This is a genomic window from Pedobacter sp. SYP-B3415, assembly GCF_004138205.1.
Lineage (GTDB): Bacteria > Bacteroidota > Bacteroidia > Sphingobacteriales > Sphingobacteriaceae > Pedobacter.
The window spans coordinates 230,687-339,007 of the sequence record NZ_RXNQ01000032.1 but is presented as its reverse complement, the minus strand read 5'-3'; the positions used below and the strand labels follow the sequence as shown (position 1 = coordinate 339,007).

Sequence of the window (108,321 nt, the reverse complement as noted above, 5' to 3'; positions counted from 1 at the left end):
TTTGCCGGCATATAAGCCTGCTATAGCTTCCTTTTTGAAGCTTTCAAAGTCAAAGTCTTCTTGTGTTGCCATTGTTTATGTCGATAGTTTAAAGTTACACTATTGACACAGTTCAGGAAACACCCTCGCGGCATAGGGACAAACAAATGTGTGCTTGATGAGCAGCTATCCGATAGTTTTGAAACGATTATCTGTTGAATTTCTTCGGGCTTTGGTTACCGGTGTTTAACATTTGTCTCCTGCATCCGGCCACGCTCCTACATGGTCTTTCAAATCATAATATCCTTTCAGCTCTCACCGGGATGATCCGGCCAAGAAAAATATTTAAAGATATGTTATTGCTGTCGGCTGCCTCAATCTCTTCTCTCATCAGTTTGCGCCTCGCATTCGACAGCATCGTCCTTTGTTAGTGCGCTATGTTTTTACCTTCTCTGAATTATCAACCTACGTTCAATACGATTGAGAAATAGTCAACCTATATGAAAGGCTGCTGGTTGCCGAAACAGAGAATTTGAGATGCTAAAAAAACTCTAGCTTATATACTATCTCTGGCAAACCTCATTAGGAAATTAGGCGCCAAATGACGGAATGTACAAGCTAGCACGTTATTTATTTTAACCTATTAAGTTTCGATATTTACAGCAGTGATTTTATTAATTTTATTGAAATCCAAAGCTATCTTTCGTTTCTTCAATAAAAGTATCAGCGAATCTCGAAATCTTTTGTCGTTAGTCTTGTCAACATTCTTTTTTAAAGCTTTACAAACGATGAAGATGTCAATAAAATGCTCTTTCAATTCATTTGTATCACAAATGTTTATTCGTGAAACTTGTTTTAAGTCTGCTAGGGTTACTAAGCCCGTAATTATCGGTTTGAAGGTTCCGCTTTGAACTATTTCCCCATCATATCCATAAGCAACCCATTTTCCATCTGGAATACCATTTTTTATAGGGATTTTGCTTGATATGTCTCCATTATCAAATTCTGAAAAAACATATCCGGAATAAACTGTCAGTGAATCTTTATAAAACAAGTTGTCCTTTACAACCAATTCCTTAAACGAGGCTTCGGGATTTCCACAAGCTTCTCCCAGAAGGAGAAAAAATATTAGATATACTTTTTTCATTGTCATTTTATATACCGCGTCTAAGTTAAGTGTTCCAACTATGACGCAGTTTATCTTACAGCCTCAACAATTTAAAGTTCTGTTACTATTTCATAATAAATATTATCTCTGTTGTTTATCTTATTCCGTCCCATATTATATCTATCCGATCTTGAATACTCATGCTCACAGTTTGTGAAATCGATTCCCAGATCCATTAAAGGTTGGATGTTATCTCCGATAATTTGAAAAACATCAATACCTAAGATGTTCACACCTTGTTTTTCGCACTCATCAATAAACTCCGCCGCCTGATTATCCTTAAGTAAAAGAAGGCCATAGCGATTTAAGGCTTTCTTTTCAAACAATTTTTCAATTTTATTTAATATCATCTTTTTGTTGGAATGAATGGATTTGCTATAGTATTATCTGGTACCCAATTCGGATCGTTCCAATTGCTTACTTGAATTATATCCCCAGTTTTATTATCCTTCACAACGTAGCTGCCATCTCTATTAAAATATTCCGTTGATGGATTACCATTAGCTTTATTAGTAGCTTGACTTGTAGCATATGGCCTCTCAACCGTTCTTTGAATGCTTTTTCGTCCCAACTTCTTCGACCCTTTTGTTGTTGGATTTTATCGCCGATTCTCACTATACTACCAGGAAAAAAATTCTTTAGTCTTCATAAGATCTCAGCAGGTTAACTAACGATTCAATTGATAATCGGGTGAAAAAGGAAGTTTGTACGGATATTTCCTTGGATCAAATATTATTGGTTATCTACGTTGGATAGTTTGACCAATCATCTCATTGTAATTCACACTGGGCTTCTCATATCTAAATATCTTTAAGCCATCCTTCCTTCCATCCCATTTAGACAGGTTAGGAACAAATTGACGGGTCGCCATCATCTACATGTTTGATTACTCTTCCACTACCATCTACAAACGTTGAAGCTATATGATGAGGTCCTTCTTCGACTCTCATACCATTTGGATCAATTGAATTGATAAGATTATTAAGAACGTGCTTATATGGGGGTGCATTGATATGTTCTCCGCCATCGGATCCAATAGATTCCAGCTCCCAATCACCGGATTAGATCCTCCCCCATAATTATATGCTCCCAGCTCCTCTAGCGGCTTCTTGCCGTTATAAAAATACTTGTCTGTTTCTCCTTTTAAAGTTTTCAACCCTATGCTTAATGACCGTCATTTTGTAGCCTTCCGTGCTGCATTTTAAAAGGCGCTCGTTTATCAAATACCTGACATTTTATGGATGCGCTGAGTATCTTGCTCATGCTTTTGTTCAAAGAATGGAATCTTCCTACAACCAATCAGGGAACTAACTTCCGCTATATTCAATTTTATTTGGATTTAATCTAAATAACAATATACATTTGCAGCGCTTATTTACCTTTAGTACGCTCAATATTCACATGATCAAACATTTCTTATTTTTCTTCTTCCTTGTCAGCCTATCTATATGCACGACCGCTCAGGCACAAACCATGCAAACCATAAGTGGCGTAGTAGTCGATGAAAAAGGCGACCCGCTGCCGGGTGCCACCGTCGCAATCGAAGGTACATCGCTAAACGTTGCTACCGACACAAGAGGCCGGTACAGCATCAACCTCTCACCCGGCACCTATATTCTGCGCGTAAGCTTTATCGGCTACGCCCCCGTTTCAGCAAGGACTACCATCTCCGCAGGCGTCAGCGTCAGGCAAAACATCTCGTTATCAACCGATAATTCATCACTGCAACAGGTTGAAATAACTGGTCGCAAAGAAAAAACCTATAAAACCAGGTCAACCTTTATTGGCAACAAAACGGAGACAGACATCAAAGATCTAACCCAGTCTGTATCGTATGCCAGCAAGGAGTTGATGGCCGACCAGGGTGTTGTACGTACCGGCGACGTGGTTAAAAACTTTAGCGGTGTCAATCAATTTACCTTTTATGATGACCTCACCATTCGCGGTTTTCGTGTAAACGGCCAGAGCAATACGCAGCTGGTTAATGGTTTGCGTACCAGTACAGGCTTTTGGAAACAGCCGCTTACCAATTACCTCGAGCGTGTTGAGGTACTTAAAGGTCCTTCATCAGCGCTGTATGGCAATGCCAGCCCGGGCGGTGTAGTTAACCGTGTAACCAAAAAGCCGCTGAATGAAACCCGCCGCCAGATCAGCATGTCACTGGGCAGCTTCAATACCCTGCGTGGTTTGGCTGACTTTACCGGCCCGGCTAACAAAGACAGCTCATTGCTTTATCGCGTTAACCTGGGTTATGAAGATGCAGGTTCGTTCCGCGACCTGCAGTTTGACAAAAACGTCGTGGTTGCACCCTCGCTTACTTTTATCGCCTCTGAAAACACGAGCATCAACTTTGATATGGTGTATAACAATTCGCGCTCAAGGCTGGACAGAGGCCAATCTGTAATTGGCAATGACCTTCACTCAACCCCACAGTCGCTTGCTTTGAGTACCGCGAACGACTTTCTGAACGAGCAAACTTATATTGTCACGTTATCTTTAAACCATAAGTTCAGCGATAATTTAAACTTCAACGCAGCTTACTCGAAAACCGGTTACCAGGAAGATTTATATGAGCACCGCAGCGCAAATGCCTATGCAAAGGCCAAGTCAGGCAGCGATATACCCAATCTTGTTGCCATGCAGGTATTTCAGCGCAAGCGCAAACGTTATATTGATAACCTGAGCGGTTACCTTAATTACAATGTTAAAACCGGACCTTTTGAACACCGGATTGTTGCGGGATATGATTACGGCAGCGAAAAAATGCCCCCGGGTGCATCGCAGCTGACCGCATCAGGGTACAGAAATGCAGCGAATACAGGCACAATCGCCAACTATGTGGCTAAAGATAGCTTACGGTACCTTCGTGATTCGCGGGGCAATCCTATACCCAACATCCCTTCTTTTGATCTAACCAATCCCACCAATTCACAGCGTATGCAGGATGACAGCAAGGCCTTTTTTGCCCCTACCAGCCTGGCACCGACCTATTATTACCTGAACGCGGGTTATGTGCAGGATCAGATTAAGATTGGCCGTTTGCAGGCGCTGCTGGGCGTACGTTATGAATACTATACCGATTTTTTAAATTATGCAACTTCTACGGAGCAGAAAACCCACTCGGGTGCATGGCTGCCACGTTTCGGCTTAGTTTATACCGCTACAAAAAATATCAACGTATATGGAACATATGTAATGGGTTACAATCCGCAGACCGCTGCTAACCTGGCTAACCCGAACGCAGGTGGTCCGTTCGATCCGGTTACCAGCGAGATGATTGAGTTTGGCGCAAAAAGCAGCTGGTTCGATGACAGATTGAGCATCACAACCTCTGTTTATCAGATTGAACAAAATAATACGCTGTATAATGCGAATGATGCCAGCAACCCCGACCTGCTGAGGCAGATCGGTAAAGAGCGGGCACGTGGTGTGGAGTTTGATATCACAGGACGGATATTGCCGAACTGGAGCATACTGGCGTCATACGCGTACAACGATGCCAGGATTGTTGAGAGTCTTGTACCGGGCGAACTTGGCCTGCAGAAACCAAATGCTCCAAAAAACACTGCAAACGTCTGGACACGGTATAACTTCGCACGCGGTCCGCTGAATGGATTTGGCCTGGCAGTTGGCTCAAACTATGTCGACAAGCGCAATCTGTCTCTCAACTTCACGCAGACGATACCGGCGTACCTGCTGATAAATGCTGCTGCTTACTACCGTGTGAACAAAGTCCAATTGCAGGTTAATGCCAATAACATCACCGGCAAAAAATACTGGGTAGGCGGATATGACTACATCAGGCTGTTTCCGGGCGCGCCCGCGAATTATCTGCTAACATTAACCTACGATTTTTAACAAGTTGACGAAATGATCTGGAAACGCGTTAAAGCGGCAGCCGCATGGCTGCATTTATGGGTAGGCCTGGTTACGGGCATCGTTGTCGTCATCGTATCAGTAACAGGGTGTATCCTCGTGTTTGAAGAAGAACTCTTTAATACATTTCACCGCGATCTCGTCAGGGTGAAGCAAACCGGCCCGGCAAGGCCGGTTTCTGAGTTGTTAGTGATTGCAAAAAATAAGCTGGGCCTAAAAAAGCCCGTTACCGATATCCGCATAAATGAAGCAGACCGCAGCTATATCTTTTCGGCATCAAAAACCAATAAAAAAGAAAACATCCAATGGTGGAATTATTTCAGCCAGTTCAGGTACAGGGATGATCTGTACATGAACCAATACACGGGCGAAGTGCTTGGTGTTATTGATGTCAGATACGAGTTTTTTAATGTTGTTGAACAGCTGCACCGGCAACTGCTGCTTATTAAACCGGTAGGCAGTGTTGTTATCGGCTCTTGTATCTTGCTGTTTTTGCTCATGATGATCACCGGCTTTATACTATGGCTGCCAAAAAATTTGAAGCAGCTTAAAAAAAGTCTGGCGGTTAAATGGGGTGCCCGGTGGAAACGTGTAAATTACGACCTGCATAACAGCCTTGGTTTTTACGTACTGCCGATCGCTATGCTCATTGCTATAACAGGTCTGGTATGGTCATTCAGATGGTGGGAAGCCGGTATATACCGCATCTTTGGCTCACCTGGCAAGATTGAACTAATACGCAAAGCGCCGGCTACAATTGATTCTGATGCCATTAACGGCAATAACACACTAGATCATGTTTTAGCCCGGATACAAAAAGAGATCAACTATAATTATGTCACCATTGGGCTTAACCTGCCTGAAAAGGAAGAGCCAACGCTAATGGCTTTTGTATATCATAAGAACCGCAGCGACGGCTGGCGTAACATGAGCTATTTTTATTTTGACATGCGCACCGGTAAGCAGTTTGATCAACTGATGCACAGCACAAAACCCCTGGGCTTGAAGTGGCGCAACTCAAATAAAGACATTCATACAGGTAAGATCTATGGGTTTGGCACACAACTGCTCGCTTTTGCAGCCAGTTTAGTTTGTGCATCATTACCCATAACCGGTTTTTTAATTTGGTGGGGTAAACGCAAAAAGAAAAGCAAAAAGTCATCCCTGAAGCGTTCGTCCTCTTTAAATCAAAACTTGGTATTTGAGGATGAGCCTCCTGTATTGTTCCATCACCAGCATGAGAGATAAAACGCAGGCATGATCTGATCTTCTACCAGCGATGAATGGCAGGTTATCCAGGCGGGCCTGCACAACACATACCTGAGAGCCAGATGCATAGATCAGCTTCCACCTGGACCGACTGGAATCTCCGCATACCCAGCGAAAATACCCGTTTATATGTACCTGACAGTACGTTCAGTTACACACCGCGCGTCGCTAAAGAACTAAGTTTAGATAGAATGACATGAATCTTGCATTTCGGCACTAATGAGTGCCTTTGCGGATAAAAAGACGGTCCGTCCGGCTTGTGAAAAAGCATTGAAGACTTATCTTTAATCTTAAATCTGATGACAGAGTTGCTTAGCCTTGAAGAAGGACAATATTTAGGTAAAAACAGGAGGAGCCTCCATTACGACAAACTGAATTTTATTGATACGACCTATCATGAAAAGGTGTTTAATGGCTGGCATATGCACGAGCGCGCGCACCTTACCCTGGTACTGAATGGCGGCAACCGGGAGATACGAAAAAATTCGGACCGGGCCCTGATTACCGGTCAGGTTGTCTTTTACCACAGCGGGGAAGTGCACCGGAACGACCATACGATAGTACCGTCACGTAATCTTAACCTCGAAATAGACCCTGGCTTTTTCGCAGATTACCAACTTACGGAGCAGCAAATTGACACCGCAATCAGGAACGGCCAGCTCAGTTCGCTGGAAATAATGAGCTTATTTAACGAAGTTCTTTTTCAAGAGGATACTTCGACCGCCGGTGTCCACCTGTTGCTTCTTGGCGCTGTCACTGAGGTGGCTAAGCGCAATATTCCTGATTGGCTGTTACGTCTGCGCGACCTGCTGAACGACCGTTGGGACAGCTGGCCTTCGTTATGCGATCTGGCTGCTGAAGCTGATGTACACCCGGTTACAATTTCAAAATATTTTCATCGTTTCTTCGAGTGCACTTTAGGTGTTTACATGCGTAAACTGAAGGCACAGCATGCTTTTACAATGATCCGTTCGGGCAATCATTCGCTTTCAGAGATCGCACATGCCTGTGGGTTTGCCGATCAAAGCCATTTTAGCCGTTGTTTTAAAGCTACTACCGGTATGTTGCCCAAGTATTTTGAGGGGATCTGAACGGCTAATTTTGTTCTATTTTTTCATTCCTGCACGCTGTATGTTTGCTTGTATGGAAACCAAAAACCGGAAGGTGCTCATCCTGCTTTGTTTACTTCTCCCGGCAGTCAGTTATGCCCAGGGAACGTCAGCGCGATTAGATAGCCTGTTCAAATCAGTTGCTGCTAAAGATATGTTTAACGGGAACGTGCTGGTGGCGCAGCAAGGAAAGATTCTTTACAGGAAATCTTTTGGTTATGCCGATCTGGAACGAAAAAAGCTGAATAATGTCAATACCGGTTTCCAGCTTGCCTCTCTTTCTAAGGTATTTACTGCCATTGCAGTTCTGCAGCTATATGAGCAAGGGAAACTGAGGCTTGATGAAACCTTCAGGACGTACATACCTAAATTTCCTTATCAGGAAATCACGATCCGTCAGTTACTGTCTCACACCTCAGGTCTTTCCGATCAGGATCTGGCTGCTGCTTTCACTGCCTTCGAAAATACAACGGGACGAAGACCGATAACAACGACCTGGTGGCAATCATGGCGTCCGCCAATGTGAAACTAAAATTATCTCCCGGCGAAAAATGGTGGTACTGTAACCTCGGATACGAGCTGTTGGCAACGCTCGTGGCACATATTTCCAAAATGCCTTTTGACGCTTACCTGGACAGGTTTTTTTTTAAACCCGCGAAGTTACAAGACACCTATCTCAAAAGGCCGGGTATAACCAGCGCAACCACAGCAAACAATTACGATTACGAGTCCAGGTATGCCCCTGCAAAAATCCGGGTAGACCTCGATAAACCGGATTATACTGAAGCCGCATCGGGCCACAGCAATATGGTCAGTACAACCGGTGATCTGTACAAGCTTGATCAGGCACTCTATGATGAGACACTACTTAAACAACAAACGCTGAAAATAGCGTTTACACCTGATAAGCTAAAAAACGGCGCAGACAACCTGGTCTGGATGAATATCGGTGGCATGGGTCAGGCACTTGATGGCCTGGGTTGGTTCATCTTCAGCGACGAATCTAAGGGGGAGACCATTTGGCATGCGGGTGGCATGCAGGGCGCTGTGACCATTTTGCTACGCAATATCAACAGCAGACAGATGGTTGTTATGTTGGATAACACCGGCAGCGAAGGGTTGTATAAAACCGCATTGAACGCGCTACGGGTTTTAAACAGTCAGAAGTTAGTATCAAACAAAAAAAAACCTTAGCCGGATCTATGGCAGGGCGATGATGGAAGGCGGCGCCGATCACGCGATGGCCGTATTACAAACGCTGAAAGCCGATACCGCGAATTATAACCTCAACGAGAATGACATGAATAATTTAGGGTACGCTTTCCTCGCCGACAAACAACAAACACAGGGACTTGAGACATTAAAAATCAACTGCCTGCTGTTTCCCCAGAGTGATAATGTCTACAATAGCTATGGGGAAGCATTGGCCGGTGCCGGTAAAAAGTGCGATGCTATTGCTATGTACAGAAAGTCGCTGGTCATCAACCCTAAAAACGAAGATTCAAAAAAAGCGCTGCAGGCGTTATTAAAGTGACATTGTTTGCATGCTGCGATCGACCGCCCGCTTCCTGTCAACTATTTAAGAATATCACCTTTCACTTAATAGATGCAACATAAAACACTGAGCTTGAAAAAATGGCTTGATTCGGCAGCTGCCCGAGGTATTGATTGTTCAGCAGGAAGAACAGTCGTAACGAAGGCCGGGAGAGTATCAGCCTTATTGTTAACGGGTTCTCCTGAATTAAAATGAGCAAAAAGTTTAATTTTGAGACATGAATGCAACTATTGTCCTGACTGCAGCTATACAGGGATTTCTGATTGCAACAGGCTTACTGTCTAAAAGGATTCATAACAGGCCGCCACTGGTTTACCTCGGCATACTTGTACTGGTTCTCTCTATAGAAATGCTTTTTTCATGGGGTGGAACAACGGGATTCAACAATCATCCCGATACTTTCCCTTACTGGCTTATAAGATCATATCTGATTATCCCGCCGGCCCTCTGGCTGTTTTTCCGGCATCACGAGAACCCAGCCTTCAAATTCAATATGTCGCAACTGTGGTATTTCATACCAGCTCTGGTTGATGTTCTTATTTCGTCGGTGGCATATTTGTCAAGGGGCAGATTTTTGTCGCCGGGACAATCGTACCTATGGGTGGCCCTGATAGACTGGCTGCCACTTTTACTCACCATTTCTGTATTGGTGTGGTATACCAATAAGTGGCTTCTCCGGGTTACCGATGAGCGGCAGAGACTGAACTCACAAAATTTAAAGATCATAACGGTACTGATCGTTTTCTGGCTGTTATCTGCCATCTGGTTTATGGAAAGCGTACTTCGCATCAACCTTCATGTGGTGTTTCAAACGCTAACCGTTGCTATGTTATTCGTGCTGGCCTATGTCGCCTACTTTAAACCTGGCTTTCTTGAAAGCCCGCCACCCTCATTACAGAAACGCTCTGCAGAATTCTCAAATTTTAATGATGAAACAGAACTGGTACGCCTGACCAACCTGTTCAAAAATGACCGGATTTTTAAACAACCGCGACTAACCCTGACGCAAGTCGGAAACAGCTTAAATTTGCCTGCCAAGTATATATCTTACCTGGTTAACCAGTATCGAAACTGCAACTTTAATGATTTTGTAAATGGATACCGGGTTGCCGAAGTTATTCGCTTAATCCCGCTTGAGCCTCATAAAACACTCGCCGGTATTGCGACGGACGCAGGTTTCAGCAGCCGATCCACTTTCCAGCAGGTATTTAAGCAGCAAACGGGAAAACCGCCTTCAGCTTATCTGCCAGACAAGTCCGAAATCATGATTTCACACATCTGAGCGTATCAGGTCCTGACCTCATACGCTTTCTTTGTTGAAAAATCACACATGAAAAGACTCATTGCCGGCTGCATGGCTTTGCTGCTGATATGTAGCGCAAAAGCTCAGGTTATCCAAAAAACAAACATCGGAGATACCATTGTTAAAGAATTAAGGAAGGATGACACCCTGCGTTATGCGCTCAACTTCAGGCAAGGCGGGGTCTATAAATTCACAGTCCGGCAACTGGGCATCGGTATCTATTACCAGCTCAGCGATCCTTCCGGAAGGATGCTCGTTCGGAGCGATGCACCCGAAGACATAGACGACATTGAAAGATTTGATTTTGATGCCACGCAAAGCGGAACATATACTTTCCGGATGAACCGCTTTAAACATCCGGAAAACCCCGAGTCCGGCAGATTTAGTCTGTTAATCGACAGCCTGCCACCCAGGGAAATTGAGCGCAGGAAGATGATCAGGCAATCGCTTGTGAAGGAAAATCAAAAAGTTGTATTAACGCGGGACATTGACCACTTCTGGATTGCCTTCGACCGTTTGAAAGTATGCAGGAACTTTGCAGACAGCTGCCGCTCGTTCCAGGAGGAATATCTGGACAAGGCGACAGACGGATTACGCGATTTTATTCGCGTCAGAGACCTGACGGCTGAAAAATATGCACGTATGGCTGCCCGTTATCCAAAGTTTTTATCGAGCATCCGCAATAATACGACCCTTGTGAAGCAGTGGGAACTGGCGGTAAATAACGTCTTTGCCCGGTTCGCGAAACGCTACCCCGCATTCAAACCACTGAAAGTTTGCTTTGCCATGGGTATTCTCAATACAGGAGGAACAGTTTCGAATCGCTTTGTGCTGGTCGGCACTGAATTAGCCGCTTCCACCATCAATGCTGATCTTTCGGAATTTCCTCCCGGAGCTTTTAAGGAAAGGCTTGCGTTTCAGGGAGATCTGACCCAAAAGGTCATTAGTCTGATCGCTCATGAATGCGTTCATACGCAACAGCCGCCAGTTAGCTCATCCGGCGACAGCTGCCCCTTACTTGCCCAGAGCCTTCGGGAGGGTGTTGCCGATTTTGTCGGCGAACTGATTTCAGGGGATTCCTATACAAAAAATCATGAATACGGAAATGCCAATGAGAAAAACCTATGGCAGGAATTTAAGCAGACGATGTGCTCCAAAAAAACGGAATACTGGCTTTACAATGCCACCACCATAAAAGGCCGGCCATCAGACCTGGGGTATTACATCGGCTACCGCATAGCCAAAACTTATTACGCAAAGCATACAGATAAGAGCGCCGCTTTGAAGGAAATTATTGGTATAACCGATCCTCAAGACTTTCTCACACGCAGTGGTTACGATCCAAAATAAGTTATCATGGAACCGAAAATTCCAGCAAACACTTAAATTGCACGTATATCGGCCTGATTACCGCGCCGCATCATGATAAAGTAAACATCCTATGAAATCCTTCTGGACCTTATTTTTATTTTACAGCGCCTTAATTTCAAATGATTGCATGGGGCAAAACAATGTGGTGCCGGCTAAAGCAAAGGATAATTATACCGTCCAATATTTAATGGTTTTGAATAGCCATAAACAAATATTAATGATGAAAAACAAGCTTGGCTGGCATATGCCTGCGCTCCGGTCTGAGAAACCTCAGGGTATAAGGGAAGCGCTGGATAGTCTTGCCAAAGCCATTGGGGTGCGCATCAGTAACATCAACTTGTCAGGATTATATACGCATAAGTTCAGAGGACTGCCTGATCATCCTGAGGTTTCGTTCCGGACCTACTATACCGCCACGTACCTGAGCGGCAAGATTAGTCAACCGGCCGATAAAAACACAGAATACCACTGGGTAGAGGCAAATAAAGCCTTACCGCTCCTGCATTTTGATTTTATGAAACAGCAGATCGGTCCGATCCTGCGCGAACCTAAGAAAGTCTGGGGTGGTACTTTTCTGATAAACTGGGAAAACGATCAATTCAAAAACAGTGAGATTATTGAAAATATATACCAGCTCGGGGGCAACTAACAGCGGCCATTTACAGGCTGGTGAGGCCGTTGAAATGGCCGGCCTGCGAATTTAGTTCCTGTCAGTATCCTTTCCAATCATCATCAGTCAATGAACTGATTACCTCCACGCATCTTTCATGACATGAAAAAAGTTATAATCCTATTTATTTTATGGGCAGGCATCAGCAAAGCCCAGGTACATACGCATTCAGGAAAGCAGATTGGCATTTCGTTATTAGAAATTAAGGTTCGGAAAGCCCTGGATTCACTGAAAATACCCGGCATGTCGCTGGCAATCATCAATAAAGGGAAGGTCGTATACGCCAACGGATTTGGCTTTGCCGACCTCAAGAGCAACAAAGCGGTCACCGCTCATACTTACTTCGAAGCCGCATCGCTGTCTAAACCGGTCTTTAGCTTCTATGTTCAGAAACTGGCCCGTGAGGGTGTCATCGATCTGGACAAACCGTTATTTGGCTATTTGCCTGCGGCGGATATTGCTGACGAACGCTATAAGAAACTGACTGCACGCATGGTGTTAAGCCATACCACCGGCTTGCCAAACTGGCGTGAGGGCAACAAGATGCAATTGGCGTTTGATCCTGGAACGGCGTTCTCGTATTCTGGTGAGGGCTTTATGTATCTTGCCAAAGTTATAGCCCATTTAAGGAAACGTTCATTAGGTAACCTGGATGAAGATTTTCAGCGTGAAGTGGCTATACCGCTTCACCTCAAAAATTTCCACTTTGTTTTAACCGCGAAAACTAAGGGAAACTTAGCTGCGGGTTACCAGGATGGCCTGACTGTGTTTGATGAGCGGGACCGGCAAAGTTTTGACGCTGCGGGGGGAATGTTTGCCAACGTAATGAACTATTCAGACTTTCTCGTCGGGGTTATGAAACAAAGAGCAGCTTATCCGGCCTTATTTACAGCGATCATAGATTTAAAGGCGGGTGATCCGGTAAAACAGTTTTTTAAGGTAGATAGTTGGACGGCAGGTTTAGCAGTGATCAGGATGAATGGTGCTGCCATGTTCTGGCATGGCGGCAACAATCTTGGTTACACTTCATCCTTTATGATCGATCCCGACAAACAATTCGGTTATGTTTTTTTCACCAACGCTGATCAGGCTAATGCAATGAAACAGACTATTGAGAACATCCTTTTCAAATAAAGCTGTAACGTAAACATCTTCCCGACAATAAACAGACCCGGGCCGATTGCGATATACATGCAGGATGACAGATCAGGGAGTTGAAACGCCATAGCTACCAAAACCTATTCAATGAAACATACTTCCTTATGGTTATGCATATTTTTGATGTGTGCATCAAATGTCCGGGCGCAAACCCTGCAAACCATTGTTGATAAAATTAAATCCATCCGCAGTGCCGGCTGTACTGAAGTTGTCAAATTTAAGTTGTCTTTTCAGGACGATTACTCAATAGATACCTTTAATACCCAGGTCGCTGTCGTACCGTCAGAAATGCAGATGGGCGGCTATTATTACATACAGGGCAAAAACGATACTTATTTGTTTGATGGAACCAAGGCCGTATGGCTAAATCTACGCGATTCCACCTATAAGATCAATTCAAAAGCGGTAGGCGGACAGTACACACGTAGCTTATTGTATTGAGGAAAAGAAATTGAAAAATACCTTGAGGCCCCCTCGAAAATAAAACAGCAGAACGATACAATTGTCAATAAAACTGCCTGCCGCCATTACCTTGTAACACGGAAAGACACAGTGGAGAAGAATAAACGGGTATATAATGCTGTGAGCGTCATCATTGACAAGACAAATTCACTGCCTGTAATTGTCCGGTCTACCTGGAATGGATTCGCCGACGACGGCGCTTACATGGGGATGTTTGAGCAACACACATTTCAGGATTATCAACTTAACAAATCACCCAGCCGCGACCTGTCTACAGCAATGATACCGGCAGGTTTCAAATTACCGGTCAGAAATGAGCCCGTCCCCATGCTGGCTGCTGGCAGCCTGGCACCAGATTTAAAGCTCACAAGTTTAACCGGTAAAGATTTTTCATTAGGCAGCCTGCGCGGGAAAACCGTATTGCTCAACTTCACAACCGATGGCTGCCCGCATTGCGTAAATGCCGCTCAAATGCTTATCCGTTTGTACGAACAATACAATAACAAAGATTTCGAAATCATCAGCATCTATCAGTCTGACTACAACAACGTGAAGACGGTGGCTAGGTTTGACGCAAAACACAAAATCAAATATCCAAGTTATATGGCCGAATCTACCGCTGCCGGCACGTATCATATAAACGGTTATCCGAATTTTTATCTCCTGGATAAGAAGGGAATAATTATTCGGGCCTATGAAGGCTTTTATACGGAACTTGAAAAACAGATTATTGATAAAATTGGCGCGATCAGGTAATTCAAATGTTCAGACGTTTGCTAGTCCATTAACGGATCCCAAAATAATTTGTCGAAATCAATGACCCGGTCATCTCTGATCTGTATGCCCTCTGCCTCCAGCAATTGCTGCATCTTAGTATCGGTAGCATAATGCTGCTTCCCTGTCAGCATCCCCAGCCGGTTTACGACCCGATGAATCGGGAGTCCGCTATCCTGGGCCATTATGCACGCAGTGCCAACCAGTCGCGAACTGCGCGCAGCACCGAGCGCCCGGGCAATGGCGCCATAAGTGGTTACCCGGCCGGGCGGAATCAGGCTGATTGCGTGGTAAACCTGATCAATAAAATCTTGTTTCTTGTTAAGCACAGTGAAAAACGCTTTGAACATCCGCAAGGCGAATATAAACATCAATCTCGCATGGCAGCGACCAGCCGAGGGCCACAAACTTTCCGAAGTCAAGGATGAAGTCAACAAAATCAGTTCCGCGCGATAATCGCACGATCAAATCGTTTTCTGATGTCCAGGCCATTGATTCGACCAGATCGCCATAGCGCTTTTTTATCATGGCTGCGAAAGCAATCAATTCGTCGTTTTGCATGGCCTTCCAACATATTCGGGAAGGATTAGTTTGTATTTTTCGAAGATCAATTTGGTGTTCGGAACTATACGTATCTTCTACCTCCCTGCATCCGGACAAGACAGGCGGACTTTTAACCTTTTCTCTTTCAACTTTCTACCTTCCATCAATACGTTCCCTCATAAAGATGATCATTTTTTCGCTGCAAAACCGGGTTAAGAGGAATATATAATCCTTTTGTTTTTTCCATCCATTGCCACAACTCCAGGTTCAACTCTTTCGCAACCTGCTGGTGCGCCGCGCTTCTGATCAGGTTATTCAGTTCATCCGGATCTTCACGCAGGTCATACAACTGGTCGATATCCCAGACGCCCTGACTGCGAATAAATTTATACCGGTCGGTTCGCACAGCATACTGTGTTGGTGTTTGTGGAAACGCATTTTCCCAGTAATACTCATAAAAAAAACGATTGCGCCATTCCGTTTTTTCTGCTTTCAAAAGTGGTGCAAAAGACGCTCCCTGCATCTGCTGCGGTTTTTTAATACCGGCCAGTGCCAGAATGGTTGGCGCGATGTCAATATTCAGAACCATTTGATTAATCACACTTCCGGGTTTGATCAACGCGGGGCACCTCGCGAGCAACGGTACACGCATCGATTCTTCGAACGCATGCCGCTTATCAATGAGGCCATGTTCGCCGAAAGAAAAACCGTTATCGCCCATATAGATCACAAGTGTTTCCTCATCAAGATTATTTTCTTTCAGGTATTGCAGCACCCGGTCTACGCTGTTGTCAATTCCCATGAGCGTTTCAAGATAGTCGATATAAAACTTATCAAAATCGGTCTGACCATGGTACATAAAATCCACACCATGCCAGCTGTACCGCTGCGCGCGAACCCACCGGGGAATATCGGCATAGTTGATTTTTCTTCCGGTACTATCTGCCTGTTTGCCTTTGCTGAACCGCTTGCTTTGCGCAGTGGCGGTAGAAAACATGGATACCGGGTATTGAATGCCTAAATTTTGATAACGTCCCTTATCCTGTTTCGAGGGACTAAATTCCGCATGCACAGCCTTGTGCGAAAGGTACACGAAGAATGGCTTGTTCCGGTCGCGCTTTTTAAGGAAATCGAGCGTAAGGTCTGTCAGAACATCTGTAATGTAAGCGCTATCTTTATAAGCCACCAGCCTGCCATCTATATTAACCTTCGGATTGTAATAGACACCCTGACCGGCAAAACTGACCCAGCGATCAAAGCCCGGTCTTGGCTCCCCGCCGCCCCCGCCCATATGCCATTTACCAAAAAAACCTGTCTGGTATCCTGCCTGCTGCAGGTACTGCGGAAAATATACGAGGTGATCCGGAGCCGGAGATTCGTTATCAACAACTGTGTGCGTATGCGCATATTGTCCGGTGAGGATCGAAGCACGGCTCGGCGAACATAGTGCTGTAGTGACAAATGCTTGTTTCAGGTGTGCACCCTCCTTTGCAAGCCGGTCCAGCGCCGGAGTTTTTAATCCCGGTACTTTCCCTGTGAAACCCATGAAATCATGCCTGTGGTCGTCAGACAATATAAAAATCACATTACGGGGTTTCGAACCGGAAACTTGAGCAGCGGTAACTGCGGCCCTTTTAACAGGCAGTTGTCCGACGCTCTGCGATGCATATCCAGACATGAACAGCACCAGTACAGGAAACAGAAAGGTTTTCATACAGGTTTATTTAAGGCAAGATAGGTACTTTTCACGAACGGCAGGCCTTCAAGTCGGGGCTATGGACTATAGAGCAAAACACCTACCTTTACCAGACACAACACAAATATGAAAACCCTATACTTTATTTGTTTTCTTTTAATCTTTTCGGTCGGCGCATCAGCCCAGCAGAAAGTCCGCTACGGGCTTGAAAAGAACGTCAGTTATTACGACGAGGCCACCGTGCGCGGCAATGCATATATCAGGGAACGCTGCCGGCTTGATCTCTATTACCCGGTAAACCGCAAAAAATTTCCTGCTGTCGTCTGGTTTCACGGTGGCGGACTCACCGGCGGCGACAAAGAACTTCCTGAGGCACTGCTTCGGCAGGGTATTGCCGTAATAGGTGTTGGTTATCGCTTATCGCCCAAAGCCAGCGGCGAAGAAATCATCCGGGATGCGGCAGCGGCTGTAGCCTGGGCCTTTCGCAACATTTCCCGCTTTGGCGGCAGCGACAGCCTGATCTTTGTTTCGGGGCATTCGGCGGGCGCCTATCTGGGCATGATGCTTACCCTCGACCGCAGTTACCTGCGCCAGCATGATCTTGAGGCTGATCGCATCGCAGGCCTGATCCCCTTCAGTGGCCAGGCCATTACCCACTTTACCATCCGTAAGGAGAAAGGTATGAAAGACACACAGGCGCTTGTGGATAAATTCGCACCTCTGTACCATGCGCGCGGCGATGCACCGCCAATGCTGCTTATTACCGGCAACCGTGAGCTGGAAATGCTGGGCCGATATGAGGAAAATGCCTATCTGGAACGTATGATGAAGCTAAACGGACATAAGGAAACACAATTACTGGAGCTTGACGGTTATGGGCACAACATGGCTTACCCCGCCTTTCCGTTGCTGCTCAACGAGGTGCGGCGAATTACACGCCGTCTCGGTTATCCGGCTCCCTGACAGATAAAATTCGTATACACCCGCCCGATTGAGGTGGTGTTCCGTTACAATCTTTCGCCTGAAGACAACCAGAGATCTTTCTGTCATGCATACTTTCACAACAAAATAGATAACCTTTATGCCTTTCTATAACAGCCTCCGTTCGTTGCTGACCGGGTCGCTTTTACTCTTAACCGCTGGCTTGTCGGCCCAGGTTCCTGCAGCTGATGTAAATATCTTTTTAGGTACCTCCGGCGACTATGGACAACTCTCACCTGCCGCGTCGGCACCGTTCAGTTACCTGAGCATTGGTCCGCAGACCGATCCGCATATTCACGCCGGGTACGAACACCTTGCAAAAAAATTCAAGGGCTTTACCCACAACCGTTTTGAAGGCGTAGGCTGCAAAGGAAGCGGAGGTATTTTATTTGTTAAACCCTTCACAGGAGCAGACCCCCACAATTTTGAATTGCTGAAAACCGGCGATACAGGCAGTGCGGGTTACTACGCGGTTAACTTCAGCAACGGCATACGCGCAGCCATGAGCGTAGCCGGTTATGAAGGCCTTGAGCAATACAGTTTCCCTGAAGGTACAGCTGAGAAGAAACTATTTATTGATTTTGGTTATGCATTCAACGGTGCGTTTATCGAAGAAAGCCATACCGTGGCGGGCAACCGCATCAACGGACAAATCAGGGCGCGCACAACCTGCGGAGCAGGCGCCTATACCGTTTATTTTGTAATGGAGTTTGGCGGCAGAACGTCATTCAGTCCAGGCAGTTCGGCACATGAACTGATTGCCAGCCAGCCCGGCGCCGGTGTACTTGAGGTACGTACCGCGTTTTCCTCCAATAGCATTGCAGAAGCTGCTGGCCGTCTTGGTAGCCGGCCGCTGGAAATGGTCCGCAAAGCAGCTGCAGCAGCATGGTCTGATGAACTGAGCCGGATTACAGTAAAAGGTGATCCAGCCAGGGAGAAACTTTTTTATTCTATGCTCTACCGCAGCTTACAATCACCCTACGTTGTTTCCGGCAAAAACGGCAGCTACCGTGCCATTGACGGAAGCATTCAGCGGTCTGAGCAGGATGTGTATCATGGCTGGAGCATCTGGGACAATTATAAAACACAGCTGCCCCTGCTTTCGCTTGCTTTTTCCAACCGGTATCAGGCAATTGCCCAATCTGTTGCCAATCTTTACCGGTATGGAAAAAAAGACTACGCTACGCAGACCGAACCCGCCAACTCCGTGCGTACCGAACATGCTATGGTGGTGTTACTTGACGCGCTTAACAAGGGTTACCGACTGAACCTCGACGGCCTGGCCGACTCGCTCATTGCTGAAGCAAAACGAATTGATACCAAAACGCCAGATAAGAGACTGGAAGCTGCCATCGACTATTGGGCGCTGGGAGGAATTTTCAAACACATGAAGCGTGATCAAGATGCGGAGCGCTACCGGCAAATGGCCGCCTCCATGTGGCGTACCACCTGGAACCAGGATTTCAAAGACCTAACTAAAAACGACGTAGACAGGCTACCGGCGCGAAATATGTACCAGGGTACGGTCTGGCAGTATCGCTGGCTGGTTCCCTATGATTTAAAAGGCCTGATTTCGGCTGCCGGCGGCGCGCAGGAATTTATATCGCAACTGGATACATTTTTCGGCAAAAATTACTATACGCACACCAACGAACCGGATATTCAGGCTCCGGTATTTTACAATGCTGCCGGTCAGCCCTGGAAAAGTCAGAAGCTTATGCGAAGCATTGCGCTGGATACGATTACCGAGAATTATTTTAACAGCAATGAGCGTGACATAGGCGCATACATTGGCCGCGTATTTAAAAATCAGCCCGAAGCTTTGCTGCGCACGATGGATGATGACGGCGGAGCCATGTCGTCCTGGTTCGTGCTTGCGGCAGTTGGTATGTATCCTGCAGTGGTAGGTCATGATGTTTATTACCTGAACGTACCCGCTTTTCCTTCTGTGCGGCTGCGGCTGCAAGGAAACAAAAGCTTATATATTGTCGTAAAAAACTACTCCGACAGTAATCCATATATTCAACGGGTGGTGCTGAATGGCAAAGATCTGAAACGCACCTGGCTCACGCACGCGGAAATCATGCAGGGCGGTACGCTCGAGATTACGGCCAATCCGAAACCACAGCCCTATGGCAGTGAAAATTTGTGGGTAAGTGCGGGGAACTAGGTTCTGTTAATGCACCATGGCTGGTTTGTCGGTCTTGCCGCAGGCTGCTTCTATTGCAAACAACAGGAGGGTCTGCCAGCGGCGAACGGCTAATATCCCAGCGAAATCGTACGCTAAGCGCAGATTAATTCCGCAGAAGTTTCCCCGGACATGAATGTTCCATGGGTAACGGCCTATTGACGGCTCCTGTTCCTGCCAAGCCGGACCATATCCCGTATAGCGGCACGCATGAACTCTGCTTCAGAACCCGTAAGCCTTTCCTGTAAATCTCCCCCTTCGTACGCATACCGGATATGGCCATCCTGATCGGCTTTTGCTTCAAACCCCGTTCCGTTCCGGTCATAGCTGGCCGTAGCCCCCGGTTGCATGCTTCTGATGGCGGTGCTGTCGGCACTAAACTCGACATCTCCGCGATACTCAATACGAATTTTACGGCCGGGTACCTCTTCGGTGATTACGGTATGTTTATAACCGCTACCACAAGCCGCTAATAATAATGTAAGTCCTGTAAGATATTTTTTCATGTTGTACGGCATTTCAAGGCCTGCTCAAATATAAAGATATTATACTACCATGCAATACATAGTACTATAAGAAAAATGAAATTTTTAAACAGGTTTCTATTTTTTCGCCCACTTAAAACGTAGAACTTAAAACTTACAATCAAAAAAGTTCAATCATTTCTTCCCAATATTAATTTTCAATCCTTTATGCAAAATCTCAGTCAAGGTATTAATTTTGTCGCCATCATGAAGGTCCTGATGCTTTTTCTGGTATCCCTGTGTTTCCTGCTTTTGCGAAGCGGCGAGTATGCACATTACCGGAAACACCATGATCACAGTGTTTATGCGCCGGCCCAGGATGTCAAAAAAACGCTTGACCAGAAATTTGCAAGCGTTGATCCGGGTGCCAGGGTTATAAAAAATGCCACCGCGGCTTCTCAAAAACATGAGGTATTCAGCGCCGAAGAAGACGAAGATTTCGTGTTCTCACGAAAATATGTTCTTCTGGCGTCTTTCTTTTTTACACTGGCTTACGCCATCGTGCTCAGCGATTTTTTCAGCCGTTTCAAAAACCGGCTTCCTTTTAACGGGCACTTTGCTGTTGCCTGCACCGGCATTTTCCTTGTTCTGCGTTCAATAAGAATCTGATCGCCCCGCTGCGTCTGGTCTGATCCTGCCTGCTCCCTGCTGATTTCATCACGCGGAGCGTAGAATTTTTTCTATGCAGGCGTTACCGGCGCTTTCTCCCCTACGGGGTTCTGCCCCCGATGAAACAATCGCTTATTTCCAACACCCCATCATGAAAAAAATGATCATGCTTCCGGGCCTGTGTATGCTTATGTATTGCACGGCCTGTACCTCAAAAAAAGAAGAGAAAGAAGAGGCCGGCAGGTATGCCGTAACAAATCCGCTAGCGACCGACACTTCGTTTACAAAGTCTTACGTATCACAAATACGCTCGCTTAGAAATATCGAGATCCGAGCGCAGGAAAAAGGCTATCTACAGAACATCTATGTAGATGAAGGCCAGTTCGTAAAAGCCAGCCAGCTGTTATTCCGCATCATGCCTAAATTATACGAGGCCGAATATCAAAAAGCGCAGGCTGAAACAAAGGCTGCTGAGATTGAGGTGCAAAACACCAGGCTGCTCGCTGATAAAAATGTGGTTTCAAAAAACGAACTTGCCATGGCGAGGGCCAGGCTTGATCAGGCCAGGGCATCAGCTTCTCTTGCCAGGCTGCACCTCTCCTTTACAGAGATCCGCGCACCCTTCGACGGCACCATCGACCGTATTCCGCTTAAGCTGGGCAGCCTGATTGATGAAGGCGAACTGCTTACCAGCCTTTCAGACAACACCCAGATGTATGCCTACTTCAATGTATCTGAACCTGAGTACCTGGACTACCAGACAAATGAAGCAAATCGTGGAAACCGGAAAGTCAAACTTCTCCTGGCTAACAACCAGCAGCTGCCCTACCCGGGCGATGTTGAAACAATTGAAAGCGAGTTTGACAGCGAAACCGGCAACATCGCGTTCCGCGCCCGCTTTCCTAACCCTCAGCGCCTGCTGAGGAACGGAGAAACGGGAAAAGTACAAATGACCGTTCCTCTGCACCATGCCCTGATCATTCCGCAGAAGGCTACCTACGAGATCCAGGACAAAACCTATGTATTTGTGGTTGGAAATGACCACCGTGTGCATTCGCGTTACATCAGCATTGCCAGTGAGATGCCCGATCTGTATGTGATTGGCAGCGGTCTGAAAGAAACAGATAAAATCCTCCTTGAAGGCGTACAAAAGGTAAAAGACGATGATCATATCAACTTTGTCTATCAATCGCCAAAAACGGTAATCAGCCAGCTTAAACTCAAGACCGAATAGCTTCCCTTAAAACGCAATAATATGTTTAGTAAATTTATACAGCGGCCGGTTCTATCGATCGTTATCTCGCTTATCATTGCCTTCCTGGGCATTCTGGCGATGGTGCATCTGCCGGTCACGCAATTCCCCGCCATTTCACCACCTAAGGTGAACATTACCGCAGAATATCCCGGTGCAAATGGCGAACTGATGATTAAATCGGTCATCATCCCCCTTGAGCGTGCCATAAACGGTGTGCCGGGCATGAAATACATGGCCTCAGATGCCGGAAACGATGGCGAGGCAACCATTCAGGTTATCTTTAACCTTGGCACCGATCCGAACCAGGCGTCATTGAACGTTCAGAACCGAGTGGCGTCTGTCGTCAACAAACTGCCGCCGCTGGTGGTGCGCGAAGGCGTTAAAATTACCCGAGAGGAATCGAACATGCTCATGTATGTGAACCTTTATTCGAAAGATCCGCATATGGACCAGAAGTTCCTCTACAACTTTGCAGACATCAACGTGCTTTCTGAACTGAAGCGCGTAGATGGTGTTGGTGTGGCAAATATTCTGGGAAACCGGGAATACGCCATGCGCATCTGGCTTAAGCCAGACCGGATGCTGGCGTATAAGATTTCTGCTGAAGAGGTGCTTAAGGCGCTAAACGAACAGAGTCTGGAGGCCTCGCCGGGAAAAACAGGCGAAAGTTCGGGCAAAAGATCGCAGGCGTTTGAATATGTGCTGAAATATCCCGGCCGTTTCAATACCCAGGCCGGTTATGAAAACATCGTGGTCAGGTCGAGCGCAAAAGGTGAGCTGCTGCGCCTGAAAGATGTTGCCGACGTGGAGTTCGGAAGTGCGATGTACGATCTTTATTCCAATCTGAATGGCAGGTCTTCGGCTGCGATCGTGCTCAAACAATCTTATGGCAGCAATGCCAGCCAGGTTATCAAAGATGTTAAGGCAAAACTTAAGGAAATCAAAAAAACATCGTTTCCGAAGGGGCTTGACTATGAGATCAGTTATGATGTATCGAAATTTCTCGATGCTTCTATGGAAAAAGTTGTGCATACGCTGGTTGAGGCATTCATCCTTGTCGGACTGGTGGTATTTCTCTTTCTTGGCGACTGGCGGTCGACCCTGATTCCGGCCATAGCCGTTCCGGTATCGCTTATCGGTACGTTTGTATTTATGCAATTCTTCGGCATTACGTTGAACCTGATCACACTGTTTGCACTGGTGCTGGCCATCGGTGTAGTTGTCGACGATGCCATTGTTGTTATCGAGGCTGTTCATGCACGTATGGAAGAAAAAAACCTGTCGCCCCGGAAGGCCACAAAACAGGCCATGAAAGAGATCAGCGGAGCGATTATCGCCATCACCTTTCTCATGGCTGCGGTGTTTATACCGGTGGCGTTTATGTCGGGGCCCGTTGGGATTTTTTACAGGCAGTTTTCCATCACCATGGCAACGGCAATCATCCTGTCGGGTGTTGTTGCGCTGACGCTGACACCTGCATTGTGTGCCATTATGCTGAAAAAACATACACACAAAAAAAAGAAAGGAATACTTGACCGCGGACTCGATACATTTAACAACAGCTTCAACCGCATGGCAGGTAAATATCAGCGCCTGTTATCTGCCGTGATCAGCCGGCGTTCGGTAACATTTATCTTTCTGATCGCCTTCTGCACCGGAATCTGGCTGCTGAATGCAAATTTGCCCTCAGGTTTTATACCCAATGAGGATCAGGGAATGGTATATGCGGTTATCCAGACGCCGCCCGGGTCATCACTTGAGCGGACCAATCAGGTTGCAGAACACCTGCAAAAGATCACGGAAGAGATCGATGGCGTACAGTCTGTTTCTTCCCTCGCGGGATACGAAATCCTGACGGAAGGTACAGGGGCTAACTCCGGAACCTGTCTGATCAACCTGAAAAGCTGGGAAGACAGAAAACAATCTGCTCAGGAAATCATCCATGAACTTGAAGAACGGTCAAAAGATATAACAGGGGCTACAATTGAGTTTTTCCAGCCGCCGGCAGTGCCTGGATACGGTGCAGCGGGCGGTTTTGAGCTGCGCCTGCTTGACAAGGCAGGTTCTGGCGATTACCGTAAAATGGAAACAGTAAGCCACGATTTCGTGAGGGAGCTGAGCCGCCGGCCAGAGCTGTCATCGGTCTTCACGTTTTACAGTGCCAGTTTCCCCCAATACATGATGCGCATTGACAATGACATTGCACAGCAGAAAGGGGTAACGATAGAAAACGCCATGAATACGCTTTCTACACTTGTAGGCAGCAACTATGAAACAAGTTTCATCAAGTTTGACCGGCAGTACAAAGTCATGGTACAGGCCCTTCCGCAATACCGCGCTTTGCCCGAAGACATTCTGAAACTGTATGTTAAAAACGATCATGAAGAAATGGTTCCGTTTTCGGCCTTCATGAAGATGGAAAAGGTTTATGGACTGGCTGAAATCACCCGGCACAACATGTACAATGCGGCTGAGATCAGCGGATCGGCGGCGCCCGGTTACAGCAGCGGCGCCGCAATTGCTGCCGTTACTGAAGTTGCGCAAAAAACCTTGCCGCGCGGTTTTGGCATTGATTGGGCGGGTATCTCGAAAGACGAGGTAGCCCGGGGGAACGAAGCCATTTATATTTTTCTGATCTGTCTTGGTTTTGTCTACCTGATCCTGGCCGCACAATACGAAAGTTTTGTACTGCCACTTACGGTAATCCTGTCATTACCTGCGGGTATCTTCGGCGCTTTCCTGTTATTGAAACTGCTCGGACTGGAAAATAACATCTATGCACAGGTAGCCATGGTTATGCTAATTGGTCTGCTGGGTAAAAACGCAGTCCTGATCGTTGAATTTGCCGTACAAAAACACAGTGAGGGCGCGTCGGTCCTGGAGGCCGCGATGGAGGGGGCCAGCGTGCGCTTCAGGCCGATCCTGATGACTTCGTTCGCATTCATCGCCGGTCTCATCCCGCTGGTCTTTGCGTCAGGACCAGGGGCCATCGGGAACCGTACTATCGGGGCGGCTGCCGCCGGAGGAATGCTCTTCGGAACGGTCTTCGGGGTGCTGATCGTTCCCGGGCTCTATTACATTTTCGGCCGGATTGCCGAAAAACACCCGATGATCAAAAATGAAGAAGACAGCCCATTGACCGAAGACTTTTAAAAACATGAAAAAAGAACAATTAAAAAGCACCGTCGCGCTGCTGATCCTGTTTCTGGCAGCAGCGGGCTGCAAAATACCGGCAGTGATTCAGCGCAGTGAAAACCGCAAAACGCCCGGTGCCTACTCATCAAACCTGCCGGTTGATACCGTTACGAGCGCAAACCTGCCCTGGCGCAGCTTTTTTACAGATGAGGACCTGCTTGCGCTGATCGATACGGCAATAAAAAACAATCAGGAACTGAACATTACGATGCAGGAGATCAGCCTGGCGCGGAATGACATCCGGCTCAGACAGGCACCCCTGGTTCCGATCGTTGGCGCGCGCGTCGGAGCGGGCCTGGAAAAGGTTGGCCGTTACACCAGCCAGGGCGCCGGAGATGCATCTACTGAGATAGAACCAGGCAGACCTGTGCCAGATCCGCTGGCTGACTTTGGCGCTTCACTATATGCCAACTGGGAGATCGACATCTGGAAAAAGCTGCGCAATGCAAAAAAGGCAGCGCTTGGCAGATATCTGGCCAGTGTTGAAGGGAAAAACTTTGTTCTTACCAGCCTGGTCGCGGAGGTCGCCAACGCATACTACGAGCTGCTTGCACTCGACAATCAATTGAACGTAGTGCAACAAAACGTAGCGCTCCAGCAAAATGCTTTGAAAATCGTTGCCATTCAAAAAGAAGCGGCCCGGGCAACCGAGCTGGCTGTACAAAAATTCCAGGCTGAGGTTCGCAGTTCACAAAGTCTTGAATACGAAATCAGGCAGCAGATAACCGAGACTGAAAACCGGCTCAACCTCCTGCTCGGAAGGTATCCGCAGCCCATCCGGCGAAACAGCAGTACTTTTCTTGAGCTGATGCCGGCAGAGGTAGCGTCCGGCATCCCTTCACAACTGCTGGCCAACCGGCCCGACATCAGAAAAGCTGAGCTTGAATTAAGTGCCGCCAAACTGGATGTAAAGGTTGCGCGCGCAGAATTTTATCCGTCTTTGGGCGTTTCAGGTTCCATCGGGCTTCAGGCATTTAAACCCTCCTACCTTGCAAAACTACCTGAATCTATGCTCTATTCTCTGGCCGGCGATCTTGCCGCACCGCTTATCAACCGTGCTGCTATCAAGGCCGAATTCAGCAGTGCGAACGCCCGGCAGATCCAGGCTATGTACAATTATGAACGAAGCATTCTCACTGCTTACCTTGAGGTTGCCAACGAACTGTCGAAGATCGATAACCTTAAAAAAAGTTACGGACTTCGATTTGAGCAGGTCACTGCGCTGAACCGGTCTGTCGGCATTTCGAACGATCTGTTCAGATCGGCCAGGGCAGATTACCTGGAAGTGCTTATGACTCAACGGGATGCGCTGGAGGCAAAACTGGAACTGATCGAAACAAAAAAAGACCAGCTGGTGGCAGTAACAAATATTTATCGAGACCTGGGCGGCGGATGGAAATAACGCTTAATGTAATTGTGTGAGGTTGTGAGCGCCGCAAGAACAGGCGTAGCGCTGCGAAGAAGCGGCCGGTTTATCCCGCAAAAACGCTTCAAAGTCAGCTACAAGCATGCAATTGCATCACGCCGGGCTGCAAAAGCTCATATGTTTCAATAAAAAAGGGGCTTGCCGCAACCGGAAGCCCCTTTTTCTTTATTTGACAGGTTAACGAAGCGTTACTTCTGCCAGCACGGGAAAATGGTCTGACGGGAATTTCCCGAAATACGTATCGGTCAGGATACCCCACTTTGTTGCACTGAACTGTTTGCTCATAAAAATATGGTCAATTACTGCGCTGCCGCGTGGCGTTCTGAATCCATTTGCCGAAGAATTATTTGCATACGGATATTTTACAGCTCCATACACATCTTTCAGTTTTTCTGAATTGGCAATTGTCTGGTACCATTCACTGTCACGGCCGCCGTTGAAATCGCCGGTCAGCAGCACAGGTGCATCGCCGGCAATTTCCCTGATCTTTGTCAGGATCAGTTTTCCGCTCTCACGGCGTGCAACTTTTCCCTGGTGGTCAAAGTGAACGTTGAAAGTATAAAACTTCTTTTTGCTTTGCTGGTCTTCGAGGTACACCCAGGAGCAAATGCGGTTACAACAGGTTGCGTCCCAGCCAAGACCGGGTTTGTCAGGCGTTTCCGAAAGCCAGAAGTCTCCGTTCCTGAGCAGTTTGAAACGATCCTTTTTATAATAAATAGCCGAATGTTCGCCGCCATCCTGACCGTCATCCCGGCCCTTGCCGTAACGTGCATACTCAGGAAGCGCACTGCTGATATCATTCAACTGGTTCTTCAGTCCTTCCTGCACACCCAGAACGTCAAATCCGTGAAAGCGGATCAGGTTTGACACGACCGGTGCTCGGTTTACCCAAAGGTTGCCTGAATCTTTCGGATTATCATAACGGATATTGAAGGTTCCGACAGTGAGCTTTTGCCCTGCGGCGCCAAAGCTTGTGCAGACCATAAGAAGAACTGCAGCTATAATATTTCTGTTTTTCATGTCTATTCTAATTATTGCCAGCCATTGTTTTGCCCGAGAGCAGGATTTCTTTGCAGATCAGTAAGCGGGATTGGGTAATAGTACATTTTATCTTCCCATTTGCGGGTAATCTCATTCATCCAGATCAACTCGCCTGAAGTTCCGTTTTTCAGGCGCTGCGAATTGACCGCATTGCCTATGTTCGGCGAGACATCGACATAGGTCACACCTGCCACTGCCGGACTTGGCTTGGTGCCGCTGAAAAATGCGACATCAAGAATACCGTCTTCGTTCAGATCCATTGGTGTATTGAGTGCCGGCACATAAAAGCCGTTCCACTGTTGTTCCATAAGCTGACCACGTTTCCAGCGCAGCAGGTCGGCAAAACGCTGGCCTTCCAGGCTGAGTTCGATGCCGCGCTCCCGGCGCACTTCGAGAATGGTCGGATCGGTGATACCTGGAAAGTAATTTGCAACCAGATAAGGGTCGGCTACGGTTGGTTTTGCCGTTAACCCGCCGGTGATACCGGCACGTGCGCGCAGGGCACCGATGGTAGCAGCCCATTCTCCGTTAGTCAGCGTACCGAGCTCAGCCTTTGCTTCAGCAAAATTTAACAACACCTCTGCATAGCGGAAAAGCGCAATGGCGTTCGTGTTGAGCGCACCGGCATCAAAATACATATCATCCAGGGTCCATTTTATGGGTTGATAGCCCGTAAAGGTGTACGAGAAAACCGGAGGTGCAGGCACGAGCTGTCCGCTGCTGATACGCTTGTAGTCGCCAAGCCTGATGGTCTGTTTCAGGCGCAGATCGCGGTTTTTCACCTCGTCTTTAAACAACATGGTTGGATAACTCGGGTCATTTGTAAACGGGGTACCGTCCAGCTTCAGGTAAGTATTGATAAAAGTGCGGGTGAAACTTGCTTTTGCACCATAGGTCCCGCTGGTCCACCACCAGTTGGCTTCGTTCAGCACGCCGAGGTTCACATCGGCTACTGCTGCCTGCAGCACTTCTGTTGCAACGGGAGCTGTACTTGTAAATACCTGTCGGTATGATGATCCGGCGCCGCCGGTTGTGTTTAAACTGTAACCGCCATTTTTTATAATTTCATCAGCAGCTGATGCTGCATCCTGAAGCCACTTTTCTGCAGTTGACTGGAGGTTTAGCTCGGTATGGTATTTTCTGAACGTTCCTTCGAACAGGCACACCCTTGATTTGTACGCATAGGCTACCCATTTGGTAATGGTTGTGCGGCTTGGATCATTCGTTGCTTTGATATTGGCGCAGGCAAAGTTGATATCGGCCAGAACCGAATCCATTACCAGCGTCCGTTTATCCCGGCCGGCAGTCAACGCCGGATCGTTTATTTCGAGCGGTTTGCCGATCCATGGAACATCGCCAAAGCGTTTTACTTTTTCCATGTAAAAATAGGCCCGGAAATACCTGGCTATACCAAGGTAATTGTTCCGCACATCGGCCGGAACGGCCGGATCATTACAGTTTGCAATAAAATAGTTGATGTTGCGAAGTTCGCCCCAGGTCCAGCCTGAACTCGTGTTCGCGGCAAAGGCACCCGGTCTCAGGAAAGCCTGCACATCGCGCACAGCAAGGTAGTCTGACATGGCATCCTGGCTGGTCGAGTTTCTGGGCAGAAAGCCCATATTGTAAAACGAATTTGTATATAACTTCAGGCCGCTTTCATTGCCGAACACGGCCTGTTTTGAGGCCGACGACTGTGGTTCCTGCTCAAGTTTTTTGCAGGAGAACAGCGTGATGCAGCCCAGTACGATTAATATCAATTGTTTTTTCATGTCTTTAATTTTTATGCCTCCCATTAAAATCCAAGGCTTAAGCCGAAAGAGTAAGATTTTAAAAGCGGGTAGTTGTAACCATCACCGTTTGTACTGTTGGGGTTCAGATCCTGGTCTGATGGAACAGCATTCTCCACGTCAATCGTTTTCACGATCTTGTACATGGGTGAATAAGTGAACAGGTTTTCGCCGGAGAAAAACACGCGGGCGTTTCTCGCACCGATGCGCTGCACCAGTTTAGCAGGAAGCGTATATCCCAACTGGATATTTTTCATACGCAGGTAAGCTACGTTCTGCAGGTATCTTGTTTGCGCTACGCCGAGTGTTCTGTTTGTGTTGCTGGATGCTGCACGAGACATGGTTCTCGGGAAATAAGCGTCGGTATTCTCAGGTGTCCACATGTTCCCAAGGTGGAAGGTCGGAATATTGTTGTACGGACGGTTGTACTGACCCCAGAACATTTCAGTTTCCGTGCTTGGATACCATTGCTGTTTGCCTACACCCTGGAAAAATACTGAAAAGAAGAACTTATTCCAGTCTGCGCCCAGCGTGATGCCATATTGATAACGCGGCGCAGAGTTGCCGATAATTCTGCGGTCGCCCGGGTCATTAACCGAATTTCTGCCAACGTTGATAAAACCGTCGCCATTCAGATCGCGCAGTTTGATATCGCCCGGATACCAGATATTGGTAGGCGAGGCGCGCATTTGAGGGGCCTGTTTAGCATGCGAATCAATATCTGCCTGATTAATAAAAAAGCCTTCGGTTTCATAACCCCATATCTCACCAAGTGTCTGCCCTTCATAGTAGTCGCTCAGCAGCTTGTCCGGATTGTTGTACCTGTCGATTTTTGTCTTGTTATCTGCAAGTGTAAGCCTTACGTTATAACCAAAGGGTTTGTTTACATTCCCGATGCGGTCGTTCCACGCTAGCGACAATTCCCAGCCGCGGGTTGTCAGGTCAGCGTAGTTACCTTTCGGCACGGCGGCGCCGAAGACAGCCGGGGGTGTGAGGCCGATAGTAAACATGTCTGTGGTTTTACGTACATATGCATCGCCCGAAAAGCTGAGTTTGCCCGAAAACATGGCAAGGTCAAGACCAACGTTCGTTGTGGTTGAGGTTTCCCATGTCAGCCCTGCCGGAATTACATTCGGGTTTTGGGTAACCTGCGGCCTTGAGCCGTTCAGGATCACGCCTGACTGAGAAATGTTAAATATTTCCTGAAATGCATACGAGTTGATGTTGCCATTACCCAACGAGCCATAAGAAGCGCGCAACTTAAGATCTGAAACAAGTTTGTCTGATACGCCCCAGAAAGATTCCTTATTAATTCTCCAGCCGGCTGAAACAGAAGGGAAGAAACCGTAGCGCTGTGAAGCAGGGAATTTTGATGAGCCATCGTAACGCGCGTTTACTTCTACCAGGTAACGGTCTTTAAAAGTATAATTTAACCTGGAGAAACCGCCCAGAATAGCCCATTGTTCGTAACCGCCAATAGTATTGATTGACTGTCCGAGGGCCAGGTTCAAGTCTGTTGCATCTTCAAAGATGATTCCGTTTCGCTGAACCGACACCCTGTTGTAGGTAGATTGCTCGTAGTTATAACCCAGCATTGCCTTCAGATAGTGGTCGCCAAAACGATTCTCAAATTCGCCGTAAATATTGGTGGCCAGATACTGCGTTTCCCGCTGGTCGAACAACAGATCGTTTGTCGTGGTACCGATATATGAAGTGACGCCGCGCGTGTTGCTGTACGGAACCTGAACCCGGCGCTGGTTGATATCCTCGTTCGTATTTCTGAATGTAAAGTCAACGTTTACGCGAAACTTATTGTCGAAAAATTTCGACCTCAATCCGGTAATGTTTCTGAACACCTGGCGGCGGGTATCCCTGCCGTTTTTGCCATAATAAAAATCACCCACCGTATATGCGGAAGAAAATGTCAGCGTACCATCGGGATTAACAAGTGGTAATGTCGGATGGCCTTCGTCGGCAATATTACGCCAGATTCCGCCCCCCTCACCTACGTTGATCGGATTGTGATAATTCATGACAGAATAGTCCGCATTGTTATCGATGCTCAGCCACGGAAAAACCTGTACTGTGCCCCTGGCGCGGATGTTTTTCATGTCGTAATCATCAGAATTATATCTGAACAAACCGTCCTGCTGCTGGTACCGGCCTGATACAAGGAAAGAAGCCTTGTCACTGCCGCCGCTGACCATCAGGTTATTTTCTGTTGCCGCTGTATTTTTCTTGTAGAGTTCTGCATACCAGTCGGTGCTTCCGTAATAGGTATACTCACCTGTTACAGGATCCACCTCAACCTGGTTATATGGCTGGCCCGATTCCGCTCTCCTTCTGAACTCTTCCAGATATGCCTGAGAGAATTTCTGCGTCTTGTTTGCATTTTGAGGAAAGGCACCATCACCGTTCACGAACGCTTCAGCAAACATCTTGGACCAGAGGTAACCGTCGGTTACGAAATCAGGAACCTGCAGCGGACTTTTAACCGCATAGTTTGAACTGAATGCAACCTGCGTACTGCCTTTTTCAGCTTTTTTCGTTGTAATGAGCACCACCCCGAACACACCGCGGGCACCATAGATAGCGGCTGACGCTGCATCTTTCAGCACCGTTACGCTTTCAATATCGTTGGGGTTCAGCAAACTCGGATCACCCTCGAAGCCATCGACGAGTACCAGCGCATTTCCCCCCTGGCCGATCGAAGTCGTTCCCCTGACATTGTAGCTCGGGGATTGCGTAGGCTTACCGTCCATCATTTTAAGGTTTAGATTGGGCAGCATGCCCTGTAAACCCTGCGTAAGGTTTGTAATCGGACGGTTCTCAAGGGATTTTGACGTAATCTGATCTACCGCACCGGTTGCATTTTCTCTGCGCTGGGTACCGTAACCAACAACCAGCACCTCTTTCAAACTGTTGGTTTCGCCTTTTAACGTGACGTTTAGCGTCGTGACCTCACCGTCGCGCACAACGACCTTACTGATCGTGTTGCTAGTGTAAGAAATAAAGCTTACGGTTACCGAGTACGTTCCCGGCGCCACATTTAAAATGAAATTTCCCTGAGCATTCGTGGTTGTAACGATGTTCAGCTCATTGATTCTGACGCTGGCCCCCGGCAGTGATTCCCCTTTTTCATCGATAACTCTTCCGCTGATGGTTCCCGGAGCTTTGCTTGCGGAAACATGATCAGGCTTTGCAAATGTTGCGGCAAATGCAGGTAGCTGCACACCGCCAGTTACCAATGCAACTGATGCGGCACAGACTACCATTTTCTGCCACCGCAGTAAAGGTCTCTTCATGTTTTAAAAAATTAAATACTGTGATTAATTTGTTTGTTCAATTTTTGGAATGCCGCAAAACTAAATGGGGTAGGTAAACCTGATGTTAAGCAAAGATTACATGCTCGATACGGTGGGACATGGCTTTTAGGAATGGTTTCCCGGCTTCCTCGAATACTTTAAGTTACAAAACATTATTTTTTGTTTCATTCTCTATTTAAGAAAAACAACGGTGAACTTCCCTCGGATCAAAGGAGGAAACGGAATGCTGGTTCGTAGCTAAGTGAGACTGATGGCTTGAAGCGGCACTTATACGATGGTACCTGAGCCGCGTGGGGGGGGGAGCAGCAGGGAGTGTGACCTGTCGGGGCGCAGGTGGTTCTGACATATGAAATTGAGCGGTGTGCGATGGTCAGATACGGCGTAATGTCGCTTCGTCTTTTTCTCCGTTAAAGAATTTTTCGAGAACAGCGTCGAAGACCGGGTCGGCGCCGGGTACACTGGCAAATAACGTCATGGAAGAGCGAAGTTTCATATCATCGGGAGATCCCATGACGCGAGTGGCATTGTTTTCATCGAGCATTAGCAGCGCGTTGCTGATGTCTATTAACCTTTTGCCAAGCACGGGGTGAGCCAGGTAGGAGGTGGCTTCTCCAAGATTTAAAATTCCATAGCGTTGTGCCATACTGCTGTAGCCTAATCCGCTGATTTGCGGAAAAACATACCACATCCAGTGCGTCATTTTTCTGCCAGCGCGGATCTCAGCAAAAGCAGTATCAAAATCGAGCCGCTGTGCGTCGGTAAAACGGTCAAGTTCGTAGTCATTTTTCATAGGGCATTTTATAGTTTTAACAATAAAGTGGCCGGGTTGTTGCGCTTTTTTAGCCATTCTGGAAACACTAAAAATCTTAAGTATGAAATGTCCTGCATGCAATGAAACGTTGTTGATGAGTGAGCGAAACGGAATAGAGATCGATTACTGCCCGAACTGCCGCGGCGTCTGGCTGGACCGGGGCGAACTGGATAAGATCATCGAGCGGTCAGCAGTTCCGGCAGCGCCAAAAGCGGGATATGAAAAAGACTATGGCCGGGAAGAGCAACGTTCGTATGGTCATGACCAGCATAAGCGGCCATATCATAAAAAGAAGGATTCATTCCTGGGCGACCTGTTTGATTTCTAGGCGCAGTGCGGATAAAATATCCGCGGCTCATTGCTTCCGGATTACAAATCCGAAAGAACAAGTACATACGTCGCTTTGGATTTATAATCCAAAGCAACTGAGAACCGGGTTTTCAACCCGGGCAATATCGTGCGGATAAAATATCCGCTGCTCAGCTCACCGGATTGCAAATCCGGGAGGACTCTACGTCGCTTTGGATTTATAATCCAAAGTAACTGAGAACCGGGTTTTTAACCCGGGCAATACAGTGCGGATAAAATATCCGCCTCAACGCTTCCGGATTACAAATCCGGAAGGACAAATACATACGTCACTTTGGATTTATAATCCAAGGCAACTGAGAACCGGGTTTTTAACCCGGGCAATATCGTGCGGATAAAATATCCGCCTCTCATTGCTTCCGGATTACAAATCCGGAAGGACAAATACACACGTCGCTTTGGATCTAGAATCCATAGCAACTGAGACCCTGGTTTTGAACCCGGGCAATATCATGCGGATAAAATATCCGCCGCTCAATGCTTCCGGATTACAAATCCGGAAGGACAAGTACACACGTCGCCTTGGATTTGTAATCCAAAGCAACCGGGACCCGGCGTTTAACCCTGGAAATATCGTGCGGATACCTGGGAACCATAATTTGACAGCTTATTAGACCGCCGTACGCCTTCAAACTTTACCGGTTCTTAACATACCTGCAATATCAGCTGTATAAGTTTGCGACGTCTTACATCGCACCGGCTAATGACCCAACTCCTCCTTCATGCGCTAAAAAACGACAGCCGGCAGGCCATGAAAGATATTTATACGCTTCACTGGGAAAAGGTTTTTGACGCCGCATTTTTTAAAACCGGCGATGAAGCCATTTCGCAGGACATTACGCAGGAAATCTTTATTTCTTTATGGGAAAAACGCCGGGATCTGCGCGTCGACGGAAGTCTTGATGCCTATTTGTACGGCGCTGTTAAATACCGCGTTATTAATTATTTCCGCTCTGCAGCACTGCGCGAAAGTCATCAGTCTGCCTTTGCCCTGCTTACCGATGAATGTTCCGCTTTACAGGCCGACTCAAGACTTCGCTTAAACGAACTCAACCGCGAACTGGACGCGGCCCTGGCCCTGCTTCCCGAAAGAATGCGCCTGGTGATGACCATGCGTAAAAAGGAAGAAAAAAGCATAAGTGAGATTGCCACCGAACTTGATGTATCCGTACAGACTATCAAAAATCAGATAACGGCCTCAATGAAAATTCTTCGGCAGAACCTGTCGTACCTCGTGTTTTTAACACTTTTTATCCGTTAACATAACCTTCATATACTCTTAACAGGCTTGGTTGGTACTCCCGTCAGTTTAGATTGACATGTTTACAAATGACCGAAAAACAAGCGAAAGAGCTGCTCACAAAATACCTGAGCGGCGAAGCCAGCCCAGCCGAAGCCAGTCACGTTGAACAATGGTTCAAAGGACTGGAAACCGGAATGCCCGGCCCCTCCCCCGGCCAGAAAGAGGAGATCGGGAAACAGATGTTTCTGAATTTACAGCGCGCCATGATAAAGGAACCGCCGGAGCGACGGGTGGCCGGGCAACGGTGGTTTCGCGCAGCGGTAGCCATACTGATCGCAGGAACTGTTTTCGGGGCCTACCAGCTTTTACAGCCTGCAAACCTGAAATCTACCAAAGCAACACAACTGTCAAAAGTTGCAGCGCCGGATACGCTGCGCCTTGCTGACGGATCGCAGGTTGAACTCGGTGCGCAAAGCAGCATCGACTATGCGACAAACACAAAAAAATTCAGACGGGTAAGGCTGAGCAAGGGTGAAGCCTTTTTCAATGTCAAACATGACAGTCGGCGTCCGTTCATTGTCGAGGCTGGTTCGGGCCTCAGCATCAGGGTTTTAGGCACATCATTCAGCGTTCGTAACCAGGCAGGCGATGGCCCCGCGCAGGTTGAAGTCAGCACGGGCAAGGTAGCGGTGAGCCGGAATGGCCGCCTGCTCGGAATACTGACCCGTGGTCAGCAATTAAGTTACGACTATAAAACCGCAAAGGCCTCTGTGACACAGCTGCAACAGGTGCGAAGCATACAAATATCTTTTTCAGCATCATCTCTAGCCGATGTGATAAGTGAGCTGGGGTATGCCTACAACATCAGGATAACACTGGCTGACGAACAGCTTTCACACCTCAGGTGTACGGCAAGCTTCAACAGCGCCCAGTCGCTGGAAGACATCCTCGATATTTTGTGCCGCCTGCACCACATTCGTTTCAAACCGGGCCCCGATCCTGCTTCATTTCAAATCTACCGTTAGACCGGAAACGACATCCCGACACCAAAAAACTATTGCTAATTATTATCCAAGAAAATCAAACAACAATGAAAACAACATCAGTCAGTACGACAACAGCTTTTTGCAGGGTTATGAAGTACCCGGCATTAACCTTTGCCGTCCTCTGCCTCTTCTGCAGCTCTTTGTTTGCCTCGAAAACGATGGCCCAAAAACTCGACAGAAGCACCGTTAGTATCCGCATCAGTAAGGGAAAGAAACTAACGGAAATTATTTCAGAAGTGGAACAGCGTACCGGCTTCCGCTTTGTTTATAACCCCGATCTGCTGCTGGGGAAAAGCGCACTTATGAACGCAGATTTCAGACAGGAGCCGGTACGTTCCCTGCTCGATAAACTCGGCTTAAATGCAACCGAAAAAGGCATCCATGTTATTCTGGAGCCAGTTACCCGGGTCAAAGCCGACAGAATCATTACCGGAAATGTAACTGATACCACCGGCGCTGCCATGCCGGGCGTATCGGTAAAAGTGGTAGGCACACAAAGCGGAACGGTTACCGACGCAAACGGAAATTACCGCATTGAAGCCAATGACAACGCCGTGCTTTCGTTCTCGATGATTGGTTACAAAACACGGGAAGTGCGTGTAGGAACGAGTGAAACGATCAACGTGTCGCTGAGCACCGAACAGTCTAACCTTGCCGATGTCGTTGTTGTGGGTTATGGAACACAGAAGAAGGAAAGCCTGACGGGCGCCGTCGGACAAGTTGCTCTTGACAAATTGTCATCGCGTTCCCTGAATAGCGTAGGCGAAGTTCTGGCTGGGAAATCGCCGGGCGTTATCGTGACCAACGAAGGTGGTGACCCGACCTCGTTACCGCGCGTAAATATCCGCGGACTTGGCGGCATCAACGGCGAGAGTGTCCTGTATGTGGTCGACGGCTCAATATATCCCGGCACACCGCAGCTTAATCCAAACGACATCGAGTCTATTTCAGTCCTGAAAGATGCCGCTGCCGCCATTTACGGCGCCCGTGCATCTGGAGGCGTTGTGCTTGTTACCACAAAAAAAGGGAAACGCGGTAAAATGCAGATCACGTTTGATGCAAAGGTCGGCCAACAATCTGTTTGGAAGACGCTTGATCCGTTGAATGCCCAGGAACGCGCTGCTGTTGCTGCTACTGCCGCTCAGAATGGCCGGACCACGTTGTTGCCGGCATTCGATGCGACTAAATTTCCCGACGGCCAGATCACGCGCACAAACTGGATGGACGAAGTATTCAGAACAGGTTTGCTTCAGGATTATAATGCGGCTATTAACGGCGGCAGCGAAAAATCAAACTACTACCTGAGTTTCAACTACCGCACAGCCGAAGGTATTCTGCTGAACACACGCTCAGAGCGGTACAATTTCAGAATCAATACCGAACACGAAGTTACCTCCTGGCTGAAGATAGGTGAAAACCTTGCCTACAGCAATACAAATGGTAATGGTGCCAATACGAGCAGCGACTATACGGGCGCATTGCTCTCTGCAATTTATTACCCGACAAATGGTACGCCCTACAATGCGGATGGAAGTTTCGCCGGTTTGCCCGGCGGCCAGTATGCCGGCGACTATGGCGATATCGTAAACCCCGTCGCAGAGTTGATGCGGATCGACATCAACAATCCGGTACACGTACTGGTGGTCAATCCATACGCCACACTTAAACTCGCACCAGGCCTTACCTTCAGGTCGAACTTCAGCTTTACCCGGAATTCTTCACAGTACAGGAGCTTTACACCCAAACGTCCCGAAGTTGGTAAGCCTGTATTGAGCAACAGCCTTGTTGAGCGTGCCGATCAGTCAAACGATATTCTGGCAGAGCAGGTGTTAAATTACAACACCACCGTTGGCGACCATGGTCTCGATTTTACCGGCGGTTATACCTACCAGCAGACCAAAGGCAACGGCCTCATTGCCTCAGGCTCTGGATTCGATGATGAGTCGGCCCAGTACAGGTATCTCGTCAACGCAACAATCATTCAGCCATCATCAAGTTATTTTGATTCGAAAGCGCTCTCGTCCCTCTTTCTTCGTGCAAACTACAATTACAAAGAGAAATATCTACTTTCACTCATCGGTCGCCGCGATGGATCGTCGATGCTGACAAAAGAGAACAGATTCAGAAATTACGGATCGGTTTCAGCTGGCTGGGCAATCAATAAAGAAAGTTTCCTTGCTGAGCAAACCTGGTTAAGTGAACTGAAACTTCGTGGAAGTTACGGCGTATTGGGTAACCTTGGCAGTTTGTCTCCATCTGCAGTTAACCCGCTCCTGGTGGCCACGCAGAGTTATTTTGGTCAGAATCCGGCCCTGCAAACAGGGTATGTGCAGACAGTTTTAGCAAACCGGAACCTGACCTGGGCCGAGTCGCAGCAAACAAACATTGGCCTTGATATCGGCTTGTTCGGCAGACTGAATATTGTTGCAGACTACTTTATCAAAGAAACCGATAAAATGATCCTTACGCGTACGCTTCCGGGCACCGCCGGGTTAGGCACGCAGACAATCAACGCAGGCATTGTAAAAGACCGCGGCATTGAACTTGGCATCAATTATAACAGCAGCAAAGACCGTCCATTCACTTATGGCTTTAACGCAACACTAACGAAACTGACAAACAAGGTAGAAGAGCTTGCACCAGGCATGCAGAATATCGCTGTCGGAACAAATTTTCGTAACGAACTTGCTCCTTTAATGATCAGCGTAGGGCAGCCACTCTACAGTTATTACGTACTGAAAACCCAGGGCATATTCCAGAACCAGGCCGAGGTAGACAGTCACGTAAATGCCACTGGCAAAAAAATCCAACCAAACGCAAAACCAGGCGATTTCCGCTTCGCAGATCTTGACGGCAACGGCACTATTGACAGCCGCGACCGTTACTTCGCCGGAAGCGCTTATCCTGATTTCTCGTACGGCCTGAGCTTTAATGCCGGATACAGAAACTTCGATTTTAATATCTTCTTCCAGGGTGTTCAGGGCAATGAACTGTTTAATGCGGTAAAACGAACTACCTATAGCGCAAGCGGTCCGTCTTACAATAAGCTATCAGGCATTCTGGATGCCTGGTCTCCCCAAAACCCGGGCGGAAGCGTTCCGATCATATCAACTTCAGATGCCAATGGAAACTTTAATGCTTCCGATTTTTATATCGAAGATGGTTCTTACCTGCGCGTAAGAAACGTAACCCTCGGATATACCTTACCTAAATCACTGATGAGCAGGCTAAAAACCGGTCCGCTGCGTATCTATGCTACCGCGAACAACCTGTTTACATTCACAAATTACTCTGGCTTTGACCCCGAAATCGGCATGGACAACAATGGCCTTGACGTTGGGCGTTACCCACAAGCCCGCAGCTTCATTTTCGGACTCAGTTTAACTCTTTAATTACACAGGACACATGAAAACCACCCTAAAATATCTCGCATGCGCACTTGTTGCGCTCGGCGCATGCACCAAACAACTCGATATTGCGCCAGAAGGTTCCCCTTCTGCAGGAAACTTCTGGAAAACGAAAGAAGATGCGTTGAAGGCAGAAGCCGGTATGTATGAAAACTACAATGATGAAAATTTTTATGGCCGCGGTATGTTCTGGTTTATCAATGCCAGCGACGATATGGTGACCGGCCGAAACAAGCCTGAGGCTGACAACATCAAAGACTTCAATAAGAACTACATCGGCGGCGGTTATACAGAGAGCCAGTGGAGTATGCGGTATGCCGTAATCAAGCGCGCAAATGACATCATCAGCAATGTACCCGGCATCCAGATGGACGAAGGCCTAAAAAAACATATCATCGGCGACGCCTATTTCAATGCCGGTCTGGTTTATTTTCAGCTTGCGGCAAATTATGGCAATCAGAAAGCCGGCGTGCCGATTGTTACACCTGATGCCGACCCCGCAGTGCCCGTACCCCGCGCAAAAGATGTGAACGAAAATTACGATTACATCATTTCCCTCTTCCTGAAAGCGGCGGAGAATCTGCCCAACTTTTCTGAGATGAAAGCTACGGACTATGGAAAGGCGCACAAAACCGCAGCATGGGCATATCTTTCAAAGGTATATCTCTACAGGAAAGATTACGCCAACGCTGCAAAGTATGCAGACATGGTTATCAATTCCGGACAGCACCAGCTGCTGGATAATTTCACCGATGTCTTTAAAGCAGCAAACAACTGGTCGAAAGAATACATCTGGTCTGTAGTATGTACGCCAAACGGTGGCGGAACCGGCTGGGGAAGTAAACTTCCGGGTGTTATGCTCACCAACAAAGCCTGGGGAATATACAATGGCTGGGGCTACTATCTTCCGACCAAAGAACTTTACGATTCTTTTGAGGCCGGAGATCAGCGCCGCGAAGCAACCATCCTGAAAACAGGAGATAAATTTATGTTCTTCGGCCAGGAGCGCAGCTTTACGAAAGATGCCGGGGCCACTTCAGACTATCAGTTTAAGAAATACATGGAGCCCTTCTCCTGGGCAAACCCGATTCCTTCACATGTTAACCCGAACGGCGATAACGGGACAACGGATCTGAACGTACCGTTGATGCGTTTTGCAGAGGTACTATTGATCAAGGCTGAAGCTGCCATCAACATTTCGGGCGCAGGTGCCGGTGATGCGGAACTCAACAAGATCAGACAACGCGCCAAACTTCAGCCAAAATCCGGCATGACCATTTCCGATTTGAAACGCGAACGCCGGAACGAGCTTGCCGGAGAGTGGGCAGACCGTCACCGGGACCTGGTAAGATGGGGCGATGCGCAAGCCACCTATGCGAAACCCCTGCACGATTCAAATAACAACGTGATCTGGCCTGCAAGAACCTTTGATCCAAACATACATGATGTATGGGCGGTGCCTCAGAAAGAGATAGATAATGGCGCAGGAGTTATCAAACAAAATCCGGGATGGTAAAGAACATTTTTATTCTGCTGCTCAGCGGCACTTTACTGGTATTGCAACCTGTCTTCGGACAGGTTGCTTTACATGCGAACCATGGGCATAGCCATAACGACTACAAACAGGCTGTGCCGCTCAAAACCGCTTATAACGCGGGCATGGGATCAATCGAGGCCGACATCTTTCTTCGTTCCGGGCAGCTTTTTGTAGCGCATGAAGCGAGTGAGATCGAAACGTCGCGAACGTTGAAGCAACTTTACCTCAATCCGCTGGCAGAAATCTACAAGGCAAACAACAACAGGCCGTACCCGCGTCAGGATTGGAAGCTGCAGCTCGTGATTGATTTAAAACAAGATTACCGCGAGGTCCTTCCGGTATTGATCAGGGAACTGAACGCATTTGAAGATACCTTCGATGCCTCGCGTAATCCCCGGGCAATCCGCATTGTTATCAGCGGCAACATGCCCCCTCCTGCTGAATTCGGCCAATTTCCAAAATCGCTTTCTTTTGACGGCAGGCCGCAGCTGACCTATACCCCAGGCCAGCTCGAGCGCATTGCAATGATCAGCGATGACCTGAAAGCCTACACTATCTGGAACGGAAAAGGAAACCCTACCGGTGAAGATGAGGCAAAACTGCGTGCGGTCATTTCGAAAGCGCATGGTCAAAACAAGCCGTTTCGCTTTTGGGCTACGCAAGACAGCCCCAATACCTGGATCGTACTTGAACGGCTTGGAGCCGACTGGATCAATACTGACCAACCCGCCGCGCTGCAGCAGTTTTATGCAAATGCTGCCAAACAAACCTATACCCGGGCTACAGCGCAGCCGGTTTATACCCCTGCGGGTGATGCAGGATATATAACAAAAGCGCCCAAAAACGTAATCTTGCTGATTGGCGATGGCATGGGGCTGGCACAGATTCACGCCGCAGCAATGGCAAACCATGGCACACTGAATATCCTGCAGATTCCCCATATCGGCTTCGCCCAGACAAGTGCCGCCGATGCGGGAAACACCGACTCGGCAGCCGGTGCAACAGCGCTTGCCACAGGCACAAAGACGAATAACCGCTTTATCGGCGTCGATCCGGCAAAGAAACCGATGACCAATCTCGTAGATACCCTCGCGGGATGGGGTTTCAAAAGCGGTATCATCAGCACCGGCGATATTACCGATGCTACGCCTGCCTGCTTTTATGCCCATCAGCCTGAGCGCTCCATGAGCCAGGCCATAGCAGCCGATCTTGCAAACAGCAAAGCACAGATCCTTATTGGCTCTAACCAAAAAAGCTTTAGTACGGGATCGAACGCAGCCCTGCCGGCAAGACTTCACGAGAAAGGGTTTGACACCGTTGACGCGATAGACAAAATGAGTACAAAGCCTGAAAGGAGACAGCTCGTCCTGCTTCCTGACAGCGCTACAAGGCCAGTATTAAAAGGGCGGACAGATCTGTTGCGACAGGCATTGCAGAAGACTGTTGCCTCCCTGAGCCAGAACAAAGCAGGCTTTTTCATTATGGCCGAAGGAGCACAGATCGATCATGGCGGCCACGCCAATGACCTGCCTTTCCTGGTAACCGAACTTCATGATTTTGACCTCGCCGTCGAAGCGGCATTGCGCTTTGCGGATACCAACAAAGAAACCCTTGTAATTGTAACCGCCGACCATGAAACCGGAGGACTCTCACTACTTGATACTGACCCAGCCAAAGGCATGATCAGAGGCGCTTTCAGCACGAACGACCATACAAACATCATGGTTCCAGTATTTGCATACGGCCCCGGAGCTGCTGCGTTTACCGGAACTTATCCAAACAATGAAATATTTCACAAAATCTTGAAATCCCTGTCATTGAAACCTAAATCGAAATAGCCCGGCACCAACCTAAATAAACCCTAAAAAAACAATGAAAAAATTAAAATCTCCCCTGATTGTTCTCTGCGTGCTTCTGCTTGCAGCATGTAAAAAAAATGGCGTTGAGCAGCTCTCATCAGGCACTAGCAAGTCTGGCGCCACTACCGCAGCCGTCGCCCTGAACAACTGGATGGGCGGTCTGCCCAATACCGTGACCATTGCAGGTCTGTCTATTCCCGGAACGCATGACTCCGGTGCAACGCAGGAGCCGATCGGCGGAACGGCCAAATGCCAGACGCTCAGTATTGCCGCACAGTTGAATGCCGGTGTACGTTACCTGGACATCCGCTGCAGGCATATAGACAATGCGTTTACAATTCACCATGGCGCCATTTATCAGAATCTGAACTTTAATGATGTTCTGAACGCCTGTATCAGTTTCCTGAACAGCAATCCGACCGAAACCATTATCATGAGTGTAAAGGAAGAGCATACCCCTTCAAATAACACGCGCACATTTGAGCAGACTTTTGACAGTTACGTACAACAAAATGCAAGCAAGTGGGATCTTGGTGTAACGGTACCTACCCTGGGCGCAGTTCGCGGCAAGATCAAACTCTTGCGCAGATTTAGCGCCGGCAGTGCAAAAGGAATTGATGCGACCAGCTGGGCAGATAACACGACGTTCAGCATCAGCAACTCAAACGCAAACCTGAAGATCCAGGACTATTACAAAGTCGATGATCTGAACAGCAAATGGACACGCGTAGAGACCTTGTTGAACGAGGCAAAGAACGATGCCTCAAACCGGCTTTATGTGAACTATGGCAGCGGCTACAAGCCCGGAATTTTCGGCATTCCGAACATCAACACCGTCTCGAACTTTATCAATCCAAAGATCAGCACATTTTTTACCAGCAACACAAAAGGTAAGTTTGGCATTATTCCGCTGGATTTCATAACAGCCGAACGCAGCCAGCTCATCGTTAATACGAATTTTTAAACCACACCTGCCGGGTTAAGAAAGCCGCCGACGAGGCGGCTTTCTTATTTTCTGTGTATCCCTGGCCTGAAAATGCGATATCCGATTTTTTTGATTACAGTAAGATTTGCATTTGGAATTTGCTGATTAGGATGAGCCGGGCTACCTTGTAGTATAAATAATAAGACGGGACTTAAGATCAGAAGTCAGATGGCAAATAAAGATAGTCTGGTAATAATTATGTTGGCAATTTTTGCAGCGGGCTGTTTACCATCCCGTAAGGATACATTTAACACTGTAGAACTGACATCATCGAAAGGAGAAAAAATCTACATCAACTCACTGAATTGGGGAGTGACAGATGATTACCAGATGACGGCCATATCAAAAGACAAAAAGAAAGCGCGACATCGGTCAGATAGTATCAATGTTATCAAGGGATTAGATCCGTTCTTTTACCGCTTCAGGAACGACACCCTGAATCTCTATTTTGATGATCAAATAAACTATCGCATAAAAGAGAAATTCAAAACCGCTCACATAAGATATATCGCCTTAAGCCGGCAAGCCTACACTGTTGTACAGCATAAAGCCTATCAAAATCTCGATGGATATTGCGCTATTCCGACGCGATAAATGATGGCGGAAAAACCTGATCCAGACCTGGTTCAGACACAGGAAAAATTTAACTTCACTTCTAAACTATATCAAAATTTTCTAACTTAACGATGCGTACGCACAGATCGCTTCGCTTAATTTTATGACCGGCAAATTTTCATCCCTCATCTATTTATTTTTTCTCCTTTTCACCTTTCACAAGTCGCAGGCACAATACAAGTTTAACATACATGGTGAAATACCGAAAGAATTGTCATCATCGATGGTCTACCTTAAGCTAAGAGGCTACAATTTCCGGCTCAGCGCTTTGCGCGATTCGGCACAAATAAACAACCAGCGATTCGAGTTCACTGCCAACCTTTCGGAACCTGCACTTAAAGGAGAATTACATTTTATGTCCGGCGGCAACAAATATATCACATACTTTGCGGTCGACCCAGGTGATAATTACATCAAGCTAGAAATGGCCAGCCTGAGTGGGTCTGTCTTCGAAAAATCAGGTGGCCATAATATTTCGAATCTGATGGAGGAAAAGATCAGATCAATCAAAAGCCTGGCCTATAAAAAACGAACAGCCGCTGCCTTGTTACCTGATGGTACTGAACAATCAGGCCGTATATTTTTAGAAAGTGAGAAACAAGTTCTTGATGTAATAAGGGCAAACCCAACTGCTTACTATAGCATCATTACGCTATACTGGTCAAGTAAACTTGCCGGCCTGTCAAGCCAACCTGAACTGATTTTACAAACGCTCGAAGCTCTCGACATCCAGCTAAGATCGTCTGAACCTGGAATTGATATCAGAAACAGATTGGAAGCGAATATTGAACGTAAGGAGGCAATGAGTATCGGAAAGACTTTGACTGCATTCAGCACCACTACCGATAAAGGGGAGGTATTTGATCGCGCAACGCTGCAGCAGAACACCCATCTGTTTATTTTTTCGGCAAGCTGGTGCGTACCATGTCAGGAACAGCTTCCGGCTATAAAAAAAATGTATGAACAGTATAAAGAACGCGGATTGCGCGTCGTGTATGTTTCGAATGATACAGATTCAACACAATATGAAAAGTACGTCCGGCTCAATCCGGCACAATGGACAAACATTCCTGACGGTGTTAAACACAAAAGGAGCCTCACCAAATTTTTCAATGTAAAATATCTCCCAACCTGCGTTCTGATCGGCAAAAATGGAAATATCATTTATCACGACGGTGATACCGATTCCAACCTTCATACTTTAAGCACTGTCATAGAGAAAACGTTAAAAAATGATGAATAAGTGTACCGGAAATTATTCATCAAATGGTTTGGACGTGCCGCAAATCCAATAGTAGATCGTTGCAGGGAGTGCTGGATTAGTCTGCGCAGTGGCGGTTTTCATATTGATCTACGGTTTAATGACAAGGCTTGTAACGAAATTTCTCTTTTTGTTTATCTTGCTCACTTAAAACTATAAAATGGGATTTCGCCGCACGGTAAGAAAATGGTTAGGATATAAAGAACCGGAAGAATACTTAAATATTTCCTTTGCACAAGAAGGAGAAGATATGCTGCTGGACAGAATCTTGAATGAAAAGGCTGAAGGTTTTTTTGTCGATGTAGGCGCATTGCATCCAACACGTTTTTCAAATACGTACAAATTCTATAAACGCGGCTGGCGGGGGATTAGCATTGATGCTTTACCAGGAAGCATGAAACGATTTAACGATGTTCGTCCCCGAGATATAAATTTGGAGATACCTGTTTCAGATAAGAAAGAACACATTCCATTTTACGTATTTAACGAACCTGCACTAAACACCTTCTCAAAAGAATTGGCTGAAGAACGGAATAAGAAGGAGATTTTTTATATTGAAAAAACACTCAATTTAGAAACCCAAACATTGTCGGAAATTCTTGAAAGATATTTACCTGAGGGCCAGCCTATCGACTTTTTTACTATTGATGTAGAAGGATTTGACTTACAAGTTCTTAAATCTAATGATTGGTTACGACATAAACCGTCTATTGTTGTTATTGAAACGGAGATATCTTTTGATCGTATGGAAAATTCAGAAGTTTATAGTTTTTTAACGAAACTAGACTACACGTTATGCGCAAAAACGCTAAAAACCTGTTTTTTCAGCCACTCAAAATTTAACCTTCCTTCTTAAAACGTCTGTGCAGAGACAAGAAGCTCTTTTACCAAATCTTCAATAAGGTTTTAAAGGCTTCTATGGATTTCACTGTGAAAATTTCAATGACCGAATGTGTAAGTTTTGTGCTAACAGAGTTATTCGGCTTTACTATTCTGTCATACAAATTTTTGGCGAAATCTGGTATTATGTTAGCCCGGTAAAGCGTTGAATACCCTCAAACTCTGAAGTTGATTTGGATAAACATCATATCGCAAAAATATCTTTTTTGACGTCTCCGGAATTGAAAGCTTCTTTTAAAACCATGGCTAATTGTTATAAATTTTCTTTTTGTCCATCCAGCATCTTTATGCCAGCAGTAGTTTCAGAGTTGCCGCTTATGAATACATCGAACTTGGGTAATTGATGGATATGGTGTGATGACAAGGCTTGCAACAAAATTTCTCTTTATCCTTCAGTAGCAGTTGAGAAGCTGTCTGAAACGACGGAGCGCCTTGAAAAACAGGATCAGATCATGCTATCACCGACCCAAATAAAATACAAAAGCCGCCTCTTTTCAGAAGCGGCTTCGTAGCCCGTAGGGGAATCGAACCCCTGTTTCAAGAATGAAAATCTTGCGTCCTCACCCCTAGACGAACGGGCCATTTTGAGTGGAAGTTTTAAGTAATAAGTACTAAGTTTTAAGTACTAAGTTCTAAGCTACAAGTGCTATAAACCATACAACTTCTTCCGCTCTTCAGGTAGCGGGGGCCAGACTCGAACTGACGACCTTCGGGTTATGAGCCCGACGAGCTACCAACTGCTCCACCCCGCACTATATTTGCTGAAGTCTTTGTCTCTTAATAAATCCTTCATCTCAGATTTGAAGACCCGGAACCTCTTTTCCGGTTACTGTTCCAACTCTTTTTGTTTCGGCTAAATCCTTGGCCTTTGTTCCGAATTGGAATGCAAAGATATAATTCGTTTCTTTGTACTCCAAATTATTTTTTTAATTTTTTTTTCATGACACACAAAGCAGGATTTGTCAGCATTATCGGAAAACCAAACGCGGGAAAATCAACCCTGATGAATGTCCTTGTAGGCGAGCGCCTTAGCATCATTACGCCTAAAGCACAAACAACCAGGCACCGCATTCTTGGTATTCTGAACGAACCGGAATATCAGATTGTTTTTTCTGACACCCCCGGTATCATTAAACCAAAATACTCGCTGCAGGAGTCAATGATGAGTTTTGTGAACGGTTCACTGACTGATGCCGACCTGCTTCTGCTGGTCAGCGACATTAATGAAACGCACGACGAAACGGATGTGCTTGAAAAACTGGAGAACCGAAACATTCCCACCATCGTACTAATTAACAAGATCGATCAGGCTACACAGGAACAGGTTGAAGAAAAGATCGCCTTCTGGCAGCGCAAACTCAATCCGCTGGCCGTATATGCCATTTCTGCCCTGCATAAGGCAAATATAGACGGCCTGCTTGAGCAAATCCTCCTGCACCTGCCTGAGCATCCTCCCTATTATGATAAAGAAGAGCTGAGCGACCGCAGCGAACGTTTTTTCATTTCCGAGATTATTCGTGAAAAGATCTTTAATAACTACCAGAAAGAAATTCCCTACAGTACTGAAGTCGTCGTGACTGCCTTTCAGGAAGAAGAAAAGATAAACCGCATCAGCGCCGAGATCATTGTTGAGCGCGATTCCCAGAAAAACATCCTGATTGGCAAGGGCGGCAGCATGCTTAAAAAGGTCGGAACTGAAGCACGTCTTGAGGCAGAAAAATTTCTCGGTAAAAAAGTTTTTCTTGAACTTTTTGTAAAAGTGGTACCAGACTGGCGCAGCAAAAAAGCGCAGTTACGCCGCTTTGGATACGAGAATTAAAATATTTTGAAGATTTCCGGTGCAGGTTTCCGACCTTTGCAGACGAAACCACCGGCAGGACATGCTTTTGGCAGTCCACAAAAACACAACACAGTATGAGTAACATCATTGCCATTGTAGGCAGGCCCAACGTGGGCAAATCAACCCTGTTTAACCGTCTTACCGAAAGCCGTCAGGCGATCGTCGACGATTTTAGCGGTGTAACGCGCGACCGTCATTATGGCGTAGGTGCGTGGACGGACAAACAGTTTACCGTAATTGATACCGGTGGTTATGTTGCCAATTCTGAAGATGTTTTTGAAGCTGCCATTCGTGAGCAGGTGCTTATAGCCATCGAAGAAGCAAGCGTGCTCCTCTTTATGGTCGATGTAACAACGGGCATCACCGATCTTGATGATGAGATTGCAAAAATCCTCCGTCGCAGCAAAAAGCCCGTATTTACCATTGCAAACAAGGTCGATAACAATGCGCTGTTAAACGAAACCAGCATCTTTTATAGCTTTGGTCTTGGCGAGATTTTCCCGATCTCAAGCATGACGGGCTCAGGCACCGGAGACCTGCTCGACGCTGTCATTACCCATTTTGAAGATGAGCCGGAAGAGGAAAACACATTGCCAAAAATCACCATCGCCGGCAGGCCAAATGTTGGCAAATCTTCACTGATCAACGCCCTGATCGGAAAAGAGCGCAATATCGTTACCCCGGTGGCGGGCACTACGCGCGACTCTATCCGCATTCACTATAATCAGTATGGCAACGAGTTTATGCTGATTGACACAGCTGGTTTGCGCAAAAAAACCAAGGTGAAAGAAAATATCGAGTTTTACTCGGTTATGCGTACCATCAAAGCGCTCGAAGAAGCGGATGTTGTTGTTCTCATGTTAGATGCGGCAGAAGGAATCGAATCGCAGGACATCAACATTTTCCACCTGGCTGAGAAAAATAAAAAAGGCGTAGTGATCCTGGTAAACAAGTGGGATCTGATCGAGAAAAACAACAAAACCGTGAAGGAGTTTGAAGAGCAGATCCGTGAAAAGATTGCACCTTTTACCGATGTACCTATCGTTTTTACCTCCGTATTAAACAAACAGCGTATTCATAAAGCGGTCGAAGCTGCGCTTGAGGTCTACAAGAACCGGAGCAAAAAAATATCCACTTCCAAACTGAATGATGTCATGCTTCCGCTTATAGAAAGTTATCCGCCGCCATCAAATAAAGGCAAGTATATCAAGATCAAATACGTTACCCAGATCAACGGTATCTCGCCGATGTTTGCGTTTTTCTGTAACCTGCCGCAGTACATCAAAGAACCTTACAAACGTTTTATTGAAAACAAACTCCGCGAGAACTTTGATTTCTCCGGCGTTCCTGTTCAAATCTATTTCAGGCAGAAGTAATGCAGTTTGTTCAGTCAGCACAGGAAGATTTAGCGCTGATCTTTGAATTTTATGACCTGGCGATTGCCCACCAGAAAAAAGTTTATACGCGGCACTGGCTGCCTTTTGATCCGCTCATGGTAAAAGCAGAGATCGGTGAAGGGCGGCAATGGCAGCTAAAGATTGACGATCGTACTGCAGCCGTATATGCAACGGCTTTCAGCGACCCGGTTATCTGGAAGGAGGAACATCCGGCAAAGGCAATTTACCTGCATCGCATCGTAACGCATCCTGATTTTCGCGGACAAAATCTCGTTCAGCTCATCACTAACTGGGCTGTGGATTTTGCGCGCGCACAAGACCTCGATTTTGTCCGCCTGGATACCTGGGCCGACAACAATAAATTGCTGCAACATTACACATCCTGCGGATTCAAACATGTTGGCGAAGTAAGTCCGGAAAGCGAAGGCCTGCCGCCGCATTATGCGGGCATTACATTGAACCTGTTTGAGATTCGGCTGTAGCATTTCAAGAAAAACACAAAGCCGTTTAAATCTCAAAAGCTACCGCATTACTGCAGGCTCGCCATTGCCTGTTTAATGACGGCATCATTAGCGTTTAAGGCGCGGTAGTATCCGGCGTCGCCGAGGTGATACCGGTACAACAATGCACGCAGGTCATTGCATATCAGCGCCTTGGCGTTATTCAGTTGGCCAAAGTCAAGTTTAATCTGGTTCCTGCGAAGATATTTTACAAAATCTTTGAATTCTGCATCGTTAAGACTGAATGTATCAAGATTTGCCTCCACATAAGCCTTGTTATACCTGCTTGCCAGGACCTCAAGTACGTAATCGGTTATGATCTTTTTGTTTAAAAGCGTCACGTAAGCTTTATTGTAACCTGAAGTATCAAGCTTGACAAACACGTCGGGCAAAATTCCGCCAGGCATAAACTTTTTCGGGATGGGCACCTGCATAGTGGCTTTAGGAAGTGTATCACTTGCTGATACATCAGCTGTAAGTTCACCGTTATTCAGGCGTTCTTCAACTTCGTGCCGGTAGGCGTCAAAGCCCTTTCTGTATGATTTCTGTATGCTTCGCCCGGAGGGGGTATAATAACGGGCAATGGTCAGGTTCAATGCTGAACCATCGTTAAAAGGAAACTGCTCCTGTACCAGGCCTTTTCCGAATGAGCGTCTGCCAATGATCACGCCGCGTTTCAGGTCCTGCATGGCACCCGCTACGATCTCGCTGGCAGAGGCAGAATTTTCATTAATCAGCACGGCCAGCTTTTCGCGCGTAAATTCGCCCGTGCCGGTAGAAAAGTATTCTGTACGCGGTTCATGCCGGCCTTCGGTATAAACGATCAGTTTATTTTCGGGCAAAAATTGGTCGGCAAGACCGGTTGCGGCCATCAGGTAACCACCGCCATTGTCGCGCAGGTCGAGAACAAGTTTACGCATACCGCGGCCGCGAAGCATTTTAGCCGCATCGGCAAAGTCCTGATCCGTCTGCGCACCGAACTTGCTGATCCGAACATAACCTGTTTCGGGATTCAGCATATACGCGGCATCGATACTGGATAGCCGGACGCTGCCACGGGTAACATTCACGGCAGACGGCAGGATGTTTCCGGGATGCAACAGTGTAAGTTTTACGGTCGTACCGCGGCGGCCTTTGAAGCGGCCGGTCATTTTCTCACGGGGCAGGTTGCGCCCGCTGATAACCATTGTGTCCACTTTCAAAATCTTATCCCCTTTTTGTATACCCGCCTGCCAGGCTGGTCCGTCTTTAACTACACCGGTTACAAGAAGTGTGTCTTTGAGAATATAATATTCAACGCCAATGCCTTCAAAGTTTCCTTCAAGATCTTCAGCAAGCGCCAGCGCTTTTGTAGGTGGTAAATAACTGCTGTGGGGATCGAGCCGGTGCAGTACGCTGTCGAGAGGCAGGTTCGCAAGTTTCCTGGTATCTACATCATCGACATAGTTTCCATTGATAATATGCAGAATTTCATCCACTTTCTCGGGACTGTTGTCTGCATATTTTGTACGCTTTTCAAGCACGTATCCCTGGTCTTTCAGGAACTTGTAACCCATGAACATGCCCAGGATCAATACCAGTGAATAACTCAGGGAAATAAGTAGGTTGATGCGCGTATTCCTTTTCATTCGAAAACCACTACAAATTTATGAAAATTAAAGCGTTAAGTAAGATACAGCCCGAATTATTTATTTGTTTTGGAAGATTATTCGACAATTATTTGCAGGCTACTGATCTTCTGTATAAAATTGTACAACAATTCCTCCCAGCCACCTGAAAAGCGGTGGTTTACATAAAATTAAACGCATGAAAAGGGTTACCGAGCAGGATTCAAATTACAGGCATATTGATCAGATGTCTGTAGGGGAAATCCTCATGAACATCAATAACGAAGACAAAACCGTTCCGCTGGCTGTCGAAAAAGCCATTCCGCAAATAGAAAAACTTGCAACTGCTGTTGCTGAAAGAATGCAACAGGGTGGCCGGCTGTTTTATATCGGCGCAGGAACCAGTGGCCGCCTGGGTGTTGTAGACGCGTCTGAGTGCCCCCCTACCTATGGCGTGCCGTTTGACTGGGTGGTTGGAATCATCGCAGGCGGCGATACCGCGATCCGCAGGGCTGTAGAGTTCGCCGAAGATGATGAGCAGCAGGCATGGGCCGACCTCCGGGAGTTCAACATCAACAGCAAAGACTGTTTGGTTGGCCTGGCCGCTTCAGGCACCACGCCATATGTTATCGGCGGACTGAACAAAGCACGAGCCCAGGGCATTCTGACCGGATGCATTGTCTGCAACAGCGGAAGCCCGATTGCCGCCGAGTCTGATTTCCCGGTGGAAGTGGTGGTTGGCCCTGAATTTATAACCGGTTCTACCCGCATGAAATCAGGAACAGCGCAAAAACTTGTTCTCAATATGCTCAGTACCACCGTCATGATTAAATTGGGACGTGTTGTAGACAACAAAATGGTCGATATGCAGTTAACAAATAATAAACTGGTAGACCGCGGAACACAAATGGTAATGGACGAGCTGCACATTAGTCAGCCCGAAGCCTCCAGCCTGCTCACACAATACGGAAGTGTACGTAAGGCGGTCGAAGCCGGACAGAAATCGACATTATAAAAGCACTGTATGCACGAAATTGAACCTTTTTTTCAATGGCGCGATGATTACATCTCTTCAGAAGATGAACGCTCGCCGTTTTACAACACGGAATACTCTGAGTTGTACTTTGATAAACAGGTCTACAATTTCCTGCTGCACCCGCAATGGGACGATTTTGGTTCGACCACGCTGTACATCAAGATCCTCTATGCCGACTATGAACACGGTTTTGCAATTGTTGAAATGATCGGCGAGTGGAATGATGCAGTTAACAATGACATCATGCTGCTGAAACGGGAGATCCTCGAAATGATGATGGATGAGGGACTTAACAAATTTATCCTGATCGGCGAAAATGTACTGAATTTCCACGCTTCAGACGATTCTTACTACGAAGAGTGGTTTCAGGATGTAGACGATGGCTGGATTGTCGGGGTCAACTTCCAACAACATGTAATTGACGAGTTCAGACATAACAACATCGACTACTACGTCAATTTCGGCGGTCAGCTCGACAACATACACTGGCGCAAACTGAAACCAATGCAGTTCTTCAGGAAAGTTGAGGAAGTGCTGACAAAAAGATTAAATTAAAACACTATTTTTAACGTTTACACAAATAAAAAAATGGAACAGCAAAATTATTCATACGACGATCAGACGGTTTTTGTCCAGCAGGAACGCTCTGTATCTAAAAAGTTTTTCGCGAGCGTCTTTATGTGGATGTTCGTTGCACTGGCGATCTCTACGCTTGCGGCTTTACTAGTGTTCTATTCTGAAGAAACACAGCGTTTGCTATTTAACTATGAAACCGGCAAAAGAACAGCGTTGGGTTATGTAGCGATGTTTGCACCTCTGGGGCTCGTGTTACTCATGGGGGCAGGCTTCAGCAGGCTTTCATATGGCGCAATTCTGGGCGTTTTCATCCTGTTTTCCCTTTTACTTGGCGTGAGTCTGAGTTTCGTGCTTCTTGTTTACGCACAGGCCTCTATCATCAGCTGTTTTGTAGGCGCGGCGGTAATCTTCGGCATTATGGCTGTAATGGGTTATACAACCAACATTGACCTGAGCAAGTTTGGTCCTATTCTGATGGTCGGGGTTGTCGGCCTTCTGCTCGCAGGCCTTGCAAATATGTTTTTTCAGAGCGAACAGTTCAGTTTTATTATGGCATTTGTAGGTATCGCCGTTTTTACCGCGCTTACTGCGTACGATGTACAGATGATCAAACGTATGGGCCAGGGCATTGAACGCGATGGCAGTACCATTGCACACGCCGATACGAAAAAGCTGGCTATCATGGCCGCATTGTCGCTTTACCTGGACTTCATTAACATTTTCCTCTACCTGCTGCGCATTTTCGGCGGCAGAAAGTAAAGGACTTCTCAAAACAATATTTCAAAAGCCACGCAGATTTGTGTGGCTTTTGTTATTTAATTCGGTGCCGCCCCCGATTTTTTGGAAATGATCTTTCTTTGTTGCATTTTTGTAGTCGCTTATTAAGAAAGATGGAGGGATTAGACCCTGAGAAGTCTTAGCAACCTGTGCCTACAAGGTGCTAAATTCTATCCCGGTAGCAACCGCGAAAAGATAAGTAGTGAAACCCCGCCCGGATTTCCTGATAAGCATTGCCACCGGTCACTGTTGCAGCCTGACCGGAAGCATAATAAATGTAATACAGGGTAATCCTACACGGGCGAAGGCCCACGCGCAACATGAGCATTAGAAAAGACTTAGAAGAACGCATTCTTGTGATCGACGGGGCCATGGGCACCATGATCCAGCGTTACACCCTCACTGAAGAGGATTTCAGAGGCGACCGCTTCAAAAACCATCCATGTGATGTAAAAGGTAACAATGACCTGCTGAACATCACCCGCCCTGACGTCATCAAGGCCATCCATCTTGAATATCTCGAAGCCGGGGCAGATATTATTGAAACCAATACATTCAGTACGCAGCGCATCTCGATGGCTGATTACCAGATGGAGGAACTTTCTTACGAACTGAGCCTGGAAGGCGCACGGATTGCGAAAGCAGCCTGTACAGAGTTCATGGAAAGGAACCCCGAACGCCGGTGTTATGTTGCCGGAGCCATCGGCCCAACCAACCGCACCCTGTCTCTCTCTCCAAACGTTAATGATCCGGGATACCGTGCCATCACCTTTGATGAATTGGTTGATGCTTATTATGAGCAGGTTCGCGGACTTGTAGACGGCGGCTCTGACCTGCTGCTTATTGAAACAATCTTTGACACCCTCAATGCAAAGGCGGCGATATTCGCCATCAAAAAATACGAAGCGGAATTAAGGGACATTCAGGCCCCCGAAATTTTCCAGGAACGCCCGATTATGATCTCTGGTACGATTACCGATGCATCGGGGCGTACGCTTTCCGGCCAGACGGCTGAGGCCTTTTTAAATTCCGTTGTCCATGCCAATCCGCTCAGTATTGGCTTCAACTGTGCGCTTGGGGCAAAAGAAATGCGTCCGCATATTGAAGAACTGGCGCAAAAGGCAGGCTGTTTTGTTTCGGCCTATCCCAATGCCGGTTTGCCGAATGAGTTTGGTGCTTACGACGAGCTGCCTGCTGAAACGGCCAGATTTATTGAAGATTTTCTCGATTCGGGATTCGTAAATATGGTTGGGGGCTGCTGCGGTACCACACCTGCACACATCCGCGCCATTGCACAGATTGCCCGCAAATCAAAACCGAGAAAAGTCGCCAGTCCGGAACCGCATATGCGACTAAGCGGGCTTGAGCCGGTAACCATTACGCCCGAAAGCATTTTCGTGAATGTTGGCGAGCGTACAAACATTACCGGTTCACCAAAATTTTCCAAACTCATTCTTGGCGGCGATTATGAAGCAGCCCTGGCTGTAGCGCGTCAGCAGGTTGAGGGTGGTGCCCAGGTTATTGATGTGAACATGGATGAAGGCATGCTCGACTCAGAAGCGGCAATGACCCGGTTTCTAAACCTCCTGGCATCAGAACCTGATATTTCCAAGCTGCCCATCATGGTCGATTCCTCAAAATGGAACGTCATTGAAGCCGGTTTGAAATGTTTGCAGGGCAAAGGCATCGTGAACTCGATCTCCCTGAAGGAAGGCGAAGATAAATTCAGGGAAAACGCGCGCACAGTGATGCTGTATGGCGCGGCCGTTGTTGTCATGGCTTTTGATGAAAAAGGTCAGGCTGACAATTACGAGCGCCGGGTTGAAATTTGCAAACGCAGTTACGACATTCTTGTAAATGAGATTGGTTTCCCCCCGCAGGATATCATCTTCGACCCGAATATTCTTACCGTCGCCACCGGCCTGGAAGAACATAATAATTATGCGGTCGATTTTATCAATGCAACCCGCTGGATCAAAGAAAATCTGCCGCATGCCAAGGTAAGCGGAGGTGTTTCAAATATATCCTTCTCTTTCAGAGGAAATAATACCGTACGCGAAGCGATGCACTCGGCCTTCCTGTACCATGCCATCCGCGCCGGACTTGACATGGGCATTGTCAATGCCGGAATGCTTGAGGTGTACGAAGAGATCCCTAAAGAACTGCTGGAGCGCGTGGAAGATGTGCTTCTGAACCGCCGGGATGACGCTACTGAGCGTCTCGTTGAATTTGCTGAGACCGTAAAATCCAAGGGCAAGGAAACGGTGAAAGATGAAGCCTGGCGCAATGCCCCGGTAGAAGAAAGGTTATCACATGCGCTGGTCAAAGGACTTATCGAGTACCTGGACCAGGATGTTGAAGAAGCGCGCCAGAAGTACCCGAAACCCCTTCATGTCATTGAAGGGCCGCTGATGGATGGGATGAACATCGTTGGAGATCTGTTTGGAGCCGGCAAGATGTTTCTTCCGCAGGTGGTAAAATCTGCCCGGGTAATGAAAAAAGCCGTTGCTTACTTATTGCCATTTATTGAACAGGAGAAACTTGACAATCCGGATGGCAACACCAGTTCTTCGGCAGGAAGAATCCTTCTTGCTACCGTCAAGGGTGATGTACACGACATCGGCAAAAACATTGTCGGCGTTGTACTGGCCTGCAACAACTTTGAGATCGTAGACATGGGTGTGATGGTACCCGCACAGGAAATTATCAGAAAGGCCAGGGAAATTAAGGCAGATATTATTGGCCTGAGCGGACTGATTACACCATCGCTGGATGAAATGGTTCATTTTGCCAAAGAGATGGAACGCGAAGGGTTCGATATTCCGCTCATTGTAGGTGGTGCAACCACATCGCGTATTCATGCTGCTGTGAAAATAGCACCAAACTACTCCGGTCCGGCGATCCATGTACTCGACGCCTCCCGAAGTGTAACGGTTTGCAGCACGCTGATGAACGCCGAAACGAGGGAAACATACATCCGCGATATCCGGGCTGAATATGATAAAGCACGCGAAGCACACCTCAATAAACGTTCAGACAAACGTTTCAAACCGATCGAAGAAGCCCGCGAAAACCGCTTTCAGATCAACATGAACGGCATGATTCCGCCTGCTCCCGCGTTTACCGGCACCAGGGTCTTCGAAGATTTTCCACTTGATGAACTGGTTCCTTACATTGACTGGACACCGTTCTTTCATACCTGGGAATTACGGGGAAGTTACCCGCGAATCTTCGAAGACAAAGCAGCAGGCGATGAAGCGCGGAAATTATTTGACGATGCGCAGGCACTGCTGAAACGCATTCTTGATGAAAAATTGCTTACTGCCAGGGGGGTAATCGGTTTCTGGCCCGCTAACGCTGTTGGCGACGACGTTGAGCTTAGCGTAGAAAAAGATGGCCATATAGAAACCGTCACAATCCATACCCTGCGGCAGCAGGCGGAAAAAACGGAAGGGCAGCCTTACTATGCGCTGGCCGATTTTATCGCACCAAAAAGCACGGGCATTTCTGATTATTTTGGCGGGTTCGCCGTAACCACTGGCATTGGTTGCGACGAGCTTGTGGCTGAATTTGAAAAGAATTTTGACGACTATAACAGCATTATGACCAAGGCACTTGCCGACAGGCTGGCAGAAGCTTTCGCTGAAAAAATGCATGAACTGGTTCGTAAAGAATACTGGGGGTATGCCCGGGAAGAGAACCTGAGCAATGAGGACCTGATCAAAGAACAGTACGCCGGTATCAGGCCTGCCCCGGGTTATCCGGCCTGCCCGGACCATACAGAAAAAGCAACCCTGTTTAGTCTCCTTGATGCCGAAAATCGTATCGGACTGCGTCTCACCGAAAGTTTCGCCATGTACCCAACCGCAGCGGTTAGCGGCTATTACTTTGCGCACCCTGAATCCCGGTACTTTGGTCTCGGCAAGATTACGCAAGACCAGGTTGCAGACTATGCAGAGCGCAAAGGGCTGCCCCTTGAAGAAGCTGAACGCTGGCTGGCACCAAACCTGGCCTATTAAATAAATCTCAACCAAGCTGTACGAACCGAAGTATCCAAGAACCAAACATGAAAATCACAGAACACATCAGCAACGCAAAGGGGAAAACTCTTTTTTCTTTTGAGTTGCTGCCCCCGATCAAAGGTCAGAGCATCCAATGGGTTTATGATGCAATTGATCCTCTGCTCGAGTTCAATCCGCCTTTTATCGACGTCACATCGTTACGCGAAGATTATATTTATAAAGAACAGGATAACGGCCTGCTGCAAAAAGTTTCTTACCGCAAGCGTCCCGGCACCATTGCTATCTGCGCTGCGATCATTCATAAATACAAAATCGATGCGGTACCGCACCTGATCTGCGGCGGCTTTACCAAAGAAGAAACCGAGAATGCACTCATCGATCTCCAGTTTCTCGGAATCGACAACGTACTGGCGCTGCGTGGCGATGCCCGTCAGGCCGATTCTGCGTTTATTCCGACCCCCGGCGGACATTGCTACGCTACCGATCTGATCGAACACATCAAAAATCACAATGAAGGTAAATTCCTGCATGAAGATGTAGAAAGTTTCAAAAGCGACTTCTGCATCGGGGTGGCCGGCTATCCTGAAAAACACTTTGAGGCGCCAAATCTTGGCACCGACTTCAAATACCTGAAGAAAAAGGTGGAGATGGGAGCCGAGTTTATCGTAACCCAAATGTTTTTTGACAACCAAAAGTACTTCGACTTTGTTCGCAAATGCCGGGAAAACGATATCAATGTTCCGATTATTCCGGGTTTGAAACCGATCAGCAATGCTAAACAGCTTGTTTCACTTCCAAAGATCTTCCACATTGACCTGCCGGAAGATCTGAGCGATGCCGTTCAGCACTGCAAATCAGTAAAAGAAGTGAAAGAAGTAGGCACACATTTCATGATCAAGCAGTGTAAGGAATTGATTGAATTTGGCGCTCCGGTACTGCATTTCTACACCATGGGCAGGCCCGAACAAACCAAAGAGATCGCACGCGCCATCTTTTAGTCAAGTATAAACGTAATATTTTCGGGAATAACAGCTTCGTTTGCACGCGAATTGATATGTTTAGCCTCCGAAGATTACCTTATGCTTAGAACGTACCTGCTCTCCCTGTGTATACTGATCAGTGCTGTTGCCAGACTGGCTGCCCAGCAAATTCCCAAACCCCCAGCGGCTGAACGGGAGTTCAGGGCCGCCTGGGTTGCAAGCGTAGCGAATATTAACTGGCCGAGCAAACCCGGACTTACCACGAAGCAGCAGCAGGATGAAGCCATTGCGCTGCTGGATATGCTGCAACAGCAAAACTTCAACGCGGTTATCTTTCAGGTCAGGCCGCAGGCAGACGCGTTGTACGCAAGTAAGCTCGAGCCCTGGTCTTATTTTCTGACCGGCCAGCAGGGCAAAGCGCCCAGCCCCTATTATGATCCCCTCGAGTTCTGGATTGAAGCCGCACACGATCGGGGCATCGAACTGCATGTCTGGCTGAATCCGTACCGGGCTCATCACATTTCAGGTGGCGAAGCCGGGCCGAACTCTATCGTAAAAAAAAGGCCGGATCTTGTTTATAAGCTGAAACAGGGATATTACTGGCTTGATCCCGCAAAAAAAGATGTGCAAGATCTTTCTGCAGCAGTCGTATCTGATCTTGTTACGCGTTATGATATAGATGGCGTTCATTTCGACGACTACTTTTATCCTTATACTGAATACAACGGTGGCGAGGACTTTCCGGATAATGACAGCTGGGCAGTCTATAAGCGAAGTGGCGGCAAATTATCGAGAGGGGACTGGCGCCGGCAGAATGTAAACGTCTTTATCAGGCGCGTTTATAAAGAAATTAAGTCCATCAAAAAAGAGGTTAAGTTCGGCCTGAGCCCTTTCGGCATTTGGCGACCTGGTTACCCGGCATCGGTTCAGGGCTTTGACCAGTATGAAAAGCTTTACGCTGATGCGAAACTCTGGCTGAATGAAGGTTGGATCGACTATTTTGCCCCGCAGATCTACTGGCTTATCAATGACTATCCGCATAGTTTCCCTGTGGTGCTCGGCTGGTGGCAATCAGAAAATAAACAGGAGCGGCACCTCTGGCCCGGTATGAACAGCGGACTGGGTGGCGGCGATAAGAACAGTGATGAAATTATCAATCAGATCATGATCACACGCGGAATGCTGCCCTCCAGTCCGGGAGCCATTCACTGGAGCATTGCGGCGCTCACCAAACACGAGAGCCTGCGCAGGGATTTGTTGAATGGTCCGTATAAAAAAGAAGCACTCGTTCCTGCATCTCCCTGGCTTGACCGCAGAACGCCTGCAGCGCCAAAAGTTACCGTTCAGAACAGGTATAGCGATCTGAACGTTCAATGGTCACACCAGAAGCACGAAGAAGTTTTTAAATGGGTGGTTTATACCAGGTATGGCACGCAGTGGACATACCGCATTCTGAACCGGAAAGACCGTTTCTTCCAGGTGAGCAAAAAAACTGCGGCGTTAAAAGGGAACATAAAGACACCGGAACAGACAATTAACACGATCGCTGTCACGGCTGTAGACCGGAGCGGAAACGAAAGCAAGCCTTCAATTTTGCCTGTTTCGCAATAGGACAGTACTGTTTTTTTGTTTATGACGATAAGGGGATAATACAAGGCCCGAATTTTGCTATGTTTGCAGTGCAACGCTTTGCTAATGAAAACACTCAAGGTTTTTTCTGTCGTCATGTTACTTCTGCTGTTCACCGGCAAGATGATGAGCGATGCACGCATGCTGCCATTTTCTCAGGCCGTAATTGAGCAGGCAGCAGGTGAAAATGAAGAGAGCAAAGAGACCGAACCGAGACTTGCCGAATTGTATATCAGTGTTCCGGCAGTGGTTGCACTGCAACCTGTATTCGTTTTGCTTGATGAAAAGCAAATCCCGTTGAATGACCATTTCAGGGTGTTGTTTTATCCACCCATTCAGACACCCCCGCCTAATCAGGTAGCTTAATCTTTCTGAACGAGCAATAAAATCTGGCAGCTTTCAGGCTGTCATGTCTTACCCATTTATATAATATCCGAGCAATGAAACTTTTAACAGCAGTTCTGGTCTGCGGCATGGTAGCCTGCAGTCTGGGCACCCAGGCACAAAAATTAAGCGATAGCCAGCTTAAGTCGAATGTACAACCTATACAAAATTCTGTTAGCCGCATCGTGCAGCTGGAACCGGTTAGTTTTGAATACAACAAAGACTGGAGCAGCCGTTTGAAACTGGCACAATCCAAACAATTCGGCTTCGTATCTGAAGACGTGGTAAAGGTTTTCCCGGAATTGGTATTCACGCAAAACAGGGATTATCCTGCCGGGAAAAACGCCAGCAAAATTGCCAGCGTTAACAAGGTAGACCTGGAGGCACTGGTACCGGTTCTGGTTGCTGCCATGAAAGAACAGCAAGCCGAAATTGAAAATTTAAAGAAAGAAATCAGCAGCTTAAAGAGCTCTGGCTCTGCCGACCGGAAACAGGTCATGCAGGGCAAATAATACCAGTGGTTTGGTTATGCTGCCGGCGGCCGGTTGATCTTTCAATCTGCATGTCCGGCAGCTTTTTTTATTCAGGCCAACAGAAATGATTTAAAAGCGCCAAAATCGGCCGCCATCTTCGTTGCTCGTCCCTCGCGCGCAGCCAGCCCGGCTACCTGATCCGGAGTACCGATCTTTGCCGCAAGCGCTTCGGGGAACACATCAGGAAACTTACAGGGATGCGCGGTTGATAAAAACACCGTCTGGTAATTACCCGGATTTTCGCTGCGGTATTGCCTGGCTGCTAACCAGGCTATCGCCGTATGCGGACAGGCGACATAATTGTAGCGGTCTGCCAGCTCGTTCATACCTTCGAGCGTTTCTGAATCAGTAAATCGCCGGGCATATACCATTTCACGAAGCGACTTCAGATCACCTTCAAACAGATCCATAATGCGAACCCAGTTGCTTGGCGCCCCCACGTCCATGGCATTGGCATATGTTTGCACTGAAGGCCTTGTTTCATAGACGCCGGTCTCCAGGAATCGCGGAACAGTATCATTCTCATTTGTCGCAGCAATAAAGGCCTTTACAGGCAGTCCCATTTTCCAGGCCAGCAGTCCTGCACCTATATTCCCAAAGTTTCCGCTCGGCACGGAGAACGCGATATCTTTCCCCCCTGCGCGTTTAACCTGCGCATAGGCATGGAAGTAATAAAAGGTCTGCGGAATAAGCCGTGCAATATTGATCGAATTCGCCGAGGTTAAGCGTAAGCGGGCGTTCAGTTCCTGATCGGCAAAAGCTTGTTTCACCAGTACCTGGCAGTCATCAAACGTTCCGTCTATTTCAATAGCCCGGATGTTCTGCCCGTTCGTTACCAATTGCAGTTCCTGTATCGGGCTGACTTTACCTTTTGGAAACAGGATGGTAACCCGTGTTCCCGGCACACCAAGAAAACCCAGTGCAACGGCGCCACCTGTATCGCCGGAGGTTGCCACCAGGACATCCAATTGCTGTTGTCCGTTACGCAGATAATAACCCATGATACGGCTCATAAACCTGGCGCCAAAATCTTTAAATGCCAGGGAAGGGCCGTGGAAGAGTTCGAGAACGGCCGTTTCTGCGTCAAGCGGAACAACCGGGGCATCAAAGTTTATGGCCGCATCGCTTAGCTGCCGCAACGCTTCCGCGGGAATTTCATCTTCCAGCAGCGCTGAAGCAACGCGAAAAGCGATATCTTGCAGTGAATAATTTTCAATATTGGCAATAAAATCCGGGTCAAGCTGGGGAATATGTTCGGGCAGGTACAGGCCTTTGTCGACCGGCATGCTGTTAAACACCGCGTCTTCAAATGGAACCCGGAGCGTTTTGTTATTGGTACTATAAAATTTCATGGTTCTTGGTTGTTAGGATTAGTCGAGAATTTTTGGTCCTTCGGCGTTTACCTGAGATACAAAACTCTTGCTGTTGATGTTTGCCCTGTGCAGGTGGCTCTGCAATTCAAAGGTGATTTTGCGCGCTGTTTCCCTGTCGCCCGCGAGGGCAAAGACAGAGGGACCCGAACCCGATATACCGAAGCCCGCGGCACCGGCATCCATGGCCAGTTCACGCATTCTGTCAAATTCAGGAATCAGGATGGAACGTACGGGCTCAACAAGAACATCCTGCATGCTGCGCCCCATGAGGGCAAGGTCTTTCATAAAAAGTCCGCTTACCAGACCAGCTACATTTCCCCATTGGGTAACCGCATCTTTCAGCAATACTTTGTTGCGAATCATCTGCCTGGCGTCTTTGGTCGGAACATCGACCTCAGGGTAAACAATAGCCGCATAAAGATCGTCAGGAAAAGGCAGCGCCACCAGGTCGAGCGGCTGGTAGCTGCGAATAAGGACAAAACCGCCCATCAATGCCGGCGCAACATTGTCTGCATGGCCGTAACCACAGGCCAGCTCCTCTCCTTTCATAGCAAAAGGAACCAGTTCACGGGCAGATAGCGGCCGGCCCAACAGTTCGTTCACAGCAAACAGACCCGCAACCGTGCTGGCAGAGCTGGAGCCAAGTCCGCTGCCGATAGGCATCTTTTTATGAAGTTCAATATCAAACCCCAGCTCTCCTTTGCCGAGATGTTCCAGATAGTGCTGTACACTGGCGCTGACTGTATTCCTGGAGGCCTCACGCGGCAGCCTGCCTTCATCACCCGTAATCAGGCTGATGGTAATGCCGGGTTTATCTTTCCGGCGCATAACTACTTCGTCGCCCGGCTCGTTGACGGCAAAACCAAGCACGTCAAAACCGCAGACAACATTGGCCACTGTGGCCGGTGCAAAAACTTTGATGGTATCTTTCATTTTTTCTTTGGACTATGGACCGGGAGTCTACAGGCGATGCCCTACATTCATAATATCAGCAAATACACCGGCTGCGGTAACTTCTGCTCCCGCACCGGGCCCCTTTACAACGAGCGGACGGTCTTTATAACGGTCGGTGGTAAACGAGATGATGTTGTCACTGCCTGAGAGCATGTAAAAGGGATGGCTTTCATCGACCATTTCGAGCGCAATGCGCACAGAACCGTTTTCCAGGGTTCCGATGTAGCGCAGCACCTTTCCCGAACGCTCCGCATCTGTTTTCAACTTTTCAAAATAATCGCGGTTGCGAACAAGCTCTTCATAAAATTCCGGAACACTGGCTGCCTGCAGGCAGGATTCGGGGAGAATATTCTCGATAACTACGTCAGACGATTCCATCGGGTAGCCGGCATCGCGTGCCAGGATCAGCATTTTGCGCATAAAGTCTTTGCCATTCAGATCGTCGCGCGGATCCGGTTCCGTATAACCCTTGTCCTGTGCAGTTTGCACAATAGAGGCAAAATCATGTGTTCCGTTAAAATTGTTGAAGATAAAGGAGATGGTACCCGAAAGGATCGCCTCGATCTTTGAAAGTTTATCGCCGCTTACCATCAGATCCTTGAGTGTTTTGATGATCGGAAGTCCGGCACCTACATTGGTTTCGTAAAAGAAATCGACCCCGAAACGCCGGGCTGTATCCTTGAAACTGCGGTACTGCTCAAGCGAACCCGAATTTCCTATCTTGTTACAGGTAACTACCGAAATGCTGCTGGCAAGCACGCTTTGGTAAAATGCCACCGGGGCTTCGCTGGCTGTATTATCCACGAACACACAATTGGGGAGATTAAATGCTTTCATGCGTTGAACAAACTGTGCAAGGTCTGCCGGTTCCCCGTGTGCGGGCAATACATCTTCCCACGCATTCAGGTCAATGCCATGTTCATCGAAGTACATTTGCCTTGTATTGGCCATGCCGATCACTTTCACCTGCAGGTCATTGTTTGTCGCCAGAAACGCTGCCTGTTCCTGCAACTGCCTAAACAGGGTCTTGCCTATGTTGCCTGTACCTACGCAAAACACATTCAGCGTACGCTTCAATTCGGTGAAGAAGGCATCGTGAACAGCGTTTACAGCCTTTGAAAGATCACTTCGGGTCAGGATCACCGAAATATTGTATTCGGAAGAACCCTGGGCGATGGCCCTGACGTTAACGCCATTACGCCCAAGCGCATGAAACAGTTTCCCTGACATGCCGGGCGTGTGTTTCATATTTTCGCCCACAATAGCCAGCACGGAAAGATCATTTTCGATTTCCGGCATATCAAGCTTCCGTGCATCCAGCTCAAGTTCAAATTCCTTACTGATCAGCGCCACGGCGCGGACCGCATCTTCGGGTTTAACCGCGAAAGTAATGCTGTGCTCTGAAGACGATTGTGTAATCAGCACGATATTGATCTGCTCGCGCGACAGTAGTGAAAACAACCGGCCACTAAAGCCCGTCTTGCCCACCATCCCGCTGCCCGACAGGTTGATGATGCTGATCTCATCAATAGACGAAATCCCCTTGATCAGCAGTTCTGAAGCACGGACATCATTGCGGATGTAAGTGCCGGGAAAGTCAGGCTGAAAAGTATTTTTTATGACGATCGGAATCTTCTTGAGAAAGGCCGGAATCATTGTTGGCGGATAAATGACCTTGGCGCCGAAATATGAAAGCTCCATGGCCTCTGTATAACTAAGTTCGGGAAGCGGAAATGCCTTGCTTACCATGCGCGGATCGGCGGTCATCATGCCGTTTACATCTGTCCAGATCTGTATCTCGGTCGCATTCAGCGCAGACGCCCATACAGCGGCCGTGTAGTCGCTTCCGCCGCGGCCAAGCGTAGTCAGCCGGTTTTGCGCATTGCTGGCAATAAATCCGGTAACAAATAACACGCGGCCGGTGTGTGCACGATAAAATGCGCTGATCAGCCGCTCGGTCAATTCGGTTTCTACCCGGGCAGACCCAAAATCGCTGTTGGTTTTTATTAATTCAGAACCGTCTACAAACAGGCTGCCTTCGAAATGTTTGTTGGCAATGTGGCTAACCATCAGGGTACTGCAGCGCTCGCCGTAGCTCAGGATGAGGTCGCGGGTTTGAAGGCTCAGTTCACGGAGGTTAAATACGGCCTGAAGGAGATCTTCAAGTTCATTAAAATAAATTTTTAGCCGGGTGAGTACCGGATTCTGGAGCCCGGCGGGAAGCAAAGCCTTGACAACATCAAAGTGCCGTTTTTCGATATGTTTGAGGTCGTCACTATAGTCCTCGCCCTTTTCAGCCTTGGCGGCCATGGCAGTTAGCAGGTTGGTTACGCCGCTCATAGCCGAAAGGACCACTACTGGGTTGCCCTCAGCCTGCTCCTGTTTAACAATCTCGATCAGCGTGCTGATACTTTGCAGCGATCCTACCGATGTTCCGCCGAATTTTAATACTTTCATTTGGTTCAGGTCATAAAAAAAAGCGCCTTCCGTTTTGAGGAAGGCGCTTTTTGTGTTCTATCTTTTCTTCGATTTTTACAGCATTAGCTTTCCTTCCTCCGGTTGTCCCCGATGGTGGTAATAATGGTTGTAATAATCGATTGATTGTTGTACATGTTTAGTTCGTGTATTTTCTACACAGGCAAAGAAGGCTATTATTTTTTAAACATGCAAACCATATTAAAATATTTTTCAAAATAATTCAACTAAAACGGTTTTGCATTGTCAATTTATCACTCCAGAATTCTGCCTGCCAAACTATAAGCTGATATTTCCGTTATGGAAAGCAAAAGCACAGCCCGGTCAGCGCTGGCCCGGCTCTCCGCTGTAGCCGTCGTACCTCCGGGCGGCCGCTTCAATCCGGTTTACTTTTCAGGGGCAGTACGGTTAGCCGGCACCCCCGGCAGAATGATTACTCACGTGCAAATCGCGGATGACAGCTGGCGGCGTTCGTACGTTTTTTTATACCTTTACGAGACTTTATGCAGGGACTAGTTATAAAATCGACCGGGAGCTGGTACCAGGTGCTGGCAGACAATGGCAATACATACGATTGCCGTATCCTTGGAAAGTTTCGCATTAAAGGAATCAAAACAACCAACCCCATTGCAGTTGGGGATCGTGTTAAACTTCAGTTTGAACCAGGCGGCGAAACCGCTCTGATCACCGAGCTGCTGCCGCGACGGAACTACATTATCCGGAAATCTATTAACCTTTCAAGGCAGGCGCAGATTCTGGCAACCAACCTGGACCTTGCCTTGCTGGTCGTTACGCTCGCCTCGCCCCGGACATCACTTGGTTTTATAGACCGTTTTCTTGTTACGGCGGAGGCCTACGATATCCCGGCCATGCTGGTTTTTAATAAACTGGACCTGTTCAGCGACGAAGGCCTCGGGATTCTGCAGGATTTCAAGGCTATCTATGAAGACATCAATTATCCATGTTATGAAGTTTCGGCTATTGAAGGCACCAACATAGATAATCTGCAGGATGTCATTGCCGGTAAGACAACGCTGATCTCCGGCCACTCGGGCGTAGGCAAATCCAGCCTGATCAATGCTTTGCTGCCTGACAGGGAGATCCGGACTGGGGCAGTTTCAGACTGGAGCGACAAAGGACAACATACCACAACCTTTGCGGAAATGTATCCCTTGCCGCAGGGAGGTCATATCGTGGATACGCCGGGAATCCGTGAGCTGGGCATTATTGACATTGAGCCACAAGAACTGGGGCATTTTTTCCCGGAAATCTTTAAAACCTCATCAAACTGCCGGTTTAATAACTGCAGACATATCAACGAGCCCGGCTGTGCTGTGATGGATGCTGTTCAGCAAGGCGAAATAGCCCTCTCGCGCTATGAAAGTTATCTCAGCATTTATCATGGTAACGACACCCGGCACTAACCAAGCATCTACTACTAGAATATGAGAGCAATTATTCAACGTGTTACGGAAGCATCATGCACGGTCGACGGAGAAATTACCGGTCGTATCGCGGCAGGACTGCTTGTTCTTCTTGGTGTTGAAGATGCAGACACGGAAGAAGACACCGGATGGCTGGCGCAAAAGATTGTAAACATGCGCATTTTTAGCGACGACGAGGGATTAATGAACCGCTCGCTTGCCGACATAAACGGCAGTATACTGCTTATCAGTCAGTTTACGCTTTTTGCATCCACCAGAAAAGGAAACCGTCCCGGTTTTACACGCGCCGCCAAGCCACCCGTGGCCATTCCGCTTTACGAAAACATGGCATCGACGCTGGCGCAGATGCTGGGCAGGAAAACGGAAACCGGCATATTCGGCGCTGATATGAAAATCTCTTTACTTAATGATGGCCCGGTAACCATCTTTATCGATACCAAAAACAAAGAATAAGCATATCATTCGAAACTCGTTTTTCGTAAATTCACAAAAATGACCAATTGATTTGTGAAATTCACCACGCTCAACAAGCCGGAAAACGCGCTGCTCTCCTTTTTTCTGATTTTAAAAGTTGTCTTGTCGTTTGCCCTGGTCAATCCGGCATACGAACTTCACCGCGATGAATACCTGCACCTGGACCTGGGCAGTCATCTGGCTGCTGGTTATACTTCCGTTCCACCGCTGACCGGATTTTTATCTGCCTTGATCAAAGAACTGGGTGGCGGATTTTTCTGGGTAAGGCTGTTTCCAGCCGTGTTTGGTGCCCTGACAATTTTCTATAGCTGGAAAACCGTTCGCCTGCTGAAAGGCGGACTGCTGGCCTGCAGTTTTGTTGCCGTGGCCTGCCTGTGCTCTGCCCTGCTTCGGTTGAACACCTTGTATCAGCCAAACTCCTTCGATGTTCTGGCCTGGACCGCAGTTTTCTATCACCTGATAGCGCATTTCGAAACTGGCAAGGCCTCTCAGCTGTATACAATGGCTATCTGGGCTGCGGTAGGCTTTCTAAACAAATACAACATCGTGTTCCTGGGCATAGGACTGCTTCCTGCACTGCTGCTCCTGCCGCAAAGGCGGGTCTTTGTTAACAGGCATCTTTATTTAGCTTTGCTTCTGGCCTTGGTGCTCGTGCTGCCGAACCTGATCTGGCAGGTGTACTATAACTTTCCGGTGGTCAGACACATGCTCGAATTAAGCCGCAGCCAGCTCGTGCATGTAAACAGAACTGATTTTCTGACTAACCAGGTACTGTATTTCATCAACAGCATTGTCTTTCTGATCAGTGGTTTGGTTGCGCTCGCGTGCTATCGCCCCTTCAGGCGTCACAGATGGGTGTTGCTTACCTATCTTTTTACCATGACTGTCTTTTGTTACTTCAGGGCAAAAGATTATTATGCTTTGGGGCTATACCCTGTTCTGCTTTCTTTTGGCGCCCTATTTCTCGCTGACAAGTTAAACAAACGTCCGGTTGTAACGGGCGCCGTATTGACTGCGAGCATAGGTTCGCTTATTCTTTTCATTCCCTTCCTGATGCCGTTGTGGTCGCCCGGGAAAATCGTGGAAAATCAGGGGCGTTTTCAAAAAATCGGACTGCTGAGGTGGGAGGATGGAAAAGACCACCAGCTGCCGCAGGATTTTGCAGATATGCAGGGATGGCGGGAACTGGCCAAAATCGCTGACCGGGCATACGCCTTGGTGCCGGGGCGGAGTGCCGTCCTTGTTCGTGCAAATAACTATGGTCAGGCAGGCGCAATCAATTATTATTCGAAATTTAAAAGCATGAACTGCCTGTCTTATAATGCTGACTATCTGTATTGGTTTGATCTCAGCAAGCCGGTTAAACATCTTATCCTGATACGGGAGGCAGGCGAACAGGATCCCCGGAGAAATGAAGAACAACGCTTGTTCAAAAGGATCCGGAAGATCGGGAGTGTGCAGAACACGTATGCGCGTGAGTACGGAACCAGTGTATATTTGCTGGAGTCTGCAACGACAGATATCAACCCAAGATTGCGGGAAGAAATAAAAGAAGAGCTACATGACGATTAAAGACGCGCAGCTGGTAGTAGACCAGTGGATACAGACGACCGGAATCAGGTATTTCAATGAATTAACCAACACAGCCATCCTGATGGAAGAGGTTGGTGAGGTGGCCCGTATTATGGCCCGGAAATATGGCGAACAATCTTTTAAGAAAAGCGATGAAGGGGTAAACCTTGCTGATGAGCTGGCAGATGTGTTTTTTGTGCTGATCTGCCTCGCGAACCAGACAGGCATTGACCTGACAACAGCTTTAGAAGCCAACCTGGAAAAGAAAGACATCCGCGATAGCGAACGGCATAAAAATAATCCGAAACTTACATAGAGATCCGCCGAACCGGGTCTACTTCAATCAAGCTGGAGCACCTGGCGGGCCAGCGATATGGCTGCGGCGCTACCGGTATATTTGTTGTGCTCGTCAGACAGTTTCACTACTTCAGTCCAGTGCCCGCCCAGCGGCTGCACATCGGTTAGTTTGATCACGATGTTCATGGGCGGTAGTCCGACGTCGTTGGTAAAGTTCGTACCGATGCCGAATGATATGCCGATTTTACCGCGGCAATAATCAGCGATCCGGCTCACTTTCTCTACGTTCAAAGCATCTGAAAAAATAATGGTTTTTGATCTGGGATCAATATTGAATTGCCGGTAATGCGCAATGGTGCGATCGGCAAATGCGAGCGGGTCTCCGCTATCGTGTCTTACGCCATCAAACAATTTGGCGAACATCCTGTCGAACTGAGCGAAAAAGTTCTCACTGGTAAAGGTATCTGACAAAGCGATGCCCAGGTCGCCGCGATAAACACGCACCCAGTTTTGAAGACCCGTGTGATTGGCCATCGTATAACCATATTTGCCCGCATGGAACATAAACCATTCATGCGCATGCGTACCAATAGGTTTGGTGCCGTATTTCATTGCCAGATGAACATTGCTGGTCCCAATGAAGGCACTGACGTCCTGCTGCTCAAGGGTAGCGACGACCAGGTCATGGACGCGATACGAATGGCGGCGGCGCGTTCCGAATTCGGCTATCTTAACCCCCAGCTCTGCGTATTTCCCGATCTTGTGAGCGGCGGGAATTTGCACATCATCGGCCGCAGGCTCGGGCTGGCCGGTAAGCCGATAAAACAATTCTGATATCAGAGATAATATGGGCACCTCCCACAAAATTGTACGGTACCAATATCCTGAAATATGTACTTCCAGGTCGCTTCCTGTCTGTGAAATCTGCACTTCAGCAGGATCGAACCTGTAACCTTGCAAAAAGTCCAGGTAAATGGGGTCGAGGTAAGGACACGTCTCGGCAAGAAAACGTTTCTCATCTCCAGCCAATGCGAGCAACCGCATGCTGTTTACCGCTTTTTGCAGCTCCAGTGCAAACCCGTCAGGAAACGCGTGCCGGCCGCGGTTTATAAACCGATACTTTACACAAGCCTGCGGAAACAACTTGACCACTGCATGCTGCATGGTGAATTTGTAGAAATCGTTGTCCAGCAATGAGACGACCGGCATACTGAAGTGTTATGGTGCAGTGATTTCCCGAAGCGCCTCAACGATTTTAGAAGCAGCTGCCTTCAACTCGTCCTGGCTTGGCTGCAATTTCGGTCTGCTGAAGTTTAGGTCGTCTACGTTATTCATGGGGATGAGATGGATGTGTGTGTGCGGAACCTCGAGTCCGATCACAGCCACGCCGACCTTTCTGCATGGAAATGCTTTCTTAACGCCTTTGGCGACCACTTTCGCAAAAATGAAGAGTCCGCCATAACTTTCATCGTCAAGATCAAAAATGTAATCAACAGGTGTTTTCGGAATGACCAGAACATGTCCGGCAGCCAGCGGCTGGATATCCAGAAAAGCCAGGTAATCTGATGTTTCAGCTACAATGTGTGCCGGTATTTCGCCGGAGATAATCTTTGAGAATATGGTAGACATGATGATTTTTTTAGTGAAATGCGGCATCCTGAAAAAGGATACCGCACATATGGTTATCGGGAGATTTCAAGAATCTCAAATTCCATTTTACCGGCAGGCACCTGTATTTCGGCTTTTTCGCCTACAGATTTACCCAGCAAGCCTTGTGCAATTGGAGATTTAACGGAAATTTTGCCCGTTTTCAGATCAGCCTCAGATTCTGCAACCAGTTGATAGGTCATGGTTGCACCGTTTTTTGTGTTTTTGATCTTTACGATCGACAATGCCAGGACTTTTGACAAATCTAATTTTGATTCATCAATCAAGCGTGCGGTGGCGAGTGTACCTTCAAGTTTGGCAATCTTTGCCTCATGCAGTCCCTGCGCCTCTTTGGCAGCATCGTATTCGGCATTTTCCGACAGGTCACCTTTATCGCGGGCTTCAGCAATCGCTTTGGCAATTGATGCCCTTCCCTCCGTTTTCAAGTGTTGAAGTTCTTCTCTCAGCTTATCTAACCCTTCCTGGGTATAATAGGTTACTTCTGACATAGCTCGTTATTCTTTTTCTTAGTCCTATAAAAAACAAACAAGACTACATCGGCTTCCGCCTACATAGTCTTGTTACCATTAAAAACGAAGATAAAATTAGGAAAGTACATTTCCAAATAAATTGTGGACTGACGATCGCGAGCGAGTGGTCATTGACCCCGAACCATCGCTTCGTCTTCTGCTACACAGACCGGTTCGTGTTTTACCGGAAAGTTACAGCTGTTTGCAATGAAACATAGTTTATTTGCCTCGGCATGTAATGCCTGTGCCTGTTCTTTCTTTGACGGGTCTGAGATAATTACTTCCGGATGTAAGGTCACAGCAGTAAACCTGCCGCCACCGTCTGCAGTTTCTTCCATCTCGCCGGTAGCATGATCCCGGTAATCAATAACTACGATACCATTTTTGGCGCAGAGATGAAGATACCAAAGCATGTGGCAGGAAGACAGGGAAACAACCAGGAGTTCTTCAGGATTATGGCGCTGTTTATTACCAAGAAATTGCGGATCAGAAGAACCGAGGATTTCGGGTTTACCTTGAATAGAAATGGTGTAGTCGCGGTCGTAAGACCGGTAGTCCATCGTGCCTGATCCGCGGTTTCCGGTCCAGGTCAGGGAAGCAGCATAGTGGTGTGATTTTGACATGTGCGGGGATTTACATGGTCAAGTTAATGATTTCGCAGGTGTTTTTAACCCAGCGCGCATTATTTTTCAATCATATAAGATAGCAAGTTCATTTCATTTGCCGGATAATAGTTAAACTTGCGCCATGTCCCGACCTTCTGATTCATCAAATCCCCTCAAAGCTACAATTGCCTATCTTGCCATCTGCATCATCTGGGGTACTACGTATTTTGCCATTCTTAAGGGCCTGCATGCCGGCCTCGGCCCATTTACCATGGGCGCAATGCGGTTCATTATTGCAGCATTGTTTTTTACCGGCTACCAGCTTGTATCCGGTCAGATGCGCGCCGGGAAATCATTTATACTTACTAATTTACTTATTGGCGCGGTGATGATGGGCGGCGGTCAGGGTTTTCTGTTCTGGGCCGAACAGCACATTTCCTCTGGCTATGCAGCAATACTGGTGGCAGCACTGCCTCTATGGTTTATCGTTCTTGACGGCACGAAACGGGCGGCCTATCTGCGGAACAAAAAAATGCTGGCCGCATTGCTGTTCGGATTTGGCGGTATCGTGTTCCTGTTTGCAAGACAGGTGGGCGCGGAATCTTCCGGCTTCGGATTAAGCCAGGTTTATGGAACGCTGGCCGTGCTCCTGTCTTGCGTTTGCTGGGTGCTGTCTTCCCTATATTACTCCCGCCATATGCAGGGTACCCCGCTGGTGAGTGGGCTCAGCTGGCAACTTCTCGGGGGCGCGCTTGCCTGCATTCTCGCCCTGCTCCTTACCGGTGAACATATGAAAGCAGACTGGCTGACGCTGAATTCTACCGCATGGACGGCTGTCGGTTACCTGGCTATAGCCGGGTCCATTTGTGCGTTTTTTGCGTATCATTGGCTGCTTCGGGCCTGGCCACCTGCGGTGGTAGGCACCTACGCATATATCAATCCGGTAATTGCTGTAATTATAGGCTATTTTTTAGCAAATGAGCCGCTGTCTGGTTATCAGCTTGTCGGCATGGCTGTCATTATAACGGCAGCATTTATGGTGAATAACCTTAAAGGAAAAATTAACTGAAAAGTTGTTTTTTTAACTTAAAGTTGGTAACTTTACGAAAGTTACCAACTTTGCAGGAGTCGAACTATGCGCGGTTCAATATGCTGAAATCTTGCCGGTGCTGCGCGCTACAGCTGTTTCAGCTTATCTGCCAATACATCTGATATTTTATAATACGATTCAAACGTCCAGCCGCCAACGTGCGGGCTCAGCAGTACACGCTCGTTAGCTTTCAATTCATGGTACCAGGGCTCGTTGGCCAATGCGGGGAACTTTTCCGTTTCAAGCACGTCCAATCCTGCAGCAAGGACCTTCCCGGTCTCAATGGCATTCAGAATAGCCTTTGTATTGACAATTTCACCGCGCGCCGTGTTGATAAAAAAAATCGGCTTTCTGAAATGAAACAGGTATTCATCGTCAACAAGCTGGCGCGTTTCGGCCGTAAGCGGAATATGAAGGCTCAACACGTCAGCCTGCCGTACAATTTCTTCCATGCTTACCTCGCGTGCAAACTGGTCGCTGAACCCGGTTTTGTACTTGTCGTATGCCATGACGTCCACACCAAAGCCACTTAATTTCCGGGCGAAACTCTTTCCCATAAAACCGTAGCCGATAATGCCCACCGTGCGGCCCCTGAGCTCATAACCACGGTTACCTTCCCGGTCCCAGACACCCTGCCGCACACCGGCGTCTGCCTGGCGAAACTTATTCATAACTGAAAGCAGCATCCCGATGGCATGTTCGCCGACGGCATCCATATTTCCCTCGGGCGCATTCAGTAAGATAATGTTGCGTTGGTTCGCCGCGTGTTCATCAATATTATCAAGCCCTGCCCCCGCCCGGGCAATAAAACGAAGCTGTTTGCCAGCAGCAATAAGTTCAGCATCCATCCTGAATTTGGTGCGGATGGCGATCCCCTGGTACGCGCCGATACAAGCCAATACCTCCTGCCTTGTGATATCCGGCAAATCGTCTACCTGATAACCCATATCACGGGCCCGGCTTGCAAACACGGGATGAAGCGCATCGGCAATCAGTATTTTTCCTTTCATAATCTGTTGATTGTTATTTGGCAGCGAGCTCCTGCAAGTGTTGGGTAAGTTGAACAAAATCGTGCACCGTAAGCTGCTCTGCACGTTTTTCGAAATACGGATGCTGGTCCATTTTTTCTTTCGGAAGAACAACCGATAATGCATTCCGCAGCGTCTTTCGGCGCTGGTTGAAACCCGCCTTAACCGTACGCCAGAAGAGTTTTTCATCGCAGGGAAGCACATCTACGTCATTTCGCAGCAGGCGAATAACGGCAGAATGTACCTTCGGAGGCGGATTAAACGTACCCGGTTTAACGGTAAATAAATAATCTATCTTATAATAGGCCTGCAAAAAAACACTTAGAATGCCATACTCTTTCGTACCTGCAGGCGCGGCACAACGTTGCGCCACCTCTTTCTGAAACATGCCTACCATTTCTACAACCTTCTGCCGGTTATCTAAAACCTTAAAAAGAATCTGGGAAGAAATATTGTAGGGGAAGTTACCGATTATCGCAAACTGCGCTGGGAAATACGCCTCAAAGTCCAATTGCAAAAAATCGCCGTTTATCAGCCTGTTTCCGAGTTCGGGATATTTCTGCTGAAGAAACGCATAAGATTCATCATCTATATCAATGAGCCAGGTTTCGAAATCTGTCCTTTTAATCAGGAAGTCTGACAGGATGCCCATTCCCGGGCCTACCTCAAGCACCTGATTATATTCGGAAGTTCGGCTCAGGCTTTCGACAATCCGGTTTGCGATGTTTTTATCGGTTAAGAAATGTTGCCCGAGGTGTTTTTTAGCTTTTACCAAACTCATATAAAAGAACGGCCTCTGGTCAGGCCTTTGCCTGGCTGTGCAGCCTTATTTTAATATACAAATTAAGTAAAGTTTTATGGCTTTGCGGCTTGTTATGGTCAAAAACTGTAATTTGCGCTTAAATTTCTGCACTCTAAAGCATGAGCAATAAAGTCAAAATCGGAATCAGCATAGGCGATGTAAACGGCATCGGGCTTGAGGTCATTATCAAAACAATGGCAAACAGCCATATTCTGAACTACTGTATTCCTATTGTTTACGGGCACACAAAGGTCGCTTCGTTCCACCGAAAAGCTACCGGAGTGAGCGATTTTAGCTTTCAGGTTATTCCATCGGCTGCACAGGCTAATCCAACCAAGGCAAACATGATCAACTGCTGGGAAGAAGACGTCCGCATTGAACTTGGCAGCGCGAATGAAACCGGCGGAAAATATGCATTCCTGTCCCTCGAGCGCGCTACTCAGGATCTTATAGACGGGGAGATTGACGCGCTTGTCACCGCCCCCATTAATAAACATAATATACAGTCAGAAAATTTCCGGTTCCCGGGCCATACCGAATATTTGCAGGAAAAAAGCGGCAGCAGCGATGTGCTGATGTTCCTGTTAAGCGATGATCTGAAGGTAGGTGTAGTTACCGGCCACATCCCGGTACAGGAAGTAGCCGGAAAAATCAGCAAGGAAGGCATCCTGCGCAAGCTGAAGCTGATGAACGAAAGCCTCAAAAAAGACTTTTGGATCGGGAAACCAAAAATTGCTGTGCTTGGACTTAATCCACATGCCGGCGACAACGGTCTGCTTGGCAAAGAGGAGATTGACATTATCAGCCCGGCTATCCAGGAAGCCTTCGATAAAGGAATCATGGCGTTCGGGCCGTATCCCGCCGATGGATTTTTTGGCAAAGGCAGCTTCAGACAATTTGATGCGGTTCTTGCCATGTATCATGACCAGGGACTGATCCCATTCAAGACACTGGCATTCAGCACCGGAGTAAATTATACGGCAGGTCTTAAGGTGGTCCGTACGTCTCCCGATCACGGAACCGGATACGATATTGCGGGAAAAGGAATAGCCGACCCGGCATCATTTACCGAAGCTTTGTTTTCTGCGATCCATATCGTAAAAAACCGCAGAGAACAGGAAGAGCTGCTGAGCAACAAATTGAGAACCGGAGGTAAAGTAATCGAAACCGCTCTTGATATAAAGGACGACGCCTCCTAAACGCCGGGAAGGAAGACGGCACCGACAACCGGAGAACCGCTGTGCCCTAAACCCGATTGGCGCGAAAAGCCTGCTGAGGAACGAGGCACCTTGCAGCAAAAGCGGGGCTGCCCGCCGTTTCGTGCAGGGAAGGTGCTTTTCTAAAAGGTAAAACATGGCTATCCATGCGCATTTACACGTCTGTTAGCCATTGTGCCGGAAAACCAGCGGTTTAGACACACTATTTTACCTAAACATTTTCTATATATTAAAAATATTCCTACATTTGCAGGCTCAAATTTTGTCGCATTTTGAAACCGCTAAAACAGTTTTCAGTTCCGTTTACCGGATTAAAATTAGGCAAGCATGATTTCGAGTTCGAGATCGACGACACGTTTTTTAATGAGTTTGACTATTCATTAATAAAAAGTGGCAAGTTGAAGGCCCGGATGGAGATGGACAAGCAGGAGACTATGCTGCTGTTAAATTTTCATGTAGAAGGGACCGTAAAACTTAGCTGCGACAAGTGTCTGTCTGATTTTGAACAACCGATTGTGCTGCAGGAGCGGCAAATTGTGAAATTTGCTGAAGACAACCTGGAGAGTGATGATCCCGAGATCATTGTACTGAACAGGAGTGAGAGCGAGATTGATGTGTCGGGAGTGCTTTATGAGCTGATCAATGTGTCGGTTCCCTACATTAAAAATTGTGGCGACGCCGGGAACGGCCAGGAATGCGACAAAGCGATGATCAAGAAGCTGGAAAGCCTTTCGGGACAAAACAAAGAAGAAACAGAAACGGTCGACCCGCGTTGGGAAGCCCTGAAAAAACTAAAATAAAAATAAAAATTTACTAAAATGGCACATCCAAAACGTAAGCTTTCTAAATCGAGAAGAGATAAAAGAAGGACGCATTATAAAGCTGAACTTCCTTCTTTGGCAACCTGCCAGACAACAGGTGCTGTACACGTGCCTCACCGTGCATACAACGTTGATGGTAATCTTTACTACAACGGCAAACTGGTTATCGAAAACACAACAATAGGTTAGTTTTCTTAAAAATTTGTTTGTGTTTTCAGGGGCTTAAGCTTTACCTTTAGCCCTTTGAAACTACGGTAGTATACCGGCAAAGCACGAACATAATTTTACTATGAAAATAGGCCTGGATATAATGGGTGGAGACTATGCTCCCAAAGCGATCGTTTTGGGAGCAATAGCAGCCCATGAAGCACTTTCGGCGGGAGAAAGACTTGTGCTTATCGGTGATACAGAACTGATCAAGCCAATTCTGGCCGAAGAAGGATTCAACCCCGACCATTTTGAATATGTCCATACCGACCAAGCGATCGGAATGGGCGAACACCCCACTAAAGCCATCGTTCAAAAGCCCAACTCGAGCATTTCGGTTGGCTTCCAGCTTTTGAAAGAAGGCAAAATCGACTCATTTGCCAGCGCCGGCAACTCTGGCGCTATGCTGGTTGGCGCAGTTTTCAGCGTCAAAACCATTCCCGGTATCATTCGGCCATGCTTATGCACCCTGGTTCCAAAACTTAAGGGCGGCGCAGGTCTGCTTCTTGACGTAGGTGCAAATGCTGATTGCAAACCTGATACCCTTCTTCAATTCGGTGTTCTTGGTAATCTCTACGCAGAAAACGTGCTGCAGATTAATAAGCCCCGCGTTGCGCTGATGAATATTGGCGAAGAGGAAGAAAAAGGAAATATGGTGGCCATGGCTACCTATCCGCTCATGCGGGATACCAAATTTTTCAACTTTGTAGGTAACGTAGAGGGGCGCGACCTGTTCAATGATAAAGCTGATGTAATTGTCTGTGACGGATTCACCGGCAACATTGTGCTGAAAATGGCTGAATCTTTCTACATTCTTACGCTGAAAAAAGGCTTCAAAGACGAGTTTTTCGATCGCTTCAATTATGAGAAGTACGGAGGCAGCCCCATTCTGGGTGTAAACGCTCCGGTAATCATTGGCCATGGCATTTCAAGCCCCGAAGCTGTGAAAAACATGGTGTTGCAGTCTAAAGACATGATTGAAACGCGGCTGATCGAAAAGATTAAACAAGCTTTTACGTAACTCAAACCAAAAAAAATGAATAAAATTCACGCTGCTATTACCGCGGTTCATGGTTACGCACCCGATTATGTGCTGACCAATAAGGAACTGGAAACGATGGTAGACACCACCGATGAGTGGATCACCACACGTACAGGTATAAAAGAGCGAAGAATATTAAAAGGTGAAGGCCTGGGCACTACCGATATGGCCATGCATGCTGTGAATGGCCTGCTTGAAAAACGTGGTATCTCTGCAGAGGAGATCGATATGATCGTATTCTGCACCACGACTCCTGATTTATCTTTCCCCGCTTCCGCCAATATTCTCGGCGATAAAGTGGGTGCGAAAAATGCCTGGGGATATGATGTTCAGGCTGCATGCTCAGGTTTTATCTACGGACTTACCATCGGGTCGCAGTTTATTGAAACTGGAAAACATAAAAAAGTACTGGTTGTTGCAGGCGACAAGATGTCTTCAATTATTGACTACACCGACCGCACTACCTGTATCATCTTTGGCGATGGCTGCGGCGCAGTGCTTCTGGAACCGAATTATGAAGGTTTAGGTGTGATGGACTCTATTCTGCGCAGCGACGGATCGGGCATCAAACACCTGCACCAGAAAGCCGGCGGTTCGATTAAACCTGCAACGCACGAGACCATCGACAACCGCGAGCATTATGTGTACCAGGAAGGTCAGGCTGTGTTTAAATTTGCGGTAACGAACATGGCAGACGTAGCTGCCGAAATCATGGACCGCAATAACCTTACGGCCGATGATGTGGCCTGGCTTGTTCCGCACCAGGCGAACAAACGCATTATAGATGCTACTGCCAATCGCATGGGCGTTGGTACTGACAAGGTGATGGTAAATATTGAGCGTTACGGCAATACAACAAACGGAACAATCCCGCTTTGCCTTTGGGAATGGGAAGACAAGCTTAAAAAAGGCGACAATGTGGTACTTGCTGCTTTTGGCGGCGGCTTCACATGGGGTTCAGTTTACCTGAAGTGGGCCTACTAACCAGGTTATGGTTATAACGCTTCAATATGCTGATAATTAAAACAAAAAGAAAAAACATAACTTAGTTATACATTAAGACAAGTTTACTTAACAAGACAAAGAATGGATATCAAACAAATTCAGGAACTGATCAAGTTTGTTTCACGCTCTGGCGTAAATGAGGTTGCAATCGAACAGGAGAATTTTAAAATCACCATTAAAACCAATCAGACCCCTACTGTCGTTAATGCTACCGTTTCGGCGATTCCGGTTCAGGCTGTACAGCAGGCGGCTGCTCCCGTTGCAACTCCTGCTGCAAGCCCTGCTGCAGCTGAAAGCAAACCGGCTCCTGCCGCAGATGATACATCAAAATATATCACCATTAAATCGCCGATGATCGGTACTTTTTACCGTTCCGCAAGCCCTGAAAAACCGTCTTTCGTCAATGTTGGCGACGAGGTAACATCAGGCAAGGTGATCTGCATCATTGAGGCGATGAAACTCTTCAATGAGATTGAAAGTGAAGTGTCAGGAAAAATTGTTAAGGTACTGGTAGACAATGCATCGCCGGTAGAATATGACCAGCCACTCTTCCTGGTTGAACCTGCATAGTCTCAACTTATTTTAACTCAGGCCGCCGCGCCAGAAAGCCCGGCCGGTACCTGTTAGCAGATCAAGTATGTTTAAAAAGATATTAATTGCCAACAGGGGTGAGATCGCATTGCGCATCATCCGCACCTGTAAAGAAATGGGCATCAAGACCGTTGCCGTTTATTCTACCGCCGACCGCGAAAGCCTTCATGTGCGTTTTGCAGACGAAGCGGTATGCATCGGTCCGCCGCCAAGCAAAGACTCCTACCTCAACATCCCAAATATTATCTCAGCCGCAGAGGTGACCAATGCTGACGCGATTCACCCCGGGTATGGTTTCCTTTCTGAAAACGCCAAGTTTTCAAAAATCTGTCATGAATACGGCATCAAATTTATCGGTGCAACGGCAGATCAGATTAATGCCATGGGCGACAAAGCTTCGGCTAAAGACACCATGAAAGCAGCCGGCGTGCCTACAATTCCCGGCTCTGATGGCCTGCTGTCTGACGTGAAGCAAGGCATCAAAGTAGCCAACGAGATCGGCTACCCCGTGATTCTGAAAGCCACAGCTGGCGGAGGCGGACGCGGCATGCGCATTGTCTGGAAAGACGAAGATTTTGAAAACGCCTGGGACAGTGCCCGCCAGGAAGCCGGAGCGGCTTTTGGTAATGACGGCATTTACCTGGAAAAATTTATTGAAGACCCGCGCCACATCGAGATCCAGGTTATCGGCGACCAGTATGGGAAAGCATGTCACCTGTCTGAGCGCGACTGTTCTATTCAGCGACGCCATCAGAAATTGGTTGAAGAATCGCCTTCGCCCTTTATGACAGATGAGCTGCGGGAGAAAATGGGCGAAGCTGCTGTTAAAGGTGCAGTTGCCGTTCAGTATGAAGGTGCCGGCACGATCGAATTCCTGGTCGACAAACACCGCAACTTCTACTTCATGGAAATGAACACCCGTATCCAGGTTGAACACCCGGTTACCGAAGAAGTAATTAACTACGACCTGATCAAGGAACAAATTAAAGTTGCAGCGGGCGTACCTATTTCTGGGGCAAACTACCATCCTGACATGCATGCGATCGAGTGCCGCATCAATGCCGAGGATCCGTTTAACGGATTCAGGCCTTCACCAGGCAAAATTACGAATTTCCATTCGCCCGGTGGCCACGGTGTCCGTGTAGATACGCATGTGTACGCAGGTTATCAGATTCCGCCAAATTATGACTCGATGATCGCCAAATTGATATGTGTTGCCCAGACCCGCGAAGAGGCTATCTGCACCATGGAACGTGCACTAAGTGAGTTTGTCATAGAAGGTGTAAAGACCACAATCCCTTTTCACCTTAAACTGATGAAAGATCCGAACTTCAGAGCGGGAAATTTTACCACGAAGTTTATGGAAACTTTTGAGTTGACTGCCGATTAAGGTTGCTTACCATACGCGAAAGATCAGAATTGCCGTTTTACGGAGTTTTGATCTTTCGTTTGTAACATCAGCAAACCAATCAAGATAATTTATCCGTACATACCATTCTATTAAACCGGAATGGTATTTTTGTTTCCCGTATGAGCGTAGCTAAAGAAAGAAAGTCACTTGTAAAAAGCATCACCGAAAAAGGTAAAACCATGGAGGCAGAAATGTCGTTTTTCGACCATCTGGACGTGCTTCGTAAACACCTGGTACGGTCTGTACTGGCCATCGCCGTATTTACAGGTCTTGCATTTTACTATTACGACTTCATTTTTGATACGATTGTAATGGGCCCGCGTAAGGGTGACTTCTGGACATATCGTATGATGTGTAAGCTCGTAGAAGCTTTCCCAAAATATATTGATAAGGAATTTTGTATTACCAGCATTCCGGGTAAGATTATTAATACGCAAATGGCGGGACAATTTACCCTGCAGCTTAACTCGTCGGTTATCTGCGGGATCGTCCTTGGAATACCCTACCTGCTGTTTGAACTCTGGAAGTTCATCAAACCGGCCCTGCACGAAAACGAACGCAAATCAGCAAGCGGCTTTGTTTTTTTCGCTTCGGTATTGTTCCTGCTTGGTGTACTGTTCGGTTACTACATTGTCAGCCCACTTTCGGTCAACTTTTTAAGCAATTACACGGTCAGCAAGGAAATTGAAAACACGATCACAATTGACTCCTATCTGTCTTCTGTTGCTACGCTGACACTGGGAACAGGGATTATATTTGAACTTCCGGTTATCATCTATGTGTTGTCTAAGCTCGGTATCATGACGCCGAAATTTATGCGCACCAACCGCCGCTATGCGGTGGTTCTGATCCTGGTCGTGGCGGCTATTGTAACGCCTACAGCAGATATTATGACCATGCTCATTGTAAGCGCACCGCTCTTCCTTCTCTTTGAGCTGAGTATATTTATCTCTGCCAATATCGAGCGGAAAAGGAACAAAGCTATTTACGGAACTGCCAAAGCTTAGGATAACGAAATATTTACGGCAACAAGCCGATATTCTTTGCTATTTTTGATCATCATGTCAGAAAACAAGAAATTGAAGATCGCAATAGGCGCGGATCACGCCGGTTTCGAGTACAAGGAAATGCTCAGGGATTACCTGGCATCGAATTATGAGCTGAAAGACTTCGGCACTTACTCTGCCGAGTCTGCAGATTACCCCGATTTCGCGCACCCCGTTTCACTTGCTGTAGAAAGCGGTGAATTTGATTTTGGTGTGCTGGTTTGCGGCAGCGGACAAGGTGTTGCCATCACTGCGAACAAACACCAGCACATTCGTGCAGCACTTTGCTGGAACGTGGACGTTGCGCGGCTGTCCCGCCAGCACAACAACGCAAATGTACTTTGTATCCCATCCCGCTTTGTAACTGAAGACCTGTCTAAAGAAATGACCGATGTGTTTCTGGCAACTGACTTTGAAGGTGGCCGCCATGCCCGCCGGGTCGATAAAATTGAATGCTAACTATCACTAACTAACTATTATGAATAAATACTTTCTGACCCTGGGCTTGCTTGCAGGGCTTGGATTTGGCTGTGTGGCACAGAACAAAAATGCCATCAAGTTTAGCCAGACCATTACTAAAGACGCTGCGTACAAACACCTGTCGGTACTTGCATCTGATGAGTATGAAGGCCGGGAAACGGGAAAAAGAGGTGCCTGGATGGCCGCCGAATATATCCGCAATCATTTCAAAAAAATTGGACTGAAGGGCCCTGTAAACGGTGATTATTTCCAGAAGGTAGACATGATCAATTCATCGATCAGCCAGGGAATCCTGACAGTGAACGGTCAGCCTGCAGACTATCTGAAAGACTTCTACTTCAACCCGGCAAGCCTTTCTCCTGAAGGTTTTACGTTTAATGCGAACAGCATCGTTTTTGCCGGGTACGGTATCAAAGCTGACAGTTATAATGATTTTGCCGGCCAGAATGTTGCCGGTAAGGTTGTATTGATTTTCGCTTCGGGTTCGCCGGGTGAAAAAGCAAATGTCGGTGCAGCAAACGCTACGCTTCCAAAAAAACTTGCATACCTGACCGGGCAAAATGCCGCTGCCGTGATCGTAATTGATCCGAGAATTGACAAATTCGGCCCGTCGCAATGGGGATACTTCAAAGGTGGCCGCGAAATTCTGCTAAGCAATGAGGTTCTTGCCGCAAGGAAAACGAAAAAGTCTCCTGTTGTTGTTATCGGCACAAAATTGGCAAATACACTGCTGGCCGGTGCCAAAACCGACATAGATGCCGTTAAAAAGAAAATTTCAGACAGCGGGCAGCCTGCATCGCAGGAGATCGCTATTCCTGTATCGGCAAGCGCGACCGTTAAAGAGTCGCCACTGCGTGCTGAAAACGTGCTTGGTTTCCTGCCAGGTTCAGATCCTAAACTTAAAGATGAAGTTCTGGTCGTAACCGGCCACTACGACCACATTGGCATAGATTCGACCAAAACCGGCGACATGATCAACAATGGTGCTGATGATGACGGTTCCGGAACAACCGGTGTACTGATGATTGCCGAAGCCTTTGCGAAGGCTAAAAAAGCCGGCAATGGTCCGAAACGCAGTATCCTTTTCATGACCGTTGTAGGCGAAGAGAAAGGCCTGCTTGGTTCTGAATGGTATTCTGAACACCCGGTTTTCCCGCTGGCCAACACCATTACAAACCTGAATATTGATATGATCGGTCGTGGTGATGAGCAACACAAAAATGACAACAATTTCGTGTATATCATTGGTTCAGATATGCTTAGCAGCGATCTTGACCGCATCGGCAAGAAAGCTAACGCCGATTACGTAAACATCAAACTGGACGAAACTTATAACAACCGTACCGATCCGAACCGCTTTTACTATCGCTCAGATCACTATAACTTCGCGAAACACGGTATCCCTGTTATCTTTTATTTCAACGGTGTACATCCCGAGTATCACCAGCCAGGTGATGAGATCAGTAAGATCGACTTCCCGATGCTGGCAAAAAGAGCGCGGCTTGTTTATTTCACCGCCTGGGAACTTGCCAACGGAGCAAAAAGACCTGCGGTTGACAAGAACGAAGACGGCTCACCAAAAAGCACAAAATAATACAAGATAAAAAGCGCCTCCCAAAACCGGAGGCGCTTTTTTTTAACCTGTTGCCCATCATTCGGCAATGGTATCCTCGCCCCTATTCCCTATATTTGAAAACATGAGCATTGCTGAAGATTTTTTAGTGCAGGCCGATGAGAAGGCTTTTGATGAGAAACACCGCCAGACCATAAATCACAACATAGGCAAATATGATGCAGCCGTAGCCCGGGGCCTCTCCCGTTTTGAAAACCTGGAGGCAACAAAGAAAAAGGCCCATGTGATTAAGTGGCGGGTTATGGAAAATCTCGACAAATTTTTACCCGAATTCGAGTCCAACTTTCAGCGCCGCGGCGGAAAGGTGATCTGGGCAAATGATGCCGAGGAAGCTAACCGTGAAATCCTGAACATTATTCAGCGCAAAAATGCCAAAACGGTCATCAAGTCTAAGTCAATGACCACCGAAGAAATTCATCTGAATGAATTCCTGGAACAAAACGGTGTTGAGTCGCTCGAAAGCGACCTCGGAGAATACATCGTTCAATTGCTTGGTCAGCCGCCCTACCACATTGTTACGCCGGCCATGCACCTGACCAAAGAAGAAATAGCGGCGCTTTTTCACGAGCGCTTTGGTACACCGGTTGATGCCACGCCTGAGCAGCTTACACAGAAAGCACGCGAGCTGCTTCGAGAAAAATATCTCCAGGCCGATGTGGGCATTACAGGAGGAAATTTTCTGATCGCAGACACCGGAAGTATCGCTTTGACAGAAAACGAAGGCAATGCCCGCCTTTCCACTACTTTTCCAAAAGTCCACATTGCAATTGTCGGAATTGAAAAGATCATCCCCTCGATTACAGACCTCGACCTGTTCTGGCCCCTGCTTGCCAGTCATGGTACCGGCCAGAACCTTACAGTATACAATACTATTTTAAGCGGTCCACGTCAGGCTGATGAAACTGACGGACCTGAAGAAATGTATGTTGTATTGCTTGATAACGGCAGAACAAACCTGCTTGCACAGAAAGAGCAGCGGCAGGGACTGTACTGCATCAGGTGCGGCGCTTGTCTGAATGCCTGCCCGATCTATAAAAATGTTGGCGGACACACTTATAACACGACTTACAGCGGTCCGATCGGCTCGGTCATTACACCACACCTAAAGGGCATGGAAGACTTCAAGCACCTCAGCTATGCATCCAGTCTGTGCGGAAAATGTTCTGAAGTATGCCCAGCGAAGATCGACATCCATAAGATGCTGCTTCTTAACCGCCGCGACGCCGCTGCAACCCACCAGAACGGCAAGGTAGAGGATATAGGCTGGAAACTTTGGAAAAAAGGCATGCAGAAACGAAACCTTATCGATTTCTTTGGCGGTAAGGTAAAAAATTTCATTCTCCGTACTTTCTTCAAAAAAAAGTGGAGCAAATACCGTGACCTGCCTGAAGTAGCACCAAAGTCATTTGCTTCGCAATGGGAGGCGCAGAAGAAACAAAAAACTGAAAGATAGATAACCTATGTTTTTCCAAACGGGCCCGGTACCGCCTGATACGCTGCTCAGCATATATAAAAAGCTGCTGTATCCCCGTTTGATTGAAGAAAAAATGCTTATTCTGCTTAGACAGGGGCGCATTGGCAAGTGGTTTTCCGGCATTGGCCAGGAAGCCATTTCTGTCGGTGCAACACTGGCCATGCAGGCCGATGAATATATTCTTCCCATGCACCGCAATTTAGGTGTGTTCACTACACGAAACGTTCCGCTTGATAAACTGGTGGCGCAATGGCAGGGAAAGGCTGGCGGTTTTACAAAAGGCCGGGACCGGTCTTTTCATTTCGGCACACAGGAACACAAGATTATCGGCATGATCTCACACCTTGGGCCGCAGCTGGCCCTGGCGGCCGGTATAGCATTGGCAGACAAGCTGGCCGGAAGACAGCGGGCTACTTTGGTCTTTACCGGCGAAGGAGCAACGAGTGAGGGAGATTTTCATGAGGCACTGAACGTTGCGGCAGTTTGGGATCTGCCAGTGATCTTCCTGATCGAGAATAATGGCTATGGCCTTTCTACCCCTACCGCCGAACAGTACAGGTGCGAAAAACTGAGCGACAGGGCCGTAGGTTATGGTATGGAAGGTATCCGGATTGACGGCAATAATGTTCTTGAGGTTTATAATACGTTAAGCAAACTGGCTTCAGACATTCGAAGCAATCCGCGTCCTGTTCTGGTTGAGTGCATGACCTTTCGCATGCGCGGACACGAAGAAGCGTCGGGAACAAAGTACGTCCCTGCTGAATTGCTGCAGCACTGGGCCAGCCGTGACCCGCTGAGCAGTTTCGAAAAACACCTGTTTGAGACCGGGCTGCTGAGCAATGATGTCTGCGCCGAGGTTAAAAACCGCTTCAAAGAAGAAATTCATGAGGCCTGCGAACGCGGATTTGCCTCACCTGAGCCTGAATTTGATGCCCTCACCGAGGAAACGGATATGTACGCGCCCTACCATGCACCCGCAATTGAACCTGCAGGTTGCGAAAAAACAATGCGTTATATTGATGCCATTAGCGATGGGCTTCGGCAGGGCATGACCAGGCATCCTGAACTTATCCTGATGGGGCAGGACATAGCTGAGTATGGCGGCGCATTTAAGATCACAGAAGGATTCGTGGCCGAGTTTGGCAGGGACCGGGTTCGCAATACGCCGATCTGCGAGTCGGCAATTGTCGGCGCTGCCCTCGGCCTGTCTATAAACGGGGCGAAAGCACTTGTAGAAATGCAGTTTGCAGACTTTGTCAGCAGCGGCTTCAATCAGATCGTCAACAACCTAGCAAAAACACATTACCGCTGGGCAGAAAAGGCCGATGTGGTGATTCGCATGCCGACAGGTGCCGGTAGTGGCGCCGGTCCATTTCATTCACAAAGCAATGAAGCCTGGTTTACAAAGACACCGGGCTTAAAAGTCGTATACCCCGCTTTCCCCCGCGAAGCAAAGGGCCTTTTGCTTTCGGCCCTTGCCGACCCCAATCCCGTGCTTTATTTTGAACATAAGCTACTCTACCGCGGTCTGTCGGCTGCAGTACCAGAGGGCTATTTTTTAACGCCTATCGGCAAGGCTAACATACTACGGGAAGGCAGCAGATTTACGATTATTACTTACGGGCTGGGTGTGCACTGGGCGCTCGACCTTTTGCAGCGGCAACCGGAACTTGATGCGCTGTTGGTTGACCTGCAAAGCCTGCAGCCCTGGGATAAAGAAACGACAGCACGCGCTGTAAAGGCGACGGGCAGGGTGCTGGTGCTGCATGAGGACACATTGACCTGCGGCTTCGGGGCAGAAATTGCTGCGTGGATTGGTGAACATTGTTTCCGCCACCTCGATGCTCCGGTTATGCGCTGCGCCGGGCTCGATACAGCCATTCCCATGAACAAAGAGCTCGAAGCCGGCTTCCTGGCTCAATCCCGGCTTGCTGGCAAAATCAGCGAACTGCTCTCATTCTAAAACGCTTGGCACGATAATCGCCCGGGAACTCATATCTACTTAAGAAAAAACAGTTATGAAACCCTTGCCATCCCTGCTTGTGCTGATCGCCTTGTTGATTGGTGCGTGCAAAGACCTCCGCTCAGATCATCCGCAGGCAGACCTTGCGACTGATTCAACCGCTACAGCACTAACGGCCAATAATATTGCGCAATACGCAGATTCTCTCGATAAATTAAAACCTCATGCTGAAAAAGCATACAGCCTGGTGTACATGCTGGGTGGATCATCTTTTTATACTGAAAAATATAGTCTGCGCGACGAACCTATTCTATATGTTGAACACATTGTAAACGGTAACGGCAGTACGACAAAAACGTACTATCTGCGCGGAGACAGCCTTGTCATGCACAAAGAAGCCAGTACCCTGAGTAATGACGGCGCTGAAGTGTTCAGGGAAAGCCGGACCTTTTTCAGAAATGGTGTAGGCTTTAAAACTGAATCGCGTTCGGCCTCTATGTTACAAGCCATGCAGGCACAGCCTTATCTTACCCTTCAACCCGGCGATGATACGGCGGCCCCGAACTACGATAGTTACCTTGCCAACATTGAAACCCTGGAGGATGCCCTGCATCGCCGCAACCGCTTTGACATGGTCTTCGATAACATTACCGCACAGCCTGAGGCAGCTTATATCGTGCTGAAAAGTACTGACCCGAATGGTTACACATCAAGCGTACTCGTTAAAGACCGCGACGCCTGGGTAGACAGTGTAGAGAACAATGCGGAAATGTTCAAAGACAAAAGACTAAATGTGCGCTTCAAAATTGAAAACGGCGAAGCCATCTACTCGGGAAGCGAAAGCGACCGGATGGCCAATGTGATCAAGCACCAGTAACGTTCATGCCTGAACAGGCGGGTCTGACGCAATCAACGAGGAAAGAATAACAACAAAAGACCACAGCTGAGTTGAAAGTAAAAAGTTGAAAGTGTAAAGCTTTGGGCGCCTAACCCCTCAATGAGATTAAAGAAAAAAGAACCAGGAGGAAAGACCACGGCGCCTAACCCCTCACTTTGCCAAGCCAAACCGACGTCCCCCCACGCCGTCATCCCGAAGCACGCTTACGGAATCCCTTTTTTCCGATAGCGCAACGGCGAGGGATCCCCTGCGAAGAGGCAGTAGCGACCGTTCGCGAAGGGAGAGAAAAGAAAAAAGAACCAGGACGAAAGACCAAGGCGTGACAAACCCCTCACTACGCATAACCGGCCGAGGGGTTTCTGCTCCCGTCTCAAGACGCACATCTCAAATCTCACATCTCAAAAAAATAGCGCCTAACCCCCCAATGAGACTAAAGAAAAAGGAACCAGGACGAACGACCACGGTGCCTAACCCCTCTATGCATAACCGGCTGAGGGGTTTCTGCGCCGCGTCTAAATACGAACTACGAATACCTATATACTATTGAAGGTCTCAGGACTCAGATCTCACATCTCAAATCTTGCAAAAAACCGCTCCTACACCATTTTTACGTCTGCCAGCGGATTAAACAGATAGGTGTGTCCGTTGTCCAGGCATACACAGCGATAGCGGGTCCTGATCTTTTCACCTTTTTTAAATTTACGTCCATCTTTTATCGTGAATGTTGCATGTATAGGCAATTGTTCAAGATGGAGCTGCTCTGGTGCGGGCCGGTCGTACTTCTTCAGTGCCCGGGCTAAATGCAGATCGGTACAGCTGGACGCAGCCGGGTTTGCCAGGTAATTATCAATAGCCTGGTGGATGTCATCAGGAAAAACACGTAGTTCGAAAAAAGGCTGCATCATTCGTTTAAAATTGACCTTCCATTCTCCCCCATGCGGCTTTACCCGGTTCTTATGGTCATTCCAGGTAAGTAAATGCGCAAACTCGTGCACGGTGGTAACAAGGAACGCATAATGATTCAGATTATGATTCACCGATATTCTGTGTCCCCTGCCGGCGTATGGATGCCGGTAATCGCCCAGTTTGGTGTTGCGGTTTTTTGATATCTTAAACTCACATTGAAAATAATCAATCCACCGCGCAATAAGCGGTGCTGCACCTTCAGGAAGGTACCGGGCTAAAACCTCAACCTTGTTCACGCTGCAAAAATAATGAAAAGCCGCCGCGCCTGGCGATGCCGATAATCAGGATTTGTTATAGCATGTTGATTTTCAGGACTTTTATGTTTATATTCCATCATACAAAACAAGACAATATGACTACAGTAAAAAAATTGCTTGACAGCAAGGATGCCGCTGTATTTTCTGTTCATGGAAACACGTCTGTATTTGATGTGCTGACCGAAATGATGAAACAAAATATCAGTGCCATCTTTGTCATAGCGAGCGGCCGACTGAAGGGCATCTTCACCGAACGTGATTACGCGCGTAAAATCATTCTGCAAGGCCGGGCATCAAAAGAAACGCCGGTCTGCGATGTAATGTGACCTCAGAGCTCATCACCGTTACGACCAGTCACAGCCTGGAACACTGTATGACTGTGATGACAGAAAAACACATTCGCCACCTACCGGTTGTCGAGCGCGAGGAGCTGCTGGGTATGGTATCAATCGGCGATTGCGTAAAATGGATCATTGCCGACCAGAAACAGATGATATCACAACTGGAAAGTTATATCACGAGCTAGTCTTTCCAGCGCCATTCGCCCGCAATGCTCAGCGGCTCTTTCAAATTCTGCGCCTCAAGAAAACTTTTCAGCTCTGAATCCCCAAGACGCCTGACGGGAATCTCTGGGGTCTGCGCCAGTCCGTAAAGGAGCATGGCACTGAATCTTACCGTATTTTTTAGCTGCTGCTCATCTACGAGTTCAAAGCCGTCTTTATCTGAGTGGTAGAAAGGTCCTGAATTGTTCGGTAATTTACCGCCCGCGCCCCCGCCTGTCGGAATCCCTGATAAAAGAAAGGGCTGGTGATCACTGTGCAGTCCGGCACCCGCCTGAAAAAGGTTCTTAAAAGTGGTATCGATTGCGGCGGCCTGTGTGCCCCAGTTTGTAAACAGCGTCTTCATTTCCTCCCGCGAGGTAGAAAAACCCTTCGGATCATTGGTCATGTCATAGTTCAGCATAAACCGGATATTGTCCAGCGTGCCGGCCTTCGCAGCCTCATCAACATACGCCTTTGACCCGAGCAACCCCTGCTCCTCGCCCATAAAAAGGACAAATTCAATCGTTCTTTTCGTACGAAGTTTCAGCGCCGAAAAACTGCGGGCCATATCCATAATGGCGAAAGAACCTATGCCATTATCGATGGCTCCGGTTGCCAGATCCCAGCTGTCAAGGTGGCCGCCGATCACAATTTTTTCAGAAGGTTCGCTACCCTTCAGCGTTGCAATAACGTTGCGGGCTTTGATCATACCTGAAAAATTCGTCATCTGCAGTCTGGCAGTTTGTTTCCCGCTTTTCAAGGCCTCCTTTACCTGCATGCCGTCTTCCAGGCCGATACAAACGGCCGGAATTGGAATAAGTTTCCCTGTTACAGAGGCCGTACCGGTCAGCAATACGCCATTCTTGACTGTGTTGATTATGACGATACCTATCGCACCGTGCTTTATCGCAATGGCAGTCTTTTCTGAGCGGTGCAAACTTTTCGTACCAGGGGCTGAGCCCGGCAATACACCAAGATAAACCAACGCAATTTTGCCTTTGACCCGGCCGGGGCTGGCAAGGTAATCAGCTTCGAGCCCGTTACCCATATCAACCAGCTCGCCTGTAACATCAGCCTTAACCGGGGAATGAGCCAGTGTTACGGCCTTGATCTGCTGTAGTGAAGCCTGATCTGCACCGATGCGCACATCGATCGTTTTTCGCGCCCAGCTTTCTACACTGAAAGGCTGGTACCTGACCTGATATCCGTAAGACTTAAGCAGGTTGTAAGCATATGCTTCCGCGCGGGCGCCCTGAGCAGAACCTGTAAGCCTGTGACCAATTCTGGAAGTAGCATCTTTTAATGTGCTGTAAGCCTTTGAATGTTGCTGAACATCGGCATTGATCGCCTTGTAAACCGCCGAGAAATCGTCTTGCGCCTGTGCAGCCCCAGCCGCAAGGCAGATAAAGAATAAAGTAAGTTTTTTCATGATTGCAGGTTGGTTTAAACGCGCATCAGACTTTCGCGCCGGAAAGCAGCCGTTTATGTTACCGCCGGGAAATTAAGAATTTTCTGCTGAAATCTGCGTCGCCTGGCCGCGTAAAAGCTAGGCTTTAACCTTCTTCGGGAAAGCGAGCGAAGCCAGAATACTCAAACCGAGAATACTCACAATAACGATCAGTGAATGTTCTGTAGAGAAACCCCAGCGATCCAGCCAGGTATGCAGAAGCATTTTTAAACCGATAAAGGTAAGCAAGACAGCGAGGCCGGTTTTCAGGTAATGGAACCGGTGAATGATGTTAACCAGCAGGAAGAACAGAGACCGCAATCCCATGATGGCAAAAATGTTTGAAAAGAAAACGATAAACGGATCGTGTGTTACTGCAAAAATGGCTGGGATTGAATCAACCGCAAACAACAAATCTGTAAACTCGACGATCAGTAACACCAGGAAAAGCGGTGTGATCATCTTTTTCCCGTTTTTTCTTACAAAGAAGTTTTTCCCCTCATACTGCGGATAGATCGCAAATACCTTCGAGGCCCACTTTACAACCGGGTGATTCTCCGGATCAATCTTCTCATCATCATCTTTTGAAAAGAACATTTTCAGACCGGTAAATACCAGGAAAGCTCCAAAGATAAGCAGGATCCACTCGAAGCGGCTGATCAGCGCGGCGCCCACAAAAATGAAGATAAACCGCATGATGATCGCACCGAGAATACCCCAGAAAAGAACCCGGTGATAGTATTTTTCCTCGACAGAGAACGCCGAGAAGATGAGCACGATCACAAAAATGTTATCGATCGAAAGGGCGTATTCAACAACGTAACCGGTGAGAAATTCTATTCCCAGATTTTTCCGGTAGAGGTCCAGGCTGGCCTCGAAGTCGCCTGGTATGAGCGTAATGGGATGCCTGTGGCTCTGCACCACATCGATCAGGCGTGTCATGTCATGGACGCCATGCAGCTGATGGCCTTCCAAACGGAGAAAAACATAGAAGCCCAGTGCCAGCGTGATCATGATGGCACTCATTATGCCCGCCTGCTTTAGGCTGACCGCATGTTCCTTTTTACTGAAGAGTCCGAGGTCAAGGACCAGGATAATCAGGATCAGGCCAAGGAAGCCCGCACTGAAAAGCAATTCGTTCGACATGTATTATTTTTTTCTCTCGGTCGTGTAACGTACCAGTTCTTCCAGGCCAGTTCGCGCTTCGCCAGGCGGAAACATAGCAAGTATTTGAAAAGCCTGCTCCTGGTAATCCTGCATCTTTTCATTGGCGTACTTCACACCTTCCATCTTATTTACGAAATCAATGATCTCACGTATTTTGGCAGGTTCGTCCCGGTGATTTTTAACCAGGTTAATCATTCGTTTTTTCTCTGCACGATCCGCTCTGTTCAACGCATAGATGAGCGGAAGCGTAACCTTTTTTTCCTTGATATCAATTCCGAGCGGTTTACCAACATCGTCTGTACCAAAATCGAAGGTATCGTCTTTGATCTGAAAGGCTATACCGACTAACTCGCCAAAATAACGCATTTTTTCGATCGTATCATCGTCCGCCCCTGCGGACGCAGCACCACAGGCACAGCATGAAGCAATCAGGGAAGCGGTCTTCTGCCTGATCACATCAAAATACAGCGTTTCGCTGATATCCATGCGCCGCACCTTTTCAATCTGGAGCAATTCACCTTCGCTCATTTGCTTTACAGCTTCAGATACGATTTTTAACAGGCGGTGTTCGTTATTGTTTACAGAAAGCAGTAAACCTTTGGCCAAAAGATAATCGCCTACCAGCACAGCAATCTTATTCTTCCAGAGCGCGTTAATGGAAAAGAAGCCACGGCGCTCATACGCATTGTCAACAACATCATCATGAACAAGCGTGGCCGTGTGCAGCAGTTCGACCAGCGAGGCGCCGCGGTGGGTAGACTCATTGATGCCGCCACACAGTTTAGCCGCAAAAAAAACGAACATCGGACGTACCTGCTTGCCTTTTTGTTTAACGATGTAATGTGTAATGCGATCAAGCAGGGGGGCATCGCTGTGCATCGACGCCTTGAAATTCTTTTCAAAGGCTTTAATGTCTTCGGCAATGGGCTGTTTGATGCGTTCTATTCCCTGCATGTACGCTGGTCTGAATGTGTGTGCAAACTTAAGTGAATTTCTGTTAAAAGCAGAATTTGCACGGGGTGTTTGTGCCCCGTAAATCTGGCTAGCTGTGATGCTGGCTTTGTGATAGGATATCTGTTATGATAAGCCCTGCGTGCACCCGCGAATTCTCAATAAAAAGCTTATGTGTATCCATCCCTCCGCAGACAACGCCGGCAAGATAAAGGCCAGGGACATTTGTCTCCATGTTGTTTTCGAGATACGCTGGCCGGAGCACTTCAGAGAGGTTAATTCCGAAGCGTTTCAGCATCTCAAAATCGGGATGGTAACCGGTCATGGCAATTACGAAATCGTTTTTAACCGTAACCAGTCCGTCAGGTGTGCGGATATCTGCTTCACCTTCCCGCACGGCAGTCAGTTCCGAACCAAACAAAGCGCGCACAGATCCCTCTTTGATCCGGTTTTCAATATCCGGCCTTACCCAGTATTTTACGTTTGGTCCAATGTCGTTACCCCTGATCACGAGCGTGACCCGTGCGCCCTTGCGGTAGGTTTCGAGCGCCGCATCAATTGCTGAATTGTTGGCGCCGACTACCACAACATCCTGAAATGCATAAAAATGGGGATCTTTATAATAATGGGTAACCTTTGGCAGCTCCTCACCGGGAATGTTCATCAGCACCGGTACATCATAAAAACCGGTCGCAACGACAACCTTTCTTGCACCATACTGGCCTCGTGATGTTTCAACAGTAAACCTGCCGTCTTCCTGTTTCGTCACGGAATTTACCTTCTCGAAAAGCCTGATATTTAAAGCGTAACTCTCGGCAACGCGCCTGTAATATTCTACGGCTTCGTTCCGGTTAGGTTTCGGATTGATCGTTACAAAGGGTAGTCCGCCGATTTCAAGCCGTTGCGAGGTCGAAAAAAAGGTCATAAAAACCGGGTAGTTAAACAGGCTGTTTACCAGCGCCCCTTTTTCAATAACGACGTAACTAAGCCCGGCTTTCTGTGCTTCGATTGCACAGGCCATTCCGATCGGGCCGCCCCCGACAATAAGAACGTCAAACTGATCCATACGTTATGATCCTGTTGCCTGGCATGATGCTTCCACCCGGGGAAGACCGGTGTTCTTCAGCGCGGCATAACCACCCGCTACATCGATCACATTTTCCACACCCCGTGAGCGCAGAATAGATGCTGCGATCATTGAGCGGTAACCACCCGCGCAGTGGATATAATAGGTTTTACGTTTGTCTATCTCCGGCATCCAGTCATTGAGGTAATCAAGCGGACGGCTTTGTGTAAAGTCAAGGTGACTGGCGTCATATTCACCCGGTTTTCTTACATCCAGCGCCAGCAGCTCTTCACTAACTGACCGGCCGGCAAAAGCCTCGGCACTTACAGATTCTATCGCGTCCGTCTGTTTGCCTGCTACTACCCAGGCAGCAAAGCCGCCCTCCAGATATCCGACCGTATTGTCGTATCCTACCCGGGCAAGCCGCGTAATGGTCTCCTCTTCCCTCCCTTCATCTGTTACCAGCAACAATGGCTGGCGCAAATCAGTAATCAGGGCACCTACCCAGGGTGCAAACTGGCCGTTCAGGCCGATATTGATTGACCGCGGGATAAAACCGGCCGCAAAAACCTGTGGGTCGCGGGTATCAAGTACCAGCGCACCCACCGCGTTTGCCCGTTGCTCAAAATCAGCAGGATTCAAAGGTTGCAGACCTTTTGCAAACACATCCTGCAGACTGTCATACCCCGTTTTGTTGATAGATGCATTTTTGGCAAAGTACTGCGGAGGTGGCAATATACCTTCCGTAACCTCGCGGATAAACTGCTCACGGCTTTCTGCCCGGAGCGCATAATTTACTTTCTTTTGGTTACCAAGCGTGTCGAACGTCTCTTTGCTCATGTTTTTGCCGCATGCCGATCCGGCACCATGAGCCGGGTAAACGATCACATCATCCGGGAGGCTTAGGATTTTGGCGTGGAGCGAATCGTAAAGATTGCCTGCCATGTCCTTTTCTGTCAGCTCACCCTGCTGGGCAAGATCGGGCCGGCCGACATCGCCTATAAAAAGCGTGTCGCCGGTAAAAATACAATGTGGCCTGCCCTGCGCATCACGAAGCAGATAAGTTGTCGACTCAGGCGTATGACCGGGTGTATGCAACACCTCTATGGTACAGTCGCCAATACGAAAAACTTCGCTGTCGGCAGCAATATGTGCAGCAAAGCCTGTTACGGCCGTCGGTCCGTAAACAATGGGCGCACCCGAACGGTCAGATAACTCTACATGACCGGATACAAAATCTGCATGAAAATGTGTTTCAAAGATGTATTTGATCTCAACGCCATCCTTCCGCGCCTTCTCCAGATAAGGATCTACTTCACGCAGCGGATCGATGATGGCTGCTTCTTTTCCGCTCGTAATGTAATACGCCGCTTCGGCAAGACAGCCGGTATAGATCTGTTCAATCTTCATTTTTTTATGAGTTAGGGTATCGGCACCAGTTCGAACAGGACGGCTCAAACCGTGTACCATTAAGCAAAATTACCCCAATTTGTCAGCCGTCAAAATGAAGACACGCCAAATTACAGAACTTTTACCCTACATAGGTGTCAGTTCCCCGCGCAGCGGTGTCTCAATTAACCTGCGCGTTTCAGACAGCGGAAGCTCGAGACCGAGCACATACATGAGTTTCGTGACGGTGGCCTCATAAGTCATATCAAACCCGCTCAGCACGCCGATTTCCTGCAGCTGTTTGCTGGTTTCATATACGCCCAGCTGTACTGAGCCCCTTTTGCACTGCGTAATGTCGACAATAATTTTTCCGGCGTCGATGGCCCGTTTCAGCCTTTCGATAAACCAGCCCGCGGTAGGTACGTTTCCCGATCCGAAAGCTTCAAGAATGATCGCCTCAACGGGCGATTCTGTGATCGCTTCAACAGCCTGGACAGAGATGCCGGGGTACATTTTCAGCACGCCAATATTCGGATTAAACCTGGTTTGCAGCTGGAGCGCTGATGAAGGGACGGGCAGGATGTAATTCTGGTTAAACCTGAGGTGAACACCCGCCTCGGCCATGACCGGGTAATTGGGCGACCGGAACGCTTCAAACTTTTCAGAATTGTACTTGATAGAGCGGTTCCCCCTGAACAGCTGATAATCAAAATAAACACAAACTTCCGGCACCATAGCCAGACCATTCTGGCGGGTCGCGGCAATCTCAAGAGCAGTAATGATGTTCTCCTTCGCATCTGTACGAATTTCACCGATTGGCAGCTGCGACCCAGTAAACACAACGGGTTTACTGAGGTTTTCCAGCATAAAACTTAGTGCCGATGCCGTAAATGACATGGTGTCAGAGCCGTGCAGAATAACGAACCCTTCATAATTATCGTATTCCCGTTTGATCAGTTCTGCCAGTTCCACCCAGATCGCGGGTGTCATATTTGAGGAATCGATAAGCGGATCAAATGAATGAACAGACAAATTGTATTCAAGCCGGCTCAGCTCCGGCACATTTTCTTTGATCTGTTTAAAGTCGAACGGCATGAGTGCACCGGTGGCGGGGTCGTTGACCATGCCAATGGTACCACCTGTGTAAATAATAAGTATGTTCGTCAATTTGGCTCTGGTTTGAGACACGAATTAACACATTTTTTTTGGAGCAGAAAATTTTTCCGGCTTGCAGAGCCATAGTCGCGCAGCGCTCAGACCTTCAAAGGGTTTGAAAGGCAGATTCCTGGAAATATGTGCAGACAGCCCGGCTATCCGCTGTAGCCCCGGAAACCGGGGGCTGCCGCTGCTATCCGGCTTATTCTGCAGGGCTGCTGCTGCTATGAACGGGCTCCCCCTCTACCGCCACACACCTCAGATGCCGAAAATCTTTTTTGAGTTTTCGGTGGTGATCCGGGCTACTTCTTCAAGTGGCAGGCCTTTGATGTCGGCAATGCGCGAGGCAACATGTATAAGGTAACTGCTTTCGTTGCGTTTGCCGCGGTGTGGCACGGGCGCAAGGTATGGCGCATCGGTTTCCAGCACAAGGTTTTCCATATCCTGCAAGGCAACAACGGCGTCCAGCCCTGAATTCTTGTATGTAACTACACCACCTATCCCCAGATAAAAGTTCAGGTCAATGGCGCGGGCTGCCTGTTCTGCATTGCCTGTAAAACAATGAAAGATGCCACGCAGCATGTCATCTCTTTCTGAATCAAGCACCGCAAACACCTCATCGAACGCCTCGCGGCAATGAATAACGATCGGCAGGTCCAGATACTTGGCCCACCTGATCTGCTGCCTGAAGGCATCTTCCTGTATGCTGAGGGTAGTCTTATCCCAATGCAGATCAATACCTATCTCGCCTATGGCATAAATTTTACGCGGGGCGATCGTTGCCTCGATCTGATCAAGCTTTTCCTGGTACCCTTCATGCACATCGCATGGATGCAGGCCCGCCATGGCAAAACAGTTTTCAGGCCAGGCGGCTGTCATCTCATCGATCATTGCAACCGATTCCACATCCACGTTGGGCAGAAAAAGACGGCTGATGCCTGCGTCCAGGCAACGCTGCATCTGTTCCGCCTTCTGCTTCGGATCTTTCTCGTAATAAATATGTGTATGCGTATCGGTGAGGATCATAGGTACAGGGGTTGTAAACAAAGAAAGGCACAAAGTTACGGAAACTTTGTGCCTTTCTGGTGCTGAACGACCTGGATTATGGTCTGCCGGCAGGTGCTGCGCCCGGAGCCGCCGCAACAGGTGCGCCTGCTTTAGGTTTTTTAATATCCGTGATCTCGATCTCAAATACCAGTGGGCTAAACGGATTAATGGTCTGGAAGCCATTTTCACCGTAACCCAGTTTCGATGGAATGATCAGCACTGCTTTGCCGCCTTTGCCTAAAAGCTGCATGCCTTCGTCAAAGCCCGGAATGGTCTGACCGATCAGCATCGGTGTCGGACCGTACTGTTTCATCGGGGTGTATTTGTTGTTCTCTTTGGCTACTTTTTCTACACTGGTATCAAAAATATTGTATTTGCCATCGGCGCGTTTCATTGGGAACTTACCTGTGTAATTTACCATGACGGTATCGCCGGGGGCAGCTTTAGCGCCGCTTCCCGCAGATTCGATCACATACTGAAGACCTGATGCAGATGTTTGCGGCTTCAGATTATTGTCGTCAATGTATTGTTTGATTTTAACCGGTTCTGAAGCTTTATTAGCTGCAACAAGGGCCTTGTACTCTTTCTCATAAAATTCGCGGCGTTTTTTATCTGCCACAGAATCAGGTTCGTTTGCCGCTTTGCGCAACACCTTTTCGATCTTAACAGTAAATACGGTGTATTTGTCTTTGGTACCTGCAGGTTTTGGCTGTCCGCTGTATTTGGCAATCGAATCCAGGTTAATCTTGAAGCTTGCGCTGTCACCTTCATGCAATTGTTTGATCGCATCGGTAATATCGCCCTGGAACATGGTTTTGCCGATTGGGAAATAAAACGGACGCTCCATGTCGTAGGTGCTCATTTTCACAGAATCGCCTTCGGTTTTTTCCACTGCGTTGATTTTTACAAAATCACCTTCTTTCAGCGTTTCGCCGCTACCTGATTTGTGAACTTTGTAGAGCATATCGCCCGGGCCCTTTTTGTATTGCTTACAAGCGGTAAAGCCCATCGCTGCTGCCAGCAGAAAAATTACTTGTTTTTTCATTTGAATCAATTTGACTTTGTTAGATGTGCAGGTTGGCACAATCTATTGTAATAACTGTGTTTTATATTCTTTTAATATGTGTTTGAATTTTTCGACCACGGCATCGAGCGGTTCGTCAGATGTGCCGCCCGCAGCGTTTCTGTGACCGCCGCCATTGAAATACTTTTTGCAGATCTCATTGGCAGGAAAATCTCCTGTAGAACGCAGGGAAAGTTTAACGCGATCCGGTCGGTCGATAATCAATGCCGCGAGCCTGATGCCATTAACGGAAAGTGCATAATTCACAACCCCCTCTGTGTCGCCGGTTTCAATATTGTATTGCTGTAACTCATCGCGGGTTACCGAAATATAAGCCGCATTGTACTCCTGTAAGACAACGAGTTTTTCAGAAAGACAGTGCCCAAGAAAACGAAGCCTGTTTTCTGAAGCATTGTCATATACCAGCTGGTGGATACGCCAGTGCTGCGCCCCGAGGTCGATCAGGTTTGCCGCAATCCTGTAAACGTCTGAAGTTGCTGACGGAAAACGGAATGAACCAGAATCTGTCATAATCCCCGTATAGAGGCAGGTGGCCACGTCTTTCGTTACCAGTTCCGGTTCTTCGAGTTCATTAACGATAAAGTCATAAACAAGCTGCGCAGCCGCACAGGCGTTGATATTCCAGTGCCGGTAATCATCAAAATCTTCGGGATCAAGGTGGTGGTCAATCATGACCTTCTTTCCTTCCGCTGCCCGGACAAGCTCGCCAAGTTCGTTGATCCGCGACAGGTTGTTAAAATCCAGGCAAAAGATCAGCGAAGCGGCAGAAACAAGTTCGGCTGCCTGGCTTCGATCTTCGGTAAAAATGAGCACTTCTGAATTGTTTGGCATCCAGTGCAGAAACTGCGGATAGTCGGTCGGGGTGATCACCTTAACATGGTGCCCTTTCTGAACCAGGTAAGCATACAGACCCAGGGAAGAGCCCATCGCATCGCCATCAGGCTTATGGTGTGTGGTGATCACAATTCGCTGTGGCTGTGCAAGTAAAGATTGTAATTCTGCTTTGGTCATTTTATTTCAGCTTGCAAAGCTAACTAATTATAAATGATAATTGGCAGCGTATTTCAAACCGGCTATAATATTAATACTATAAAGCTTACTTTTGTAAAAAATTTTAAATATACCCAGACAAGATGAGCACGAACAGAACTTTTACGATGATCAAACCGGACGGTGTTGCCAACGGACATATCGGATCTATCATCAATGATATTACATCAGCCGGATTTAAAATCATTGCCTTAAAATATACCAGGCTTACAGCTGAAACGGCAGGTGCATTTTATGCCGTTCACAGCGAACGTCCGTTTTATAACGACCTGGTTAGCTTTATGTCTTCAGGTCCGATCGTAGCCGCAATTCTTGAGAAAGAAAATGCTGTGGAAGATTTCCGTAAACTGATCGGCGCAACCGACCCTTCAAAAGCTGAAGAGGGAACCATTCGCCGCAAATACGCAAAATCAATTGATGCGAATGCCGTGCACGGTTCAGATTCTGACGAAAACGCTGAAATTGAAGGCCGGTTCTTTTTCTCGGCATTCGAGCGGTTCTAAACTGCAGCAACGATATGCAAAAAGCCACTGTTAACCGCAGTGGCTTTGTTTTAACACCCTATTCAACCAACAATGATGAAGAAAATATTAACCGCTGTACTTGTTACCGCAACATTTGCAGTTTCAGCGCAGGTTAAAAAAGCACCTGTAAAGAAAGCCGCTCCGGCTAAACCTGCTGCGGCAGCGATCAGCCTGAAAACTTCGCTCGACAGTGCGAGTTATGCATTCGGTTCCTCAATCGGGAACAGCCTTCAGTCGACAGGCCTGACAGCGCTCAATTACGACATTTTGCTAAAAGGCATTAAGGACGCCTTTACTAACGGCAAATTGATCATGGACCAGTCTGCTGCGCAACGCGCCATAGAAAAACAGATCAAAAAAGCGGGCGAACAAAAATTTGCGGCCAACGTTACCGAGGGCAAAACTTTCCTGGCAAAAAACAAATCCGCCGCAGGCGTAAAAACTACAGCTTCCGGGTTGCAATACCAGGTCATTAAAGAAGGTGCGGGTGCACATCCTTCGGCAGAAGATACGGTTACCGTACATTACAAGGGTACCCTGCTTAACGGCAAACAGTTTGACAGCTCCTATGATCGCAATGAGCCGCTGGCGTTACCGCTGAATGGTGTTATCGCCGGCTGGACCGAAGGCGTTCAACTGATGACTGCGGGATCGAAGTACAAATTCTGGATTCCCTATAACCTGGCATATGGCGAACGCGGTGCGGGTTCAGACATTCCTCCGTACAGCACACTGGTGTTCGAAATTGAGCTGATCAAAATTGGCAAAGCCGAAAGTTCAGCGCCGGAGCAAACTGGCAAGTAGCAACTTTTCTTGATTTTTTAAGCCCTTTCGGAAACCTGGAAGGGCTTTTCTGTTAGCCGCCCTGGCAAAACAATTTAAAACGCGTGTTGTTACCTTCTCAAATAAACTGAAAACAACATGACTTCATTAAAAAAATTCATACCATTTGCCGCCCTGCTGTTTATCATGACAACCCTCAGCAGCTGCGACCTCGTTGAAGGAATTTTTAAGGCGGGCGTATGGACAGGTGTAATTCTGGTCGTCGTCGTTGTAGCGTTGATCATCTGGCTGATCAGCAGAGTATTCGGCGGACGCCGCTAGATTAAAGAAACACAATTTCTTCGACGAGCGCATTACCGATGCGTTCGTTGAGTTTCTGGATAATGCCCTGCCGTACCAGGACCAGCTCATTTTTTATTACAGAAGACTCGATCCGTACAAACAGGCGCTTATTATGAATATAAATCTGTTTGGTCCGGTTGCCGACGGCGACGCCTACTACCTCCGGCCACAGCGAAACAATTGACGTTTCGTCAAACTTCTGGCGTAGCCGGTAGGTATCTAACATCTTACCGATCGCATCTTTTAAACTGATGTCATTAGGTTTACGCATGGGCGGCTACTGATCCGTTTTCAACTTCGAACAAATTTACGTCGACGCCGATGTTATTAAAAATGAATTTCACTCTTTCTTTGCCTGTATCGGTAATAAAGATCTGTCCGAAATCATGATGGGAAACCATCTCCATCAGTTTATGAATACGCTGATCATCCAGTTTATCAAAAATATCGTCAAGCAACAGCAGCGGCTTGAAGCCCTTATGTTGCTGCAGGTAGGCATACTGGGCCAGTTTAAGCGCAATGAGAAATGATTTTTGCTGCCCTTGTGAACCGAATTTCTTCAGCGGCATATCTCCATGAATATGGAAAAGGAGATCATCCTTATGTATACCGGTCGTGGTGCGCTCAAGCAGCCGGTCTTTGTCTGATGACTGTTTGAGGAGCTGCTCAAACGGGGTATCTGACAATTGTGACTGGTAGGCCAGTTGCACCGTTTCCTGCCCCCCGGTCAGAAAAGTATAGTACTTATCGAAATACGGAATATAGTCTGCCATAAATGCTTCCCGCTTTGCGAAAAGCCGGTGCCCCGACGTGATAAGCTGTTCATCATAGATCTCCAGCAAAGCCGGGTCGTAGCGCCGCGTTTCTGCAATTTGTTTAAGCAGGGCATTCCGGTTTAATAAATGCCGGTTGTAGGCGATCAATTCATCGAGATAAGCTGAATCTGTTTGCGAAATAACGGTGTCCATAAAACGCCGGCGTTCTTCACTTCCGTCCAGTATCAGCCCGCTATCATTAGGCGTAATCATCACCACGGGGAAAAGACCGATGTGGTCTGCCAGTTTTGTATATTCTTTTTTATTGCGCTTGAACTGCTTCTTCTGTCCGCGTTTAAGTCCGCAGCTTATCTTTTCATTTACCTCATTTCGTTCAAAATCGCCCTGTACCATAAACAGCTCGGCTCCTCTTTTGATCTGCTGCGCATCTACAGGATTAAAATAACTTTTACAAAGACACAGATAATGAATGGCATCGAGAAGATTCGTCTTACCTGCACCGTTGGTACCAACAAATGCGTTTACGCCTGCGGAAAAAACCAGGGCGGCATCGCCATAATTTTTGAATTGTAAAAGGTGAAGATTTTTAAGGTGCATGTTCAGACTTCAAAGTTAACCTTTTGCCATCTTTAATGCGCTAAAGATTAATCAAATACTTTTTAAAGGGGGTTGATACTTTGACCGAATATTGTATTTTTGCAAACTAATTTTTCCAAACAAATATGTCTGCGACAGAAAAAGAGACAACAGTAAAGGTGAGAAAGGGTTCTTTCTTTGAAGAAAACAGCAAAAGCATTTTATTTATAGCAGGTGCTATTGTTGTGCTGGCCGGTATTTACTTCTGGTATCAGAACGTTTATCTCAAAGACCGTGCCCAGGAAGCTGCCGCGCAAATGTTCAGAGCTGAACAATACATCGGGATTGATTCGCTGGCAAATAAAGCCATCAAAGGCGAAGGTGGTTACCCCGGTCTGGAGAAAATTGCCGAAGAATACAACAACACAAAGTCTGCTAATCTGGCCAATCTTTATCTTGGCGGCATTTACCTGCGCAAAGGCGAGCACCAGAAAGCGGTTGACGCATTAAGCAAATACAGCGCTACAGGCAGTCCGGTAGCAGATCCGCTTGCCCTTGGTCTTCTTGGCGATGCATACAGCGAGTTGAAAGACTACAAGCAGGCAGCAACCTATTACCAGAAAGCTGCAGATAAGAATGCAAAATTCACCTCGCCAATGTTCCTGAAAAAACTCGGCCTGGTTCAGGAGACTTTAAAAGACTATAAAGCAGCGGCAGACGCCTATACCAAAATCAAAACGCAATATCCTGAAAGCCAGGAAGCGCAAATGATTGACGCGTACATTGCAAGGGCCGAAGCAAAAACGAAATAATCATCACAAAACTCATTCAGAAGACTTCGCATCATGCGGAGTCTTTTTTTTTGGTCCGCCAGTTGCGGCTGATAAATTTACATCCGGGAAACAGCGCTTCGGCCTTTCCGGGAATCATTAAACCTATCTTTGTATTATGGCTACACAACTAAAAAACCTCTCAGATTTTTCACATACAACCGTTCCTTCAGGTGCGGATTATCGTTTCGGGATCGTCGTTGCAGAATGGAATGCAGCAATAACAGGAAGTCTTTATGAAGGCGCGCTCAAAACATTAAAGGCACATGGGGTGTCTGATGATAACATTACTTCTGTTTCGGTACCTGGAAGTTTTGAGCTGACCGTTGGCGCTGAGCTGCTTTTGGCCAAAAAACCGGAACTGGATGGTGTCATCTGCCTGGGCTGCGTGATTCAGGGCGAAACCCGTCACTTCGATTTTATCTGTGATGCGGTTGCTCAGGGACTGACCAATGTTGGCATTAAATACAGCAAGCCGGTTATTTTTGGCGTGCTGACAACCGACAATCAGGAACAGGCAGTTGACCGCTCTGGCGGAAAACATGGAAACAAAGGCGATGAAGCCGCGATTACTGCATTAAAAATGGCAGAGCTGGCTGCAGGACTATAAAATAGAATATTATGGATTGGATAGCATTTTCATCAAAAGATCAGCTCGAGGAGATCAAAAATCGCGACGGATACAGCGTTATCTTTAAACACAGCACGCGCTGTCCGATCAGCTCAATGGCAAAAAGACGCTTCGAAATGGATGCTGACAGTATTCCTTCAGACATACCATTATATTTCCTGGACCTGATTCAATACCGGGACATATCAAACCAGATTGCGGAAGATTTTAAGGTAGTCCATCAGAGCCCGCAGGTGCTGCTAATCAAAAAAGGCGATTGCGTACTGGAGGCCTCACATGGCGATATCTCTGCAGAAGAAGTGGCGGGGGAGATTAAAGAGTAGAGGTGAGATATGAGATTTGAGTCTTGAGACAGGTGCAGAACCTTTTCACCGCTTTAAAGAGCGATCGAGGGGTTCTCATATCTCACATCTCAGGACTAGCATCTGGAAAGATTTGAGATATGAGACTATAGTCTTGAGAAGGGGTGCAGAACCTTTTCACCGCCTTAAAGAGCGATCGGGGGGCTCTCAAATCTCACATCTCAGGACTAGCATCTTGAGAGATTTGAGATATGAGACTTGAGTCTTGAGATAGGGTGCAGAGCGTTTTCACCGCTTTAAAGAGCGATCGAGGGGTTCTCATATCTCACATCTCAGGACTAGCATCTGGAAAGATTTGAGATATGAGACTATAGTCTTGAGAAGGGGTGCAGAACCTTTTCACCGCCTTAAAGAGCGATCGGGGGGCTCTCAAATCTCACATCTCAGGACTAGCATCTGGAAAGATTTGAGATATGAGACTATAGTCTTGAGAAGGGGTGCAGAACCTTTTCACCGCTCTTAAAGATCGATCGGGGGGCTCTCAAATCTCACATCTCAGGACTAGCATCTGGAAAGATTTGAGATATGAGACTATAGTCTTGAGAAGGGGTGCAGAACCTTTTCACCGCTCTTAAAGATCGATCGAGGGGTTCTCACATCTCAAATCTCAGGACTCATATCTCTTCTCAGTTTGCCGTCGCTTCGATCTCCAACGCCCTTGCCGTACGTTCGCGCGTGGTGCGGCATAATTCCTCGTCGTCGGAAAGGGATTTGCCG

Annotated in this window: 99 protein-coding genes, 2 tRNA genes and 1 riboswitch (1 of these 102 running past the window's edge); of the genes, 65 read left to right on the top strand and 36 right to left on the bottom strand. The window is 47.6% G+C overall.

Annotation, left to right across the window (positions count from 1 at the left end; genetic code table 11):
* Window positions 1-622: 622 nt before the first annotated feature.
* The 3 genes from EJV45_RS13390 to EJV45_RS19775 all read right to left on the bottom strand — a co-directional run bounded on the left by EJV45_RS13390 (window position 623) and on the right by EJV45_RS19775 (window position 1,718).
* A complete protein-coding gene (locus EJV45_RS13390; protein ID WP_129716184.1) occupies window positions 623-1,126 on the bottom strand; it encodes a hypothetical protein in 504 nt (167 codons plus the stop codon).
* Window positions 1,127-1,197: 71 nt separating this feature from the next.
* Complete coding sequence (locus EJV45_RS13385) at window positions 1,198-1,497, bottom strand: hypothetical protein (RefSeq protein WP_129716183.1); 300 nt, start codon at window positions 1,495-1,497, stop codon at window positions 1,198-1,200.
* On the bottom strand, window positions 1,494-1,718 hold the full coding sequence (locus EJV45_RS19775) for a colicin E5-related ribonuclease (protein ID WP_129716182.1): 225 nt from the start codon (window positions 1,716-1,718) through the stop codon (window positions 1,494-1,496). Before EJV45_RS19775 ends, EJV45_RS13385 begins: the two co-directional genes overlap by 4 nt.
* Window positions 1,719-2,620: 902 nt before the next feature.
* Here EJV45_RS19775 and EJV45_RS13375 point away from each other — a divergent pair.
* The 12 genes from EJV45_RS13375 (at window position 2,621) to EJV45_RS13320 (ending at window position 14,676) form a co-directional block, all read left to right on the top strand.
* The gene (locus EJV45_RS13375) at window positions 2,621-5,005 is read left to right on the top strand and encodes a TonB-dependent receptor (protein ID WP_205942384.1); all 2,385 of its coding nucleotides are present in this window, start codon (window positions 2,621-2,623) and stop codon (window positions 5,003-5,005) included.
* A gap of 12 nt (window positions 5,006-5,017) precedes the next feature.
* Window positions 5,018-6,271 carry a PepSY domain-containing protein gene (locus EJV45_RS13370; protein WP_129716180.1) on the top strand — a complete coding sequence of 418 codons (1,254 nt, stop codon included), beginning with the start codon at window positions 5,018-5,020 and terminating at the stop codon, window positions 6,269-6,271.
* 320 nt (window positions 6,272-6,591) lie between these two features.
* The gene (locus EJV45_RS13365) at window positions 6,592-7,383 is read left to right on the top strand and encodes a helix-turn-helix transcriptional regulator (protein WP_129716179.1); all 792 of its coding nucleotides are present in this window, start codon (window positions 6,592-6,594) and stop codon (window positions 7,381-7,383) included.
* Between the two features lie 52 nt (window positions 7,384-7,435).
* Complete coding sequence (locus EJV45_RS19770) at window positions 7,436-7,927, top strand: serine hydrolase domain-containing protein (RefSeq protein WP_165305060.1); 492 nt, start codon at window positions 7,436-7,438, stop codon at window positions 7,925-7,927.
* Window positions 7,924-8,595, top strand: a complete 672-nt coding sequence (locus tag EJV45_RS13355) for a serine hydrolase domain-containing protein (RefSeq protein WP_205942383.1) — start codon at window positions 7,924-7,926, stop codon at window positions 8,593-8,595. The genes EJV45_RS19770 and EJV45_RS13355 overlap by 4 nt, the downstream gene beginning before the upstream one ends.
* A 19-nt stretch (window positions 8,596-8,614) precedes the next feature.
* Complete coding sequence (locus EJV45_RS13350) at window positions 8,615-8,935, top strand: hypothetical protein (protein ID WP_129716176.1); 321 nt, start codon at window positions 8,615-8,617, stop codon at window positions 8,933-8,935.
* A gap of 238 nt (window positions 8,936-9,173) precedes the next feature.
* The gene (locus EJV45_RS13345; protein ID WP_129716175.1) at window positions 9,174-10,238 is read left to right on the top strand and encodes a helix-turn-helix domain-containing protein; all 1,065 of its coding nucleotides are present in this window, start codon (window positions 9,174-9,176) and stop codon (window positions 10,236-10,238) included.
* 48 nt (window positions 10,239-10,286) lie between these two features.
* Window positions 10,287-11,609, top strand: a complete 1,323-nt coding sequence (locus EJV45_RS13340) for a DUF2268 domain-containing putative Zn-dependent protease (RefSeq protein WP_129716174.1) — start codon at window positions 10,287-10,289, stop codon at window positions 11,607-11,609.
* Window positions 11,610-11,847: 238 nt separating this feature from the next.
* The gene (locus EJV45_RS13335; RefSeq protein WP_129716173.1) at window positions 11,848-12,279 is read left to right on the top strand and encodes an NUDIX hydrolase; all 432 of its coding nucleotides are present in this window, start codon (window positions 11,848-11,850) and stop codon (window positions 12,277-12,279) included.
* Between the two features lie 123 nt (window positions 12,280-12,402).
* Entirely contained in the window at window positions 12,403-13,434 is a 1,032-nt protein-coding gene (locus tag EJV45_RS13330) for a serine hydrolase (protein ID WP_129716172.1), read from the top strand.
* Window positions 13,435-13,545: 111 nt separating this feature from the next.
* Window positions 13,546-13,899, top strand: coding sequence for a hypothetical protein (locus tag EJV45_RS13325; RefSeq protein ID WP_129716171.1), 354 nt, complete (start codon window positions 13,546-13,548; stop codon window positions 13,897-13,899).
* A 111-nt stretch (window positions 13,900-14,010) separates the two neighbouring features.
* Entirely contained in the window at window positions 14,011-14,676 is a 666-nt protein-coding gene (locus tag EJV45_RS13320) for a peroxiredoxin (RefSeq protein WP_129716170.1), read from the top strand.
* Window positions 14,677-14,696: 20 nt separating this feature from the next.
* On the opposite strand, the gene EJV45_RS13315 is transcribed toward EJV45_RS13320, so the two are convergent.
* The 3 genes from EJV45_RS13315 to EJV45_RS13305 form a co-directional block, all read right to left on the bottom strand.
* The gene (locus EJV45_RS13315) at window positions 14,697-15,044 is read right to left on the bottom strand and encodes an MGMT family protein (RefSeq protein WP_129716169.1); all 348 of its coding nucleotides are present in this window, start codon (window positions 15,042-15,044) and stop codon (window positions 14,697-14,699) included.
* Window positions 15,016-15,255, bottom strand: coding sequence for a hypothetical protein (locus EJV45_RS13310; RefSeq protein WP_129716168.1), 240 nt, complete (start codon window positions 15,253-15,255; stop codon window positions 15,016-15,018). Before EJV45_RS13310 ends, EJV45_RS13315 begins: the two co-directional genes overlap by 29 nt.
* A 145-nt stretch (window positions 15,256-15,400) precedes the next feature.
* On the bottom strand, window positions 15,401-16,951 hold the full coding sequence (locus EJV45_RS13305) for a sulfatase (RefSeq protein WP_205942382.1): 1,551 nt from the start codon (window positions 16,949-16,951) through the stop codon (window positions 15,401-15,403).
* A gap of 108 nt (window positions 16,952-17,059) precedes the next feature.
* Here EJV45_RS13305 and EJV45_RS13300 point away from each other — a divergent pair, with 108 nt between their 5' ends.
* Both EJV45_RS13300 and EJV45_RS13295 read left to right on the top strand, forming a co-directional pair.
* A complete protein-coding gene (locus tag EJV45_RS13300; RefSeq protein WP_129716167.1) occupies window positions 17,060-17,896 on the top strand; it encodes an alpha/beta hydrolase in 837 nt (278 codons plus the stop codon).
* A 118-nt stretch (window positions 17,897-18,014) separates the two neighbouring features.
* Entirely contained in the window at window positions 18,015-20,084 is a 2,070-nt protein-coding gene (locus EJV45_RS13295; RefSeq protein WP_129716166.1) for a glycoside hydrolase domain-containing protein, read from the top strand.
* 173 nt (window positions 20,085-20,257) lie between these two features.
* On the opposite strand, the gene EJV45_RS13290 is transcribed toward EJV45_RS13295, so the two are convergent.
* Window positions 20,258-20,608, bottom strand: a complete 351-nt coding sequence (locus EJV45_RS13290; RefSeq protein ID WP_129716165.1) for a hypothetical protein — start codon at window positions 20,606-20,608, stop codon at window positions 20,258-20,260.
* A gap of 186 nt (window positions 20,609-20,794) precedes the next feature.
* On the opposite strand from EJV45_RS13290, the gene EJV45_RS13285 reads away from it, so the two are divergent.
* From EJV45_RS13285 to EJV45_RS13270, 4 genes are all read left to right on the top strand, one after another.
* On the top strand, window positions 20,795-21,235 hold the full coding sequence (locus EJV45_RS13285; protein WP_129716164.1) for a hypothetical protein: 441 nt from the start codon (window positions 20,795-20,797) through the stop codon (window positions 21,233-21,235).
* Between the two features lie 151 nt (window positions 21,236-21,386).
* Window positions 21,387-22,469 (top strand): efflux RND transporter periplasmic adaptor subunit, encoded by a 1,083-nt coding sequence (locus tag EJV45_RS13280; RefSeq protein WP_129716163.1) that lies wholly within the window; start codon window positions 21,387-21,389, stop codon window positions 22,467-22,469.
* Window positions 22,470-22,490: 21 nt separating this feature from the next.
* Complete coding sequence (locus EJV45_RS13275) at window positions 22,491-25,643, top strand: efflux RND transporter permease subunit (RefSeq protein ID WP_129716162.1); 3,153 nt, start codon at window positions 22,491-22,493, stop codon at window positions 25,641-25,643.
* 4 nt (window positions 25,644-25,647) lie between these two features.
* Window positions 25,648-27,087 (top strand): TolC family protein, encoded by a 1,440-nt coding sequence (locus EJV45_RS13270; RefSeq protein ID WP_129716161.1) that lies wholly within the window; start codon window positions 25,648-25,650, stop codon window positions 27,085-27,087.
* A gap of 201 nt (window positions 27,088-27,288) precedes the next feature.
* Here the strand turns inward: EJV45_RS13270 and EJV45_RS13265 are convergent, their stop codons facing one another.
* The 4 genes from EJV45_RS13265 to EJV45_RS13250 all read right to left on the bottom strand — a co-directional run bounded on the left by EJV45_RS13265 (window position 27,289) and on the right by EJV45_RS13250 (window position 34,055).
* Window positions 27,289-28,131 carry an endonuclease/exonuclease/phosphatase family protein gene (locus EJV45_RS13265; protein WP_129716160.1) on the bottom strand — a complete coding sequence of 281 codons (843 nt, stop codon included), beginning with the start codon at window positions 28,129-28,131 and terminating at the stop codon, window positions 27,289-27,291.
* 11 nt (window positions 28,132-28,142) lie between these two features.
* Window positions 28,143-29,921 carry a RagB/SusD family nutrient uptake outer membrane protein gene (locus tag EJV45_RS13260; RefSeq protein WP_129716159.1) on the bottom strand — a complete coding sequence of 593 codons (1,779 nt, stop codon included), beginning with the start codon at window positions 29,919-29,921 and terminating at the stop codon, window positions 28,143-28,145.
* 23 nt (window positions 29,922-29,944) lie between these two features.
* Entirely contained in the window at window positions 29,945-33,244 is a 3,300-nt protein-coding gene (locus EJV45_RS13255; protein ID WP_165305059.1) for a TonB-dependent receptor, read from the bottom strand.
* Between the two features lie 391 nt (window positions 33,245-33,635).
* On the bottom strand, window positions 33,636-34,055 hold the full coding sequence (locus EJV45_RS13250; RefSeq protein ID WP_129716158.1) for a DUF1810 domain-containing protein: 420 nt from the start codon (window positions 34,053-34,055) through the stop codon (window positions 33,636-33,638).
* Between the two features lie 82 nt (window positions 34,056-34,137).
* Between EJV45_RS13250 and EJV45_RS13245 the strand changes: the two genes are divergently transcribed.
* The 10 genes from EJV45_RS13245 to EJV45_RS13200 all read left to right on the top strand — a co-directional run bounded on the left by EJV45_RS13245 (window position 34,138) and on the right by EJV45_RS13200 (window position 47,254).
* On the top strand, window positions 34,138-34,404 hold the full coding sequence (locus tag EJV45_RS13245; protein WP_129716157.1) for a zf-TFIIB domain-containing protein: 267 nt from the start codon (window positions 34,138-34,140) through the stop codon (window positions 34,402-34,404).
* A 744-nt stretch (window positions 34,405-35,148) separates the two neighbouring features.
* A complete protein-coding gene (locus tag EJV45_RS13240; RefSeq protein ID WP_129716156.1) occupies window positions 35,149-35,706 on the top strand; it encodes an RNA polymerase sigma factor in 558 nt (185 codons plus the stop codon).
* A 68-nt stretch (window positions 35,707-35,774) separates the two neighbouring features.
* On the top strand, window positions 35,775-36,713 hold the full coding sequence (locus EJV45_RS13235; RefSeq protein WP_129716155.1) for a FecR family protein: 939 nt from the start codon (window positions 35,775-35,777) through the stop codon (window positions 36,711-36,713).
* Between the two features lie 65 nt (window positions 36,714-36,778).
* Entirely contained in the window at window positions 36,779-40,126 is a 3,348-nt protein-coding gene (locus EJV45_RS13230; RefSeq protein WP_240755285.1) for a TonB-dependent receptor, read from the top strand.
* A gap of 13 nt (window positions 40,127-40,139) precedes the next feature.
* On the top strand, window positions 40,140-41,657 hold the full coding sequence (locus EJV45_RS13225; RefSeq protein WP_129716154.1) for a RagB/SusD family nutrient uptake outer membrane protein: 1,518 nt from the start codon (window positions 40,140-40,142) through the stop codon (window positions 41,655-41,657).
* Complete coding sequence (locus EJV45_RS13220; RefSeq protein WP_240755284.1) at window positions 41,651-43,516, top strand: alkaline phosphatase; 1,866 nt, start codon at window positions 41,651-41,653, stop codon at window positions 43,514-43,516. Before EJV45_RS13225 ends, EJV45_RS13220 begins: the two co-directional genes overlap by 7 nt.
* 34 nt (window positions 43,517-43,550) lie before the next feature.
* Window positions 43,551-44,501, top strand: a complete 951-nt coding sequence (locus tag EJV45_RS13215; RefSeq protein WP_129716153.1) for a phosphatidylinositol-specific phospholipase C — start codon at window positions 43,551-43,553, stop codon at window positions 44,499-44,501.
* 189 nt (window positions 44,502-44,690) lie between these two features.
* A complete protein-coding gene (locus EJV45_RS13210) occupies window positions 44,691-45,116 on the top strand; it encodes a hypothetical protein (protein WP_129716152.1) in 426 nt (141 codons plus the stop codon).
* Window positions 45,117-45,240: 124 nt separating this feature from the next.
* Window positions 45,241-46,380: a thioredoxin-like domain-containing protein gene (locus EJV45_RS13205; RefSeq protein ID WP_129716151.1), complete on the top strand. Its 1,140-nt coding sequence runs from the start codon at window positions 45,241-45,243 to the stop codon at window positions 46,378-46,380.
* A 178-nt stretch (window positions 46,381-46,558) separates the two neighbouring features.
* Entirely contained in the window at window positions 46,559-47,254 is a 696-nt protein-coding gene (locus EJV45_RS13200; RefSeq protein ID WP_205942381.1) for an FkbM family methyltransferase, read from the top strand.
* Between the two features lie 553 nt (window positions 47,255-47,807).
* Here the strand turns inward: EJV45_RS13200 and EJV45_RS13195 are convergent.
* Both EJV45_RS13195 and EJV45_RS13190 read right to left on the bottom strand, forming a co-directional pair.
* Window positions 47,808-47,879: transfer RNA gene (locus EJV45_RS13195), tRNA-Glu, on the bottom strand.
* A gap of 98 nt (window positions 47,880-47,977) precedes the next feature.
* Window positions 47,978-48,050: transfer RNA gene (locus EJV45_RS13190), tRNA-Met, on the bottom strand.
* 188 nt (window positions 48,051-48,238) lie between these two features.
* Between EJV45_RS13190 and era the strand changes: the two genes are divergently transcribed.
* The 3 genes from era to EJV45_RS13175 all read left to right on the top strand — a co-directional run bounded on the left by era (window position 48,239) and on the right by EJV45_RS13175 (window position 51,017).
* Window positions 48,239-49,117, top strand: coding sequence for a GTPase Era (gene era, locus EJV45_RS13185; RefSeq protein ID WP_129716150.1), 879 nt, complete (start codon window positions 48,239-48,241; stop codon window positions 49,115-49,117).
* A 95-nt stretch (window positions 49,118-49,212) separates the two neighbouring features.
* Window positions 49,213-50,514, top strand: coding sequence for a ribosome biogenesis GTPase Der (gene der / locus EJV45_RS13180; protein ID WP_129716149.1), 1,302 nt, complete (start codon window positions 49,213-49,215; stop codon window positions 50,512-50,514).
* Window positions 50,514-51,017, top strand: coding sequence for an N-acetyltransferase (locus EJV45_RS13175; RefSeq protein WP_129716148.1), 504 nt, complete (start codon window positions 50,514-50,516; stop codon window positions 51,015-51,017). Before der ends, EJV45_RS13175 begins: the two co-directional genes overlap by 1 nt.
* A 47-nt stretch (window positions 51,018-51,064) precedes the next feature.
* Here EJV45_RS13175 and EJV45_RS13170 read toward each other — a convergent pair whose 3' ends face one another.
* Window positions 51,065-52,663 carry a S41 family peptidase gene (locus EJV45_RS13170; protein ID WP_129716147.1) on the bottom strand — a complete coding sequence of 533 codons (1,599 nt, stop codon included), beginning with the start codon at window positions 52,661-52,663 and terminating at the stop codon, window positions 51,065-51,067.
* Window positions 52,664-52,841: 178 nt separating this feature from the next.
* Here EJV45_RS13170 and murQ point away from each other — a divergent pair, with 178 nt between their 5' ends.
* The 8 genes from murQ to EJV45_RS13130 all read left to right on the top strand — a co-directional run bounded on the left by murQ (window position 52,842) and on the right by EJV45_RS13130 (window position 62,558).
* Window positions 52,842-53,657: an N-acetylmuramic acid 6-phosphate etherase gene (gene murQ, locus EJV45_RS13165; protein ID WP_129716146.1), complete on the top strand. Its 816-nt coding sequence runs from the start codon at window positions 52,842-52,844 to the stop codon at window positions 53,655-53,657.
* Between the two features lie 9 nt (window positions 53,658-53,666).
* Complete coding sequence (locus EJV45_RS13160; protein ID WP_129716145.1) at window positions 53,667-54,233, top strand: hypothetical protein; 567 nt, start codon at window positions 53,667-53,669, stop codon at window positions 54,231-54,233.
* A 33-nt stretch (window positions 54,234-54,266) separates the two neighbouring features.
* Complete coding sequence (locus tag EJV45_RS13155; protein WP_129716144.1) at window positions 54,267-55,013, top strand: Bax inhibitor-1/YccA family protein; 747 nt, start codon at window positions 54,267-54,269, stop codon at window positions 55,011-55,013.
* 116 nt (window positions 55,014-55,129) lie between these two features.
* Window positions 55,130-55,233, top strand: a riboswitch (SAM riboswitch).
* Between the two features lie 118 nt (window positions 55,234-55,351).
* Window positions 55,352-59,050, top strand: coding sequence for a methionine synthase (gene metH / locus EJV45_RS13150; RefSeq protein WP_129716143.1), 3,699 nt, complete (start codon window positions 55,352-55,354; stop codon window positions 59,048-59,050).
* 47 nt (window positions 59,051-59,097) lie between these two features.
* On the top strand, window positions 59,098-60,051 hold the full coding sequence (gene metF / locus EJV45_RS13145) for a methylenetetrahydrofolate reductase [NAD(P)H] (protein WP_129716142.1): 954 nt from the start codon (window positions 59,098-59,100) through the stop codon (window positions 60,049-60,051).
* Window positions 60,052-60,132: 81 nt separating this feature from the next.
* Window positions 60,133-61,644 (top strand): glycoside hydrolase family 10 protein, encoded by a 1,512-nt coding sequence (locus EJV45_RS13140; RefSeq protein ID WP_129716141.1) that lies wholly within the window; start codon window positions 60,133-60,135, stop codon window positions 61,642-61,644.
* Window positions 61,645-61,728: 84 nt separating this feature from the next.
* Complete coding sequence (locus EJV45_RS13135) at window positions 61,729-62,028, top strand: hypothetical protein (RefSeq protein WP_129716140.1); 300 nt, start codon at window positions 61,729-61,731, stop codon at window positions 62,026-62,028.
* Window positions 62,029-62,102: 74 nt separating this feature from the next.
* Complete coding sequence (locus EJV45_RS13130) at window positions 62,103-62,558, top strand: tail fiber domain-containing protein (protein WP_129716139.1); 456 nt, start codon at window positions 62,103-62,105, stop codon at window positions 62,556-62,558.
* A gap of 71 nt (window positions 62,559-62,629) precedes the next feature.
* Here EJV45_RS13130 and thrC read toward each other — a convergent pair whose 3' ends face one another.
* Genes thrC through thrA form a run of 3 tightly spaced genes read right to left on the bottom strand, consistent with a single transcriptional unit; the run spans window position 62,630 to window position 67,363 of the window.
* Entirely contained in the window at window positions 62,630-63,931 is a 1,302-nt protein-coding gene (gene thrC / locus EJV45_RS13125) for a threonine synthase (RefSeq protein WP_129716138.1), read from the bottom strand.
* Window positions 63,932-63,949: 18 nt separating this feature from the next.
* Window positions 63,950-64,885 (bottom strand): homoserine kinase, encoded by a 936-nt coding sequence (locus EJV45_RS13120; protein ID WP_129716137.1) that lies wholly within the window; start codon window positions 64,883-64,885, stop codon window positions 63,950-63,952.
* Window positions 64,886-64,912: 27 nt separating this feature from the next.
* Entirely contained in the window at window positions 64,913-67,363 is a 2,451-nt protein-coding gene (gene thrA, locus EJV45_RS13115) for a bifunctional aspartate kinase/homoserine dehydrogenase I (protein WP_129716136.1), read from the bottom strand.
* A gap of 521 nt (window positions 67,364-67,884) precedes the next feature.
* On the opposite strand from thrA, the gene rsgA reads away from it, so the two are divergent.
* From rsgA to EJV45_RS13095, 4 genes are read left to right on the top strand one after another with little or no spacing between them, the layout of a single operon-like run.
* Window positions 67,885-68,805, top strand: a complete 921-nt coding sequence (gene rsgA, locus EJV45_RS13110) for a ribosome small subunit-dependent GTPase A (RefSeq protein ID WP_129716135.1) — start codon at window positions 67,885-67,887, stop codon at window positions 68,803-68,805.
* Window positions 68,806-68,826: 21 nt separating this feature from the next.
* Entirely contained in the window at window positions 68,827-69,279 is a 453-nt protein-coding gene (gene dtd, locus EJV45_RS13105) for a D-aminoacyl-tRNA deacylase (protein ID WP_129716134.1), read from the top strand.
* Between the two features lie 54 nt (window positions 69,280-69,333).
* Window positions 69,334-70,872: a glycosyltransferase family 39 protein gene (locus tag EJV45_RS13100; protein WP_129716133.1), complete on the top strand. Its 1,539-nt coding sequence runs from the start codon at window positions 69,334-69,336 to the stop codon at window positions 70,870-70,872.
* Window positions 70,862-71,188 carry a nucleotide pyrophosphohydrolase gene (locus EJV45_RS13095; RefSeq protein WP_129716132.1) on the top strand — a complete coding sequence of 109 codons (327 nt, stop codon included), beginning with the start codon at window positions 70,862-70,864 and terminating at the stop codon, window positions 71,186-71,188. The genes EJV45_RS13100 and EJV45_RS13095 overlap by 11 nt, the downstream gene beginning before the upstream one ends.
* 23 nt (window positions 71,189-71,211) lie before the next feature.
* On the opposite strand, the gene pncB is transcribed toward EJV45_RS13095, so the two are convergent.
* From pncB to EJV45_RS13075, 4 genes are all read right to left on the bottom strand, one after another.
* Window positions 71,212-72,378 carry a nicotinate phosphoribosyltransferase gene (pncB, locus tag EJV45_RS13090; protein WP_129716131.1) on the bottom strand — a complete coding sequence of 389 codons (1,167 nt, stop codon included), beginning with the start codon at window positions 72,376-72,378 and terminating at the stop codon, window positions 71,212-71,214.
* Window positions 72,379-72,387: 9 nt separating this feature from the next.
* Window positions 72,388-72,798: an HIT family protein gene (locus EJV45_RS13085; RefSeq protein WP_129716130.1), complete on the bottom strand. Its 411-nt coding sequence runs from the start codon at window positions 72,796-72,798 to the stop codon at window positions 72,388-72,390.
* A 53-nt stretch (window positions 72,799-72,851) separates the two neighbouring features.
* On the bottom strand, window positions 72,852-73,325 hold the full coding sequence (greA, locus tag EJV45_RS13080; protein WP_129716129.1) for a transcription elongation factor GreA: 474 nt from the start codon (window positions 73,323-73,325) through the stop codon (window positions 72,852-72,854).
* A gap of 149 nt (window positions 73,326-73,474) precedes the next feature.
* Window positions 73,475-73,969 (bottom strand): OsmC family protein, encoded by a 495-nt coding sequence (locus tag EJV45_RS13075; RefSeq protein ID WP_129716128.1) that lies wholly within the window; start codon window positions 73,967-73,969, stop codon window positions 73,475-73,477.
* 124 nt (window positions 73,970-74,093) lie between these two features.
* Between EJV45_RS13075 and EJV45_RS13070 the strand changes: the two genes are divergently transcribed.
* Entirely contained in the window at window positions 74,094-75,020 is a 927-nt protein-coding gene (locus tag EJV45_RS13070; protein ID WP_129716127.1) for an EamA family transporter, read from the top strand.
* 107 nt (window positions 75,021-75,127) lie between these two features.
* On the opposite strand, the gene EJV45_RS13065 is transcribed toward EJV45_RS13070, so the two are convergent.
* Entirely contained in the window at window positions 75,128-76,051 is a 924-nt protein-coding gene (locus EJV45_RS13065) for an NAD(P)-dependent oxidoreductase (protein ID WP_129716126.1), read from the bottom strand.
* Between the two features lie 13 nt (window positions 76,052-76,064).
* A complete protein-coding gene (gene rsmA, locus EJV45_RS13060) occupies window positions 76,065-76,850 on the bottom strand; it encodes a 16S rRNA (adenine(1518)-N(6)/adenine(1519)-N(6))-dimethyltransferase RsmA (RefSeq protein WP_129716125.1) in 786 nt (261 codons plus the stop codon).
* Between the two features lie 140 nt (window positions 76,851-76,990).
* Here rsmA and pdxA point away from each other — a divergent pair, with 140 nt between their 5' ends.
* The 13 genes from pdxA (at window position 76,991) to EJV45_RS12995 (ending at window position 90,638) form a co-directional block, all read left to right on the top strand.
* On the top strand, window positions 76,991-78,070 hold the full coding sequence (gene pdxA, locus EJV45_RS13055) for a 4-hydroxythreonine-4-phosphate dehydrogenase PdxA (protein WP_129716124.1): 1,080 nt from the start codon (window positions 76,991-76,993) through the stop codon (window positions 78,068-78,070).
* Between the two features lie 290 nt (window positions 78,071-78,360).
* Window positions 78,361-78,888 (top strand): DUF177 domain-containing protein, encoded by a 528-nt coding sequence (locus EJV45_RS13050; protein WP_129716123.1) that lies wholly within the window; start codon window positions 78,361-78,363, stop codon window positions 78,886-78,888.
* Between the two features lie 18 nt (window positions 78,889-78,906).
* Complete coding sequence (gene rpmF, locus EJV45_RS13045) at window positions 78,907-79,098, top strand: 50S ribosomal protein L32 (protein WP_107214322.1); 192 nt, start codon at window positions 78,907-78,909, stop codon at window positions 79,096-79,098.
* Window positions 79,099-79,198: 100 nt separating this feature from the next.
* Window positions 79,199-80,137 (top strand): phosphate acyltransferase PlsX, encoded by a 939-nt coding sequence (gene plsX, locus EJV45_RS13040; RefSeq protein WP_129716122.1) that lies wholly within the window; start codon window positions 79,199-79,201, stop codon window positions 80,135-80,137.
* A 15-nt stretch (window positions 80,138-80,152) separates the two neighbouring features.
* Window positions 80,153-81,142, top strand: a complete 990-nt coding sequence (locus tag EJV45_RS13035; protein WP_129716121.1) for a beta-ketoacyl-ACP synthase III — start codon at window positions 80,153-80,155, stop codon at window positions 81,140-81,142.
* A 102-nt stretch (window positions 81,143-81,244) separates the two neighbouring features.
* Window positions 81,245-81,733, top strand: a complete 489-nt coding sequence (accB, locus tag EJV45_RS13030) for an acetyl-CoA carboxylase biotin carboxyl carrier protein (protein WP_129716120.1) — start codon at window positions 81,245-81,247, stop codon at window positions 81,731-81,733.
* A gap of 67 nt (window positions 81,734-81,800) precedes the next feature.
* Window positions 81,801-83,144, top strand: a complete 1,344-nt coding sequence (gene accC, locus EJV45_RS13025) for an acetyl-CoA carboxylase biotin carboxylase subunit (protein WP_129716119.1) — start codon at window positions 81,801-81,803, stop codon at window positions 83,142-83,144.
* A 140-nt stretch (window positions 83,145-83,284) separates the two neighbouring features.
* The gene (gene tatC, locus EJV45_RS13020) at window positions 83,285-84,172 is read left to right on the top strand and encodes a twin-arginine translocase subunit TatC (RefSeq protein WP_129716118.1); all 888 of its coding nucleotides are present in this window, start codon (window positions 83,285-83,287) and stop codon (window positions 84,170-84,172) included.
* Between the two features lie 54 nt (window positions 84,173-84,226).
* Window positions 84,227-84,670 (top strand): ribose 5-phosphate isomerase B, encoded by a 444-nt coding sequence (gene rpiB, locus EJV45_RS13015; protein WP_129716117.1) that lies wholly within the window; start codon window positions 84,227-84,229, stop codon window positions 84,668-84,670.
* A gap of 19 nt (window positions 84,671-84,689) precedes the next feature.
* Complete coding sequence (locus EJV45_RS13010; RefSeq protein ID WP_129716116.1) at window positions 84,690-86,285, top strand: M28 family peptidase; 1,596 nt, start codon at window positions 84,690-84,692, stop codon at window positions 86,283-86,285.
* A gap of 103 nt (window positions 86,286-86,388) precedes the next feature.
* On the top strand, window positions 86,389-87,777 hold the full coding sequence (locus tag EJV45_RS13005; protein WP_129716115.1) for a LutB/LldF family L-lactate oxidation iron-sulfur protein: 1,389 nt from the start codon (window positions 86,389-86,391) through the stop codon (window positions 87,775-87,777).
* 7 nt (window positions 87,778-87,784) lie between these two features.
* Window positions 87,785-89,761, top strand: coding sequence for a thiamine pyrophosphate-dependent enzyme (locus tag EJV45_RS13000; protein WP_129716114.1), 1,977 nt, complete (start codon window positions 87,785-87,787; stop codon window positions 89,759-89,761).
* Between the two features lie 55 nt (window positions 89,762-89,816).
* Complete coding sequence (locus tag EJV45_RS12995; protein WP_129716113.1) at window positions 89,817-90,638, top strand: hypothetical protein; 822 nt, start codon at window positions 89,817-89,819, stop codon at window positions 90,636-90,638.
* Window positions 90,639-91,255: 617 nt separating this feature from the next.
* On the opposite strand, the gene EJV45_RS12990 is transcribed toward EJV45_RS12995, so the two are convergent.
* Window positions 91,256-91,861, bottom strand: coding sequence for a SprT-like domain-containing protein (locus EJV45_RS12990; RefSeq protein ID WP_129716112.1), 606 nt, complete (start codon window positions 91,859-91,861; stop codon window positions 91,256-91,258).
* Window positions 91,862-91,977: 116 nt separating this feature from the next.
* Between EJV45_RS12990 and EJV45_RS19765 the strand changes: the two genes are divergently transcribed.
* On the top strand, window positions 91,978-92,208 hold the full coding sequence (locus EJV45_RS19765) for a CBS domain-containing protein (protein ID WP_370291372.1): 231 nt from the start codon (window positions 91,978-91,980) through the stop codon (window positions 92,206-92,208).
* Window positions 92,205-92,408 (top strand): CBS domain-containing protein, encoded by a 204-nt coding sequence (locus tag EJV45_RS19760; protein WP_370291371.1) that lies wholly within the window; start codon window positions 92,205-92,207, stop codon window positions 92,406-92,408. Before EJV45_RS19765 ends, EJV45_RS19760 begins: the two co-directional genes overlap by 4 nt.
* Here EJV45_RS19760 and EJV45_RS12980 read toward each other — a convergent pair.
* The 9 genes from EJV45_RS12980 to EJV45_RS12940 form a co-directional block, all read right to left on the bottom strand.
* On the bottom strand, window positions 92,405-93,853 hold the full coding sequence (locus EJV45_RS12980; RefSeq protein ID WP_129716111.1) for a M28 family peptidase: 1,449 nt from the start codon (window positions 93,851-93,853) through the stop codon (window positions 92,405-92,407). The two genes, EJV45_RS19760 and EJV45_RS12980, sit on opposite strands and share 4 nt — an antisense overlap.
* A 117-nt stretch (window positions 93,854-93,970) precedes the next feature.
* Complete coding sequence (locus EJV45_RS12975) at window positions 93,971-95,017, bottom strand: TerC/Alx family metal homeostasis membrane protein (RefSeq protein ID WP_129716110.1); 1,047 nt, start codon at window positions 95,015-95,017, stop codon at window positions 93,971-93,973.
* 3 nt (window positions 95,018-95,020) lie between these two features.
* Window positions 95,021-95,992, bottom strand: coding sequence for a polyprenyl synthetase family protein (locus EJV45_RS12970; protein WP_129716109.1), 972 nt, complete (start codon window positions 95,990-95,992; stop codon window positions 95,021-95,023).
* A gap of 88 nt (window positions 95,993-96,080) precedes the next feature.
* Window positions 96,081-97,055, bottom strand: coding sequence for a YpdA family putative bacillithiol disulfide reductase (locus EJV45_RS12965; RefSeq protein WP_129716108.1), 975 nt, complete (start codon window positions 97,053-97,055; stop codon window positions 96,081-96,083).
* A gap of 3 nt (window positions 97,056-97,058) precedes the next feature.
* A complete protein-coding gene (locus tag EJV45_RS12960; RefSeq protein WP_129716107.1) occupies window positions 97,059-98,465 on the bottom strand; it encodes a rhodanese-like domain-containing protein in 1,407 nt (468 codons plus the stop codon).
* A 126-nt stretch (window positions 98,466-98,591) separates the two neighbouring features.
* A complete protein-coding gene (locus tag EJV45_RS12955) occupies window positions 98,592-99,611 on the bottom strand; it encodes an asparaginase (RefSeq protein WP_129716106.1) in 1,020 nt (339 codons plus the stop codon).
* Window positions 99,612-99,857: 246 nt separating this feature from the next.
* Window positions 99,858-100,625 carry a TatD family hydrolase gene (locus EJV45_RS12950; protein WP_129716105.1) on the bottom strand — a complete coding sequence of 256 codons (768 nt, stop codon included), beginning with the start codon at window positions 100,623-100,625 and terminating at the stop codon, window positions 99,858-99,860.
* Between the two features lie 76 nt (window positions 100,626-100,701).
* Window positions 100,702-101,691 carry an FKBP-type peptidyl-prolyl cis-trans isomerase gene (locus EJV45_RS12945; RefSeq protein ID WP_129716104.1) on the bottom strand — a complete coding sequence of 330 codons (990 nt, stop codon included), beginning with the start codon at window positions 101,689-101,691 and terminating at the stop codon, window positions 100,702-100,704.
* A gap of 42 nt (window positions 101,692-101,733) precedes the next feature.
* Window positions 101,734-102,741, bottom strand: a complete 1,008-nt coding sequence (locus tag EJV45_RS12940; RefSeq protein ID WP_129716103.1) for a bifunctional oligoribonuclease/PAP phosphatase NrnA — start codon at window positions 102,739-102,741, stop codon at window positions 101,734-101,736.
* Between the two features lie 122 nt (window positions 102,742-102,863).
* Between EJV45_RS12940 and EJV45_RS12935 the strand changes: the two genes are divergently transcribed.
* The 3 genes from EJV45_RS12935 (at window position 102,864) to EJV45_RS12925 (ending at window position 104,408) form a co-directional block, all read left to right on the top strand.
* Window positions 102,864-103,283 (top strand): nucleoside-diphosphate kinase, encoded by a 420-nt coding sequence (locus EJV45_RS12935; RefSeq protein ID WP_129716102.1) that lies wholly within the window; start codon window positions 102,864-102,866, stop codon window positions 103,281-103,283.
* Window positions 103,284-103,355: 72 nt separating this feature from the next.
* Complete coding sequence (locus tag EJV45_RS12930; RefSeq protein WP_240755283.1) at window positions 103,356-104,108, top strand: FKBP-type peptidyl-prolyl cis-trans isomerase; 753 nt, start codon at window positions 103,356-103,358, stop codon at window positions 104,106-104,108.
* A 117-nt stretch (window positions 104,109-104,225) separates the two neighbouring features.
* Window positions 104,226-104,408 (top strand): hypothetical protein, encoded by a 183-nt coding sequence (locus EJV45_RS12925; protein WP_129716101.1) that lies wholly within the window; start codon window positions 104,226-104,228, stop codon window positions 104,406-104,408.
* Between the two features lies 1 nt (window position 104,409).
* Here the strand turns inward: EJV45_RS12925 and EJV45_RS12920 are convergent, their stop codons facing one another.
* Both EJV45_RS12920 and EJV45_RS12915 read right to left on the bottom strand, forming a co-directional pair.
* A complete protein-coding gene (locus EJV45_RS12920; protein ID WP_129716100.1) occupies window positions 104,410-104,700 on the bottom strand; it encodes a DUF721 domain-containing protein in 291 nt (96 codons plus the stop codon).
* Window positions 104,693-105,802 carry a DNA replication/repair protein RecF gene (locus tag EJV45_RS12915; RefSeq protein WP_129716099.1) on the bottom strand — a complete coding sequence of 370 codons (1,110 nt, stop codon included), beginning with the start codon at window positions 105,800-105,802 and terminating at the stop codon, window positions 104,693-104,695. The genes EJV45_RS12920 and EJV45_RS12915 overlap by 8 nt, the downstream gene beginning before the upstream one ends.
* Window positions 105,803-105,927: 125 nt before the next feature.
* On the opposite strand from EJV45_RS12915, the gene EJV45_RS12910 reads away from it, so the two are divergent.
* The 3 genes from EJV45_RS12910 to ytxJ all read left to right on the top strand — a co-directional run bounded on the left by EJV45_RS12910 (window position 105,928) and on the right by ytxJ (window position 107,565).
* Window positions 105,928-106,593 (top strand): tetratricopeptide repeat protein, encoded by a 666-nt coding sequence (locus EJV45_RS12910; RefSeq protein ID WP_129716098.1) that lies wholly within the window; start codon window positions 105,928-105,930, stop codon window positions 106,591-106,593.
* 136 nt (window positions 106,594-106,729) lie between these two features.
* The gene (ribH, locus tag EJV45_RS12905; RefSeq protein ID WP_129716097.1) at window positions 106,730-107,221 is read left to right on the top strand and encodes a 6,7-dimethyl-8-ribityllumazine synthase; all 492 of its coding nucleotides are present in this window, start codon (window positions 106,730-106,732) and stop codon (window positions 107,219-107,221) included.
* Window positions 107,222-107,232: 11 nt separating this feature from the next.
* A complete protein-coding gene (gene ytxJ / locus EJV45_RS12900; RefSeq protein WP_129716096.1) occupies window positions 107,233-107,565 on the top strand; it encodes a bacillithiol system redox-active protein YtxJ in 333 nt (110 codons plus the stop codon).
* 665 nt (window positions 107,566-108,230) lie between these two features.
* On the opposite strand, the gene EJV45_RS12895 is transcribed toward ytxJ, so the two are convergent.
* On the bottom strand, window positions 108,231-108,321 hold the end of the coding sequence (locus EJV45_RS12895; RefSeq protein WP_129716095.1) for a malate:quinone oxidoreductase. It continues 1,418 nt past the right edge of the window; 91 of the gene's 1,509 nt are visible here — the last part of the coding sequence; the start codon falls outside the window, past its right edge; the stop codon is at window positions 108,231-108,233.

Excerpts from the sequence above, each read along its gene's own strand:
- EJV45_RS13230 (WP_240755285.1), top strand. The coding sequence starts at position 36,779 with ATGAAAACAACATCAGTCAGTACGACAACAGCTTTTTGCAGGGTTATG.
- EJV45_RS12945 (WP_129716104.1), bottom strand. The coding sequence starts at position 101,691 with ATGAAAAAACAAGTAATTTTTCTGCTGGCAGCAGCGATGGGCTTTACC.
- EJV45_RS13200 (WP_205942381.1), top strand. The coding sequence starts at position 46,559 with ATGGGATTTCGCCGCACGGTAAGAAAATGGTTAGGATATAAAGAACCG.
- EJV45_RS13315 (WP_129716169.1), bottom strand. The coding sequence starts at position 15,044 with ATGTTCAAAGCGTTTTTCACTGTGCTTAACAAGAAACAAGATTTTATT.
- EJV45_RS13270 (WP_129716161.1), top strand. The coding sequence starts at position 25,648 with ATGAAAAAAGAACAATTAAAAAGCACCGTCGCGCTGCTGATCCTGTTT.
- tatC (WP_129716118.1), top strand. The coding sequence starts at position 83,285 with ATGAGCGTAGCTAAAGAAAGAAAGTCACTTGTAAAAAGCATCACCGAA.
- EJV45_RS12965 (WP_129716108.1), bottom strand. The coding sequence starts at position 97,055 with ATGGATCAGTTTGACGTTCTTATTGTCGGGGGCGGCCCGATCGGAATG.
- EJV45_RS13010 (WP_129716116.1), top strand. The coding sequence starts at position 84,690 with ATGAATAAATACTTTCTGACCCTGGGCTTGCTTGCAGGGCTTGGATTT.
- accC (WP_129716119.1), top strand. The coding sequence starts at position 81,801 with ATGTTTAAAAAGATATTAATTGCCAACAGGGGTGAGATCGCATTGCGC.
- plsX (WP_129716122.1), top strand. The coding sequence starts at position 79,199 with ATGAAAATAGGCCTGGATATAATGGGTGGAGACTATGCTCCCAAAGCG.
- EJV45_RS13330 (WP_129716172.1), top strand. The coding sequence starts at position 12,403 with ATGAAAAAAGTTATAATCCTATTTATTTTATGGGCAGGCATCAGCAAA.
- EJV45_RS13170 (WP_129716147.1), bottom strand. The coding sequence starts at position 52,663 with ATGAAAAGGAATACGCGCATCAACCTACTTATTTCCCTGAGTTATTCA.
- EJV45_RS12910 (WP_129716098.1), top strand. The coding sequence starts at position 105,928 with ATGTCTGCGACAGAAAAAGAGACAACAGTAAAGGTGAGAAAGGGTTCT.
- EJV45_RS13245 (WP_129716157.1), top strand. The coding sequence starts at position 34,138 with ATGAAATGTCCTGCATGCAATGAAACGTTGTTGATGAGTGAGCGAAAC.
- EJV45_RS12995 (WP_129716113.1), top strand. The coding sequence starts at position 89,817 with ATGAAACCCTTGCCATCCCTGCTTGTGCTGATCGCCTTGTTGATTGGT.
- EJV45_RS13175 (WP_129716148.1), top strand. The coding sequence starts at position 50,514 with ATGCAGTTTGTTCAGTCAGCACAGGAAGATTTAGCGCTGATCTTTGAA.
- EJV45_RS13240 (WP_129716156.1), top strand. The coding sequence starts at position 35,149 with ATGACCCAACTCCTCCTTCATGCGCTAAAAAACGACAGCCGGCAGGCC.
- EJV45_RS13345 (WP_129716175.1), top strand. The coding sequence starts at position 9,174 with ATGAATGCAACTATTGTCCTGACTGCAGCTATACAGGGATTTCTGATT.
- greA (WP_129716129.1), bottom strand. The coding sequence starts at position 73,325 with ATGTCAGAAGTAACCTATTATACCCAGGAAGGGTTAGATAAGCTGAGA.
- EJV45_RS13085 (WP_129716130.1), bottom strand. The coding sequence starts at position 72,798 with ATGTCTACCATATTCTCAAAGATTATCTCCGGCGAAATACCGGCACAC.
- era (WP_129716150.1), top strand. The coding sequence starts at position 48,239 with ATGACACACAAAGCAGGATTTGTCAGCATTATCGGAAAACCAAACGCG.
- EJV45_RS13120 (WP_129716137.1), bottom strand. The coding sequence starts at position 64,885 with ATGAAAGATACCATCAAAGTTTTTGCACCGGCCACAGTGGCCAATGTT.
- rpmF (WP_107214322.1), top strand. The coding sequence starts at position 78,907 with ATGGCACATCCAAAACGTAAGCTTTCTAAATCGAGAAGAGATAAAAGA.
- rsgA (WP_129716135.1), top strand. The coding sequence starts at position 67,885 with ATGCAGGGACTAGTTATAAAATCGACCGGGAGCTGGTACCAGGTGCTG.
- EJV45_RS19770 (WP_165305060.1), top strand. The coding sequence starts at position 7,436 with ATGGAAACCAAAAACCGGAAGGTGCTCATCCTGCTTTGTTTACTTCTC.
- EJV45_RS13075 (WP_129716128.1), bottom strand. The coding sequence starts at position 73,969 with ATGTCAAAATCACACCACTATGCTGCTTCCCTGACCTGGACCGGAAAC.
- thrC (WP_129716138.1), bottom strand. The coding sequence starts at position 63,931 with ATGAAATTTTATAGTACCAATAACAAAACGCTCCGGGTTCCATTTGAA.
- EJV45_RS13265 (WP_129716160.1), bottom strand. The coding sequence starts at position 28,131 with ATGAAAAACAGAAATATTATAGCTGCAGTTCTTCTTATGGTCTGCACA.
- EJV45_RS13290 (WP_129716165.1), bottom strand. The coding sequence starts at position 20,608 with ATGAAAAAATATCTTACAGGACTTACATTATTATTAGCGGCTTGTGGT.
- pncB (WP_129716131.1), bottom strand. The coding sequence starts at position 72,378 with ATGCCGGTCGTCTCATTGCTGGACAACGATTTCTACAAATTCACCATG.
- EJV45_RS13130 (WP_129716139.1), top strand. The coding sequence starts at position 62,103 with ATGAAACTTTTAACAGCAGTTCTGGTCTGCGGCATGGTAGCCTGCAGT.
- metF (WP_129716142.1), top strand. The coding sequence starts at position 59,098 with ATGAAAATCACAGAACACATCAGCAACGCAAAGGGGAAAACTCTTTTT.
- EJV45_RS13205 (WP_129716151.1), top strand. The coding sequence starts at position 45,241 with ATGACCGGCAAATTTTCATCCCTCATCTATTTATTTTTTCTCCTTTTC.
- EJV45_RS13390 (WP_129716184.1), bottom strand. The coding sequence starts at position 1,126 with ATGAAAAAAGTATATCTAATATTTTTTCTCCTTCTGGGAGAAGCTTGT.
- EJV45_RS13285 (WP_129716164.1), top strand. The coding sequence starts at position 20,795 with ATGCAAAATCTCAGTCAAGGTATTAATTTTGTCGCCATCATGAAGGTC.
- EJV45_RS12950 (WP_129716105.1), bottom strand. The coding sequence starts at position 100,625 with ATGATCCTCACCGATACGCATACACATATTTATTACGAGAAAGATCCG.
- metH (WP_129716143.1), top strand. The coding sequence starts at position 55,352 with ATGAGCATTAGAAAAGACTTAGAAGAACGCATTCTTGTGATCGACGGG.
- EJV45_RS13225 (WP_129716154.1), top strand. The coding sequence starts at position 40,140 with ATGAAAACCACCCTAAAATATCTCGCATGCGCACTTGTTGCGCTCGGC.
- rsmA (WP_129716125.1), bottom strand. The coding sequence starts at position 76,850 with ATGAGTTTGGTAAAAGCTAAAAAACACCTCGGGCAACATTTCTTAACC.
- EJV45_RS12975 (WP_129716110.1), bottom strand. The coding sequence starts at position 95,017 with ATGTCGAACGAATTGCTTTTCAGTGCGGGCTTCCTTGGCCTGATCCTG.
- EJV45_RS13335 (WP_129716173.1), top strand. The coding sequence starts at position 11,848 with ATGATGAAAAACAAGCTTGGCTGGCATATGCCTGCGCTCCGGTCTGAG.
- EJV45_RS13135 (WP_129716140.1), top strand. The coding sequence starts at position 61,729 with ATGAAAACACTCAAGGTTTTTTCTGTCGTCATGTTACTTCTGCTGTTC.
- EJV45_RS12960 (WP_129716107.1), bottom strand. The coding sequence starts at position 98,465 with ATGAAGATTGAACAGATCTATACCGGCTGTCTTGCCGAAGCGGCGTAT.
- EJV45_RS13365 (WP_129716179.1), top strand. The coding sequence starts at position 6,592 with ATGACAGAGTTGCTTAGCCTTGAAGAAGGACAATATTTAGGTAAAAAC.
- EJV45_RS13295 (WP_129716166.1), top strand. The coding sequence starts at position 18,015 with ATGCCTTTCTATAACAGCCTCCGTTCGTTGCTGACCGGGTCGCTTTTA.
- EJV45_RS12935 (WP_129716102.1), top strand. The coding sequence starts at position 102,864 with ATGAGCACGAACAGAACTTTTACGATGATCAAACCGGACGGTGTTGCC.
- EJV45_RS12920 (WP_129716100.1), bottom strand. The coding sequence starts at position 104,700 with ATGCGTAAACCTAATGACATCAGTTTAAAAGATGCGATCGGTAAGATG.
- EJV45_RS12915 (WP_129716099.1), bottom strand. The coding sequence starts at position 105,802 with ATGCACCTTAAAAATCTTCACCTTTTACAATTCAAAAATTATGGCGAT.
- EJV45_RS13350 (WP_129716176.1), top strand. The coding sequence starts at position 8,615 with ATGATGGAAGGCGGCGCCGATCACGCGATGGCCGTATTACAAACGCTG.
- EJV45_RS13235 (WP_129716155.1), top strand. The coding sequence starts at position 35,775 with ATGACCGAAAAACAAGCGAAAGAGCTGCTCACAAAATACCTGAGCGGC.
- EJV45_RS12930 (WP_240755283.1), top strand. The coding sequence starts at position 103,356 with ATGATGAAGAAAATATTAACCGCTGTACTTGTTACCGCAACATTTGCA.
- murQ (WP_129716146.1), top strand. The coding sequence starts at position 52,842 with ATGAAAAGGGTTACCGAGCAGGATTCAAATTACAGGCATATTGATCAG.
- pdxA (WP_129716124.1), top strand. The coding sequence starts at position 76,991 with ATGAGCAATAAAGTCAAAATCGGAATCAGCATAGGCGATGTAAACGGC.
- EJV45_RS13305 (WP_205942382.1), bottom strand. The coding sequence starts at position 16,951 with ATGAAAACCTTTCTGTTTCCTGTACTGGTGCTGTTCATGTCTGGATAT.
- EJV45_RS13065 (WP_129716126.1), bottom strand. The coding sequence starts at position 76,051 with ATGAAAGGAAAAATACTGATTGCCGATGCGCTTCATCCCGTGTTTGCA.
- EJV45_RS13095 (WP_129716132.1), top strand. The coding sequence starts at position 70,862 with ATGACGATTAAAGACGCGCAGCTGGTAGTAGACCAGTGGATACAGACG.
- EJV45_RS13155 (WP_129716144.1), top strand. The coding sequence starts at position 54,267 with ATGGAACAGCAAAATTATTCATACGACGATCAGACGGTTTTTGTCCAG.
- EJV45_RS13260 (WP_129716159.1), bottom strand. The coding sequence starts at position 29,921 with ATGAAAAAACAATTGATATTAATCGTACTGGGCTGCATCACGCTGTTC.
- EJV45_RS13035 (WP_129716121.1), top strand. The coding sequence starts at position 80,153 with ATGAATAAAATTCACGCTGCTATTACCGCGGTTCATGGTTACGCACCC.
- EJV45_RS19765 (WP_370291372.1), top strand. The coding sequence starts at position 91,978 with ATGACTACAGTAAAAAAATTGCTTGACAGCAAGGATGCCGCTGTATTT.
- der (WP_129716149.1), top strand. The coding sequence starts at position 49,213 with ATGAGTAACATCATTGCCATTGTAGGCAGGCCCAACGTGGGCAAATCA.
- accB (WP_129716120.1), top strand. The coding sequence starts at position 81,245 with ATGGATATCAAACAAATTCAGGAACTGATCAAGTTTGTTTCACGCTCT.
- rpiB (WP_129716117.1), top strand. The coding sequence starts at position 84,227 with ATGTCAGAAAACAAGAAATTGAAGATCGCAATAGGCGCGGATCACGCC.
- EJV45_RS12925 (WP_129716101.1), top strand. The coding sequence starts at position 104,226 with ATGACTTCATTAAAAAAATTCATACCATTTGCCGCCCTGCTGTTTATC.
- EJV45_RS13340 (WP_129716174.1), top strand. The coding sequence starts at position 10,287 with ATGAAAAGACTCATTGCCGGCTGCATGGCTTTGCTGCTGATATGTAGC.
- EJV45_RS13000 (WP_129716114.1), top strand. The coding sequence starts at position 87,785 with ATGTTTTTCCAAACGGGCCCGGTACCGCCTGATACGCTGCTCAGCATA.
- EJV45_RS13220 (WP_240755284.1), top strand. The coding sequence starts at position 41,651 with ATGGTAAAGAACATTTTTATTCTGCTGCTCAGCGGCACTTTACTGGTA.
- EJV45_RS13275 (WP_129716162.1), top strand. The coding sequence starts at position 22,491 with ATGTTTAGTAAATTTATACAGCGGCCGGTTCTATCGATCGTTATCTCG.
- ribH (WP_129716097.1), top strand. The coding sequence starts at position 106,730 with ATGGCTACACAACTAAAAAACCTCTCAGATTTTTCACATACAACCGTT.
- EJV45_RS13385 (WP_129716183.1), bottom strand. The coding sequence starts at position 1,497 with ATGATATTAAATAAAATTGAAAAATTGTTTGAAAAGAAAGCCTTAAAT.
- EJV45_RS13160 (WP_129716145.1), top strand. The coding sequence starts at position 53,667 with ATGCACGAAATTGAACCTTTTTTTCAATGGCGCGATGATTACATCTCT.
- EJV45_RS12980 (WP_129716111.1), bottom strand. The coding sequence starts at position 93,853 with ATGAAAAAACTTACTTTATTCTTTATCTGCCTTGCGGCTGGGGCTGCA.
- dtd (WP_129716134.1), top strand. The coding sequence starts at position 68,827 with ATGAGAGCAATTATTCAACGTGTTACGGAAGCATCATGCACGGTCGAC.
- EJV45_RS13325 (WP_129716171.1), top strand. The coding sequence starts at position 13,546 with ATGAAACATACTTCCTTATGGTTATGCATATTTTTGATGTGTGCATCA.
- EJV45_RS13375 (WP_205942384.1), top strand. The coding sequence starts at position 2,621 with ATGCAAACCATAAGTGGCGTAGTAGTCGATGAAAAAGGCGACCCGCTG.
- EJV45_RS13210 (WP_129716152.1), top strand. The coding sequence starts at position 44,691 with ATGGCAAATAAAGATAGTCTGGTAATAATTATGTTGGCAATTTTTGCA.
- EJV45_RS13250 (WP_129716158.1), bottom strand. The coding sequence starts at position 34,055 with ATGAAAAATGACTACGAACTTGACCGTTTTACCGACGCACAGCGGCTC.
- EJV45_RS13310 (WP_129716168.1), bottom strand. The coding sequence starts at position 15,255 with ATGCAAAACGACGAATTGATTGCTTTCGCAGCCATGATAAAAAAGCGC.
- EJV45_RS13255 (WP_165305059.1), bottom strand. The coding sequence starts at position 33,244 with ATGAAGAGACCTTTACTGCGGTGGCAGAAAATGGTAGTCTGTGCCGCA.
- EJV45_RS12940 (WP_129716103.1), bottom strand. The coding sequence starts at position 102,741 with ATGACCAAAGCAGAATTACAATCTTTACTTGCACAGCCACAGCGAATT.
- EJV45_RS13370 (WP_129716180.1), top strand. The coding sequence starts at position 5,018 with ATGATCTGGAAACGCGTTAAAGCGGCAGCCGCATGGCTGCATTTATGG.
- EJV45_RS13280 (WP_129716163.1), top strand. The coding sequence starts at position 21,387 with ATGAAAAAAATGATCATGCTTCCGGGCCTGTGTATGCTTATGTATTGC.
- EJV45_RS13070 (WP_129716127.1), top strand. The coding sequence starts at position 74,094 with ATGTCCCGACCTTCTGATTCATCAAATCCCCTCAAAGCTACAATTGCC.
- EJV45_RS13215 (WP_129716153.1), top strand. The coding sequence starts at position 43,551 with ATGAAAAAATTAAAATCTCCCCTGATTGTTCTCTGCGTGCTTCTGCTT.
- thrA (WP_129716136.1), bottom strand. The coding sequence starts at position 67,363 with ATGAAAGTATTAAAATTCGGCGGAACATCGGTAGGATCGCTGCAAAGT.
- EJV45_RS12970 (WP_129716109.1), bottom strand. The coding sequence starts at position 95,992 with ATGCAGGGAATAGAACGCATCAAACAGCCCATTGCCGAAGACATTAAA.
- EJV45_RS13140 (WP_129716141.1), top strand. The coding sequence starts at position 60,133 with ATGCTTAGAACGTACCTGCTCTCCCTGTGTATACTGATCAGTGCTGTT.
- EJV45_RS13005 (WP_129716115.1), top strand. The coding sequence starts at position 86,389 with ATGAGCATTGCTGAAGATTTTTTAGTGCAGGCCGATGAGAAGGCTTTT.
- EJV45_RS13300 (WP_129716167.1), top strand. The coding sequence starts at position 17,060 with ATGAAAACCCTATACTTTATTTGTTTTCTTTTAATCTTTTCGGTCGGC.
- ytxJ (WP_129716096.1), top strand. The coding sequence starts at position 107,233 with ATGGATTGGATAGCATTTTCATCAAAAGATCAGCTCGAGGAGATCAAA.